Below are 98,457 nucleotides of genomic sequence, written 5' to 3' on the forward strand. Positions count from 1 at the left end.
GGCACGAGCGCGCGGGTTCGGTCGTGATCCCAACCACGTTCTCGTCATGCCTGGTGTCTCGCCTTTCGTTGGCCGCACGCTTGAGGAAGCGCAGGAAAAATATGAGCGCCTCACCTCGCTTATTCTGGAGGAAGACGGCGTTGGCCTGCTGAATGGGTTGACCGGTGGCACGCTTGATCTGAGAGGTTATGATCTTGATGGCCCGTTGCCGGAGGCACCTCCGACCGAGGGTATGAAGAGCCGCCAGGCTCTCATCCGTCAGATCGCCGACGAAAATAATTTCACCATCCGCCAGCTTTACCAATGGGTTGCTTCCGCACGTGGTCACTTCACCATCGTCGGCACGCCTGAGACCATCGTGGATACGTTGCAGGAATGGTTCGAGAACGAGGCCGCCGATGGTTTCAACATTCTGCCGCCATGGCTACCGACAGCGCTCGATGATTTCGTTGATCTCGTCATCCCTGAACTGCAGCGCCGTGGCCTGTTCAGGACCGAATATGAAGGCACGACGCTGCGCGAAAATCTGGGCCTGCCATTTCCGATCAACCGCTGGACTGCCGCACGCTCGGTCGTTCAGGCAGCCGAGTGAGGTGACGGAATGTCATTTGAAGACGCAAAAGTCCTTCTCCCGCGATCGCTTCACTACCGGCAGACGGAAAGTCGCGCACCGGCGATTGGCCAGATCATACGCGGTTTGATCGGACCGTTTCTCTCCCGCTACGGCCTCGTTTTGAGCTTTCTGGCCGCATGGCAGATATCCAGTGTGTTCGGCTGGATCAACCCGGCCGTCTTCCCTCCGCTCGACGCTATCGTCGGCGCACTGTGGAAAGGCATTTCCAGCGGTGCGTTGATCGATGACATCGGCATCAGTCTGCAACGTGCGGGCATTGCCTTCGCCTCTGCGGTCATCATCGGTATTCCACTCGGCCTGTTCATGGGGCAGGTGGCCGCTGTGGAGCGTGCGCTTGATCCATTGTTGCAGTTCTTTCGCCAGACATCGGCGCTTGCTCTTTATCCGGTTTTCATTCTGCTGCTTGGCCTCGGTGAAGCATCGAAAGTCTTCGTGATTTTCTGGGCGACCCTGTTTCCCATCCTTCTGTCCACCATCGGTGGCGTCAAGGAGGTGGATGGCAAGTTGATCGAAATGGCCAGAACCTATGGGGCCGGTCCGCTCACCATTTTCCACCGCGTTGTTCTGCCTGCTTCCGTACCAGCCATTTTTGTCGGCTTACGACTGTCTGCCACCACAGCACTTCTGCTTCTGATCGCTGCCGAAATGATTGGTGCCAACAAGGGTATCGGCTTTCAGGTGATGAACGCCCAGTACAATTTCCAGATCCCGCTAATGTTTGCCGCCATTCTTCTTCTGGCACTTCTGGGGCTGGCGGCTAACGCCGTGCTTGTTGTTCTGCAACGCAAGCTTTGTCGCTGGTCGCAGCCCTCGCGTTGATCTCATCTTTTAAAACTTATACTCTTTTCCAAGGAAACATCATGTCCTTCCATTCCCGCAAGCTTCTGCTCTCGGCAGCACTTATGTTTGGCCTCACGACGGCGGCGTCTGCTGCCGAAGAGGTAAAGTTCCGGTATCTTGCAAGCCAGGGTGGACTTTCTGCCCATGAACTTGCCCAAGAGCTTGGTTATTTCAAAGGCACCGGCGTCAGCGTGGAAAATGTCGGGTACGCCACTGGCGGTCCAGCTTCCCTGTTCGCGCTGGCATCTGGCGACGTCGAGATTGGTAGTGCGGCGACCGCTGCGGTGCTGAACTCGATCATTGGCGGCAATGATTTTGTCGCGGCCTATCCGTCAAACGGTATCAACGACCAGGTTCAATCGGTCTTCTATGTTCTGGACGACAGTCCTATCAGGGATATCAAGGACATCGCCGGCAAATCGATTGCGGTCAATACGCTCGGCGCACATCTGGATTATACCATTCGCGAGGCGTTGCACTCCGTCAACCTGCCGACGGATTCGGCAAAACCGGTTGTCGTGCCTGGCCCGCAGCTGGAGCAGGTCCTGCGTTCCAAGCAGGTTGATATCGCCGCCTTCGGCTACTGGCAGACGACATTCGAGGGAAAGGCCAAGGCTGCTGGTGGCATTCGTCCGATTTTCGATGATACGGATGTGCTGGGTGATATAGCAGGCGGTTTCATCGTGCTGCGCCGCGATTTCATCAAGGCTCATCCAGATGCGGCAAAAACCTTCGTAGAGCAGTCGCAGCGCGCTCTCGACTATGCGCGCGAGCACCCGGAGGAAACGAAGAAGATTTTCGCCAAGGCGCTCGAAGAGCGTGGTGAAAATCCTGATATCGCGCAGTATTTCCTGGGTTACGGCGTTCGTCCCGGCGGCAAGGCCGTTGACCGCGATCTCCAGTTCTGGATCGACATCCTAACGCGTGAGGGCAAGGTCAAGGAAGGGCAGATTACCGCCAAGAGCATTCTTTATGCGCCTGAAACAGCCAGCAACTGAGGGCGCGAGATGAACACCGCACAAGCCGTTCGCGGAGAGGTGGCGATACGCCATCTCTCCAAGTCCTACCACCTGAACGGCAAGCCGCTTCAGGTTCTGAAAGACATCAATCTCAAGATCGTGCCCGGCGAAAGCCTTGCGATTGTCGGTGCCAGCGGATCCGGCAAGACGACGCTTCTGCGTGTTCTCGCCGGGTTGGAGCAGGCAGATAGCGGTGATGTGCTGATCGACGGACATGCCGTCCATGGCGTCGGATCGGAGCGTGCGGTCATCTTTCAGGAGCCTCGGCTGTTACCATGGCTGACGGTTCTTGAAAACGTGGCCTTCGGTTTGGAAACTCAGGGTATTGCGAAGAGCGAGGCAAGAGCCAGAGCGCAACGTTATATCAATCTCGTCGGCCTCCAGCAGTTTGAAACGGCCTATCCGCGACAGCTTTCCGGCGGCATGGCGCAACGGGTCGGAATTGCTCGCGCTCTTGCCGTCCAGCCGGAAATACTGCTTCTGGACGAGCCGCTGGGCGCGCTCGACGCCATGACGAAGATCAGCATGCAGCAGGAACTGGCGCGCATCTGGCGCGAGGAAGACGTAACCACCGTTCTCGTGACCCATGATCTGGAAGAGGCAATCTATCTCGCCGATCGTATTCTTATTCTGCCGCGTGAAAAGGGCGCACAGCCGCGAATCATCGATATCGATCTGCCCCGCCCGCGTGACCGCAGTTCTCCCGCCTTCGTGCGCCAGCGCGAGGCGTTGTTGCAGGTGTTTGGTCTGCATTGAGCGATCACTTTCCCAGCCATCTCTCCAGCGTCAGAGCGTATGTCACATGTGACTTGAGGTGCGGCTGGGTTTCCGGCACACGCGGATGGTCGAAATCGCGGGATGGATCGCGGATGAGGCCGATCCGTTTCATGACTGCGACTGACCGCAGGTTGTCACGGACCGCGAAGGAGACAATTTCCGGGGTTTTCTTCTCATCGAATGCCATTGATAACATCGATTTTGCAGCTTCCGTCACGTAGCCATGGCCCCAGAAACGCGTGGCCAACCGCCAGCCGATTTCCATCGTTCCAGGCGGGAATATGCCTTCCATAGTGACCGGTGCAACACCGCAGAAACCTATAGGTTCAGAGGCTTCACGCAGTTCCAGAGCATAGAAGCCGAAGCCGGTGATGCGGATCATGTCGTTGATATGCTCCAGTGCAGCATCGGATTCGGCATGGCTGCGTATCGTGGGAAAAAACTCCATCACTTTCGGATCGGCGTTGATTTCCCGGAAAAGATCTCGGTCTGTTTTTCGCCACTCCCGCAGGATCAGCCTTGGTGTTCCGCGTAATATCATGGGGTAACGAAATCGGCCTTGCGATAACCCTGAAGATAAAGAAGCGCCGTCAAGTCACCGTGTTCAATGCGGATTTTTGCTTCTGCTGCGACGGCAGGCTTGGCGTGGATTGCAACGCCTGACCCAGCCAGGTGCAGCATGCCAAGGTCGTTGGCGCCATCACCCACGGCTATGGCGTCGTCAGGTGATATGCCCAGCTTAGCGGCAATGTCGTTGAGGGCATCGACTTTTGCCTGCTTGCCGAGAATAGGTTCGGCCACGGTTCCGTCCAGAAGCCCGTCTTTTTCACCTAATATATTTGCGCGGTTTTCATCAAAGCCGAGGGTTGCCGCGATGCGGCTGGTAAAGACTGTGAACCCACCTGATACCAGCGCCGTGTAGTGGCCCTTTGCCTTCATCGTGGCAATCAGTTCCATGCCACCAGGGGTGAGCGTGATGCGCTTTTCAATGACGTCGTCCACGACCGAAATCGGCAGGCCTTTCAGCAGCGCGACGCGCTCCCGCAGTGCTGGTTCGAAAGCGATCTCGCCGTTCATGGCGCGGGCGGTGATGGTGGAAACCTGATCTTTCAGCCCCACTTCGGCGGCCAGTTCATCGATGCATTCCTGGCCGATCATGGTCGAATCCATGTCGGCGATCAGGATTTTCTTGCGGCGCTTGTCCTGATCCTGAATGGCGATGTCGATGGGTCTGTCAACGATTGCCATCCGCAGCACGCGTTCTGCAGCCGCCAGATCAGTGCCATCGCGCAGCACCAGATCACAGGCAACTCCATCCGCCAGCCAGTAGAGGCCGGAAGCGTCCAGCGCCTTTGCGGCACTTTCGGCAATTGTGGAATTCAGAACAGGATTTGACGGATTGGCGATAAGCGTGGCAACCAGAGCCATGATGAAAAACCTTGCTGACGAATTTGATGCGTTCCTGATAACCGGCCCGACGGCAAGCGGCAAGTCTGCGCTTGCGCTTGGCCTGGCGCAGGAGAAAAATGGTGTCGTCATCAACGCCGATAGCATGCAGGTGTATGACACTTTGCAGGTGCTGACGGCGCGACCCTCCGCAGACGAAATGGGTGACGTGCCTCACCATCTTTATGGACATGTCGCGGCAGCAAGGCCCTACTCTACGGGGGAGTGGCTCCGCGAGATAACGGCGCTTCTCCAAAAACTGCGTGGCGAGGGTCGTTTCCCGATCATCGTTGGCGGCACAGGTCTGTATTTCAAGGCGCTGACCGGCGGCCTTTCGGATATTCCGACGATCCCACCCGCAATCCGCGAGAGCTACCGAACACGGTTACTCGAAGAGGGGCCGACAGGGCTTTACGATGAACTGTCGACACGTGATGCGCAGACGGCTTCCAGCTTGAAACCCAGCGATGGCCAGAGAATCGTACGCGCTCTGGAAGTGTTGGAATCCACCGGAAAATCCATTCGCATGTTTCAAAGTGCAAGCGGGCCGGTCATCATCGATCCAGCGCGGGCACGGAAAATGGTGGTGCTGCCAGATAGGACCATCTTGCATGGCCGCATCAACAGGCGTTTTGCCGGGATGATGCAAAGCGGTGCTGTGGAAGAGGTACGCGCGCTTTTATCCCAAGGCCTTTCCCATGATGCCACTGTCATGAAAGCCATCGGTGTTTCGCAGATTGCCGAGATGTTGGCGGGGCGCATGAGCGAGGCCGAGGTCATAGAAAAGGCCGCGGCGGCAACGCGCCAATATGCCAAGCGGCAGATGACATGGTTTCGCAACCAGATGGGGGCGGATTGGGAGAGAGTGGCGCCGTAAGAACACAGAGATACAGGGGCGGCGGCTGCCTCAATCCTTCCGGTACAAACTCCCCAGTGGCTTTTTCAGTAAACTCTCTTTGAGCGAAGACCTCGGCTCCTCGCCAGTCGTTGACCGCGCGGGGACACCCTGAACAGCCTCTCGTACTGGTGCAGTGCCAACTGCCAGACTTGGCATCTGCGCCTTTGCGGAAAATACGGAGCTTCGAGGCAGCATTTCCGGGCGGTAGGGTTCGCTGCCGTTGCTGCTGCTAAACTCCTGCTTCCAACTGGCGAACTCTTCCTCATCGGCGTCCTGGGCGATTTTTGCCTCGTAGCTCTGGCGGAAGCCCGAGATATCGGGGCCAGTGACAGCGCGCATGCGCTTGACGATGGAGCGAAGATCCACGGTGTCTGGTGTGTCTTCCACCACAGACGGAGCGATGCCGTTTGCCTTGGGAAGAATATGCGACGGCACCCGGTTGAAGCGGATACGCATGGGAACGCTGATCGCTTCACCGAAGGCAATAGCCTCACCATTGCCAATGGACGAGAGAAAGCTGGTGGTGGAGACGGACGAGTTCGGTATGGCCGACCGGATGATTTCCTGATCGTTTTCGTTGGATAGCCGCATGGCGAACACGGTGGAACATTGCGACAGGATGGTCTGGTCCAGTTCTCCCGGACGCTGGGTGATGATGCCGAGCGATACGCCGTATTTTCGGCCTTCCTTGGCGATGCGGGCGATGGCTTGGCGCGTGGGGAAAAAGCCGAGTTCGGGATCAGCGGGGACGTAACGGTGCGCTTCTTCGCAGACAACCAGCGTATGGATTGCACCTTGGCTCCACAGCGCCAGCTCGAATGCCATGCGGCAGAGAACGGAGGCCACCGAATTCACCACTTCCGACGGAATTCCTGCAAGCTGGAAGACGGAAATCGGTTTGCCATCACCGGGAACGCGGAAGATATGCGCCACCGTTTCCATGATCGTATCGCTGATCGTGCTGTTGGAGAACATGAAGTGATAGCGCGGATCATTGATGGCGGCCATGATGCGTATCTTCAGGTTGCGCAACGCTGGCTTTTCATCACGTCCCTCGAGACGACCGATGCGGTCATCGATCAAGGCCAGAAGGTCAGCAATACGATACGGGATGGGCGTATCCGATGTCAGCGAGGATTTTTCCGATGCTCTGCGCATCACGGAATTGTCCGCTCCGCGAAAAGCGCGTTTTGCTTCCGGTATCAGGTCGCGCAGTACATCAAGTTCTTCGACTACCGCTTTGCGACCGCGATAAAGCACTTCGGTGAATTCTTCGAGCTTCATCAGCCAGAAGGGCAGGTCCAGCGTTTCGGTGTCGATGACAACCGATGTCATCGGAAATGCGGCTGCATACTCATTGTGTGGGTCCAGAATCAGCACCCGCAGCTTGGGGTCTTTTTCAATAGCTTTGTTCAACAGCAGTGCAACGGCTGTGGACTTGCCGACGCCCGTGGAGCCCAGCACGGCGAAATGTTTGGATAGCATTTGCGGAATGCTGATCGTCGCGTCGATACTGTCATCCTGCGTCAGGTGGCCGACGACGGAGGTGCCTTCGCCTGCATTATCGTAAATGCGCATCAGGTCTGCCGAGCGAATACGGTGAGCGACTGCGCCGAGATAGGGGTAGCGGGAAATGCCGGTCGAAAAACGCTCGCCACCGTCAGGTGTGCGGTATATCTCGCCCAGCAGTTCGACATCGATCAATAGCGTGTTGCTGCGCGTGTCAGACCACTCGATCTGGCCGGTTTTCATGGCGTAGCTCAAGGCTGCGACACGGGTTTCGCCAAGGTCGATGGAGATCAGGCGACCAACCGACCACAGTTCCGCAAGGTCTGTCTTCCCGGGCTCGGTCGTGGCGGAAATCGTGGCGCGGGAACCGGTGCAGGAAATGACGTGGCCAAGCAGGCGGTTTGCTGCCGTCAACTCGTCACGGCGTTCTTGTTCGCCTGCTTTTGCAGATCTGCGAAGGTCGTCGTTGAACACGTCTCGCCCCTGTCATAGGTCATGCCGGCTTTTTCCCGGTTATTTCCGAGAAATCCTAGACGATTGCGTTTAACAACTGGTGTCATTGGAGCGTATTTTAATTTCGTCCAAAGCGCTCGATAAGCAATAAATGGAATGAATGCGGATTTTTTTGCGTAGAATGCGTTGACGGATATCGGTTTTGTGTCTAACACTCCGGCCCATGAAAAATCTTAATGTACTTATCGTGGTGGGACGGCGCATGGGCAGGATGGTGTAACCATCCGGCGAAAGCACCCATGCGCTGAACGAGGCTCCTCAAGGGGCCTTTTTTTATGTCTTCACACGGGTCATATGGCCCGACGATATCCAAAGCCAAATCGGGATGGAACAGGCAATGACGGATAAGGACACTACGGACAACAGCAACACCATGACGGGCGCGGAAATCGTTCTGCGAGCCCTGAAGGATAACGGCGTCGAGCATATTTTCGGCTATCCCGGTGGTGCGGTTCTTCCGATCTATGACGAGATTTTCCAGCAGGACGATATCCAGCACATTCTCGTTCGTCATGAACAGGGTGCAGGCCACGCCGCTGAAGGTTACGCCCGTTCCACCGGCAAGGTCGGCGTTATGCTGGTCACATCCGGCCCCGGTGCCACCAATGCCGTTACGCCTTTGCAGGACGCCTTGATGGACTCGATCCCGCTGGTGTGCATTTCCGGCCAGGTTCCCACATCGTTGATCGGTTCCGATGCGTTTCAGGAGTGCGATACGGTTGGCATCACGCGTCCCTGCACCAAGCACAACTGGCTGGTCAAGGACGTCAATGAACTCGCTGGCATCATCCACGAAGCCTTCCGCATTGCCCAGACCGGCCGTCCGGGGCCTGTTGTTGTTGATGTTCCCAAGGACATTCAGTTCGCAACAGGTACCTACACGCCACCTTCAGCCGATATTCAGCAGAAGAGCTACAAGCCGAAGGTTCAGGGCGATCTGAACGCCATTCATGCCGCCATCGAGCTGATGTCGAAGGCTCGACGCCCGATCCTTTACACCGGCGGTGGTGTGATCAATTCCGGCCCGGAAGCCACGCGGCTGCTGCGTGAACTGGTTGAACTGACTGGCTTCCCGATCACGTCTACCCTGATGGGTCTCGGTTGCTACCCAGCGTCGGGTGAAAGATGGCTGGGAATGCTGGGAATGCATGGTTCCTACGAAGCCAACATGGCGATGCATGATTGTGACGTCATGGTCTGTGTCGGCGCACGTTTCGACGACCGTATCACCGGGCGTTTGAATGCCTTCGCGCCGAACTCCAAGAAAATCCACATCGATATCGATCCATCCTCGATCAACAAGAACGTACGCGTCGACATTCCAATCGTTGGGGATGTTGGGCGTGTTCTGGAAGATATGGTTCGTTTGTGGCGGGCCTTGCCAGCTAAGCCCCCGAAGGCGCAGACGGAAGAGTGGAATGCGGAGATCACCCGCTGGCGTGCGCGTAAGTCTTTCGCCTACAAGAATTCCAAAGATGTCATCATGCCTCAATACGCCATCCAGCGTCTGTATGAAGCATCGAAGGGCCGCGATACATACATCACCACGGAAGTCGGTCAGCACCAGATGTGGGCTGCACAGTTCTTCGGCTTCGAAGAACCGAACCACTGGATGACATCCGGCGGTCTCGGCACCATGGGTTATGGCCTGCCTGCCGCCATCGGCGTTCAGGTTGCGCACCCGGAAGCTCTGGTTATCGATATCGCCGGTGATGCGTCTATTCAGATGTGCATTCAGGAAATGTCCTGCGCCATCCAGTACAGCCTGCCTGTCAAGATTTTCATCCTGAACAATCAGTATATGGGCATGGTGCGCCAGTGGCAGCAGTTGCTGCATGGCAACCGCCTGTCCAACTCCTACACGGAAGCCATGCCCGATTTTGTCAAGCTGGCGGAAGCCTATGGAGGCGTTGGCATGTATTGCGATGACCCTCGCGAACTGGACGACAAGATTGCCGAGATGATTGCAGTGGACAAGCCTGTTATCTTCGACTGCCGCGTGGCCAATCTCGCCAACTGCTTCCCGATGATCCCATCGGGTAAGGCCCATAACGAGATGCTGTTGCCGGATGAAGCAACCGACGAAGCCGTTGCCAACGCCATCGATGCAAAGGGCCGTCAGCTAGTCTGATCGGGAGAGGGAACACGGATATGAACGCACACCTACAGCCTACCGGTTCGGCCTACTTCATTCAGAAGGAAACGGAAACCGTTGAAAATCATACGCTCTCTGTTCTTGTCGCCAATGAGCCGGGCGTTCTCGCCCGCGTCATCGGCCTGTTTTCCGGTCGCGGTTACAACATCGAAAGCCTGACCGTTTCGGAAACAGAACACGAAGCGCATCTGTCGCGCATTACCATCGTCACGCGCGGCACGCCGGGCGTGCTGGAGCAGATCAAGGCGCAGCTGGAGCGTATCGTTCCGGTTCACACGGTTGTCGATCTGACAGTCCGCGCCCGTGACATGGGACAGGAGCGCCCGATCGAGCGTGAAGTCGCGCTGATCAAGGTCGCCGGTTCTGGCGAAGACCGCGCCGAAGCGTTGCGGCTTGCCGATGCGTTTCAGGCAAAAGTGGTCGATGCGACAGTGGAGCATTTCATTTTCGAAATCACCGGCAAGTCTTCGAAGATCGACCAGTTCATCTCGATCATCAAGCCATTGGGCCTTATCGAGATTTGCCGGACTGGTATTGCGGCCATGAACCGTGGTCCGCAGGGAATGTGATTTTACAAGTTTGTCCGAATAGAAATGCCCGCAGTTCTTGCTGCGGGCGTCTTGGTATATCCAGAGAAATGCTTTGAGACGAAAATCACAACAGACGTGGGCGCTGTATTGCCGTAGCTACCTCGTGACCATCGGCCTTTTGATGCTGGCTGGATCTGCGTTCACGCTCTATCTCGCATATAACGGTTCGATTTTCCTGCAATGGTGGGCTCTTGCCATCATAGGTACACTGGTTTGCGGCGGTGCCGCGCTTATTGGGATTGGTCTTTTGGGTAGCCATTCGCTTGTGGATAAATGGGCGGACGCGGCATCCTCCCATGAGGCCAGCGTGGTTTTGATGGTGATCTCGTTTCCGGTCTATTGCGTCTTGAAGCCGTTTTACCAAACTCGGTAAGTCTGCTCCAAGCTGATTCAGGTGGTTGTTATCTTGAATCCATAAAACACGCCAAGCCCATAAAATCCTTACAGCATCTCCAACGGCACCTTCTGTGCCGGCGGCGGAAATGCTGCATCCAGTGCCGCCCAGTCCTCATCGCTAATATCCAGATCGGTTGCACCTCGATTTTCGGTGACGCGTTCCGGGCTTGCGCTTTTCGGTATCGCTATCACACCGTCACGATCCAGCAGAAAGGCCAGGGCGACCTGCGCGGGCGTCGCTTGATAGGCTTTTGCGATACGGATGAGTTCATGGTTTTTGACGAGCCGCCCTTGCTCAATTGGAGAGTAGGCCATCAGGGGAACGCCGTGGCTTTGGCACCAGGGCAGAAGATCATATTCAGGGCCGCGTCTGGACAGATTGTAAAGCACCTGATTGACCGCGCAGTTCTTGCCGTCTGTAAAGGAGAACAGTTCTTCCATATCGTCGGTATCGAAATTGGAGACGCCCCAGTTGGTGATTTTGCCGTCCGCTTTCAACTTTTCGAAGGCACTGACGGTTTCCTCCAGTGGGTGCGAGCCCCGCCAGTGCAGCAGGTAGAGGTCGAGGCGGTCTGTTCCGATACGCTTCAGGCTACGCTCGCAGGCGTCGATGGTGCCTTGCGCGCTGGCATTGAATGGGTAGACTTTACTGACGAGAAACACTTGCTCGCGTATATCAGCGATGGCTTTGCCGACGACGTTTTCCGACCTGCCATCCGCATACATTTCCGCCGTATCGACCACCGTCATTCCAAGCTCGATTGCCTTGCGGATGCTGGCGATCTCGGCGGTTTCTTCGTTGGGCTGCTCACCCATATTCCACGTCCCAATCCCAAGTGACGGAATGCTGAGACCGGAGGGGAGGGTGACGGTTGGAATATCGTCGAACATATGGTCGCTCCGTTTTGATGAGGTGCATCTTAAACCAGTGAGCGGGCGGGTCGATCCATCAAAACTTATGGGTATGTTCAATCAGGCCGTTGGCACGAACAGGGCATGAAAAAAGCCCAGGGTTTACCCTGGGCTTGGTTGGAGTTCTGGAAAAGATCAAAATTCTTCCCAGGATGCGTTGGTTGCTGCCGCTGCCGAACCGCCGCCGAAAGCTCCTGCCACCTTTCGCATCAACTGGCGTGTTGGCGAGGGGGCGGGGGCCGATGAGGCCGATGCGAGTTGGACTGGTCGCGAGGAAGAGCCGTCGCCGAGGTTGAACTGCGTAATCAGATGGTTCAGGGCCGCAGCTTCCTTTGCGAGGCTATGGCTTGCCGCTGTCGACTGTTCGACCATGGCGGCATTCTGCTGGGTGCCCTGGTCCATGGTGTTGACGGCGGAGTTGATTTCCTGAATGCCGACCGACTGTTCGCGCGCAGATTCCACGATGGCGTTTACGTGCTGATTGATGTGCTGCACTTCGGAAACGATCTCTTCCAGTGCCTTGCCCGTGTTGCCAACAAGCTGAACGCCCGATCTCACCTGTTCGCCGGAAGTGACGATCAGTGTCTTGATTTCCTTGGCGGCCTTTGCGGAACGCTGTGCCAGTTCACGCACTTCCTGCGCAACAACCGCGAAGCCCTTGCCTGCCTCACCAGCGCGTGCCGCTTCAACACCCGCATTCAGTGCCAGAAGGTTGGTCTGGAATGCAATTTCGTCAATGACGCCGATGATGTTCGAAATCTCACTTGAAGACTTTTCGATCTGTTGCATGGCAATAACGGCATCACGAACGACCAGGCCAGAGTTTTCTGCGCTGAGACGGGTCTTGGTAACGAGACTGCCGACTTCTTCTGCGCGCTTGGCCGAATCGCGGACGGTTGTCGAAATCTGCTCCAGTGCTGCCGCCGTTTCCTCGACGGATGCAGCCTGCTGTTCGGTCCGCTTTGAGAGATCGTCGGCGGCAGAACGGATTTCGTTGGCGCCGGCGTCGATACCGCGCGCATTCTTGCCCACGGAAACCAGCGCCTCATTGAGCTTGCCAACGGAGTTGTTGAAGTCGCTTCTGAGCCTGTCAAGATGAGCCACGAAAGGTGTATTGATGCGATGAGCGACATTGCCGTCTGAAAGCTGGCCAAGACCTTTCGCCAATTCATCGACTGCGAACTGAATCTCGGACGCGTCCTGTGCCTTTTGGGCTTCACGTTCCTGGCGGTCTTTTTCGCTCATCGAGCGATTGGCGTCTGCTTCGCGTTCCATCTGGATTTTGGCGATGGCGTTGTCCTTGAAGACCTGAACGGTTTCGGCCATCTGCCCGATTTCGTCCTTGCGACCAACGCCAGGAACGTCCAGATTTGTTTCGCCGCTAGCCAGACGCTTCATGGCGTACGTCATGGCCAGCAATGGCCGTGAAATTCCCGAACCGATCATCAAGCCCGCAACGAGCGCGATAACGATTGCACCGGCAAGGCTGCCCCATATCATCGTGATGGAAGACGAGATGGCAGCTTCGTTTGCTGCGGCACGTTTGACCAGCAGTGCATTTTCGTCGGCCTGAAGGTCTTTGATGAGACCACGCAGGCCATCAAAGTAAGTCTTGCCCTGCGAGGCATCCAGCTGCTGGTTCAATTCGGCAATCGAAACGGTGTCGGCTATGGCGCCACGCGCCTTGATTTGCGGCTCGGAGAAGTTTTTCTGCCAGTCGCTCATAGCCTTTTCGATTTTATCCAGACGACCAACCTGCGTAGGATTGTCGCTGACCATCGCTTTTACGTCTTTGATCTTTTGATAGATAGCTTCTTCGCCTTGACGATAGGGAGCAAGGAAATCCTGTTTGCCAGTAATGATAAAGCCGCGCATGCCGGTTTCCATGTCCACCGCAGATGCGGTGATGGAATCCGTTGCCCGCAGCACCTTGTTGGTATGGTCGACCCAGCCATTGCTTGAAATCATGGAAGAAATGCTAGTAAGGGCAATTGCACCTATCGCAATTGCAAGCAGTACTGGCGCTGATGTACCAGATACGACTTTCGATTTGGTGGAAAGGTTCTTGAAAGAGAACATATTTTCCCGGCCCCTTAGTGTAAGTTATTGCATTGTGGGTGAGCATGGCGTTGCTCCGAACAACTTTATTTTTGTTTTCGGGGTTTTCTTTGGGAAAGCCGTCGTGTCGTTCTGGTCGTGTCATGGTACGGTCGAATATCCCTAATATCTTACCCGTACAAAATGGGAGAATATTGGAGATCAATTTATTGTTAGTTAATATTCGAATATTGATAAATGATAATTATCCATGACTAAAAGACCTGTGAGTTGATGTTATCCAGCACTTCTCGGGTGCTTTCTAACTTTAGCAACCGCACCTTTATTCTTCTTTCGTTCTTTTTCAGTTGCACTTCACGCTCGAATCCTGCGAAGAGAACGCATGCAATTTTCACCACAACAGGATGAAGCCCTGAAGGCTGTTTCGCGCTGGCTGAAAGAAGGCCGCACGCCGGTTTTCCGCCTGTTTGGTTATGCAGGCACGGGCAAAACGACGCTGGCCAAGCATTTCGCTGAAAATGTCGACGGTGAGGTTCTGTTTGCGGCCTTCACAGGCAAGGCTGCGCAGGTTTTGCGCTCACGCGGGGCGACGAATGCCCGCACCATCCATTCGTTGATTTACCGTCCGCGTGGCGAAGAGGCCGTTGAGAACGAGGAAACCGGCAAAACATCCATTGCACCGATGTTTTCCATCAACCGTCAGAGCCCGCTTGCCAAGGCAGCGCTCATCATCATCGACGAATGTTCGATGGTGGATGAGCAGCTCGGTCGTGATTTGATGAGCTTCAGCACACCGATCCTCGTACTGGGTGATCCCGGGCAACTTCCGCCCGTTTCTGGCGGTGGCTTCTTTACGGATCAGGAACCCGATTTTTTGCTGTCGGAAATTCACCGTCAGGCAAAAGACAACCCTATCATCCAGCTTGCCATGGATGTGCGTGAGGGTAAGGAAATCATGCGCGGCGACTACGGTTCCGCTCAGGTTATCTCCAAGAATGAAGTGACGCAGGGGCTGGTTCTCGATGCAGACCAGGTGCTGGTCGGTACCAATCGCACGCGCCGCCGTTACAATCAGCGTCTTCGCGAATTGAAGGGTTTCGTTGCCGATTATCCGCAGTCCGGTGACAAGCTGGTGTGTCTTCGCAACGATCCCGCCAAAGGGCTGCTGAACGGCTCTTTATGGCAAGTGATGAGTTCGTCGCGTGAAACCGTCAAACCAGGCATCAATCTGATGATCCGTCCTGAAGACGACGATATGGATCGCGGCGCAGCAAAGATCAAACTGTTGAAGGCCGCGTTCGAGGAAACGGAAACCGAAATACCGTGGACGACACGCAAGCGTTACGACGAGTTCGATTATGGCTATGCGCTGACGGTGCATAAGGCCCAGGGTTCGCAATGGAACAACGTCGTGCTGTTTGACGAGAGCTTTGCATTTCGTGATTCGCGAGAGCGCTGGCTCTACACCGCGATTACCCGCGCGGCTGAAACACTGACGATCGTACGCTGAACGAAAAACGCCCGACGCGATTTTACAATCTGCGTCGAGCGCTCTTATGTGTCCTTTGGAAACCGTTTCACTCTTGCTCGGCTGGTTGCCGGTCGGAGCTGATCACGCCCAGCATAAATGCTTTGGCAACGGCCTGAAAACGATTGTTTGCGCTGACTTTTTGCATCACCCGCGCCTCCAGCTTCTGAAGCTCATCGCCGGAAATGCCGAGTGTTCTCGCCAGCCGGACAGGGGCATAGCCTTCTGCCATCAGCTCGAGGCATTTGCGCTCCAGCGTGTCCAGCTGGACGTCGCCGCCGGTGAGTGTGTCGGCTTCGGAGCCGCTATCGTCGGTCACAAGAACATCGCTGATCTGCTGAATTTGACGGCGTACGGACGATATCTCCCCAGCCAGTTCGCTTTTGCGAGCGTTCAGCACATTCTGGAAAATTGCATCCGCCTCAGCCTGGCTAGGTGCATCGGCCAGTTTCTGCATGATGTCCTGGATGGTCGCGACCGGGATGCCGATCTCGCGGCAGAAATTGACGACTGCCATGCGGCGCACATCATGATGCGAATAGATTCGCATCAAGCCGGCGCGGCGGGACGAAATGATCTCTTTTTCTTCGTAAAAATGAAGTGTGCGGTGTGTTACGCCGAACATGCTGGCCATGTCGGCAATGCCAACAGGTTCTGGTGGCATATAGGATGGTTGTGGGATGTCCGGCAGAAAACCCTTGCGTTTTGTGGTCGCAACATCCTGATAAAGTGATGTCTTCGATTCTTCTGCATCGCGCATCGGCTTTGCCCTCCAGCGGACGTCATTGCGCGCTCTGCCGGGAATGGAGCGTCGCACTGGGAGTTCCTCTTGAACGAGTTCGTCGATTCCCCCATCGAGATTGGGGTGCAATTTCAGATTTGTTTCTAAATAAAAATAATCACTCGACATAATTAATCCCCAATACCCAACGCGCGTAAAATGCAACCGCCGGAATTTGGTTCCAAAATTTTATGATTATTTTGGTGGGGACGCTTGCGGCATGCGCCATAGTAGGGGAAACAAGGCCTTCTGATGTTGAAAACAAGCGATTATCACCATGCCAGCCAAGCTCTCCGTTAATCTCAATGCTGTCGCGATGCTGCGCAATCGTCGCGATCTTCCATGGCCGGATGTCGCGCATTTCGGTCGCCTTGCGCTCGGCGCTGGCGCCAGTGGATTGACGGTTCATCCCCGTCCGGATCAGCGCCACATTCGTTTTTCCGACTTGCCCGTGCTGCGCGCGCTCATCGATGACGAGTTCCCGCAAGCTGAGTTCAACATCGAGGGCTATCCGACCGAAGACTTTCTGTTGTTGTGCGAGGAAACACAGCCGGAGCAGGTGACGCTGGTACCGGATGATCCTGCGCAGGCCACATCCGACCATGGCTGGGATTTTCGAAAGCACGCCGCTTTCCTTAAAGAGACGGTGGCGCGGTTGACGTCTGGAGGCATGCGGGTGTCATTGTTTGCCGATGGTGATGGGGATGAAGAGGCGGTTCGGCTAGCAGCGGAAACGCGCGCGGCGCGCATCGAGCTTTACACCGGGCCCTATGGCGGCTGTTACGACAATCCCGAACAGGCGAAAATCTGGATCGAAAAGCTTGGGACAACCGCTGATCATGCAAAGGCTTTCGGGTTGCAGGTCAATGCAGGTCACGATCTGACCGTTGCCAACTTGCCAGCGCTGGTCAAGCGTATTCCCGAGCTGGCGGAGGTTTCCATCGGTCATGGGCTGACCGCAGATGCGCTGGAATATGGAATGGCAGAAACGGTACGGCGTTTTTGCAACGCCTGTGGTCAGGCGATTTCATAACTATCGTCAATTTTTGGATTTATATTGTATCCGCGCACCATACTGCGCGGATATTTTTGTTTTAGAAGGGCAGATTTTATGCAGGAGCATCACGTTGTCGTTGTTGGGGGAGGCTTCGGCGGACTGCAAGTCGTTCATGGGTTGAAGGGTGCGAATGTCCGCATCACCTTGATCGATCGTCGCAACCACCACCTGTTCCAGCCGCTGCTTTACCAAGTAGCGACGACAGCACTGGCGACATCCGAAATCGCCTGGCCGATCCGGCGGCTTTACCGGGATCGGCGGGAAGTCACGACGCTGCTTTCGGAGGTCGGCGGCATAGACCGGCAAAACCGCAAGGTCATTCTGACATCCGGCGAGACGGTACCCTTCGATACGCTGGTGCTGGCCACCGGCGCACGCCATGCCTATTTCGGCAATGACGCCTGGGAAAAACATGCGCCGGGCCTGAAAACTCTTGAGGACGCAACGACCATTCGCCGCCGTCTGTTGCTGGCTTTTGAACGCGCCGAGCTTGCCTCGACGGAAGAGGAAAAACAGGCGAATTTGACCTTCGTGGTCATCGGTGCTGGCGCGACCGGCGTCGAGATGGCCGGAATGATCGCAGATCTGGCACACAAAGTGTTACCTCCAGAGTTTCGCAATGTCGATACGCGCAAGACGCGGGTCATGCTTGTGGAGGCAGGGCCAAGGGTTCTGCCTGCCTTTACCGAGGAACTGTCGGCCTACAGCAAAAAGGCACTTGAAAAGCTGGGCGTCGAGGTGCTGCTGGGAACTCCCGTTTCCGACTGCACGGAAGAGGGCGTCAAGATCGGCGACGACTTCACACCCGCCCGTACCATCATCTGGGCAGCCGGTGTTCAGGCATCGCCTGCCGCGAAATGGCTGGATACGCCATCGGACAGGGCAGGGCGTGCGGACGTTGGTCCGCAACTGAACATTCCGAGCGATCCCGACATCTTCGTCATCGGAGACACTGCATCCGTCATGCAGGACAATGGCAAGCCGGTGCCGGGTGTCGCACCGGCTGCGAAACAGCAGGGCGCCTATGTGGCTGAGGTCATCAAGTCACGTCTTGCTGGAAAGACTGAACAGCCCGCATTCCACTACCGCCATCAGGGCAATCTCGCGACCATAGGCAAGAGTGCAGCAGTTGCCGATTTCGGCAAGATCAAGCTGACGGGTGTTCTGGCATGGTGGATATGGGGTCTGGCCCACATCTACTTCCTGATCGGAACCCGCTCGCGTCTTGCCGTGGCGTGGAGCTGGCTGTGGATCTATCTCAGCGGCCAGCACAGCGCGCGGTTGATAACGCAGAAAGAGACGTTGAAGGATGAGGCGTGAGCATAACGCTGTCTCCCTGGGAGGCATGACGTTGCACCCAACCCCTGTCACCCTCGGGCTTGACCCGAGGGTCTATCCACGGTCAACGTCATGGTTCGTTGGATCCTCGGGTCAAGCCCAAAGATGACGTTGTGTGGCGCAGTGGCGTGTGTCTTCAAAGGGGAATGGTATTCCCAAGCCCTTGTAGCTACCTCAAGCCGAAAGAAGTGCCGCCTTGTGCACCTTGAAGAACGCCTCGGTCGTCTGTGACTTCTCGCCCGTCAGCGTTTCGTAATCAGCTGTCACGAGATCGAAATTTCCGGCGGCGATGTTTGCGTCGGCGGATGCCAGCATTTCTGCCACGAAGCCGGGAAGACCAGCGCCCTCTATGCCCTTCTGTAAATCGGCAGGAGATACCTTCACGACAGCCAAAGGTTTTCCGGTGGCTTGGGAGATGATTGCGGCGATCTCGTCGGCGTTCAGCGACTGTGGTCCGGTGATGGTGTAGGTCTTGTTTTCCGGCTGACCTTTGGCCAGCACTGCGGCTGCTGCGCGGGCGCAGTCATCACGCGACACGTTGGAAACCTTGCCTTCGCCCATAGCCGTAAACCACTGACCGCCCTGCAGATTGTGCGGCATGCCATGCAGGTAGTTATCGTTATACCAGGCATTGCGGATAATGGTGTAGGGCAGGCCGCTGGCCTTGACCGCTTCTTCAGTGCCCAGATGGTCAGGTGCGAAGGTGACGAGCGACTTGTCCGGGTTCGGCATGGACGTATAGGCGATGTGCTTTACACCGGCTTTTGCCGCTACGGCGACAGCTGCCTTGTGCTGGGTCAGGCGCTGGCCTGGGACGGCCAGGGCATCCGTGGAGATGATCAGTACCGTGTCGATGCCGGTGAAGGCCGCGTCCAGCGATGCAGCATCATCGAAATCGGCATTGCGCAATTCAACACCCTTGGAGCCAAGGCTTGAGAGTTTCGACGCATCGCGGCTGGCGGCCACAATGTTCGATGCGGGCACTTTATAGGTTTCCAGCAAGTGGTGGATGATAGCCTGCCCAAGGTTGCCGGAGGCGCCGGTTACGAGAAGCTTGTTCATCGTATAGTTCCTTTTTCAATAGTCTCAAAAAGAGAGTAGGGATAGAATAGGAATTGACCGCGATCTGTAAAGAAGGCATTTTTACCGCTCTACGTTACCAAAAGGGAACCACCATGACAGCGACTGTATCCAGATTGAAGCCAGCAGCTTTGGCCCCGACGCCCGATTTCGCCAATCTGGATTTTGCAAACTGCCCGGTGCGTGACCTGCTCAACCACATCGGCGGCAAGTGGTCCACTTTGCTGCTGCAAGCGTTAGCTGAACGGCCCTACCGATTCGGCGAACTGCGCCGCATGGTGCCGGATATTTCCCAGCGTATGCTCACTCAAACGCTGCGTGATCTTCAGCGCGACGGCTATATTCACCGCGAGGTTTTTTCCACCAAACCGCCAAGCGTTGAATACAGCATGACACCGCTCGGTCGCTCGCTTTACCGCCCGTTGTCAGAAGTGATCAACTGGGCGCTGGAAAACCACGACGCGGTAAAGGATGCGCGCCAGCGCTTCGAAGTGTGAGCTTCTCCCACGCGCCGGAAGCAACCCTTTGCTGATGTTGCGGCGCGTCAATTCGTAATTTTCCTTCAAAAATTGCTTGACCCCAATCAAAGCTCCCCTTAAACAACCTTCGAACCGTACCGTACGGTACATAACGTTTCAGGTGGAGTGGGCAAGGTGGGGACCGATCCGATCACAGCGCAGGAATTTTCGCCGCGTCAGAACGCTGTTCTGGAACAGGCTTTGCGTCTTCTGGTCGAGGGCGGGGAAAAAGCGCTGACCACATCTGGACTCGCTCGTGCCGCCAACTGTTCCAAGGAAAGCCTCTATAAGTGGTTCGGCGACCGTGACGGTCTGCTGGCCGCGATGATCACCTTTCAGCAGAGCAAGGTTCGCACCTTCGAAAAGGCAGGCGACCGTGTTTCTGCGGCACAGCTCACCGACCACCTTGAAGTTTTCGCCCATGATCTGCTCGACGTTCTCGCTGGCGATGTCTCGCTGGCATTGAACCGGCTTGCGATCGGCCAGGCCAGCCGGGATGGCTCGAAGCTGGGGAACCTGCTTCTGGAGCGCGGTCGCCGCCAGATCGACAAGCGCGCACGCGGCCTGATTGAGGCCGGTCGTCGTTCCGGTTATCTGCGCTTCGATGATCTCGAAGACGCCTATCGCAGCTTTTATGGCCTGATCGTTTCCGACCTGCATGTGCGCATGCTGCTTGGTGAAGCGCAGCAGGCAAAGGATTTCTCGGCGCGGGCGCGCAAGGCCGTTTCGGCCTTTCTGGCGCTCTACGGCACGGAGAAAGTACATTCGGAAATTGGCGCAAAGGTCGCCTGAATTTTCGGTCGCAACAACTTGATTTAGCACAGGAAGGACTATCCAAATGCGCGTTTATTACGATCGTGATGCCGATCTCAATCTCATCAAGGCTAAGAATGTCGTCATCGTCGGTTACGGCTCGCAGGGTCGCGCCCATGCGCTGAACCTGAAGGACAGCGGCTCGACTAACGTTGTTATTGCCTTGAAGGCCGGTTCCGGCACCATCAAGAAGGCAGAAGCCGATGGCTTCAAGGTCATGACCGTTGCCGAAGCTGCCAAGTGGGGTGATCTTTTGATGATGGCAACGCCTGACGAACTTCAGGCCGACATCTACAAGGCAGAAATCGCCGACAACATTCGTGACGGCGCAGCGATTGCTTTCGCACACGGTCTCAACGTTCACTTCGGCCTCATTGAGCCGAAGGCTTCGCTCGACGTCATCATGATCGCACCAAAGGGTCCAGGCCACACGGTTCGCGGCGAATACCAGAAGGGCGGCGGCGTGCCTTGCCTCGTTGCCGTTCACCAGAACGCTTCCGGCAATGCTCTTGAGGTTGCTCTTTCCTACGCCTGTGGCGTTGGTGGTGGTCGCTCTGGAATCATCGAAACCAACTTCCGCGAAGAGTGCGAAACCGACCTCTTCGGCGAACAGGTCGTTCTGTGCGGCGGTCTCGTTGAACTGATCCGTGCCGGTTTCGAAACGCTGGTCGAAGGCGGTTATGCGCCTGAAATGGCCTATTTCGAGTGCCTGCACGAAGTTAAGCTGATCGTGGACCTGATCTATGAAGGCGGTATCGCCAACATGAACTACTCCATCTCCAACACTGCAGAATGGGGCGAATACGTCACAGGTCCGCGCATCATCACGTCCGAGACGAAGGCTGAAATGAAGCGCGTCCTGCACGACATCCAGACCGGCAAGTTCACGTCCGACTGGATGCAGGAATACCGCTCCGGTGCCGCCCGCTTCAAGGGTATCCGCCGCATGAACGACGTTCATCAGATCGAAGAAGTCGGCGCAAAGCTGCGCGGCATGATGCCTTGGATCGGCAAGAACAAGCTGGTTGATAAGTCAGTCAACTAAGCTTCATTGCTGGGATTGAATTGCGAAAGGCCGGAGCGAAAGCTCCGGCCTTTTTGTTTGAGATAACCTTTCAAAGCCGCGAAGCGACTAAACTGCGCTTATATCGCGCCATATCCGAAAGATCATGCCACCATTTGAAATTGGGTTTTACCGTTATGTACAAAGCATGCTTTCGTAAAAAGGCTCAGCTCGACGTGATTTGGAAGGCGAAGGTCATGGATGTCGGGTAACGCCTTGTTATCTGCGTCGAACGAGCGGTCAATCTGCGAGATGAAACCGAATATGACTCCGACTTGCTTCGCAAAATCATCAAGAGCGCGAACCTGCTCCGAAAGCGGAGGCTTATGTCTTTGTTGATCGAGGACCTGCAAATAGTCGATGACAGCTACCGTTCCGGGTTTTGATCCCGATAGATGACTGATGATGTAATCGGCACTGATTTCATCAGAAGTGATAATTTCAAGGCTGTCGCTGATACCGGGCGCTTTCTTTTCCAAAGACTGGACGTGTTTTATCGCCTGCTGTTCCGTAAATTCCAGCGTGAACAGGACCGCCCTTCGATCGTCATTGATTGAATCAATTAAAAGTTGCAATCCTAATTTGGTTTTCCCATGCCCTGGACGTCCCGCAAACAGCAGCATGTCGCCGTTATGCAACTTAGCTAGTAGGCTTTTGGGTTGTGGGTAAGCTGCCATGCAGGCGGATAGCATACTCCACCGCTGAAATCCTTCTTCTTGGGCAATCTGATCCAAAACTTCATTGAGTGGAATGCGACTGTCGCGAGAGATGAGTTTAGCGCGGCGTTTCAACTGGAATATAGGCGCAGAAAGTTTCATCAAAGAGCTCCATTACAAGCTAAAACGCAAACCCTCCTCATGCGTCGCCCGAACAGATGGCTCGATATTTTTATCTCTCTGCATGTCTGATGCTTACCCGAAGGGAGGGGGGAGGCGCGAGATCAACCTTGTTGCAGGCTACCGAACCTATTGATTCGGCGCAATCACACCCTTCGTCAAAATAAAGCAGCCATAAAACCGCGTTTCACCGGTCGTGATCACGCAGTAAGCGTCCTTTGCCTGCTCATAGAACGCAAAGCGTTCGATGCCGTACATCGGTGCTGACTTGCCTTCGGCAGCATCGACTTCCTTTTGCACTTCTGCCTGCACCGGCTCGATCTGGTCGGGTGCGCCCATGACTTCCATGCGGCCGACGGAGGGCTGAAGGGGGGTGTCGAGGGGGAAAACCGAGAGGATGGCTTTCATGGCGCGGGCGGCAGAGATGTTTTCCATGCGAAGGACCTGTCCGACATTGGTCGACTGCGCGACGCTATCGGATGGAAAGTTGGTATCGGTGACGACGAGCGTGTCGCCATGGCCCATGGCGCGCAGCGCGTGAAGCACATCGGCATTCAAAGCCGGATCGATATTCTTGAGCATTGTTTCTCCTCCATCATGCATAAAATCAGCGGTCTGCAATCGAGCCGGAAATTGTGCCGCCGTCAATCCATCGTGATGCCGATTGTAGACTCTGCGCAGAGGATGTATTGCGAAGGCACCTATGGAGGAGGCGCGTAAATTTTAAAAAAAGCGTACCAAAATACGATAAGTCAGCATTGCTGACCTATCGTGTCTTCGCTACATTTATGCGCACAAGAACACACAAGAGGAAACGAACCCATGCTCGATTGGGAACAGATTTTTGCCACGCGCTCATCGCGCATGAAGGCGTCCGAAATCCGCGAATTGCTGAAACTGCTGGAGCAGCCGGATATCATTTCCTTTGCTGGCGGTATTCCTGATCCTGCACTGTTTCCCGACCAGGAATTCAAGCAGGCTTACGCGGATATTTTCTCAGGTCCGCAGGTCAATTCTGCTCTGCAATATTCCGTCAGCGAAGGCTACAAGCCGCTGCGCGAATGGATCGTTAAGGACATGGAAAAGATCGGCATCGACTGCTCGGTCGATAACGTCTTCATCACCTCCGGTTCACAGCAGGCGCTGGATTATCTCGGCAAGCTGTTCCTGTCACCAAACGATACGGCGCTGGTAACGTGGCCGACCTATCTCGGCGCTCTCTCGGCCTTCAATGCCTATGAGCCGACCTATGATCAGTTGAACCCCAACGGCAACCGCACGCCACAGACCTACCGCGACAATGCCGCCAAGACCGGTGGTGCCGTCAAGTTCGCCTATCTCTCTGCAGACTTCTCCAACCCGACCGGCGAGACGGTTGATCTTGCTGGCCGCAACCGGGTTCTAGAACTGGCCGACGAGATGGACATCGCCGTCATCGAAGATGGCGCCTACCAGAATCTGCGGTTCGATGGTGAGCCGGTTACGCCGATCCTGGCGATGGATATTGCCCGCAGCGGCGGTATCGAGCAGACACGCACCATCTATTCCGGCAGCTTCTCCAAGACGCTGGCGCCCGGCCTGCGCGTTGGTTTCGTGGTTGCCGCCATGCCTGTCATCCGCAAGCTGGTGTTGATGAAGCAGGCGGCCGATCTGCATTCCTCGACCATCAACCAGATGGCCGTCGAGCACGTCGCATCGCGTGGTTTCGACAAACAGGTCGCCAAGATCAAGGCTGCCTACAGCGCGCGCCGTGACGCGATGCTGGTGGCGCTCGAAAAATACATGCCCAAATCAGCCCGTTGGGCCCGGCCCGAGGGCGGTATGTTCATCTGGGTAACCTTGCCGGAAGGCATGGATGGCGCAGAACTGCTGGCCAAGTCTCTGGCAACCGAGCGTGTTGCCTTTGTCCCCGGCAAGGCGTTCTTTGCCGATGGCTCGGGTGCCAACACGCTGCGCATCAGCTTCTCCTGTGCCAATGAGCAGATGATCGATGAGGGCATCAAGCGCCTGGGTCGCCTGATCGCTGGTGCGGAAACAACGTCGAATGCGACGATGCCGCTGGTTTAAATGCCAGCGTTCTTGATCAATAATTAGGTCTTCCTCGGGCTTGTCCCTAGGGTCTAACGCACCACAACATCAAACGTGATTAGACCCTCGGGCCAAGCCTAAGGGTGACGAAAATTTATGTTTCATGTTCCCAAGAAAGGGTTCTCTCATGACCAGCCAGCACGCATTTCAGCAAGTCGATGTCTTCTCGGCAGAACCGCTCAAGGGAAATCCGCTTGCCGTCGTCTGTGATGCCGATGGCCTGTCGGATGAACAGATGGCGGCTTTTGCCAATTGGACCAACTTAAGCGAGACGACGTTCATTTTGAAACCCGTATCGCCGGATGCCGATTACCGGGTGCGGATATTTACGCCGAACAAAGAATTGCCGTTTGCTGGCCATCCAACCCTTGGCACATGTCACGTCTGGCTATCCCGTCAGGAAAACACCGGTAGGACCGAGGTGGTGCAGGAATGTGAAGCGGGTCTGGTTCGGGTCAGGGTGTCGGATGGCAAGCTGGCATTTGCCGCACCACCCTTGCGCAAATCCGGCCCGGTCGATGCCGAAACGCTGGCCAAGGTTGGCGCAGCACTTGCGCTTTCACCAGACGCCATCGTCAATGCGAACTGGACGGATAACGGTCCCGGCTGGCTATCGCTTCTGCTGCGGACACGCAAGGACGTGCTGGACATCAAGCCAGACTACGGCTCGCTTTATGAAGGTTTCCATGTCGGCTTGGTTGCGCCGTGCGGTAACGACATCGAGGCCGATTTCGAGGTTCGGGCATTCACCGATGGTTACGAAGATCCGGTTACCGGCAGTCTGAATGCAGGCATTGCGCAATGGCTGATCGGCCACGGGCTTGCACCGCACACCTATGTCGCAAGCCAGGGCACGGTTCTTGGCCGGGCAGGGCGCGTCAGTGTCGAAAAGATTGGCGATGATATCTGGATCGGCGGCGCGGTGACGGTCTTGATAGAGGGTACAGTAACGCTGTGACATGCTTCTAAATCCTGCCTGTCACATACATGTTATGGATTTGTGTTTTAGCGGTGCCACCTATCAACAGGAACCGCATTCATGAAAACGCTTCTCTCGGCTTTCACCGCCATCGTTTCGCTCGGCATTCTGGTGGGCGGTGCCCAAGCTGCCGATCTGGTGCTTTACACCAGCCAGCCAAACGAGGACGCGCAGGCAACCGTCGATGGTTTCAAGGCCGCCAATCCCGGCATTGATATCGAGTGGGTGCGCGACGGAACGCCGAAGATCATGGCCAAGCTGATGGCGGAGATCGAGGCGGGCAATGCTTCCGCCGACGTTCTGTTGATTGCCGATACGGTGACGCTGGAGCGCATGAAGCAGGCCAAGCAACTGCTGGCCTATAAATCGCCAGAAGCTGCCCATTACGATGCGGCGCTTTATGATGCTGATGGCTATTATTATTCCACCAAACTCATCACCACCGGCATTATGTACAACACGCAGGCCGCGATGAAGCCGACGAGCTGGAAGGATTTGGCAAAGCCGGAAGCAAAGGGTCTCGTTACCATGCCTAGCCCGCTAACCTCTGGTGCTGCGCTCATCCATGCGCAGACTCTGGCCGGTGTCGGCACTCTCGGCTGGGATTATTACAAGGCGCTGAAGGCCAATGGTGCGATTGCCGCAGGCGGCAACGGTGCAGTATTGAAGTCGGTTGCTTCAGGCGAGAAGGCCTACGGCGTCGTCGTTGACTACATGCCGATTCGCGAAAAAGCCAAGGGCGCACCCGTTGAGTTCGTGTTCCCCGAAGAGGGCGTTTCGGCCGTAACGGAGCCAGTCGGCATTCTTGCACACACGAAACATGCCGATGCCGCCAAGAAGTTCGTGGATTACGTTCTGTCTGCCAAGGGTCAGGAAGGCTTCGTCAAGCTTGGTTATATCCCGGCTCGTAACGACGTTGCCCTGCCGGAAGGATTCCCCGCGCGTGACAAGATCAAAATCCTGCCGATCAATGCGCCCGAAGCGCTGAAGAACTCGGAAAAGGACCTCAAGACGTTCTCGGATATCTTCGAATCCAAGGGCTGATCCGTATTCATGCCCGTACTTTTGAACAGTGGAAACAGTCAGCCGCGCTGGCTGTTTCCCTTTGTGGTTTCGGTGGTTTTCATGCTGAGCGCCCTGCCGTTGGGGCGGCTGGCCTATACGGGTATCCTCTCGTCACTGAAGGGTGACATGTGGCCGCTGCTGAGCGATCCGGCATTGTGGGACGCGGTGCTCAACACGCTTTCGACATCCTTTTTCGGAATGGTCATTTCGCTCGTCATCGGTACCGGTTTCGCGCTGGCGCTGACGCTGTGCGATATCAGAGCCAAGTCGGTGTTGAGTTTTCTCTTCATGCTGCCGATGATGATCCCGCCGCAGGTTACGGCGTTGTCATGGATCGGCATGACGGGGCCATCCAGCACGCTTCTGAAAGCAATCGGCTTGGCACCGCCTCTGGGTTCGCCACAGCCGCTTTATTCGGTCGCTGGTATTGCGCTGCTGCTCGGCGTGCAGCATGCGCCGCTGGTCTACCTGTCGCTTCGCGCCGGGCTGCTGGCCTTGCCGCAGGATGGCATCGAGGCGGCCAAGCTTTCCGGCGCGTCATCCTGGCAGGTGCTGAAAGACATCATTCTGCCGCTGGCCATGCCGGGCTTGATTGCTGGGGCTGCCATCTCTTTCGTGTCAGGCGTCGGCAATTTCGGCATTCCGGCCATACTCGGTATTCCCGCATCCATATTCACCTTGCCGACTTTGATCTACAGCCGTTTCGCGAGTTTCGGCACCAGTACCTTCGGCGATATCGCCATGCTCTCGGGCATGATCGCCATCATCTCCGTCATCGGTCTTGCCATTCAGGAACGGGCAATGAAGGGGCGCGATTACCGCATCATCGGCCTTTCCGGAAAGGCGGCCACTTTCCGGCTCGGTCGTTGGCGCACCCTCGCAGAAACAGCTCTTTGGCTCTGCATTTTTTTCATGCTGGTGGCTCCGCTCATGGCGCTGATCTCGAGTTCACTTGCGCCTGCGTACGGGGTGCCGCTGACACTCAAGACAGCGACCCTGCATGCCTATGAGGAAATCCTGTTCCGGCAAGCGGTCACCCGCACGGCCTTTGCCAATTCGCTCTTCCTTGCCACAGCCACATCTCTGTGTCTTCTTGCGGTGACAGTGTTGACGGCCTATTTTCTGGTGCGCGGTAAGAGCCGTTTCATGTTCCTGCTTTCTGCGCTGGTGGATATTCCCTATGCGCTTCCGGGGGTGGTCATCTCCGTGTCTTTTGTGCTGCTGTTTGCGGCACCCATCCCGCTGCTGGGCGTCACGCTTTACGGCACGTTATGGATTATTCTGCTCGCCTATTTCTCCTCCTTCTTCGCCGTCAGCCTGAAACCGATGGTGTCGGCTTTCACGCAGTTCGACCCGGCGCTGGAGGAAGCTGCACGGTTGGCCGGTGCCGGGTTCTGGCGGCGAATGTTCGATATCATTCTGCCACTGGTCGGGCCCGCTGCGGGGGCGTCTGTTATTCTGGTGTTTCTCATCGCCTGCAACGAGTTGACGGTGTCGGCACTTCTGTGGTCGGCGGGAACACAGACGCTGGGCGTGGTTATCTACAATCTCGATGACAGCGGCAGTTTCGATCTCGCTTCGGCGCTGTCGGTTCTCGTGGTGGCGATGGTGGTTGTTCTCATGCTGCTTCTGGAAGTGCTGGGGCGAAAATTGCCGAAGGGAGTCGTGCCATGGCGAAATTGATCCTCAACCGCCTGTCCAAGAGTTTCGGTGATGGAAAACCCGCGGTGGACGACGTATCGGTCACCATTCGCGAAGGCGGCTTTCTGGCGCTGCTGGGTCCATCCGGCTGCGGTAAGACGACGGTGCTGCGGATGATCGCCGGTTTCGAACAGCCGACCGATGGCGCCATTCTTTTGGGCGAACGCGTGCTGGCGGATGCCGGCAGCATGGTGCCACCGGAGCGTCGTAACATGGCAATGGTGTTTCAGTCCTATGCGCTATGGCCGCATATGACGGTGGCCGAAAACGCAGGTTACCCGCTGAAGGTCCGCGGCATTTCCGGCGAGCGATATCGCCGCAAGGTAGCAGACGCGCTCGCCACCGTGCGGCTGGAGTCCTACGCGGAGCGTCGCCCATCCGAACTATCCGGCGGGCAAAGGCAGCGCGTGGCACTCGCCCGTTGCCTTGTCACCGAACCCGATGTCGTGCTGCTGGACGAGCCGCTGGCCAATCTCGACCGGCATTTGCGCCAGGAAATGGAGGAAACATTCCGCGAATTCCACGCAATGTCGGGTGCCACCATGGTGTATGTCACCCACGACCAGTCCGAAGCGATGGCGCTCGCAACCGATGTTGCGGTCATGTCCGAGGGCAAGCTGTTGCAGATAGCGCCACCCGCCGAACTCTACGCCCGACCGGAAGGAAAGCTCGTCGGGGGGCTGGTGGGGCAGGGCGCTATTCTCTCTGTGTCCTTGCCGGACAATGCACCCAGATCAATGGAATGGAGCCAGCTGCAACAGGTTTTCACGGAGACTGATTCAACGTCAGCGATCGGTGATATTCTGGTGCGTCCGCAGGACGTGATCCACGATGCCGATGGCATTCCGTGCCGCGTCGCCACCATTCTCTATGAGGGCGAACGCTATGCGCTACGGCTGACTTTGCCGGATGGCCAGGTGTTGCGCGCCTATTCCCGCGAACCTGCCGCGATAGGATCCTTGTTTCCGGTCGTCATCCGCTCTGCATGGCGGCTCTAAGCTTGCCGTGATGCGAGAAACGGATAGGCTGGCCCGCAATCAATTGGGAATGAACCATGTCGCTGCGGCTTGCCACGTTCAACATCGAAAACCTGATGACGCGTTTCGATTACACCGGCTTTCGCAACCACACGCGGCGCGACCGAGCCATGCAGCTTTTCGATGTGCGCGATGAGGCGACCTATCAGGCGCTGGAAAGTGCGCGCATGCTGGCATCGACCGATGATACCCGCCAGCTTTCCGCATTGGCCATTGCCGATGCTGACGCCGATATTTTATGCCTGCAGGAGGTCGATAACATGGCCGCCCTTCAGGCTTTTGAATATGGCTATCTCTACCGCATGGTGGGCAATGGTTATCGCCAGAAATATCTGGTGGAAGGCAATGACAGCCGTGGCATCGATGTTGCAGTCATCCTGCGCGAGGAAACGCTGGATGGCGAAAAAATCGAGCTTGTCGATATCAAAAGCCATGCGACGCTCACCTATCGCGAGCTTGATCTGTTCACGCCGGAACTGGCGCTGACCAACCGCATCGACGACAAGATATTCAAACGCGACTGTCTGGAGCTGGACCTTCGCATCGGCGGCAAGCCGTTCACCCTGTACGTCACGCATATGAAATCCATGAGCAATGCCCGAGAGGCAGGTGACGCCCGGCTTTCCACCATGCCCGTGCGCGAGGCGGAGGTCCGCGCCGTGCGCAGCATCATCGAAAAACGTTTCGGACGAGACAACGCCCGGTCCGTGAATTTCGCTATATGCGGCGATATGAACGATTATCAGGAGCGCGTCGCTATCTCCGGCAACCGTCGCACCGGCTACAGCTTCACGCCGATGAAAGAGGAACGCAGTGCGCTCGACATTCTCAGCAAGGACGGTTTCGCCGTCAATTCGATGCTGCGCCGCGACGTCATGGACCGCTGGACGCTCTACCACTCACGCGGGCCGCAGGAACAGCATCTCTGCCAGCTAGACTACATCTGGCTCTCGCCGCATCTGGCAAAGATCAACGCAAACCGTACGCCCGAAATCATCCGCGCCGGTCAACCCTACCGCACAATTTTTCCACCAGGGCAGGACGTCGAGCGTTATCCGCGGACAGGATGGGACAGACCCAAAGCCTCTGATCATTGCCCGGTGGTGATGACGCTGGATTTGAGGTGAGATACCGAATGTCGACAGGCGGAAGCTTTTTCAAGCCATTTACCGCATGGTCAATGTAATTACGTTATGGTCGGGAAAAGAAAACGGGTGCCTCCGACAAGGTCCTAACTCGTGCCCCCCTGATTACAAATCAGATAGACGGGTAAGCATTAATTCCGTAAGAATTTTGAGTGTGCGTAAAAAAATGCGCGCGCGAGTGTGCGCGTTCTAGAGCGGAAAAGCATCACGATTCACGAAAAAGTGAGCGTCCTCTAGGGTGGCGCTGGTGTCTTGCTGGCTTTTCTCTGATCAGCCTACGAAAGATCAGAAGTACGCGATCTCTTGCAAGACGAAGCGAAGGGTGAAGAGCCGATTCCTCAGCGCTTCACCAAGAGCTCGATTATTATTCCATGTGACCGGCAGCGATATCACCGGCGGACTCTACCGATATGGCCACATCAATCCCCTTGATGACCGAGGCTCCGACGGTCCGCAGATCAACAACGTTTTTCAGATTTCCGTCCGTGGGGTCCGGTAGCGGAGTGACAGTTCCCGCGTCAATATCCACAACCCAAAGACCTTCGTCACCGGCAACACCGATGATAACAACTTTTGCCATTCAATAACTTCCTTCCTGTGAACGAACTAGAATCCAGCCTTCTTTAGACCTTCTCGGTAAATATCTTTTTGCCATTGTTCCTTAAAAGGAACTATGGCTAGCCATTTATCGATATCGAATTGAGGATTTGCTTCAAGAGCCCGCCGCACGAAGAAGCGCGACTTCTTTTTGTCTCCGAGCATCGCCCAGCTTGCTGCCGAGAGCCTGTCCGCCAGATCGCCGTCGACCATTCTATCAATATAGCCGAGTGCATCGTTGAATTTCCCGAGGCTATAGCTCGCCCCTGCTGCGGTCCACAAATAGGAGTCTGGACCGAGTGGATTAAGCTCCATCGCTCGTTCAAGCTTTTGCAGCGCCAGATCAGGCCGCGACAAATGATTTAGGGTGTCGGCATGGTCAGCGATGATGTCGGCATAGTGGGGACTAAGCGTTTCCGCGACTTCCAAAGTCTGCGCGCTTTCTTCCATTTCCCCCATAAGAAGCTTTGTGACGCCTAGCTCACGGTAGCCATCGGCGAAGTCGCGGCGCGCCTCGATCGCACGCGTGGCGTATTCTGCTGCCGTTTGCAGAAGATCCATATCTCCCCGGGCAGTCAGAAGCCATTCTTTCGAATAGGTTCGTGCCATTGCGCTCAAAGCGGGCGCAAAATTAGCGTCTTCCTGTAACGCGCCTTTCAGTTCTTTCCGCGAACGGCGCAGGTTCTGAAGTGTGAGGCGATTGAGGTAGTGACGGCCAATAAGATAGCGGTGATAGGCAGCGGCACTGCGCTCAAAATAGGGACGAGTGATCTGATGACTTTCGATCCGTCCTGCCACGGAGAGTGTAATTTGCCGCAAGAGGTCTCTGCGTCTGTCTATCAGGTTCAGGCTTTCGAGCTTGTAGCGCTCTGCCCACACAATCTCCGAGTTGTTTACGTAGGTAAGCTGAACGAACAGGGACAGATCGTCACTATCAACGCCGCTCAGGCGGGTGTCCAAAACATAGGTGATGTCATAGCGTTCAAAAACATCTGGCTTGTTTTCCGATGTTTTCCCGATCCGAAGCGCGGTATGAGGAGCAATGATCTCAAGGCTATTGAGGGCGCAGAACCCAATTGTAATATCCTCGATCAACGAGGATGCGACCATGGCGACCACCGGATCACGATGAACGTTCGTAGGCGGTAGCAAGGCGAGACGAGGGACGGCGCTTCTTAGTGTTTGTTCGGATTGAGAGAGAGGTTCAGGAATGGAGCTATCCCATGCGGACAACTGCTCAGACCCTTCCTTTTTTGCGACGGTTTCCGCAGGACCTCTACCGGAATTAGCACCTAGATATTCTAAGCCTCTGGAAAGTGATTGTTTCCGTTGCTCAAGGTATTTCCGAAAATACTCAACTTCTTCCTCCGCGTTGAATATCTGCACGAGGAACTTGAGTGTATCTGGATTTTCCGGTTCTGTATGGAAGATGAGGATAGCAGCATTTTTTATGATCTCCTCTTCCTTAGGTGTCGTTGCTGACTGGGAGGTTTCTTTTAAAAGCCCCTTGAGAAGAGCACTATGATAAATTTTACGCTGGATCAGCCATACGTCAAACTCGCGACTTTGGCAGTTAATCGAAGCCAGAAACGTCCGATTGAAAAGCGTAACGAGTCGCCCTAGCCAGATGAGGGGTTCCTCTAATTCCTGCTTGTGAAGCGTCAGCAGATCGGACGCCACCGTCGTCTGGCCCAGAGAAATTGCGCTGCCCGTGAAGGAAAGGAACTCTGCACCAAGTTCATCCTGCCGTGATTTGATCCTCGAGATGGTTGAGCGCAAATTGACGAGCGAAACCTCTTTATTTACATCGCCCCACAAAAACTGCGCCAATGTCGCTCGATGAGCAGAACCTTCAGGTGCTGTCAGTAGATAGGCAAGGATTAAGAGACCCTTCTCCGGAAATGGAACGGCTTCACTCTGCGGACCCAAGAGCTGCAGTTGTCCAAATGTTTGCAGGGAAAACGTCATTTAAAACCGCCTAGGTGGCATTTAATATCGATCAGTGCTGTTGTGTGTATAGGGATTTTCTCGACAACTGGAAGCGTCTTATGCATTGCAAACACTACGATAGGTTCTCGACGTTTGCATGATGCATTCGATATCGGCCGAACCCGCGTTTACCCATTCAAAGGAGAATTGCATGGGCGGCTTGCGAACAGCGGTCTGTTGTAGGACGATTCCGATGTTCCGCTATCGCATGGCTCAGTTGAGGTTGGTTTCCTTCCGCTCAGCGAACCTTTCGTCGATGTACACGCGACGATCTCGATATGCTTGCAACTCTCCGCCATCACGGTTGATGAGCATGACCGGCTATTAGCGGCTGCGAAGGCAATCTTCTTCAGGGATCGCACCTATAAGCGACTGGTGCAGTTGTCCATTTCGGACGGGACGCGGGCATCCGAGATTCTGGTGGCATTGCGCGCGAATACTGTAAATCAGAAGCTGCAAGATGCGCAGCTTCTGATCCAAGCCGTTATCGGCACACAGGATCGACGGTTCGTCCCTCGTTTCAATTGGAAGTTTTAGGCAACTAATTTTTGGAAAGCCACGTTTCCAGCCATTTCGGTAACATAAGAGATAACGCGTTGAGAAAATTGTGGGAAGGCGAAAAATGTTCACGCCTTCCATCAATGCATCCTAGGCAGAACTTCACCCGCGCGATATGCGGCGGCGGCGACAACAGAGCGCCCGTCGCCCCGGCTGATGTTTTTGACATTCAGGTGATAGATAGCCATTCACCTTGCCCCGGCACGGGCGGGGTTCAGGGGTGTCCCCTGACGCAATTGCCGTTTTCTCCAGTCCGTCCCACGGCTGGTCAGAAAACCGAGCAGAGCATCGCCACTTTCGAACAATGCGTACACATTGGGCGATGCATAGGTGCACTGTTACGCATTGATACATACAGACGGCGAATCTTCAAGATGCGTCACACGGATCAAGGTGGTGATGAATATTGACAATATATGCTACGCTACGCATAATCTCATAAATAATAAAAGGGTGGGCAGATGCCGTCAGGTAGCATTCACGTTAAGGTCAGTGGTGCGCTACAAGACCACATCCAGCAGCAAATCAGCGAGGGTGGGCTGTACGAGAACGCCAGCGAATACATCCGCGCCCTTATCCGTCGTGACCTGCAAACCCGTGACGAAGCATGGGAAGCCCTGCAACGGGAACTGGCTCCAGCCATGCGAGCAGATGGCAGCGAGTTCGTAGCGGTCTCCGCAGATGATGTGATTCGTCGCAACAAGCGCAGCTGATCATGCCCGCTTATCGGTTTTATGCGCCTGCCGATGCGGCGCAGGATAAAATCTGGGATGACACCGTTAGACAATGGTGCGAAGCGCAAGCCGAGACCTATGTGCGGGGTCTACACGCACATTTGCAGCGCCTCTGTGACAACCGCCTTCTGTGGCGACGTCTGCCCCAAGGCCTTGCGGTGCCGCGTGATATCAAGCGAGAGGCTTATTTCAGCCGCTACGAGCACCATTACCTGTTCTTCCGAGCGCTTGATAATGGCGATCTCGGTGTGATGAGCATCCAGCACGAGCGCATGGATATGGCGGTGCGCTTGAGGGAAGACCTCGCCACCCTTGAGGCCAAAGACAGCCCTTCCAACTGACCCTGAAAGCGGTTACGCCTCGGCAGCCACCGCCTTCACCCTGCGCACGTTGATGGCCTTGGCATTCAGCATGTTCTTGAGATGCACGGCATAGTGCTTTTCGATCATTTCCACGCTCGTACGGCAGTTTTTGGCGATCTGGTAGATATCCGCACCTTCCAGCAGCCACAGGCAGATGTAGGTGTGGCGCAGGATGTAAGCGGAACGCCGGTTGCCTTCACGGTCAACTGTTTGGCGGCGTCGGCAAAGGTGCGTTCGAACTTAAGCTGGCCCGCGCGGCTCTTGCCGCGAAGCTCCAGATAATAGTTCTCGGCAAATTCTGTGGCCTAAGCCAGACTGTCGGTTTTGCTGCTGACGCACCACTCCCGACCTTCGAGATAAGTGGAGCATTGCCATAGCGAACTGTTGGCGCGGCGGTAGACGCGAACCTTATCACCAAGGACGGAATGTGAGGTCATTTTACCCTCTCAAACTGTGCGAGACGTGTGTGAGAGTGATGATAGCCTATGTTTGGCTGGTTTCAAGAGCTAAAGCCTTGAAAATACTGGTGCCCCCGACAAGGTTCGAACTCGTGACCCCCTGATTACAAATCAGGTGCTCTACCAACTGAGCTACAAGGGCAATCCAGTGCGTGTGGAATTAGCAGATTCTTTTCCGGTGTAAAGTGGAAATTTGATCTGCGGCTCGAAAATTTGTGATTTTTGGGTGGGCGCTGTGATTTAGCTTCGCACGTAATAGAGCTTGTGGACGATGGTCCAGTTTTTGTCGCGTTCCAGCAGGGTGAGATATTCGGAAAAACCCAGGCCGGCGACGCGGGTGGTGAGTTTGACGGAGGCGGTGTCGCCGGTTTTGTCTATTCCCAGGATTTCAAACTCCTGCTGCTGCTCCTGCAAGCCCTGATCGGCGGAGCGAATCTGGTGGATGAAATCCTCGAGCGACAGCCATTCGGTTGCGCCTTCGTAGTTACCCACGATAAACGCGCGAGGATCGAATACCTCCCGTAAAAGGCTGGCATCGGCATGGGTCATTCCCTGCACGTAATCTGAGACAGTTTGGGCAATCGTTTCGGACATCGAACTCCTCCCTCCAGAAGTGGTTTCTAAAGTACACGGCTTTTCGGAAATACACCATAACCCCTTGAAACCAGCCTATAACCCGGCGTCGGGGAGCGTTTGGAGAATTGGAAATGGATGGTTCTCCACACATTTGTAACGACCGGTCTCGTCCCTGCCATGTGCTGGACAAATTTGCGGGCGATGGCCGGTTGCGGTTGGAGACGGTGAGGCGTCGTTGTCGTTTTGCGTTCAAAACCGCGACAGAGGGGTGCCTTGCGCGCGCAAAATTTCGTATGATCCCTTAGCGGCCACTGTTCTGATTTGTGGGCAGAGCTGTTTTCGAGAATGCGGGTACAGGTGTTTCGGTGATCGATCCTTATGTTTTGCTGGGTGTGGAACGCAATGCGGATGAGGCGGCAGTCAAATCCGCTTACCGCAAGGTGGCCAAGAGCGCCCACCCTGACAGCGGCGGCGATGCCGAGCAATTTGCCAAGTTGCAATTGGCCTATGATCTGTTGAAGGACCCCGTGCGTCGCCGCGTGTTCGACGACACCGGCTATGATCCGCAACTGGCCGATGCCAAGGACCTGAAGGGTTTGCTGATGCTGGAAACGCTGGTCAACGAGTTTATTCTGGATGAGCGTGAGCCCGGCAGCTTCGATCCTGTTGCTGCCATGCGCCGCAAGCTGACGGACGATATCTTGAAAAGCCGTTTTCACATTCTGGAACTGGAACGCCACCGCGCCCGCGTGCGCAAACATATGGATCGCCTTGGCCGCAAGCCCGAAACAGATGTGCTGGGCTCCATGCTGCGGGCTCGCAGCCAGTCCATTGCCGATGCCATTCGCAATGCAGAGACGCAGATCGAAGTCATCGAGCAGGCCTATACAATGCTTGAGGGGTATTCCTACGAGCTGGAGATTGCCATTCTGGCCGAGCCGGTGCTGAAAGGCGAGGCGGCCGAGTAGTCGTTGGGACTCAAGGGCCGTTCACCAGCGCCAGGATGAGTTGATGGACAGCGCCGCCATTCGACAATTCGTCCCGATCAAAGTCGCGACCGCGCTGGCGCTGTTCGTTTGAAAGTTCGCCTAAACGCTGTTGCAGGACGACGCGGACCTTCTGGCATTTCGGATCGTTCTCGGCCCGCAGGCCGATACTGTAAGCTTCGATCTTTTTCACCATGTCGAGAATATGCTCGCCATGGACGCGCTCATGCTTTTCCACGCCTGAGATGAAGCGTTGCCAGCTGGCGGCAACATCTGGCGGCAGCTTTGCCGGTGCTTTGGGCCATGTGTAGATGATGGTCAGGTTGGGTCGCGCTGTGGCCAATACGCAGGCGCCATCCGGCTGAGGGCGGTAATCACGCCGCCAAGTCAGCTTGAACGTTGTGTGGGCAACGGCCTGGACGCCCGCCTGCGGGCCACGCTCGCCGACGGACTGGTACAGTCCAAAGCCGGTGTTGCCGCTGATGGCGTAGGTCTTGATCTGCTCGCTGGGTTTCCAGCCACCGGTCTGCGCGTTGGCGATCGGTGTCGAAAGAGCAAGAACAGTGCCGGTGAAGAGGATGCTTGTAAGAAGTTTAGGCACGCGTTTTCCTGCTTGTGATCATTTCATGTCTCCGCCTGCACAGGCTCAGATGCCTCGGGCTGGTAGAGTTCCCAACCGCGCGGGGTGAGATGCTCTTGCGGATGGTACCTGACCTTATAGCCCATCTTGTCAGAACCGTTCACCCAATAACCGAGATAGACATGTGGCAGCCCAAGCGTGCGGGTGCGGGCAACGTGATCGAGAATGAGAAAGGTGCCAAGCGATCGCTTTTCATATTCCGGATTGAAGAACGAATAGACCATGGACAGGCCGTCGCTCATCGTATCCGTCAGTGCAACGGCAATCAGCTCCCCCCGTTTGCTGGCGTCTATGCCTGCACCTGGTTCGCGCTTGCGATATTCGATGATTCGGGTGCTGACATGGGTGTCCTCGATCATTACCGCATAGTCGAGCGCCGACATATCCGACATGCCGCCGGACTGGTGGCGGCGGTCCAGATAACGGCGGAAAAGGGAAAACTGCTCGGTGGATGGCTCGGACTGATGGACGGTTGCCACCAGATCGCTGTTGATGCTCATGACGCGCCGCATGGATTTCGTCGGCGTAAACTGGTTCGCCAGAATGCGCACGGATACGCAGGCGCGGCATGTCTCGCAGGCTGGGCGGTAGGCGATGTTCTGTGAGCGTCGAAAACCACCCTGCGTGAGGAGGTCGTTCATTTCCGTCGCTCGTGGACCAACGAGGTGCGTAAAAACCTTTCGCTCCAGCTGGCCGGGCAGGTACGGACACGTCGCCGGGGCGGTCAGGTAAAATTGCGGAGAAGGCGTCGCCTGCGTGTTCATCGAACCCTGATCGCTCCCTTCGCCAGTCAACCCTTCCTGCCAGAATGGCAAAAAGACAAAAAACGTCAACTGGCTGATGTGGGACGCACGTCGAATTGAAGCCGCCAGAGACGGCTTTTAAGTATTTAGGTCGTTCTAACGATAACCGTTCCCAAGAGAAAGTCGTGAAGCAGACGCGAGCGTTCCGTAAACAGTCCTGCGAGCAGGATGAACGGTGTCAAAATCGAATTGATGATCCAGAACAGCGCGATGTGCACGGTGGATAGCACGAAATCGATTCGCTGTCCGTTTGTCCGCGCCATGGCGATGCCTGCGGCGCGCATGCCCGGTGTCGCCTGCGCCGAACTGCCCAGCGTCATGCCGAAGTAGAGAATTGCGACGATGAAGAACATGGCCGGGAACAGCACGAAGCCCAAGCCGAGCGTCAGCACGCCGAGAAAGAAGATGATGACCGCAGCCGGAATGCACAGCAGCAGCACGATCATGTAATCGATGATGAAAGCAAAGACGCGACGGCTCAGTACGCCGCTATAGGCGCGCCAGTCTTCGGTCGGGACGTAAGTCGTGTTCGGGTCGAGGCTCATCGACGGTTTCTCCTGTTCGCAAAATCATATGGTGTCGAAACCGTGCAATGCAATGATCTACCCATTCAACCCTTGGCGAGTTTTTTTGCGGCCTCGATCGCGAAGTAGGTCAAAATGCCGTCGCAACCGGCGCGTTTGAAGCACAGAAGCGTTTCCATCATCACCCGTTCGCCGTCAATCCAGCCGTTGAGGGCGGCGGCCTTTATCTGCGTATATTCGCCGGAAACCTGATAGGCGAAGGTCGGCAGACCGAACGCTTCCTTCAAACGCCAACAGATGTCGAGATAGGGCAGGCCTGGCTTGACCATCAACATATCGGCGCCTTCTTCCACATCCAGCGCCGCATCGCGCAGCGCTTCCGTGCCGTTGGCCGGGCTGATGTAATAGCTGTTCTTGTCCCCCTTCAGCAGGCCACTGGTGCAGATCGCATCGCGGTACGGGCCGTAATAGCCTGAGGAGAATTTTGTCGCATAGGACATGATGCCGACATTCTGGTGGCCGCTGGCATCCAGCCCCCGGCGAATGGCACCAATGCGGCCATCCATCATTTCAGACGGCGAAATGATATCAGAACCTGCATCGGCCTGCATGATGGCAGCCTTGACCACCTGATCCACCGTTTCGTCATTGATGATTTCATCGCCCCGCAAAATGCCGTCATGCCCATGGCTGGTGAATGGGTCCAGAGCGACATCTGTAATGATGCCGATGTTCGGCACGGCCTTCTTGATGGCTGCCGTTGCCTGATTGATAAGATTATTGGCTTCCAGAACCTGAGAGCCGGTTTCGTCACGCATATCAAGTTCGATATTGGGAAAGGTGGTAATGGCGGGAATGCCGAGATCGGCGGCTTCCTTGATGGCTTCAACCGCCCTGTCCACACTCATACGATTGACGCCGGGCATGGATGGAATGGGCTCGATAATATTCGTTCCCGGTACGATGAACACAGGCCAGATGAAATCATCCACCGTCAGCAGGTTTTCACGCACCAGCCGGCGCGTCCAATCCGCCTTGCGGTTCCGGCGCATGCGACGGTGGCCGGTAATGTGGTCCACGAGATGTGTCTTGTCGTTCATCGTTATCTGCCTTTCCAAATACGCCCTGCACATAACACAAGGAAAAGCACATGCGAATGCGGCAGATCGTTGCGGGTTTTTGACAGTCGTTGTGGGGCAGAGCAATATCCGCTAGTCGCTTCCGCAACAGGTCAGTATCTTGCCGCCATGGAACCTGATTCTCTACCACATCCGAAAATGCCGCTGAGCGAAATTCTCTACCTCATTTTCCTGAGGCTGGTGGCGCTGTCGTGCTTCTGGTTCAGCCTGCAATATTGGGCGATGTTGACCGGCTATTCGCTAAACGGGCAGGCGCGCTTCGATATGCTCAATATGCAGTGGCGCGTGGCGGGCACCAGTTTGGCGGTTGTTTTCCCCGTTGCAGCTCTTGGCTTGTGGCTTGGCGTGTCCTGGGGGGCGGTGATGTGGGTCATCGGTGCCGGAACCCAGATTGCGATGTACAGGGTGTGGCCGGATATTTACGGACACAACACCGTGGTACCGGTTATGCACGGCATCGTATCAACTGTTTATATACTATTTCAGGTCGCTTTCTGGCTAGATTCCCGCCAAAACGACGAGCGCTCAAGAATTGATTTACCATAAAATTAAAGCACTTCAGGCCCGATTTTTCTTATTTTTTCGACGTAAGTTATTGAAATATATGGTGATGATATGGAGGGTTTTGTATTTGATACAAGCTTCATCAAAAGCCGATCATGCAAGTAACCTTTCATTAATCGTGCATTTTAAGTAGAATTTTATGCGCATTGCTTAGATTTGGTCTCAAGGCGGGAAACAAACAAACACCGCCAAACAAAACAGTGAGGCAGTCATGATCAATAGCAAAGCAAAGCCACAGGCCATCGTTTCCGACGCTCAGGACGAAACCATCCGCTCTCTCTACATGGAATCGCTTCACCTGGTTGAGCGCCTCCACCGCCGCCTTCTCGATGTCATCAAGGACGAGTTTGACCGTCAGGGTCGCGATGATGTCAACGCAGTTCAGGCGCTCCTGCTTTTCAATATCGGCACTTCAGAACTAACCGCTGGCGAACTTCGTTCGCGTGGCTACTACCTCGGCTCCAACGTCTCCTACAACGTCAAGAAGCTGGTAGACCTCGGCTTCATCAACCACCAGCGCTCCCGCATCGACCGCCGCTCGGTTCGCATCAGCCTGACCGAAAAGGGTCAGGACATCGCAGAAACCGTTGCAGGCCTCTACGAGCGCCACATCGGCTCCATCGAAAAAGTCGGCGGCATCGGCACTGGCGAATTCGCCGAAATGAACAAGATGCTCCAGCGTCTGGACCGTTTCTGGAACGACAGCATCGCTTATCGCCTGTAATCGATCAGAGCATTGATATTGCTTCCGAATTAGAAAGCTCTAACTGGCGCATGATTGCGTAAAAGTGCACAGGAATTTCCGCAGTGGCGTAGGGTTGCGCGCTACTTACCCGGCAGTGGCTAAAAGGCCTCCAGCCTTAAAATTGGGCGCTCGCGGGTTCCGTCCGTGTAGCGCCCTTTTATGTCAAAACGGTATGTCGTCATCCAAATCTGATGAGAAGTTACCATTGCTCTTGGGGCCTTCGATCTGCTTTGGAGGTGGAGAAAGCTTTTTCTGCTCGGCTGGCGGAGGAAGCTGGTTTTGCTCCGGCTCCTTTTCCTTGGCGAGGCCCATGATTGATTGGATACGGCGCAAAAGCTCATTTACGGGCTTTAGAGTGCCGGTTCCCTGATCAACAACTCCGATAATTTCAAGCGACATCAGCATTGCATTGTCGAAGCGGGTTCGCACCCTGTCAACATCCGCCTCGAACAGGGCAAGCTTGGCAAAGAGCGAGTTGCGTTTGCGATCTTGTAAATCGGCTTTCGTTAGGACGTCGCGTATTTCGCGAACCAATCCGTGAATCCGCTCCTTGTCTTCATCGTTAAGCGAAACCGAGTAGACTTTTGTTACCCGAGACTTGCGGACCTTAATTTCCATAACGTAACGCTTAAGCGCGCGGTCGAAACTCGTGAAAACCGAATAGACCTCATCCCAATCGTCCGGGATACTCCAAGAGTCGAAGGCGGGAATTCCCAATCCGCGGGCTACGCCGAGCATAGTGTTCATAAAGTCAACAGCTTCGGCCCGAGTATCTTGCTCGCCACGAACCCGATCTTGATATTCCTCGTTGTGGCGCTCGTATAGTCGTACAAACGCAACTTCAGGATCGTCAGGAAGATCGTCAAACTCAGGAAAGTGATTCATCCAAACCCCCAATATGATTTGGAAGGTAGGAAATATCGTTTCGCTACACAATAGCGCTCTTGATACAGCTCAAAGTGTACGATCCTAAAAGAGTACATCTCTTTAGGTAATGTTACCCTTAGTTAGCTGATCCAATACTTTTTTCTCGAAGTAATCATGCCATCAAGCAAAGCCGGATGCGGGGCGCATCCGGCTTGTTGCATTTTTGCGCGGCATCTCCTTAAAATCACAGGCTGACACAGCTTCGTGAGGCACCTTCAGGTGACACGAATTGGCCATATTGGTATGGGACCGCCACAAGCTAAGGAGCCGGCGGTTTCTCCTGTGTTCGCGTCATGCGTCATCCTAAAGTTCGCATCGAGTCAATCCTGCCGGCAGGCGCGTTTATACGTGTTTGTTAACGATGTGGTTTTAGGCATTGTTTATGATGCCTGATAATGTGGCTGGTAGGTGCAATGACAAAAAAAATCGTCCCCGATGTTCTATCTCGACGCGCCATGCTGCGCTCCGCTGTTTCGCTGGGCGCCGTGGCGCTGGCTGCACCGGCCTTTGCGCAGGATGCGTTCAACGATCTGATCGGTTCATCGCGTCGCGGTAACTGGGACGACCAGTTCGACGCGAACTCTTCGCGTGCCGCTGTCGGCGTTGCTTCCAACACGCCGGTTCTCAGCCCGGAATCACCTGCTTTCGTTCAGCAGGCGGTGATGCAGTATCAGCAGATCGTTTCGAACGGTGGCTGGCCTGCCGTTCCTGCGAGCCAGCAAAAGCTTCAGATCGGCGTGAGCGATCCTTCTGTTCAGGCTTTGCGTCAGCGCCTCATGATCTCCGGCGATTTGCCCCGTGAAGCCGGTATTTCCAGCGCATTCGATTCGTATGTCGATGGTGCTCTGAAGCGGTTCCAGGCACGCCACGGACTTCCGGCTGATGGCGTTATCGGCGAATACACGTTGAAGGCGCTGAATGTTTCTGCGCAGATTCGTCTGGGACAACTTCAGACCAACCTCGTTCGCATCAATACGATGTCGGGTGATCTCGGTCCGCGTCACGTCATGGTCAATATTCCGGCTGCTTCCATCGAGGCTGTCGAGAACAACCGCGTCGTTCTTCGCAACACTGCGGTTGTCGGTCGCGACACACGCCCGACGCACATCATCAACTCCAAGATCTACGAGATCATTCTCAACCCTTACTGGACTGCGCCGCGCTCGATCATCGAGAAGGACATCGTTCCCTTGATGCAGAAGGATCCGACCTATCTGGAGCGCAACAACATCCGTCTGCTGGATGGCCGTGGTCAGGAAGTGTCTCCAACGACGATCGACTGGAACGCGCCCAAGGCTCCGAACCTGATGTTCCGTCAGGACCCCGGCAAGAACAACGCCATGTCTTCGACCAAGATCAACTTCCACAACCCGAACAACGAGTACATGCACGACACGCCGCAGCAGGGCCTGTTCAACAAGCTGATGCGTTTTGAGTCTTCCGGCTGTGTTCGCGTGCAGAACGTTCGCGATCTGACGTCCTGGATGCTGCGTGACACGCCCGGCTGGTCGCGCCAGGAAATCGAGCGCGTTATCGCCAGCCGCGTCAACACGCCGATCAAGCTGTCGCAGGAAATTCCTGTGTATTTCGTCTACATCACAGCATGGTCGACACGCGATGGCGTCGTGCAGTTCCGCGACGACATCTACAGCAAGGATGGCAACGCCGAACTGGCACTCAACACGACCAACACCCAGGAGCAGCCGTCTGGCTCGATCGACGACGATCTTATTCCTCGCAACTGATTTAGCGATCTGATTGATATGAAAGCCGCGTTTTTCGAAGCGCGGCTTTTCTTTTGGGCGATTGGCGGGTCAATACGGCAATTATTTATGGGAAGGTCGCAGTTTGACGGGCAAATCTCGCAGGCTGTCTTGCTCTTGAAAGGGCAGGGCGTTAAGACGCCATCGCATGACTGTTTCAGGGAGCTATCATCATGACGAATACAGATGCCTTCTTTTCCCGCCCGCTTGCCGAAGCCGATCCGACAATTTTCGGTGCGATTGAGAAGGAGCTTGGTCGTCAGCGCCACGAGATCGAGCTGATCGCCTCCGAAAACATCGTTTCCCGCGCCGTGCTTGAAGCGCAGGGTTCGATCATGACCAACAAATATGCCGAGGGATATCCGGGCAAGCGCTATTATGGCGGTTGCCAGTTCGTGGATATTGCCGAAGAACTGGCCATCGAGCGCGCCAAGAAGCTGTTCGGCGTCAACTTCGCCAACGTTCAGCCGAATTCCGGAAGTCAGATGAACCAGGCTGTCTTCCTCGCGCTGCTGCAGCCGGGCGATACCTTCATGGGTCTCGACCTGAATTCCGGCGGTCACCTGACGCATGGTTCGCCTGTCAACATGTCCGGCAAATGGTTCAACGTCGTGTCTTATGGCGTCCGCGAAGGCGATAACCTTCTCGATATGGATGAAGTCGAGCGTAAGGCCAAGGAATCCAAGCCGAAGCTTATTCTGGCTGGCGGCACGGCTTACTCTCGCACCTGGGACTGGAAGCGCTTCCGCGAGATTGCCGATGAAGTCGGCGCTTACCTGATGGTCGACATGGCACATATCGCCGGTCTGGTTGCTGGTGACCAGCACCCATCGCCGTTCCCGCATTGCCACGTTGCCACGACCACCACGCACAAGTCGCTGCGCGGCCCACGCGGCGGTATGATCCTCACAAATGACGAGGATTTGGCCAAGAAGTTCAACTCGGCCGTTTTCCCCGGTCTTCAGGGTGGCCCGCTGATGCATGTCATCGCCGCAAAGGCGGTTGCCTTCGGTGAAGCGCTTGAGCCCGAGTTCAAGGACTACGCCGCGCAGGTCGTTAAGAACGCCAAGGCATTGGCCGAAACGCTGATCGAAGGCGGTCTCGACGTTGTTTCCGGTGGTACCGACAACCACCTGATGCTGGTCGATCTTCGCAAGAAGAACGCCACCGGCAAGCGCGCGGAAGCCGCACTCGGTCGCGCCTACATTACGTGTAACAAGAACGGCATTCCGTTCGACCCTGAAAAGCCATTCGTCACCTCTGGTGTGCGCCTTGGTACGCCTGCCGGTACGACACGCGGCTTCAAGGAAGCGGAATTCCGCGAAATCGGCAAGCTCATCGTCGAGACGTTGGACGGTTTGAAAGCTGCCAATTCCGATGAAGGCAATGCCAGCGTTGAAGCTGCGGTCCGTGAGAAGGTCGTTGCTTTGACGGACCGGTTCCCGATGTACCCGTACCTGTAAGATAGGATCAAGCAATGCGCTGCCCTTTTTGCGGCTCGGAAGATACGCAGGTCAAGGACTCGCGTCCGGCGGAGGACAACACGTCCATCCGCCGGCGGCGCATCTGCCCGGATTGCGGTGGTCGCTTCACGACCTATGAGCGCGTTCAATTGCGCGAGTTGATGGTCATCAAGAAGAGCGGCCGCAAGTTGCCCTTCGATCGTGAAAAGCTGGTACGGTCCTTCGAGATCGCACTGCGCAAGCGCCCTGTGGACCGTGACCGCATAGAGCGCGCGGTTTCCGGCATTGCTCGTCGTCTGGAGAGCTCTGGCGAGACGGAAATTCCATCGGAAGAAATTGGCTTGCAGGTGCTCGAAGCGCTAAAGGGTCTCGATGACGTGGCCTTCGTGCGTTACGCCTCGGTCTACCGCGATTTCAGCCATGCCGAGGATTTCGAAAACGTCATCGCCGAGATCAACGCCAAGATTGCGCGTGATACGGACGCCGGAGCGTAAGCCGTGACGACCCGTGCCGATGATGAACGGTTCATGGCGCGAGCAATCCAGATTTCCTGCCGCCATCTGGGGCTCACCGACACCAACCCCTCCGTTGGCTGTGTTCTCGTCAAGCATGGCGAGATCATCGCCGAAGCCGTGACTGCCGTCGGCGGACGCCCGCATGCGGAGCGACTGGCACTGGAGATGGCGGGAGAGGCGGCTTTAGGTGCGACGGCCTACGTTACTCTCGAGCCATGCTCACATTTCGGCAGAACACCGCCCTGCGCCATCGCGCTGGTGGATTTCGGCGTGGCCCGCGTGGTCGTTGCTGTCGATGATCCCGATGAGCGGGTTTCCGGGCGCGGTTATCAGATTTTGCGGGATGCCGGGATTGAGGTCGAAACCGGCTTGTTCCGCGCCGAGGGTGAGCGATTGATGGCCGGATATCTCACGCGAAAGCTGAAGAAGCGTCCGCATGTGATTTTGAAACTTGCTGTTTCCGGTGATGGGATGATCGGCCGGGTTGGGGAAGGGCAGGTGGCAATTACTGGTCCTGAATCGCGAAAAGCCGTGCATGAGTTGCGGGCGCGATGTGATGCTATTCTTGTCGGGATTGGTACGGCGGTGGCTGACGACCCGGAGTTGACTGTACGGATTACGGGGTTGGAGCATCGCTCGCCTGTGCGGATTGTGCTGGATCGACGGTTGGAGTTGCCGCTGGGGTCTAAACTGGTACGGACGGCTGGGGATGTGAAGACGGTGGTGGCGCGGATAGCGTCGAGCCCGCAGCTACTCCCCTCTGCCCTGCCGGGCATCTCCCCCTCAAGGGGGGAGATCGACTCGCGGTTGGCAGATCGTCCTAATTTGAAGCTCGACATTGATGCACCACCCTCAACGCATGTCACTGAGGATGAGGTGTCCGGCGAGGCTCGCGTTCTGCCGATCTCCCCACCTGTGGGGGAGATGCCCGGCAGGGCAGAGGGGGGTAGCCACACCCAAAAACGCCAACAACTCGAATCCGCCCACGTTGAAATCTTAGAAACCCCAACCCTCGCCACCCTCCTCACCATTTTAGCAGATCGAGGAATGTCGGAACTTCTGGTTGAAGGCGGTGCTCACGTCGCAACATCCTTCCTTGAAGCTGGTCTCGTAGACCGTATCCTGCTGTTCGAGAGCCCAATTATTGTCGGTGCGGATGGACTTGAAAGCCCGATTAAACGTGCCGATATCCCTGAGGAATTTACCTTTGTCAGCGAGACAGCTTACGGTGTAGATCGCTGTTTTGAATTTGAAAGGCCGCTTTGATGTTTACCGGAATTGTCACCGACGTTGGAACCGTTTCCGAACTTGAGACGCTGCCGGAAGGTGTTCGTTTGCGGGTGGCGACGAGCTACGACCCCGCGACCATCGACATCGGCGCATCGATTTCCCATGGCGGGGTGTGCCTGACGGTGACGAAGCTTCCTGACACGGGAAGCAATGAGCGCTGGTATGAGGTTGAGGCGTGGGAAGAGGCACTTCGCCTGACCACGATTGCGAGCTGGACCAAGGATACCCGCGTCAATCTGGAGCGAGCGCTGAAAATCGGCGATGAACTCGGTGGTCACATCGTATCGGGCCATGTGGATGACAAGGCGGAAATCCTATCCGTCGAATCGGAAGGTGAGGCGGTGCGTATTCGTCTTCGTGCACCCGAGCATCTGGCAAAATTCGTGGCACCCAAAGGCTCCATCGCGCTAGACGGCACATCGCTCACCGTCAACGCCGTCAACGGCAGGGATTTTGACGTCCTGCTCATCCGCCACACGTTGTCCGTCACCACATGGGGCGACCGGCAACCGGGCGATTTCGTGAATTTCGAGGTTGATACGATGGCGCGTTATGCTGCTAGACTGGCGGAGTTTCCCACACAAACGGTCTGATCTATTCGGTTCGCTTCCGTTACAGAAGTGTCGGTCATGGATGCCGGATGATCTGCCATGCGTGAAAAATGCTTGCTAAAGCGCGCAAGCCATGGTTTGACCGCGCCAAAAGCCGGGATGATCCGGCGCAGATTTTCAGGAAATTCCCATGTCCAAGCCTCATCTTCTCATCGTGGAAGCACGTTTTTATGACGATATGGCCGATGCTCTTCTCGATGGTGCAAAGTTTGCGCTCGATGAAGCTGGTGCCACCTATGATATCATCACCGTTCCGGGTGCTCTGGAAATTCCGCCAGCAATTGCCATGGCGCTTGACGGCGCGGACGATGAAGGCACGGAATATGATGGTTTCGTCGCGCTTGGCATGGTCATCCGTGGTGAAACATATCATTTTGATATTGTTTCCAACGAATCCTCGCGCGCACTGATGGATCTCGCCGTCAGTGAGTCGCTTGCCATCGGCAACGGTATCATGACCGTCGAAAACGAAGATCAGGCTTGGGCGCGCGTTCGCCGTTCCGATAAGGACAAGGGCGGTTTTGCAGCCCGTGCGGCACTGACCATGATCGAACTGAAAAAGAAACTGGGTGGCTGAGAGCATGAGTGATACTGACAACGGTTCAGAGCCCCGCCAGTCGTCTGTAAAGCCGGTCAACCAGCGTGGCGCTGCGCGCCTTGCAGCGGTGCAGGCGCTTTACCAGATGGATGTCGGCGGCACCGGCGTGATGGAAGTCGTCGCTGAGTACGAGGCTCATCGTCTTGGCCAGGAAGTGGATGGCGAGACTTATCTGAAAGCCGATCCTTCGTGGTTCCGCTCCATTGTCGCAGGCGTTGTGCGCGACCAGACGAAAATCGACCCTCTGGTGCGCTCCGCTCTTCAGGAAGACTGGCCGCTGTCGCGCCTGGATACGACTGTTCGGGCGATTCTGCGTGCTGGTACTTTCGAAATACTGGAGCGCAAGGACGTACCGGTTGCCGTGATCGTCACGGAATATGTTGAAATTGCCCGCGCGTTTTTCGAAAATGACGAGCCGAAGCTCGTCAACGCGGTGTTGGACCGCATCGCCAAGCAGGTGCGCGGCGAGGTAAAGCGCTAACAAACATTCGAGGAAGACATGAGTGCGGTTTCCGTTCCGGGACTTGAAGACCAACTGAACGAAGCCAAACGCAATGTCTTCCTGCTCACGGCGGCGCAAGCCATCATGGGGTCTGCCGCACCGCTTAGTTTTTCCGTTGGCGCGCTGGCAGGCTATCAGCTTCTTGGTTCCGACAAGTCGTTGGCGACAGCGCCGCTGACCGGCTTCAACATCGGCGTTGCAGTCGGCGCTATCGCCGTTGCTTTTGCCGCGCGTTTTCTGGGCCGCAAGACAGGGTTCATTCTCGGCGCGCTTTTGTGCTCAATCGGCGGCGGGGTGGCAGCTCTTGCGCTGTTTCGATCCGAGTTCTGGCTGTTTGCGATCGGTCTCCTTTTGATCGGCATTTCCGGCGGCTTCACGCAGAAAATCCGTTTTGCCGCCGCTGACGCTTCACCGTCTTTCTACAAGCCCAAGGCGATATCCTGGATATTGGCAGGTGGTGTCATCTCCGCCATCGTCGGGCCGCAACTGGCGATCTTCGGCAAGAATTTGCTGGAGCCGGTCATTTTTGCGGGTGCTTTCATTGCGCTCATTCCGCTTGGGCTCATTGCGGTTGCAATCCTGTCGTTTCTGAAATTGCCGGAATTGCGCAGTGCCTCTGCAACGCTGCAACCGGCACGACCGTTGAAAGACATCGTCACCACGCATCGCTTCGTCACGGGCATGATCTGTGGCATAGGGTCCTATGCGCTGATGACCTTCATGATGATCGGCGCGCCGCTGGCCATGGTCATCGGTTGCGGCTTTCCAAGCGAACTCGCAACCCTTGGCATACAGTGGCATGTGCTGGCCATGTTTGCCCCAAGCTTTTTCACCGGCATGTTGATTTCACGTTTCGGCGCGGAAAAAGTCGTCGCTGCAGGGCTTTTCGTTCTGATGGCGTGTGCTGTCGTCGCACATATGGGGGTGGAGCTTTGGAATTTCTGGGCTGCTCTCGTTCTGCTCGGTATGGGATGGAATTTCGGCTTCATCGGGGCGACTGCCATCGTCTCGTCCAGCTACCGTCCGCATGAGGCGGACAAGGTTCAAGGTTTTCACGATATTGTCCTGTTTGGTACGGTCGCTTTGTCGTCTTTTGCCTCGGGCCAGGTGTTTACGACATGGGGCTGGTCGGTCATGAACCTCGTCATCTGGCCGGTGGCTGGCACCTGCCTTGCGCTCATTGTTTTTCTTTTGCTGAAACAAAAGCAAAAAGCGGTCTGAATCAGAGCGATAAGATTTCCAGCAAACATCTTCGGACTTGACGTGGCGGGTTACGCCAACGCATCTTCGCCACGCAAGCCGTTTTTCCTTGGAGGGGAACAAGCGGCTTACCTTGGCGCTGGGCCTCATTCCTTGCGCCGCGCAAGGTTTCGCCCGCCGGGAAGGGAGTGAGCCCGGCACATAGGAGGTAAGTGCGAATGACCGTTATTGCATTGGTAATTTTATGCGGTGTCCTGTCCGTGGTTTACGCGGTGTGGGCAACGAAAAGCGTTCTGGATGCCGATCAGGGCAGTGAACGCATGCAGGAGATCGCAGGTTATATTCGTGAGGGCGCGCAGGCGTATCTCAGCCGTCAATATTTTACCATCGCAATCGTCGGTATCATCGTCGCAGCCGCGGTCTGGTTCTTTCTCTCAACCGAAGCCGCCATCGGTTTCATCATCGGTGCCGCCTTGTCGGGTGCTGCAGGCTTTATCGGCATGCATGTCTCTGTGCGGGCCAATCTGCGCACGGCGCAGGCCGCATCCCACAGCCTCGCCGCAGGCCTGGACATCGCTTTCAAGTCCGGTGCCATTACCGGCATGCTGGTGGCCGGCCTCGCGCTGCTCGGCGTTTCCATCTACTACCTTGTCCTGACAGCGGGGCTTGGCCACGCGACCGGCTCGCGTGAAGTGATCGACGCACTTGTTTCTCTCGGCTTCGGTGCATCATTGATTTCCATCTTCGCCCGTCTCGGCGGCGGCATCTTCACCAAAGGTGCCGATGTCGGCGGCGATCTCGTCGGCAAGGTCGAGGCCGGTATTCCGGAAGATGATCCACGCAACCCTGCCACAATTGCCGATAATGTCGGTGATAACGTTGGCGATTGCGCGGGCATGGCTGCTGACCTGTTCGAGACCTATGCCGTCTCCGTTGTCGCCACCATGGTTCTCGCCGCGATCTTCTTTGCCGGTGCTCCGGTGCTGGAAAGCGCCATGCTGTACCCGCTGGCCATCTGCGGCGTCTGTGCTTTGACCTCTATTGCTGGGACCTTCTTCGTCAAGCTCGGCACCAACAACTCCATCATGGGTGCGCTCTATAAGGGGCTGGTGGCAACGGGTGTTTTCTCTATTGCAGGCTTAGCCGTTGCAACAACGCTCACCATCGGCTGGGGCTCCATCGGCACCGTATCAGGTATGGATATCACCGGCACCAACCTGTTTCTGTGCGGTATCGTCGGTCTGCTTGTGACAGCACTCATCGTCGTCATTACGGAATATTACACCGGCACCAACAAGCGCCCGGTCAATTCCATCGCTCAGGCCTCAGTCACCGGCCATGGTACCAACGTCATTCAGGGCTTGGCCGTCTCGCTGGAATCGACAGCGCTTCCAGCCATCGTCATCGTTGGCGGTATTCTATCGACCTATCAGCTTGCAGGCCTGTTCGGCACTGGCATTGCGGTTACCGCCATGATCGGTATTGCAGGCATGATCGTCGCCCTTGATGCGTTCGGTCCGGTCACGGATAATGCCGGTGGCATTGCCGAAATGGCAGGCCTCAATCCGGATGTTCGCAAGGCGACCGATGCGCTGGATGCCGTCGGCAATACCACCAAAGCCGTGACTAAGGGTTATGCCATCGGTTCGGCGGGTCTCGGTGCGCTCGTGCTGTTTGCGGCCTATTCCAACGATCTTGCTTATTTCGCTGCCAATGGCGACCTCTATCCCTACTTCAAGGATATCGGCGACATCTCCTTCAGCCTGTCCAATCCCTATGTCGTTGCAGGCCTGCTGTTCGGCGGCATGATTCCCTATCTTTTCGGGGGCATCGCCATGACGGCGGTCGGCAAGGCCGCCGGTTCCATCGTTGAAGAAGTCCGCCGCCAGTTCCGCGAAAAACCAGGCATCATGCAGGGCACGGAGAAGCCGGATTATGGCCGTGCCGTGGATATTTTGACAAAAGCAGCCATCCGCGAAATGGTCGTTCCTTCGCTGCTGCCGGTTCTGGCGCCGCTTGTTGTTTATTTCGGTGTGCTGCTCATTTCCGGCTCAAAGGCATCAGCCTTTGCCGCCCTGGGCGCGTCGCTGTTGGGTGTCATCATCAACGGTCTGTTCGTCGCGATTTCCATGACATCAGGTGGCGGCGCATGGGATAACGCCAAGAAGAGCTTCGAAGATGGCTTCATCGACAAGGATGGCGTCACGCATCTCAAAGGTTCCGATGCGCACAAGGCATCCGTTACCGGAGATACCGTCGGCGACCCTTACAAGGATACGGCCGGTCCGGCGGTCAATCCTGCCATCAAGATCACCAACATCGTGGCGCTGTTGTTGCTGGCTGTGCTGGCACACTAAAAAAGCCCGAAACAAAAAGCCCGCGAGAGATCGTCTCGCGGGCTTTTTGCATTGTCTCTTTTGGTAAGATCAGAAGCCGCTGCCGTTGTTGCCGCTCTGGCCCAGTATGCTCTTGGCGATACCGGCACCTGCCGTGCCACCGGAAAGAAGCTGCTGCAGGAATGTAAGGTCCTTGCCGCCGGTTGGCGTGGTGCGTGAAATGGTGTCGAACACCTTGCCGTCCTGAAGCGTGTAGTTCGCCTTTTGCGAAACGACGCCGTTCTTGTCGAAATAGATCGCCAGAATGTTCTGTTCGACCAGTTTCGGCTTCATGAACGCTGCTTTACGCACGCGTTTCTGAGAGATGTAATAAAAGACTTCGTTGCCGAATGTTGCCGTGCTGGATGGCGTGCCCATGGTCAGCAAAACCTGTTCGCGGCTTGAGCCGACGGGGATGAGCTGGAGGGACTGTTCGTCTGCAACGTAACCATTGTGGAAAACATCGGTTGTGCTGGTGCAGGCTGACAAGAGGCTGGATGCGACAACAATCGCTACCGCAGTCTTGCTCAGAAACGTGGTCTGCTTTCCTGATTTCTGCTTGCTCACCTGCGTTTCCCCGACTGCGATCATGAATGGCACCTTCCGGCATTGCGTGTTGTAGCGCTTGTGTACACACGATTATGTCAATCCGGGGACAGGAATTCCCCGCTTCATCAAGGAATGCAACAGGTTTTCGAAAATTGCGTCGCTCGCGACGCTTCTCTACGACTGTTTCAGCCAGACGATGAACGTGACCTCAACGGCATTGCAATTCTTGGATGCTTCGGTAAACCAGCTTTCGCAATCATGCAACAAGCGCGACAGGCGAGACGCCATTTCGCCGATCAATATTCGGGAATTTCGATGGTGTTCGGTCTTTTCAAAAAGAAAAACAACAATCGTCCCATCGTTGACAGGCAATATCATACGCTGACCACTGCGGCACGCCACCCGAATTTCTATCTGCACCTTGGTGTGCCGGATACGGTCATGGGCCGTTTCGAGATGCTGGCAATCGTCATGATTCTTTATTTCCGGCGTACCAAATCATCCGCCACCAGCGGGCAGGAGATTGCGCAGGAGATCGTGGATGCGTTTTTTCAGGACCTTGATCACTCCATGCGCGAGCTTGGCATCGGTGATCAGGGCGTGCCCAAGCGGATGAAGAAATTTGCGGGCATGTTTTACGGACGACTTGAATCCTATGCCAGCGCATTGGACGCAGCGGATATAGAAGCCCTTGCGGCAGCCCTTGCACGCAATATATACCCGCAGGCAGAAGCGTCCGCGCCTGATATGCGCGGACTTGCCAATTGGATGATGGCGGCGGCCCATGCACTGTCTGCGCAGTCGGAAGACCTCGTCGCGACAGGACATGTGACGTTGCCCGTCCCCGAGTTATGAGGTTTCAATGAGTTCGCAACATCCGGCCAACGATGACGTACCTTTTTCCTATCCTGTGAAGGTAGGTCATATTTCCGCCAATCCGGTCAGGATTGGTCTCACCGCCAGCCCGGACGAACTGATCGGACTGGCGAAGCTGTGGGATGTCTTGTCCGTGGAGTCTCTGAAAAGCGAATTGCAGGTGACACGCTGGAAAAGAGATGGATTGAAAATTACGGGTGATGTGCGTGTTGCTTTGACCCAGGCTTGCGTTGTCACACTGGAGCCGGTTTCGAGTGTTATCGATGAAAAGATCGATCAGATTTTTGTACCGGAGGGTTCCAAACTGGCGCGCATGATGCCGGACGAGAAGGGTGAAATTGTTCTCGACCCGGATGGTCCTGATATGCCTGACCAGTTCAGCGGTGATACGATTGATGTCGGCGTTGTCGTCGCGGAGTTCGCAGCGCTCGCTATCGAGCCTTATCCTCGCAAGCCCGATGTGGACTTTGCAGAGTACGGCGAAGAGAAGCTCGTGGAAGAAAAAAAGCCGTCGCCTTTTGCGGCGTTGAAGGACTGGAAAAAAGACTGAATCCGGTTAGCACCAACAATTCGGTTGTAAGAGAACGCGGAAACGGTATTTTCGCGCAAAATTCCACCGCACGGCGGTAAGAAGGATCAGGGACGCGTGATCAGAATTGCAATTGACGTCATGGGCGGGGATTTTGGCCCTGATGTTGCCATACCCGGCGCTGCCAAGGCGCTGGAGCGGCATAACGATGTAGTTTTCCTGCTTTATGGGCAGAAAGCCAGATGTGAGCCAATTCTGGCGCAATTTCCGAAACTTCGGGAAAAGGCACAGTTTTTCGACTGCGAAGTATCCGTTGCGATGGATGAGAAGCCGAGCCAGGCGCTGCGCCGTGGCCGCTATATCTCCAGCATGTGGCGCGCGCTTGAAGCCGTTAAGGTTGGCGAGGCCGATGTCGCCGTCTCCGCAGGTAACACCGGCGCCCTTATGGCCATGGCAAAATTCTGCCTGCGCACCATGGCTCGCGTCGAGCGGCCTGCCATTGCCGGCATATGGCCGACGACAAAGGGCGAAAGCATCGTTCTTGATGTGGGCGCGACGATCGGCGCTGATTCCCAGCAACTTCTCGACTTCGCCATCATGGGCGGCGCCATGGCTCGCGCACTGTTCGATATCGACCGCCCGACGGTTGGCCTTCTGAACGTCGGCACCGAAGAGGTAAAGGGACAGGAAGAGGTTCGCGAAGCGGGCCGCTTGATCCGTGAAGCAGGTCTTGGCACCATCGACTATCGTGGATTTGTCGAGGGCAACGATATCGGCAAGGGTACGGTCGATGTCGTGGTGACCGAAGGTTTTACCGGTAACATTGCCTTGAAGACCGCCGAAGGCACAGCCCGGCAGATCAATACGCTGCTGCGCGAAGCGATTTCCCGCAGCTTTATCGCAAAGATCGGCTATATCCTGGCGAAAAGCGCTTTCGATGTCCTGCGTGAGAAGATGGACCCGCGTAAGGTCAATGGCGGCGTGTTTCTGGGCTTAAACGGCATCGTCATCAAAAGCCACGGCAGCACGGATGCCATGGGCTTCGCATCCGCAGTCGATGTTGGCTATGACATGGCCCATAATGGCCTGACAGCCAAAATAGAAAATGATTTGAAAGCTTACCACGCAAGACGTCTTCCGCCTCCGGCACCCGAAGCGCTCGTGGTTGATGAGGAATAGAAGATGATCCGCTCAATTATACGGGGTTACGGTGCAGCGCTGCCAAAGCGCGTCATGACGAACCAGGACATTGAAGCGATCGTAGAGACCACTGACGAGTGGATCGTGCAGCGCACGGGCATCAAGCAGCGCTACATCGCGGGTGAGGGGGAGACGACCTCTTCGCTTGGCGAGCAGGCAGCGCGCGCGGCACTCGAGAATGCTGGCATCAAGCCTGAGGAGATCGACCTCATCATCGTGGCGACCTCCACCCCGGATAATACTTTTCCGGCAACTGCTGTGAATATTCAAAACCGTCTCGGGATCACAAGCGGCTTTGCGTTTGACGTTCAGGCCGTCTGTTCCGGCTTCGTCTATGCCATGGCAACGGCTGACCTTTATATTCGCGGCGGCATGGCCAAGCGCGTGCTGGTCATTGGCGCCGAAACCTTCTCGCGCATTCTCGACTGGACCGACCGCACGACTTGCGTTCTCTTCGGCGATGGTGCTGGCGCTGTGGTGCTTGAAGCAGGCGAGGGTGAGGGCAAGACCTCGGATCGCGGCGTTCTGACGTCCAATCTGCGCTCTGATGGCTCTCATAAGGATAAGCTTTACGTCGACGGTGGCCCATCAACGACAGGCACTGTCGGTCATCTGCGCATGGAGGGCCGTGAGGTTTTCAAGCATGCAGTTGGCATGATTACCGACGTCATCGAGGCTGCATTCGAGGCGACGGGTACGACGGCAGATGATCTGGACTGGCTGGTGCCGCACCAGGCGAACCGTCGTATCATCGATGGTTCTGCTAAAAAACTTGGAATTCCCAGCGAGAAAGTTGTGATCACCGTAGATCAGCATGGCAACACATCTGCCGCTTCCATTCCTCTCGCGCTGGCCGTCGCGGCTGCCGATGGGCGCATCAAAAAGGGTGACCTGGTGATGCTGGAAGCTATGGGTGGTGGTTTCACATGGGGTGCGGTTCTGCTGCGCTGGTAAAATTTCTTTATGATGCCCGGTAAGCCATTGCCACTATTAATGGAAATCCCTAAACGATTCTGGAAACTTTGCTTGACCGGTTGAGCCAAGGGCAATAATCTCTGCCCGGTTCAGCAGAATAAAAGAGAGCGGTGCGGGGAAATATGGCCGGGAAAACAGTGACACGTGCGGATCTAGCCGAGTCTGTGTTTCGAAAAGTGGGGTTGTCCCGGACTGAATCCGCCGAACTGGTTGAAACCGTTATCGACGAAATCTGCAATGCGATCACACGCGGAGAAGTGGTCAAGCTATCCTCCTTCGCAACGTTTCAGATTCGTGAGAAGAATGAACGCATCGGTCGCAACCCAAAGACCGGTGAAGAGGTACCCATATCTCCTCGCCGTGTCATGACGTTCAAAGCATCCAACGTTTTGAAACAGCGAATTCTCAAGGCGCATTCAGCGCGCAAGGCAAAACAGAAAAGCCAGAAATCCGGCTCCTGAGCCGTATTTTTTTGCCTCATCGCTTGTGTTTCTACACGTAACGATTCAATTCTTCTTGTGAAAACAGTTGAAATTCAACCGACAAGCCGTTGAATCAAAGGCGATTCGCATCATACCTTGTTGCGTGTTTTGCAAATCTGACTTTGGTCTGGATGGGAGTTGAACTTGGATAAAAGCCCCGACGCCTTTCGAACGATCAGTGAAGTCGCAGAAGATCTGGATTTGCCGCAGCACGTTCTGCGCTTCTGGGAAACACGCTTTCCGCAGATCAAACCGATGAAGCGCGGCGGCGGTCGGCGCTATTACCGCCCTGACGATGTCGATCTTTTGAAGGGTATTCGCCACCTTCTCTATGACCATGGTTATACCATCAAGGGCGTGCAAAAGCTGCTCAAGACCAATGGCAACCGTTTCGTCTCTGCTATCGCATCAGGCGATATGGCTACGATGGAAGCCATCATGGCGGCCAGCGGTGAGAAGGATATACCGGAACCGCGTGTTGCCGGCTCAGAAGAAGATGAAGTCGTCGGTCGTCCCAAGGCCCGGCCCAGCGGTCGTTTTTTTGGCTTTGGCGGTAATGGTTCGGATGACACGCCGGAAATATCCCTCGGCAAGTCCAGCATCAACAAGGATGACCGCGCTTTGTTGCAAGAAGCCTTGTTTGACCTTCTTGAATGCAAACGGCTGCTGGATCAGGTCCGCTGACGATCATAAAATTGGGGGATAATACAAATTTTTGAACGGCATTTATGTCAAATGCCAACGTTTCGGAAACTCCTTGGGCCGATAATGCGGCCCGGACAAGGAGTTATCCCGTGAGCAAGAGAAAACCTTCAAGTCGCCGTCGCACCTCTGCCAAGTCTGGCGGTGCAGGTCTGTGGTCATGGCTGTTGCTGTTCGGCGTCGCCGTCGGCGGCATTCAGGTCTACGAGCACCGTGACAATCTGCTGCCAAAATTGAAAGAGACGGTCGCTGGCGTATCGAAGCCCACCGCACCGCAATCCAGGTCGCGTGAGGTTGCGGCAGAAAAGCCCAAGCCGTCCGTTACGCAAACCGTGGCGCTCCCCGCCAGTGGCGCTCCCGTGCCACCACGCGCCATTGCGATGCCAAATGGTGTCGCGTCCACGCAGACTTCGCCTGCCGCGCTACCATCATCGCGTCCACCGGTGGAGAATGTCTCGTTGGGTGAAAAGTCCGGCACCTTCGCTTTTTGCGGCCGCTCGGGCCTCAACAATTGTGTGGCCGATGGCAACACATTCTGGCTGAAGGGCGCGAAAATGAAACTCGCTGGCATCGCCGTTCCGCAAACGGATCAGGCTCGTTGTCTGGAAGAGCGTCAAAAAGGCTTTGCCGCCAAGGTTCGCCTGCGCGATATGCTGAACGGCGGCAACTTCCAAGTCGCCTCGATGGGCGGCGCCTCTACACTCTCAAGGTCTGGCGTGTCTTTCGCAGACCAGTTGGTACGTGAGGGGTTGGCGCTTCCAGTTGGTAGAGGAAATCAATCCTGGTGCGGGTAATTTCGACTTCGCACCATACCTGCCCGTTGACCACAGCCGCTTGCGTTGTGTAGATAAAAACCGCAAGCGGACGTGGCGGAATCGGTATACGCAGCAGACTTAAAATCTGCCGACCTCTGGTCTTGCGGGTTCAAGTCCCGCCGTCCGCACCAGACCTCTGGTAGCCGCAAAGAGATGCGGTTATAAAATCTTCAATTGCAATAAATTGCCATATTTCAAAAATATTCAACCTGAGCGATTTTTTACTCAGGAGGACTTCTTTTGGCCAAGCCGAAGTTTGAAAATCTTTGGAAGCATTTTCCAGATCACGTTCAATACAAATCGATGTTCGATCTCTACATGATGCTGGGTGGCGCGGCTCAGAAAAACATTCAAGCTCCCGGTTTTGGTCCGAATGGTAACGCCTGTGCGAGCAGAATGAGCGTTGCTCTTTCACTGTCTGGACATAAAATCGACGAGACGTTGGCACAAACATCGCGTGCCAGAACGTTGGGGACGGACAGGGGCTACCGGATTATCTACGGCGTTGCTGATCTCAGAAATTATCTTCTGCGGGCATTTGGGCAGCCGACGAGTGATAACGTCTCGCCCTATAATGACGCTTTCGGTGGTAAAAAGGGTATCATCGCCTTCAATGTATCTGGTTGGAGCGGTGCGACCGGGCATATTGCCTTGTGGAATGGTTCCGCTTTTCGTGAACCCAGCTTCGATGACTACTCGCAATATTCAGAGGGTAGTGCCGCTACGTTCAAAGGTGAATTCTGGGAGATGCCATGATGACGTTGCGTCACATTATTATTTCAGCGCTTGGTTCCGTCATTTTTTGCGCAGGAAGTGCTAGCGCCGCGCCGCGCTCGCAACTTCAGCAAGATGTTGAGGGCTATGCAGTTGCCACCTGCCTGACCGGACTGGATGACGCGGCTTTAAGGGGGCAGGGGGATGGATGGGCGAGCATTATCGTCCAGCGTGGCTTCGGGAATGTAGAGGACTGGCAGCCATTGGTCGATGCGGTCAAATCTGCGACCAGCCGGAAGTCGATGGCCGTGATCAAGGGAGACGAGATATCTTCCAAGCCAATGCCGGTGTTTTATTGTTCCGAGATCGTGGACGAGCCGGAGGTTCGCAACATCATCGATGAAACGATGGAAAAAATGAAACCGGCCTATGACGGACGGTAGACGGGTCGCATCTTCGTCTCTGCTGTCAACCCCGCCAGAACAACGGCATCAACAGCACCAGAACCGTCAATATCTCCAGACGGCCGAGCAGCATCATCAGCGATAGCAGGTAGAGTGCCGGGTCGCTTATGGTGGAGAAGTTGCCGGCGGGGCCGATGATGGGGCCGATGCCGGGGCCGACATTGGCGAGAGAGGTGGCGACCGCCGAGGTGGCGGTGAGTAGGTCGTAGCCCATAGCGCTCATGACCAGGCTGCCGCCGATCCAGAGTGCTATGAAGCAGCTCAGAAAAAGGAAGACGTTGCGGATGGTTTCGACGTCCACGACCTGAGCGCCATAGCGCACGGAATAGACGGCGTCCGGGTAAAGTAGCTTTTTCAGACCGGTTTTCACGACATTATAGATGATGACGAAGCGGTAAGCCTTGATGCCGCCTGCCGTGGAGCCGGAGCAGCCACCCATAAAGGTGGCGAAGAGGGCGACGACCACGACGAATGGCCCCCACAGCGTGTAGTCATCGCTGGCGAAACCACCTGTCGAAAGAATGGATGTCATGTTGAAGAACGAGTGGCTAAGCGCAATGTCGAGCGGTACGCCGTTCGTCATGTGATGATAGATGCCGACTGCGAGCGATATAGCGCAGAGATAGCCTATGAAGACCCGGATTTGCGGATCATAGAGAATATCCAGGCGGCCACGCAGCGCCAGCAGGATCATGACGGAAAAGGGCAGACTTCCGAGAATGAGGAAGAATGTCGCGATCCAGAGCAGCGCGACATTATCGCCAAAGAACGCGAAGGACGCATCATGGGTGGAAAAGCCGCCAGTTGCGACTGCGGACATGGCGTGGTTCAGCGCATCGAAATGCGTCATGCCTGCAAAATCGAAAGCGATGGTGCAGGCCAGCGTCATCACCACGTAAATTCCGACGAATGCCTTGGTAAAGCTTGCGAGCCGCGCGAATGGCCGGTCGTTGGCCGTGTCGGATGATTCCATACGGAAGAATGTCATGCCGCCTACGCGCAGCAACGGCAAAATAAAGAGGCCGAGTGCCACGATACCAATGCCGCCCAGCCAACAGAGTAGCGACCGCCAGATGAGAATGCCCTGGGGTGCCTTGTCCAGTCCCGTGATGACGGTAGAGCCGGTTGTGGTGATGGCCGATACCGATTCGAACAATGCTTGCCCGAATGTCAGGTTCAGTTCAGACAGATAAAGTGGTACCGCACCGATGAGCGAGAAGACCAGCCACAGCACGTTGACCAGCAGGAAGCCGAACCTTTTGTTGAAGGTTGGCATCGGCGCCCTGGTGGCGAAGGCGCAGGCCAGCGCCAGCCCCCCGCACATGAAGCCCGATATGGCAAACACCGCCCAGTCACTGTTACCGTAATAGAGATCAGCCATGGCGGGTACGAACATCGCTGTCGCCATGTAGAGCCCGAATATCGAGGCGATGTAGAGAACCGCGCGCAGAAGGTTGCTATTCAATAAATGGAACCTTGATCGAGTGAGCCGTACCGAAAGCGCGTAAAGAGTCTTTGTGTCGGGCGTTTTCCTATGGCATAGCGGGTGCCATCGTGAAATTCAATGGATTGAAAATCGTGGATAAATTGCTTGTAGAGGCTGCAAGGCGGGAAGTTCGGGAATTGTTTCCCGAAACACCGTTGCAGTTGAATGAACATCTCAGCCGCCGGTATGGTGCCGAGATCTGGTTGAAGCGTGAAGACCTGACGCCTGTTCGTTCCTACAAGATTAGAGGCGCGTTCAATTTTCTGCGCAAGGCGGTGTCCACCACTGGCAAGAACAAGGTTTTCGTCTGCGCATCCGCTGGCAACCATGCTCAAGGGTTCGCATTCGCCTGCCGCCATTTCGGCGTGCACGGGGTTGTCTTCATGCCGGTGACGACACCGCAGCAGAAAATTGACAAGACCCGAATCTTTGGCGGTGAGTTCATCAAGATCAAGCTGGTGGGAGACATCTTCGACCAGTGCTACGCTGCCGCACGCGCTTATGTGGAAGAAACCGACGCTTATATGGTGCCGCCTTTCGACCACGTCGATATCATCGAGGGGCAGGCGACCGTTGGCGCCGAGATTGTCGATCAGCTGCCAGACAGCAAGGCACCGGATTTGCTGATCATGCCCGTTGGTGGTGGTGGGCTTTCGGCTGGTTTGACGGGCTTTTTTGCGGACAAGGTCGCTAGCAGCAATTTCATTTTTTGTGAGCCGGTGGGGGCGCCAAGCCTGAAGAGAAGTCTTGAGGCCGGTAAGGCCGTCACGCTTGGCAAAGTCGACAACTTCGTTGACGGTGCCGCTGTCGCGCGGCTTGGCGACCTCAACTTCGAGGCGCTCAAGAACTTTCTACCCGAACAAGTCGAACTGATCCCGGAAAACGCCATCTGCGTGACGATCATCGATATGCTCAACCTTGAAGGCGTTGTGCTGGAGCCTGCAGGTGCTCTGGCAATTGCAGCACTTGAACAGCTTGGGCGTGAGCGGTTGGAGGGCAAGCGTGTCGTTTGCGTCGTCTCGGGCGGCAACTTCGATTTCGACCGGCTGCCTGATGTCAAAGAGCGCGCTATGCGTTATACGGGCGTGAAAAAATACTTCATTTTGCGACTGCCGCAGCGCCCTGGCGCGCTTCGCGATTTCCTCAATCTTTTAGGCCCGGACGATGACGTCGCGCGCTTTGAGTACTTGAAGAAATCCGCGCGCAATTTCGGCTCCATTCTCATCGGCATAGAAACGACGGAGCCCGAAAATTTTAGTGGGCTGTTCAAGCGTTTCGAAGAGGCTGGACTGGGTTACGAGGACATCACCGAAAACGAAATCCTCGCCAATCTCATCATCTGATTGTTAGATATGACCGGGCGGGGTGGTTTGAGGATCACCCTGCGGACAGGAAACCAGGAAGGTAAACCATGGCTTCGTTCTTCTCGAAACTCTTTTCCGCCTTCGGCTCGTCTCCATCGGATGACGCTCCGAAGAAGACCGAAACATCGGAAGCGCATCCCTACAAGGATTGCCTGATCTATGCGACGCCGATGAAAGAGGGCGGGCAGTACCGCTTGGCCGGACGGATAGAAAAGAAGGTGGGAGAAGAAACGCTGGTGCATGAGTTCGTGCGCGCCGATGTTTTCACCAGCCTCGACGATGCTGCAGAATTCACCGTGCGCAAGGCGCAACTGATTATCGATCAGAATGGTGCGTCTTTGTTCGCAGACAAAAAATAACGGCCGCGAGAGACTCGCGACCGATATGAAGATTGTGGAAAGCGGCGTTGCGAAACGCCGCTTTTTCAATATCAGGCAGCCTTGGCCAGTTCTTCAACCTTGGCGGAGGCAGCGGCAATTGCCTTTTCTGCAGCTTCTGGGCCAAAGGCCAAGCCTTCGATGCGAACGACTTCCACGTCGGTCATACCCATGAAGCCCAGAACGGTCTTCAGGTAAGGAACAGCGTGTTCCAGAGGTGCTGCTGGACCTTCCGAGTAAACGCCTGCAGACGACAGAACAATGTAGACCTTCTTGCCGGTTGCAAGACCAACTGGGCCTGACTCGGTGTAGGTGAAGGTCAGGCCAGCACGGGCGATAACGTCGATCCAGGACTTCAGGCCGGAATAGATGTTGAAGTTGATAAGGCCTGTGCCGATGACGATTGTGTCGGCTTCCAGCAGTTCTGCGACGCGCTCGTCGGAATTCTTGGCAGCGGCCGCTTCTTCGGCATTACGATCAGCCGGTGCCTTACGGATAGCGGAGGTGGTGACCGTGTCTAGATGCTCAATTGGGTTCTGGCCGAGATCGAGATGCGTGATTGTACCGTTCGTCTGTGCCTGAAGTTTTGCCGCGAGGTCGCCAGCAAACTTGTTGGACAGGGATTCACCCGTGCGTGGGCTGGAGGTTACGAGAAGAATCTTCGACATTTAAAATATCCTTATGTCAATTTTGAAGGTCAGATGGGGCAGGGGAACCCAATGGTTGCCGCTTATATCATTCAATGTTGTCATCTAGAAAACTGTGATAATCTGGAAGGAACCTATCGATAAAGTGGATGGACCATGGAAGCTAACCCCACGCTGGACCAGTTGCAGGTGTTTTTGAGTGTTGCCGAAACCGGCAGTTTCTCTGCGGCCTCCAGGGCATTGAACCGGGCTCAATCGGTCGTCAGCTATACGATTGCCAATCTCGAAGCGCAGCTCGAAGTTACGCTGTTCGAGCGCAACGGCGTTCGCCAGCCCAAACTCACGGCAGACGGTGCTGCCATGCTGGAGCATGCCCGGCGCATCGTCGCCGGGCTTCAGGATATGCGCGCGCGGGCAAAGGGTCTGAAGCAGGGGCTGGAGGCGGAGGTCAATCTTGCCATCAGCACCATGGTGCCTGCCGAGGCAGTGGTTTCCGTTCTACGTGATTTCCGGGACCATTTCCCCACCGTTTCTCTCAACCTGAATGTGGGAGAATTGGGCATGGTCATGGACATGGTGCTGAACCGCAAGGCGGGAATTGGCATTGGTGGGGCGATATTCCATCAGGACGATGGCTTGATTATTGATAAGGTCGGCCATTCCTTCATGGTGCCGGTGGCCGCTGCGGATCATCCGCTCGCTTTGCTGGATCGGCCTTTGACGCTGTCGGATGTGCGTGAAGAGGTGCAACTTGTCGTAACCGACGCATCCGGGTTGACCAAAGGAAGGGATTTCAACGTTTTATCCTACAAGAAATGGCGTGTCAGCGACATCGCGACCAAATATCAGCTCATCAAGGGCGGGCTCGGTTGGGGTGGCCTCCCGGCATCTGTGGTTCGCAACGATATTATCAACGGCGTGTTGAAAGCGCTGAAATTGGATGCTTATGAAGGCGGGGAATATCCGCTTTACGCTCTGCGCAAATCCGACACGCCTGCGGGTCCGGCAGCACAATGGCTGATCGACGCGTTCCACCAGCGTTTGTCCCAATGTCCTAACCATAAGGATTTCCTGATTGATTTCGGACCCGACCAGCGCACCTTGCTGCAAGATGCTGCAGAGTAGGCCACCAGGGTTCGAAAACAGTGAAATGCCGTACCGTACCGAACCGTACTGTTTTGCAGCAAGGTGACAGTGACAGGCAGGCAGCTTTCGAGTAGAAAGCTTGCAAAAGCAGGGGCAACGCCAGCGGCGCTGTGCAAATCAGCCCTTGCGTAAGGAAAATCGAGGAATAAGCACATGCCAGTTTATCGCTCCAGAACGACAACCCACGGCCGCAACATGGCCGGTGCGCGTGGCCTTTGGCGCGCCACCGGCATGAAGGACGGCGATTTCGGCAAGCCGATTATCGCTGTCGTTAATTCGTTTACGCAGTTCGTACCGGGCCACGTTCACCTGAAGGATCTCGGCCAGCTCGTGGCGCGTGAAATCGAAGCTGCTGGCGGTGTTGCCAAGGAATTCAACACCATCGCCGTGGATGACGGCATCGCCATGGGGCACGATGGCATGCTCTATTCGCTGCCATCGCGCGAAATCATCGCCGATTCGGTCGAGTACATGGTCAACGCACACTGCGCGGATGCCATGGTCTGCATTTCCAACTGTGACAAGATCACGCCCGGTATGTTGAACGCCGCCATGCGCCTCAATATTCCCGTGGTCTTCGTATCAGGTGGACCGATGGAAGCGGGCAAGGCCGTGCTGCATGGCAAGACAGTCGCGCTTGACCTCGTTGACGCGATGGTGGCTGCTGCCGACGACAAGATGACCGATGAGGAAGTCGACACCATCGAGCGTGCCGCATGTCCGACCTGTGGTTCATGCTCCGGCATGTTTACCGCCAATTCCATGAACTGTTTGACGGAAGCGCTGGGTTTGGCGCTGCCAGGCAACGGATCTACGCTCGCCACTCACTCGGATCGCAAACGTTTGTTTGTTGAGGCGGGTCACCTGATTGTCGATCTGGCGCGCCGTCATTACGAGCAGGACGATTACAACGTTCTCCCGCGTTCGATTGCGACAAAGGCTGCGTTCGAAAACGCAATTGCACTGGATATCGCCATGGGTGGTTCCACCAACACCGTTCTGCACATTCTGGCCGCTGCCCATGAGGGCGAGGTCGATTTCACCATGGAAGACATCGACCGTATGTCACGCCGGGTGCCGTGCCTGTCAAAGGTCGCGCCTGCCAAGCAGGACGTGCACATGGAAGACGTGCACCGCGCAGGCGGCATCATGCGCATTCTGGGCGAACTGGAACGTGGTGGATTGATCAACACGGATTGCTATACCGTTCACGAGGCAACGCTTGGCGATGCCATCAACCGTTGGGATATCACCCGCACCAACAGCGAAAGCGTGCGTAATTTCTTCAAGGCCGCTCCCGGTGGCGTGCCGACGCAGGTCGCGTTCAGCCAGTCCTCGCGGTGGGATGAACTGGACACAGACAGCGACAACGGCGTCATCCGTTCTGTCGAAAAACCGTTCTCGAAAGATGGCGGTCTGGCCGTTCTTTACGGAAACATCGCGCTGGACGGCTGCATCGTGAAGACGGCGGGCGTGGATGAATCCATCCTCAAGTTCAACGGCGTTGCAGTGGTTTACGAAAGCCAGGACGCAGCCGTTAAGGGCATTCTTTCCAATGAAGTGAAAGCCGGCGACGTTGTCGTTATCCGCTACGAAGGCCCCAAGGGTGGTCCTGGCATGCAGGAAATGCTCTATCCGACCAGCTACCTGAAATCCAAGGGCTTGGGCAAAGCCTGTGCGCTCATCACCGATGGACGCTTCTCCGGTGGCACATCAGGCCTTTCCATCGGCCACGCTTCCCCGGAAGCAGCCCAAGGCGGCGCCATCGGCCTCGTGCGTCAGGGTGACCCCATCGAGATCGACATCCCCAACCGCACGATCAACCTCAAGGTGCCAGACGCCGAACTGGCTTCACGTCGTGCAGAGCAGGATCAATTGGGCTGGAAGCCTGCCGAGAAGCGCAAGCGCAATGTAACGACGGCGTTGAAGGCTTACGCGGCATTTGCTTCGAGTGCTGACAAGGGTGCAGTTCGGATTTTGCCTGAATAGGCTTACCATTGGACGTCATCCTCGGGTTTGTCCCGAGGATCTGACCACGCTCGACGTTGGGGTTCTTTGGATACTCGGGTCAAGCCCGAGGATGACGTTGGAAGGGACCTTATTCCTTCTTCACCCAACGTTTTTTAACTCATAACAGCGCAGCGCAACCATCTTGTTGCGCTGCTTGCAGAATGACTGCATCCGTCCGACTTCCCTGAGTCCAAGCTTATCCATCAAATGACAGGATGCCCTGTTGTCGCTCATAGGATTGGCGTGAAGCACGTTCATTTTCATGTGCGTAAAAGCATGGTTTATGATCAGCCGTGCGGCCTCCTCACCATAACCTTTGCCCCACGCACTGCGACCCAGCCATAGCCCGAATTCGCCGGCGAGGCCAATGAGGCCGATCAGTTGGCAGTCATCGATTGCCCAAACGGGCAGATTGTTTTTCCCAAAGCGCAGTATCCTCGTTCGGGCGTCGTCCACCGTGAAGGGATATGACGTCCGAAGCAGATTGCGTAACACCAGCGGATCGTTGGTGATGCGGGCCAGTGCGGGCGCATCCGTTATGCCAAACGGCCGAAGGGTGAGGCGGTTCGACATCAATCGAGGTATTGTTCGGTCGGCGGATAGCATGGGTTTCAACATGCGAAATTCTGGCGCTCGTGCCAACTGTGATTTTTGACCGGAACTGGTTCTTCTTCAACACGTTGGCTGAACGGTGAAAATAAGGATTAATGGCATGAAACGCGCAATCGTGACCGGCGGTGCCGGTTTGATCGGAACCGGGGTTGTAGAGACTCTTCTTGAGAGCGGCTGGACCGTTGCATGCTTCGATATCGAGGAGAGCACGACGAAAGCGCGGGACATCCATTGCGATGTCAGCGATGAGACGTCGGTTGCGCAGGCATTCAAACAGCTTGGTTGGGACGGGCTTGACCTTCTCGTCAACAATGCTGGTATCGCCGGGCCAGACAACGGACCGATCCATGAATTGTCGCTGGCCAATTGGCAAGGTGACCGATAGCCACCTGACTGGTGCGTTTTTAATGACACGCGCTGCGGTGCCGTTGATGGGTGAGGGCAGCAGCATCGTTAACATGGTATCCACCCGCGCATTCATGTCCGAGCCGAACACGGAAGCGTATGCCGCATCGAAGGGTGGATTGGTGGCGCTGACCCATGCTCTGGCTGTCAGCCTCGGGCCGAAAATTCGCGTCAATGCTATTGCGCCGGGTTGGATCACTGATGACTCTGATCTGCGTGAGGAAGACCACACTCAGCATCCGGTAGGGCGGGTAGGACGCCCTGAAGATATCGCAGATGCGGTCGTTTACCTGGCGAGCGCTGGTTTCATGACGGGCCAGGTGCTGGTGCTGGATGGCGGCATGACGAGGAAGATGATGTACGAAGAGTGATTGCTTTGTTGCTCTTGGCTTACGAAATGATTCAACGCGTTGGCGTATTGATTCCGCAAAACGATCCAAACCATTGTTTGTGCGGGTGCTGTCACTGGCGGGTGAGGTCACAAAGCAGTGAGAGGTCTACCGCCTCTTTTGAAAGGTACTAAGTAAGTCCTCATGAAAAGACGTACCGCACTTGCTCTCATCGCCACGCTTCCCTTTGCCTCCAGCCTGCGTGCGCAAACGCGGGAAGGCGTGCCGAAGCTTCTGGAAAACGCAGATGCCTTGGACAGCTTGAAGACGGTCATCGTGAGCGTAGACGGCAAGGAGGTCGCCAGCCGCGCCTATCATGGTGCCTCTATGAATGGCTCCACCAATATAAAGTCCGCGTCCAAATCCATCGTCTCGGCGCTGGTGGGTATGGCGATCGATCGAAAGATACTGGATGGGGTCGATCAACCGGTTGCCTCTGTGCTGCGACCTGACTTTCCAGCAAATCCTGATACACGTCTGGAGCGGGTGACCATCGGCAATCTGCTCTCCATGCAATCCGGTCTGGAGCGCATGTCCGGTCCAAATTATGGCCGTTGGGTCTCCAGTCGAAACTGGGTGCGCATGGCGCTCGGCTCAGGTTTTGCCGGAGAGCCGGGTGGCGGAATGCTGTATTCTACCGGGTCAACGCATCTGCTGTCTGCAATTCTGACCAAGGCGTCAGGCAAGTCGACACTCGCCCTGGCGCGCGACTGGTTTTCCCCGCTCGATGGTTTCTCCATCGGCTCGTGGGAGCGTGACCCGCAAGGCATCTATCTCGGAGGTAACCAGATGGCGATGACGGCACGGTCGCTGCTGGCGTTTGGCGAACTCTATCGTCGCGGTGGCATTGCGTCGGACGGAGAGAGGATCGTGTCGCAGAGCTGGATCGATCAATCTTGGACCCAGCGCACCAACTCCGTCTTCAATGGCGACGGCTATGGCTACTGCTGGTTCATCAAGCAGATGGCGGGAGAGATGGTGTATTACGCCTGGGGTTATGGCGGACAAATGCTTTATATCGTGCCATCAAAGAACCTGTCCGTGGTCATGACATCACGCGAAGATGCGCCATCCGCCCGTACCGGATATCGCGACCAGTTGCACGGGCTGATGGCTGGAATCATTTCAGCGGTTTAGAGCGGTCTGTTGATGTTGAGGAAGGCTTCGCCTAGCTTTTTCATGCGCTCCTCATAGGCGGTGGTGAGGCAAGCGACATCGGCGGCGCAGGTCTGGCGATGCTTTAGCCACTCACTCTGCTGGGTCTTCAGCTCATCGCGCGCGCCCATAGCCATCAATTGCGTGAGGATGTCGAAGGTTGTTGCCATGCGCACGTCCTGGTCGTTAAGCGCACGGTTTTCGCAAATCGTCTTTTCGTCAGCGGCGAGATCTGTCTTTGCGCAATCAAAGCTGGCGGCACCCACCGGCGAGCCATGGGAATATGAGGCGATAACAATCAGAGCAGCAAGAATATGTTTCTTGAAATGCATGTAGATCTCTTTTCCATAAACAGTCTTATAAGCCGTCTAAAGCCGCAAACGTGCCAACTTGTTCCATTCCGGGGTTTAAGGCACAGTCCGTCATGATCTTGCCGCCCTTTGATTTATAGGCTCAAGCGTTATAACTCCATCGTATTGATGAGGATGAGGAATCACATGCCAAGCATGTTGAACTATCTAACCACCGGCCTTCTTGCGACGATGCTCGTTCTACCGGTCCCCGTGCAGGCGCAGGATAATAAAACCGTTCCTGCCAGTACGGCGGAAATGCAGCTTTCCTTCGCACCATTGGTCAAGCGTACGGCGGGTGCCGTGGTCAACGTTTACGCGGAACGGCTCGTTCAAAAACGTGCTTCACCCTTTGCGGGCGATCCCTTCTTCGAGCAGTTTTTCGGACAGCAATCACCAAACCGTACGGAAAAGCAGTCGTCGCTCGGCTCCGGCGTTATCGCCACTGCAAGCGGGCTTGTGGTGACGAACAACCATGTCATCGAAGGTGCGGACGATATCAAGGTTGCGCTGGCCGATGGGCGTGAGTTTGCATCCAAGGTTCTCCTGAAAGATGATCGTCTTGATCTCGCGGTCCTGCAGATCGATGCCAAGGAAGAATTCCCTGTTCTGGCGCTCGGCAATTCCGATGCGACCGAGGTGGGTGATCTCGTTCTCGCCATCGGCAATCCCTTCGGTGTGGGACAGACGGTCACGAGCGGTATCGTCTCGGCACTGGCGCGCAACCAGGTCACCCAGGGCGATTTCGGCTTCTTCATCCAGACGGATGCGTCCATCAACCCCGGTAACTCCGGTGGCGCGCTGATGAACATGGCGGGTGAACTGATTGGCATCAACACGGCCATCTTCTCACGCGGTGGCGGCTCGAACGGTATCGGCTTTGCCATTCCGGCCAATCTGGTGCGGGTTTTCCTGGCTGCAGCCGAAAAGGGTGATACGAGCTTCCAGCGTCCCTACGTTGGCGCGACATTCGATCCCGTTACATCAGAAGTCGCGGAGGCACTTGGCCTCAAGCGCGCCCGTGGCGCTCTCGTCGTCGGCGTGGTCAAGGATGGACCTGCCGAAAAGGCAGGTATCGAGCCAGGACAGGTGGTGACAGCTGTCAATGGCATTGCCGTGGAACACCCGGATGCGCTGGGCTATCGCCTCACTACGGCTGGCATCGGCAAGTCCGCGACCCTAACCCTGATCGACAAGGGCAAGGAGAAAAACGTCACCATTGCGCTCGATACGGCACCTGAGACAGCGCCGCGTGATGAACGCCTGCTGGAAGGGCGCAATCCTTTTGCTGGCGCGACTGTAGCCAATCTCTCGCCCAAGCTTGCCGACGAGTTGCGCATGCCGACCAGCACGACAGGTGTCGTCATCATGGACGTGAAGCGCAATTCTCCGGCGGCTCGTGTAGGCTTCCAGCCGAAGGACATTATCGTCTCGCTGAATGGTACGGATATGGCATCTACAGCTAATGTCGAAAAAGCGCTGGAGGATAATCCCGGCTTCTGGCGTCTGGAGATTATCCGCGACGGTCAGCGCATCCGGCAATTCCTGCGATGAGCGGCGATCTCTTCGCTCCACAGATTCCAGCAGAGGTCGCCAATCGGCGACCTTTGGCGGACAGGCTACGCCCGACCACGCTTGCCGAGGTCACGGGCCAGCCGCATCTGACGGGTGAAGAGGGCGTTCTGCGCCGCATGATCGAAAGCGGCTCGCTGGGCTCGATGATTTTCTGGGGGCCGCCAGGCACTGGCAAGACGACCGTTGCGCGTCTGCTGTCAGGCGAGGCGGGGCTGGCTTTCGAGCAGATATCCGCCATATTCTCGGGCGTCGCCGATCTCAAAAAGGTTTTTGAAGGCGCGCGCACCCGGCGCATGAACGGACGGCAGACATTGCTGTTCGTGGACGAAATCCACCGCTTCAACCGCGCGCAGCAGGATAGTTTCCTGCCTGTGATGGAGGACGGCACCATCATTCTCGTTGGTGCGACGACGGAAAATCCGTCATTCGAGCTCAACGCCGCTCTGTTGTCGCGCGCGCGGGTGCTGACCTTCAAATCGCATGACGAGGAAAGCCTTGCCGAACTTCTCACGCGCGCCGAGAACGTCGAGGACAAGCCACTGCCATTGACCGATGACGCGCGCGCCTCGCTGATCCGCATGGCGGATGGTGATGGGCGTGCAGTGCTGACACTGGCGGAAGAGGTCTGGCGCGCTGTTCGCAAGGACGAGGTGTTCGATACGGAAGGCCTTACGCACATTGTGCAGCGTCGCGCACCTGTCTACGACAAGGCGCAGGACGGTCACTATAACCTCATCTCCGCGCTGCATAAATCAGTGCGTGGTTCCGATCCCGATGCTGCGCTTTATTATCTCGCGCGCATGCTCGATGCCGGTGAAGACCCGCTTTATCTCGGGCGGCGGCTGGTACGGATGGCTGTTGAAGACATCGGCCTTGCCGACCCTCAGGCGCTGGTCATCTGCAATGCAGCCAAGGACGCCTACGATTATCTGGGCTCGCCGGAGGGTGAATTGGCACTGGCGCAGGCCTGCGTTTATCTCGCGACTGCACCCAAATCCAATGCCGTTTACACGGCTTATAAAGCGGCGATGCGGGCAGCCAAGGAGAACGGTTCTCTGCTGCCGCCAAAGCATATTCTCAATGCTCCGACCAAGCTGATGAAGAGTGAAGCTTACGGCGATGGCTATCGTTATGACCACGATGAGCCGGATGCGTTCTCAGGACAGGACTATTTCCCGGAAAAAATGGGCCGCACCACCTTTTACGATCCACCGGACCGCGGCTTCGAGCGGGATATCCGTAAGCGTTTGGACTGGTGGGCGAAGCTACGCCGCGAACGAAAGGACAAATAGCGCGCTTTTCGCCACCTAAGCTATGCAGTTGCCGTGGACTTCTCACGCAATACGGGCATGGAACGGGGTGGCAGCATTTTCACCGCTGACTCGGCCAGCGTGTGGTGTCCCTCGCAATCGACGATGAGGTGCCAGTGGGATGTTTCTGGAATGGTGACGCGGACGGGTGATTTCTTGGCCACGCCGCCCAGATACTTGAAGTCCAGCATTTCCGTAAAGCGCTGATAATTACCCGAGGTCATAAGCCGCACATTGTTGACCGCGTTCAGCGATACCTCGATGATTGCGCCTGTGCGCAATTCCTTCAGGTCGTAATGGGTGAAGCGGAAAGCTGGTTTGGCCATTGGGTTACCCCGTCATAGGTCGATGTGTCCCATAAGGCTACGCGCCGATGATTAACGCTTCCTTTCGCTTGCGGACGCGTGGATGCTGATAAAATATTTCGGCATAACTATCTTTGGGTTTCGAGATGTAAATGCGGATTTTACTGAAAATCTGGAAACAGAAACAATCGCTATATTGTATCTCCAACGATTTTTCCGTTTGTTCCACCAATCCATTTTTCAATATTCACGTTAGATTTCGCTAATTCAGATTTATCCATAATCAATATTTATGCGTTATCTCTTCGTTATGTTTTGACGATTGGGGGGTAAACAACTTGAAGCATATGAAAATTTCGATGCGTCTTTACGCACTCGTTGCGCTGTTTTTTATGATGATGGTCGCGGCTCTTACATTCAGTTTGTACGGTAGTTACAACGGAGTGGAACGAGAGAGAAAAGCAGGGCTGGAATCCATGGCGCAAACTGGCGTCGGTATTCTTGAACTATACCATGGCATGGAAAAAAGCGGGGCGTTGACGCGTGACGTTGCTCAGCAGCAGGCCAAGGCCATCATTGCCTCCATGCGTTATGACAATGGCAGCGGCTATTTCTGGATCAACGATATGGGTCCGAAGATGGTGATGCATCCCATCAAGCCTGAACTGAACGGTACGGACCTGTCAGGCAATAAGGATCCGAACGGCAAGTTTCTCTTCATGGAGTTTGTCAACACCGTCAAGAGTGGCGGCAAAGGCTTTGTCGATTATTACTGGCCGAAACCTGGCTCCCCGGACCCTGTCGAGAAGTTTTCCTATGTTGCCGGGTTTGCGCCTTGGGGCTGGATTGTCGGGACCGGCGTTTACGTGGACGATCTGAAGGCCGCATTCTGGCAAGAAGCGCTCTGGATTGCCGGTCTCTGTGCCGCCAGCGCCATCGTCGTGCTTGCCGCAGCCGCCTTCGTGGTCGGGGGTGTGACACGGCCGATCGAGTCGCTGAAACACAGCATGAGCCGCATTGCCGAAGGCGACGGCAATGCCGAGGTCAACTACATCGATCGTCGCAACGAAATCGGCGCTATGGCGAAGACGTTGCTCGTTCTTCGCGACTCCGTCAATGAACGCAGCCAGTTGCAATTGCGTGAAGCCGAACAGCAGCGCAGTTTCGATGAGACACGCCGCAACAACGAAGAGGCACTGCGGTCTGCGTCCGATCATCAGGCACACGCCATGGCCGAACTTGCGCAAGCGCTTGAGCGGCTTGCCAAGGGTGATCTGACCGTGCAGGTCGGTGATATCGGCATTGAATATGAAAAGTTGCGCAACGATTTCAACGGTGCCGTTGGTGAGTTGCATGATGTCATCGGCGCGATTTCCCGCACCAGCCATATCGTCAACGACAGTGCGTCCGACATCAGCCAGGCAACCGGCAATCTTTCACGCCGCACCGAGCAGCAGGCGGCAGCACTGGAAGAGACAGCGGCGGCTCTGGACGAGATTACCTCGACTGTGCGAACTGCATCGGAGCGCGCCAATGAAGCGCGACAGATGGTAACGGAAACAAAGTCCAGCGCTGGCCGCTCGGGCGATATCGTTCGCAACGCCGTCGATGCGATGAACCGCATTGAGGATTCGTCCAAGAAGATCGGCCAGATCATCAGTGTCATCGATGAAATCGCGTTTCAGACCAATCTTCTGGCGCTCAATGCTGGCGTAGAAGCAGCCAGAGCCGGCGAGGCCGGTCGTGGCTTTGCAGTTGTGGCGCAGGAGGTGCGCGAGCTCGCCCAGCGTTCCGCCAATGCCGCAAAGGAGATCAAGGTCCTCATCAACAGCTCTGCCGAACAGGTGGGTGGCGGTGTGTCACTCGTTCGCTCCACCGGCGATGCGCTGGATGAAATCATGGTTCTGGTCAACCGTGTAGATGGACACGTCAACACGATTGCGACGGCGGCGCGCGAGCAGGCAACCGGTCTTCACGAGATCAATACCTCCGTCAACCACATGGACCAGATGACCCAGCAGAACGCGGCCATGGTGGAGGAAACGACGGCCGCCAGCCAGACATTGGCAGAAGAAAGCCGCCAGCTTCGCTCGCTGCTTTCCCGCTTCCAGCTTGATCCTTCTTCGCACGGCCAGGATTTATCCCGCGCAGCCTGATCATCACGACTGACAAACGAACGGACGCTGACTTGCAGCGTCCGTTTTTTATTGCGCTGACGCAAAGCTACCATGGGAGCAAGGTTCTTGAGGGCTGGAAAAGCAGTTGTGCTAGGTGACGCTGGAAGCGACTTTCGAATTCAAGCTGCCTTGATCGCAAAATCAACAGTCAGTCCTCCCATGAAACGCTGGGAAATGTCCACCTTGTTCGTTTTATGACATGCAAGCCTTTGCCTGTCATTTTCAATGCCTCCACGACAAGGGTTCGTTTACCAAATTTGTTTAGAATTTGCTTCGATTGCCGCGGATTGTGGCCGCTGAAGGTACAGGTTCTGGTATGGCGTATGTTTCCCTTCCGCGTCGTTTTGTGACGTTGCTGACGATTTCCACGGTGATTGCGTCGTGCTCGGCGGAGGGGCTGGTGCCTCCCGCCGAAGTCGACGGCTCCACGCGCGTCAGTTCCATTCGCTCATCCAATCAGCAGAATTACAGTACATCGCCTGCCGGTAGTGTCCGAAACGAGCCGGTCAGCGATTATGCACCGCTGGCCCAGCCGATGCCAGACCATTCACCCTCTCGTGACCCGCTGTTGCAGGCAGGTCCGGGCGAGCAATATTCGACCCTTGATGCCCAGCAGCAGCGGCTAGGTGGCGGGGGTGCTGGTATTGTGCCGCAGACGTCGAGCGAGATGGCCGAAGGAGAGGGCGGCGTCAATATGGATGACGGTTTGGGCGTTGCGCCCGTGCGCGGCCTGGCCGAAGAGCAGGATATGGAAGTATCCGGAGGCCAATCCAGCCGAACGATGTCGGGTGAGATGGACAGCCAGATGCCGCCATCTCCCGAACCACGCCACCAGTCTGCCAGCCAATCCCGCCTCATTCCGCCACCCGGTGAAGGGCAGCGCCGACGCCAGCCTGTTCAGGATGTTGCGATGTTGATGCCCGATAATCCGACACAGGAACGCCGTATGTCCTCGCCGCCGGGCATGATGCCGCAATCGGAAGTGTCGTGCCGTTCCGAACTGCGCAGACTTGGCGTTTCGTTTCGCGATGTTGGCCGCATTGCCGATGGCCCGACTTGCGGCATCGATTACCCTATCGAGCTCTCAGGACTTGCCAGCGGCGTAGCGATACGCCCTGCGGTAAAACTGAATTGCCAGGTGACACTGGCTTTCGCCAAGTGGGTGAAATTCGAACTCGTGCCGTCTTCGCGCTTCCGTTATCTCTCGGGCGTCGAGCGTATCACGCCGATGGGTGGTTATTCCTGCCGCAAGATGAATTCGCGCTCCAGCAATCCTTGGTCGGAACATGCGCGCGGCAACGCCATCGATATCGGCACCATCACGCTGAAGAACGGCAAGGAAATCGACGTGCGTTCTAAGAATTTCTTCGCATTCCGCGAGAAGGGTCTTCTGAAAGCGGTCCGCACCGACAGCTGCAAATATTTCTCGACCGTTCTCGGCCCGGGCAGCGATCCAAACCACTGGAACCACTTCCATTTCGATCTTCGCACCCGCAAATCTGGTTATCGCCATTGTAGCTGAAATTGGTCTACTCATAACGATCCTGCATGTGGAATGATCTTGCTGCGGGGATGGTTTTTAAGCAATCTTGAACCTATATGCTGTCCAGCATGATCGTGTTGAAAGATTCCTTATGAACTCCCCCATTACGCCAATCGTTTCCATCCAGAACCTGACGAAGTCTTATGCCAATGGCTTTCAGGCCCTGAAGGGCGTCACGCTTGATATCCATAAAGGCGAAATCCTTGCTCTGCTTGGGCCGAACGGCGCTGGGAAGACAACGCTGATTTCCATCATCTGCGGTCTGGTCAATCCCGGCGAGGGCAGGGTTCTGGTGGGTGGTCACGATGTCGTCGGTGATTTTCGCAAGACGCGAGAGCTGATCGGGCTCGTGCCGCAGGAATTAACGACGGACCAGTTCGAAACCGTCTGGAACACAGTGGCCTTCTCACGCGGGCTGCATGGCAAGAAGAAAAATCCGGAGCTCATCGAGAAAATCCTCAAATCCCTGTCGCTCTTCGACAAGAAGGACAACATGCTGCGTGAGCTCTCGGGCGGCATGAAGCGGCGTGTGTTGATTGCCAAGGCGCTGGCGCATGAGCCGCAAATCCTGTTTCTGGATGAGCCGACGGCTGGCGTCGACGTCGCTCTGCGGCGCGATATGTGGAAAGTGGTGGCAGATCTTCGCGCGACTGGCGTCACCATCATCCTCACTACTCATTACATCGAAGAAGCCGAAGAGATTGCCGACCGTGTCGGCGTCATCAACGGCGGTGAGCTGCTTTTGGTGGAAGACAAGACCGCCTTGATGCAGAAGCTTGGCCGCAAGCAACTTTCTCTTGAATTAACCGATCCAGTGAAGGTCTTGCCGGACAGTCTTTCCGGCTTTCAGCTTTCTCTCTCGGAAGACGGCAGCTGCCTGACTTACGAATATGAAGGCAATGGCGAGCAGAGCCGTATCGCCGACCTGTTGGCGGCGCTGTCTGCTGCCGGGATTCACTTCAAGGATATTTCGACACGCCAGAGTTCTCTCGAAGATATTTTCGTGGCGCTGGTGGGAGGTCAAAAATGAATTTCGAAGCAATCAAGTCCATCTACCTGTTCGAAATGGCCCGCACGCGTCGCACCCTGTTGCAAAGCGTGGTGTCGCCGGTCATCTCAACGTCGCTCTATTTCATCGTGTTCGGTACGGCCATCGGGTCGCGCATTCAGGAAGTTGAAGGCGTGTCCTATGGCGCATTCATCACGCCGGGTCTCATCATGCTGACATTGTTGACCCAGTGCATCAGCAATGGCGCCTTCGGCATCTATTTTCCGAAATTCACCGGCACCATCTACGAAATCCTATCGGCCCCGGTAGCGATGACGGAAATCCTGGCGGGCTATGTCGGGGCCGCGGCGACGAAGGGGCTGTTGATCGGCACGATCATCCTCATCACGGCCTCGTTTTTTGTCGATGTGTCGATTGCCCATCCGTTCATGATGCTGCTGTTCTTTGTGCTGACGGCGATCAGCTTCAGCCTCTTTGGCTTCATCATCGGAATATGGGCCGGGAATTTCGAGCAGCTCAACCTCATTCCCATGCTGGTCGTGCCACCGCTGACGTTCCTTGGGGGGAGCTTCTATTCCATTAGCATGCTGCCGCCCTTCTGGCAGACGGTCAGCCACTTCAATCCGGTACTCTATCTCATCAGCGGCTTCCGCTGGAGTTTTTACGAGATTTCGGACGTCAATCCGTTGCTCAGCTTAGGTATGATTTTCGTCTTTCTCGCAGCCTGCCTCGGCGTGATCGGCTGGATGTTCAAGACGGGTTACAAGCTGAGAAACTGATCTTCAACCAAAAAGAATCGCAATAAAAAGGCAGCGCGAACGCTGCCTTTTCTGCATTTGTTTGGTGAATTGAAGCCTTATACCGGCCGCACGAGGATGTGCTTCTTCTTACCCAGCGACAGCTTGACCACACCATCTTCTGTGACTTCTCCAGCACCAACGACCTGACGCTCATCCGACATACTCTGGTCGTTGATGCGTACGGCGCCACCCTGAACGTGACGACGGGCTTCGCCGTTGGAGGCGGCAAGACCGGCACGGACGATCAGCGACAGCAGGCCGACGCCTGCTTCCAGCTCTGCCTTCGGTACGTCGATGGACGGCAAGTTGTCTGCCAGCGCGCCTTCCTCAAAGGTTTTGCGCGCCGTGTCAGCTGCCTGTTCGGCGTTGTCACGGCCATGCAGCATTGCGGTGATTTCGGTGGCGAGGATTTTCTTGACCTCGTTTATCTCCGAACCACCCAGCGCCGAGAGACGCGCGATCTCATCCATCGGCAGCGTCGTGTAGAGCTTGAGGAAGCGTGAAACGTCCGCATCCTCCGTGTTGCGCCAGTATTGCCAGAAATCGTAAGCCGACAGCATGTCCGGGTTCAGCCACACAGCACCGTTCATCGACTTGCCCATCTTCGCACCCGAAGATGTGGTCAAAAGCGGCGAGGTCAGCGCGTAGAGTTGCGGGGTTCCCATACGGTGGCCGAGATCAATACCGTTGATGATGTTGCCCCACTGGTCGGAACCGCCCATTTGCAGCCGGCAGCCGGTGCGCTTGTTCAGTTCCACGAAGTCATAGGCCTGAAGGATCATGTAGTTGAATTCGAGAAACGACAGCGACTGCTCGCGATCCAGCCGCGTCTTCACGCTTTCAAACGATAGCATGCGGTTGACCGAGAAGTGCCGACCGACATCGCGCAGGAATTCAAGGTAATTGATGTCGCGCAACCAGTCGCCATTGTTGATCATCAGGGCAGGCGCAGTTGCTGCGTCGTAATTCAGGTAATTGGCGAAGACGCGCTTGATGGAGGCGATGTTGCTTTCGATCGTATCGATCGTCATCAGTTGGCGCGCGTCGTCCTTGAATGAGGGATCGCCCACCATGCCGGTGCCGCCGCCCATCAGCGAGATCGGCTGGTGGCCGGTCTTTTGCATCCAGTGCAGCATCATGATCTGGATCAGACCGCCAGCATGAAGGCTGGGCGCGGTCGGATCGAAGCCGATATAGGCAGTCACGGTTTCCTTGGCGAAGAGTTCATCGAGACCTGCCTCATCGGAGATCTGGTGAATGAAGCCGCGCTCATCGAGTGTGCGGAGGAAATCGGACTTGAACCTGGACATAACCTTTTTCTTTCTGGCTGGGTCTGCTGCATCACTGAAATGCCAGTGAATGCCGCGCCATTAGCATTGTTTTTTGAAAAATGCACCCGTTTGCGCCATGAATATCGGCAATCGGTAACGAGATGATTCCATCCGGCAGGAGAATGATATGGGCGAGGTCAGAACGGCGATAGGGCTGATGAGCGGAACGTCCATGGACGGCATCGACATAGCACTTCTGCGAACGGACGGCGAAAGCATCGTCCGTCACGGCCCGAGTGGTTATTTTCCCTATGATCCGCAACTGCGCGCGACGTGGCAAAAGGCGCTTGTTACCGCCAAGGCCATCCGCCAGCGCAACGAGCGACCCGATGATCTCGGTGACGCCGAGCGCAAGCTGACGGTGGCGCATGCAGCGGCGGTTAAATCCTTTCTCCACCGTCACGGGTTGAGTGCGCATGAGGTCGACGTCATCGGCTTTCACGGACAGACAGTGCTGCATCGCCCGGATGATGCGCTGACCGTGCAGATTGGTGATGGTCCTCTTCTGGCTGCGGAAACCGGCATCAACGTGGTCTACGACATGCGCGCCAATGACATGGTGCATGGCGGGCAGGGCGCACCGTTGATCCCGATCTATCACGCAGCACTTGCCGCCAATCTGCCAAAGCAGTTCGAAACGCCTGCGGTTTTCGTCAATATTGGCGGCATTTCGAACCTCACCTATATCGGTGAAAGCGGCGCGCTGGCAGCCTTTGACAGCGGCCCCGGCAATATGCTGATCGACCAATGGATCGAGGCGCATACCGGCAAGGCTTACGACAAGGGTGGGGTTACGGCTGCACGCGGTATAGTCGTTCCGTCACTGGTGTCGCGTTATATGGAAAGTCCATTCTTTTCCGCCAACATCCGCCGCTCGCTGGATCGCTCCGATTTCCTGCCGCCTGCAAAGGGTGAGGTCTCGCTGGAGGATGGCGCGCGGACGCTGGCGCATTTGACGGGCGCTGCAATCCTCAAATCCGCGAGCTATCTGCCGGAAGTGGCAAAGACATACGTTGTCTGTGGCGGTGGTCGGCTTAACCCTGTCATCATGGCCGAATTTTCTGAGCAGGCAGCGAAGCTTGGCGCAAAGGTGATCGCGGCGGAGGCTGCGGGTTTTGATGGCGGAGCGATGGAGGCGGAGGCCTGGGCCTATCTGGCCGTGCGGTCGCTCAGAGGCTTGCCGCTGACCTATCCCGGCACGACTGGGGTGAATGAGCCGGTGACGGGTGGGGTGTTGGCGAGGGCGTGAATTGCGGTCATGTTGTGTGACGGCGGGTGTGGCTTACCCCCCTCTGCCCTGCCGGGCATCTCCCCCTCAGGTGGGGAGATTGGCTGGGGGCATGCTCACCGTTCAAGTCGCATGTTCAGCGCCAACCTCTTCCAAAGCGCTCGAGATGTGCAAAAGGTTGCCAAGAGTCGATCTCCCCACCTGAGGGGGAGATGCCCGGCAGGGCAGAGGGGGGTGAGCCCCACCCGCCGCCGATAAAGGGTGGCAACGCGCCGTAAAAGAATTTTCTACGATCAAGAAATTGATCGCACTGAACCCAGGCTCAAGGCCGGGGTGACGACGTCCGATGTCACCGAATCCGCTTCGCGGCAGGCTCCGGTACCAACTCACCATTCAAACGGCGATCCAGATAATCCTCGCATTCGCTCATCAGCGTATCCACCTGACCACTGAAGAAGTGGTTTGCGCCCGGCAGGGTGCGGTGGGTGATCAAGATACCCTTTTGTGTCTTGAGTTTTTCAACAAGAACGTTCACGTCCTTCTCAGGCGCGACCTTGTCCGCATCACCATTGATGATGAGGCCGGAAGATGGGCAAGGTGCCAGGAACGAGAAGTCGTAGGTGTTGGGCTGCGGTGCGATGGACATGAAGCCTTCGATTTCCGGGCGGCGCATCAGAAGCTGCATGCCAATCCACGAACCGAAGGAGTAACCGGCGACCCAACAGCTTTTCGAATCGGGGTGCAGGCTCTGTACCCAGTCCAGTGCCGATGCGGCATCCGACAATTCGCCAGCGCCATGGTCGAACTCGCCCTGACTGCGGCCGATGGAGCGGAAGTTGAAGCGCAATGTGGTGAAGCCGCGCTTCTGGAACAGATAGAACAACTGGTATACGATCTGGTTGTTCATCGTGCCGCCGAACTGCGGGTGCGGGTGCAGGATGATGGCGATCGGGGCGCTTTTTTCCTTGGATGGCTGGTAGCGGCCTTCGAGGCGACCCGCAGGGCCGTTGAAAATGACTTCGGGCATATGTACTCCGGTCGTGTTTTTGTGTTTCTGAACCTTTTCCATGCGCAAGAAGACTTGACGCGGATGGTCAGCTTTTCTAAAACCCAGTTTAGAATTATTCGAAACTTCGTGTGCTGTCTGCACTGTTGGACGTGTCATAAGGCAAGCACGACGGAAATTTCAAGGAAAATGCGCTTTGGCGCATCAATCATAGGTTAGACAGACAGTTTCCCCATGAGCACGATAACGCGCACATATCTGGACTGGAACGCGACGGCACCCTTGCTGCCCGCCGTCCGGGATGCGTTTGTCTTGGCTCTCGATCTGTCCGGTAACCCGTCTTCCGTCCACAAGGAAGGTCGCGCCATTCGTGCTGCTGTTGAAGCGGCGCGCCGTGATGTGGCCGCTCTGGTGGGTGCGCAGGCATCGCATGTCGTTTTCACCAGTGGTGCGACGGAAGCTGCCAATCTGGTTCTGTCGCCTTCGTTCAAGATGGGACGTTCAGCACTTTCTGTCAGTCATCTCTATGTTTCGGCCATCGAGCATCCGGCCATTCGTGAAGGCGGGCGGTTTGATAAGGCCGATGTCAGCGAAATCGCGGTTACAGCTGCCGGTATGCTTGATCTTGCGGCGCTTGAGGCTGCTCTGGCCTCGCATGATGCCGCCAAAGGTCTGCCGATGGTCGCGCTGATGCTGGTTAATAATGAGACTGGCATTGTCCAGCCGGTGGCGGAAGCGGCGCGTCTGGTTCATGCCGCTGGCGGATTGCTGGTCGTAGATGCCGTTCAGGCGGTCGGCCGTATTGCTGTCGATATCGAGACGCTTGGCGCGGATTTTCTGATTGTCTCCTCCCACAAGATCGGTGGCCCCAAAGGCATGGGTGCATTGATCTCCCGTGGCGAGGTGATGATGCCGAAGCCTTTGATCCATGGCGGTGGCCAGGAAAAGGGTCATCGATCCGGTACGGAGAATACATCTGCCATTATCGGGTTCGGAACGGCTGCCGTTGAAGCTTTGAAAAACCGCGATGCGGAAGCGCAGCGTCTGAGCGTATTGCGTGACACTTTGGAAAACGCGATGCGCGCCATGGCACCGGATGTTATCATTCACGGTGCCGATGCGGCGCGGGTCTGCAACACCACGTTTTTCACCCTGCCGGGCCTGAAATCCGAGACGGGGCAGATTGCCTTCGATATTGAAGGCATCGCGCTTTCCGCGGGTGCTGCCTGCTCCTCCGGCAAGGTGGGCGAAAGCCATGTGCTGACGGCCATGGGGCATGATCCCAAGCTGGGTGCCTTGCGCATTTCGCTGGGTGCGGCGACAAATGAAGCTGATATCGACAAGGCCATCGCGGCGTTTGCAAAAATAGCCGGGCGGCGAAAGCTGGCCGTGCAGGCGGCGTAATGTCAAAAACAATTGCGGAAAGTCAAATTTCCGCTTGCCGGAGAGTGTGAAAAGCGCCATCCGGTCCCTAAATAAGGCATAACGATACAAGTTATGCTGGACACGAATGAAGGCGGGTCTTCCGTCTTGATACGTTGACAAGCCACCGGACCTTGGATCCGGCGAGATTGGAGAACGACTATGGCAGCGGTTCAGGAAACGATCGATCAGGTCCGCCAGATCGATGTGGACCAGTATAAATACGGTTTTGAAACCGAGATCGAAGTGGACAAGGCGCCGAAAGGCCTGTCCGAAGAGGTGATCCGTTTCATTTCCGCCAAGAAGGAAGAGCCGGAATGGATGCTTGCTTGGCGTCTTGAGGCGTACCAGCGCTGGCTGACGATGGAAGAGCCAACCTGGGCGCGCGTCAATTATCCGAAGATCGATTTCAACGATCTCTATTATTACGCGGCACCAAAGAGCACGCCTGGCCCCAAGTCGCTTGAGGATGTCGATCCCGAGCTGTTGAAGGTTTACGCGAAGCTCGGCATTCCGCTGATGGAGCAGGAAATTCTGGCCGGCGTCGAAAACCGTCGCGTGGCCGTGGATGCCGTGTTCGACAGCGTGTCGGTCGTGACCACGTTCAAGAAAGAGCTGATGAAGGCTGGCGTGATTTTCATGTCGATTTCGGAAGCCATTCGCGAATATCCTGACCTCATCAAGAAATATATCGGCTCGGTCGTTCCGACGACGGACAATTATTACGCGACGCTGAACTCGGCTGTCTTCACCGATGGTTCCTTCGTGTTCGTGCCGAAGGGCGTTCGTTGCCCGATGGAGCTGTCCACCTATTTCCGTATCAACGAGAAGAACACCGGCCAGTTCGAGCGCACGCTGATCATCGCGGAAGAGGGCGCTTACGTGTCCTATCTCGAAGGCTGCACGGCACCGCAGCGCGACGAGAACCAGCTTCATGCTGCCGTGGTCGAGCTTGTGGCTTTGGATGATGCCGAAATCAAATATTCCACCGTCCAGAACTGGTATCCTGGTGATAAGGACGGCAAGGGCGGCATCTACAACTTCGTGACCAAGCGCGGCGATTGCCGTGGCCACCGTTCGAAGATTTCGTGGACGCAGGTTGAAACCGGCTCTGCCATCACTTGGAAGTACCCGTCCTGCATTCTGCGCGGTGATGACAGCCGTGGTGAGTTCTATTCGATTGCCGTGTCCAACGGTCACCAGCAGATCGACTCTGGCACCAAGATGATTCACCTCGGCAAGAACACGTCGAGCCGCATCATCGCCAAGGGCATCGCTGCCGGTTTCTCTGAAAACGTCTATCGCGGCCAGGTCTCGGCCCACCGCAAGGCGACGAATACGCGCAACTTTACGCAGTGCGATTCACTGCTTATCGGCGACAAGTGCGGCGCACACACCGTGCCTTATATCGAAGCGAAAAACTCGTCCTGCCAGTTCGAGCATGAAGCGACCACGTCCAAGATTTCCGAGGACCAGCTGTTCTACTGCCTGCAGCGCGGCATTCCAGAGGAGTCAGCCATCGCGCTGATCGTCAACGGCTTCGTGAAGGACGTTATCCAGCAGTTGCCGATGGAGTTTGCGGTTGAAGCGCAGAAGCTGATCGGGATTTCGTTGGAAGGTTCTGTGGGGTGATCTTTCGTCTCTTCAAAAAACGCCCGTCAGGTGCTGACCAAATTCAGGACTTCATTGGTCGTCTGGAGCAGTCACACGCCGAAGATTTGGGATTAGCTGTTGCTACCGTAGAGCATACGGCAAATACGAATTTCGTTTTTGGCGATTTTTATGATCCGCAAAATCTCATTTTGGCTCGCCCAGATTTGATTGGACATGGCGTTTTAGAAACACAGAGACTCCAAGCTTGCGGGCTTGAAACAATGGCAGTGGGATGGATTGTATGGACACACACATTTCGTGCTTCTCACAACTCGGAACTGTTGCCTTTAGCTAAAAAGATGTGGGCCTCCTTAATACGCGGCGCACCTTATGCCCTAAATCAAAAAGATACTCTGGTTCCTATCGTGGGATTTGAACTTCATGTTCAGGAACCTAACCGCTTACCCAACGGGTTTGCGTGAGAAAGGAAAACAACATGCTTGAAATCATCGACCTGCACGCAAAGATCGCCGATACCGAAACTGAGATCATCAAGGGCTTGAACCTGAAGGTTGCGGCTGGGGAAGTGGCGGCTATCATGGGGCCGAATGGCTCTGGCAAGTCCACGCTGTCCTATATTCTGTCGGGCCGTGAAGACTACGAAGTCACCTCCGGTGACATTCTCTATAACGGCGAAAGCATTCTGGAACTGGACGCTGCCGAACGCGCTGCCAAGGGCATCTTTCTTGCCTTCCAGTACCCGGTCGAAATTCCCGGCGTTGCCACGATGCAGTTTCTCAAGGTTGCTATGAACGAGCAGCGCAAGGCGCGCGGCGAAGCTGAGCTGACGACGCCTGACTTCATCAGACGCGTGAAGGAAGCCGCTGGCGATCTGAAGATCGACATGGACATGCTGAAGCGTCCGCTGAACGTCGGTTTTTCCGGTGGTGAAAAGAAGCGCGCAGAAATTCTGCAGATGGCGTTGCTGGAGCCAAAGCTTTGCGTGCTTGACGAGACCGACTCTGGTCTCGATATCGACGCGCTGAAGATCGTGGCTGATGGCGTCAACGCCCTGAAGTCCCCGGACCGTGCGACCATCGTCATCACCCACTATCAGCGCCTGCTTGATTACATCGTGCCGGATAGCGTTCACGTTCTCTACAAGGGCAAGATCATTCGTTCCGGCGACAAGAGCCTCGCGCTCGATCTGGAATCCAACGGTTACGCCGACATCATCGGTGAAGCAGCCTGATTGGCTGGGAAAGGTGATGTTATGAACATGCAAACAACCAACCGGCAGACGCCAGCGGAACTAGCGCTGGCTGAGGCTTTCACTGCCAAGTTCAGCGCTTTGCCGGGCGACGGTAACGTCGTTGCGGCACGCGATGTGCTGTTCGATGACCTGAAGACTGGCGGCCTGCCGACGCGTCGCGTCGAGGCTTGGCACTATACCGATCTGAAGACACTGCTGCGCGGCTTGCCCGAAGATGCGCCTGCACCCATGATCGAAAAGCGCGCGGCGCTCGTTGCCGGCGCGCTGATTGCTTACGTGATGCACGGCAAGGCAGTCGATTCCGAGATCGAAGGCTTCAAGATCGAAAGCTATGCTGAGAGCCTCACCGATGGTACAGCCGCTGCCGCTCTCGTTGCTGCCAGCAAGGATGATGCGATCGGCCGCATCAATGGCAGCTTCGTGCGTGACGGCCTGTCCGTCGTCGTTCCCGATGATTCTGTCTTCGTCAATCCGCTGGAGCTTCAAGCCATTCATGGGGCAGGGCAGGTTCACAGCCGTTTCCCTGTAACCTTCGGCAAGGGCTCCAAAGCAACCATCATCGAGCGTCACCTGTCGGTGACCGATGAGGCGGCCTTTGTGTCTTCGGTCAGCGAGATCAAGGTTCAAGACGGCGCGGAAGCGACCTACGTCATTCTCCAGCAACAGGGTGCAGCAGATACGCATCTCGGTCAGTTGCGTATCGTCATGGGTGCGGATGCCAAGCTGCGTCTGTTCGTCATCAATGCCGGCGGCAAGCTGGTGCGTCAGGAACTTCGCGTCGATGTGAACGGCGAGGGCTCCGACCTCTCTATCCGTGGCGTCAACCTGCTGGGTGGCGAAACGCATACTGATGTGACGATGGTTCTCGGCCACAACGTGCCGAACACGACTTCGACGGAAGTGTTCCGCAACGTGGTGTTCGACCGCGCCAAGGGCATTTTCCAGGGCATGATCCGGGTTGCGCCCGATGCCCAGAAGACCGATGCCAAGATGGCCTGCAACACGCTGCTGATGTCTGACGATGGCGAGTTTTCGGCCAAGCCTGAGTTGGAAATCTTCGCGGATGACGTTCAGTGCGGACATGGTGCGACAGTTGCCGATATCAGCGACAACCACCTCTATTACCTGATGGCGCGTGGCGTGCCACGGGCAAAGGCACGGGCCATGCTGGTCAATGCCTTCGTCGATGAGATCATCGAAGAGCTGGAAGACGAACAACTGGTAGAAGCGCTAGAAGATATCATCGCCAGCTGGCTGGAACATCATGCCTGATCGCGAACGCGCCGAAGTGGCCGCCCCTTATGACGTCGAAGCCGTGCGGAAGGATTTTCCGATCCTTTCGCGCGAGGTCTATGGCAAGCCGCTGGTCTATCTGGACAACGGCGCGTCCGCACAAAAGCCGCAGGTGGTGATTGATGCCATCTCGAACGCTTATGCCAATGAATATGCGAACGTGCATCGCGGCCTGCATTTTCTCTCAAATGCCGCAACCGATGCTTATGAGGCATCGCGCGAGAAGGTGCGTCGCTTCCTGAATGCCGGTTCGGTGGACGAGATCGTTTTTACCAAATCCTCGACCGAGGCGATCAATACTGTCGCTTATGGTTATGGAATGCCCAAGATCGGCGAGGGCGATGAGATCGTTCTGTCTATCATGGAGCATCACTCCAACATCGTTCCGTGGCATTTCATTCGCGAACGGCAGGGTGCCAAGCTCGTCTGGGTGCCGGTGGATGATGATGGTGCCTTTCACATCGAAGACTTCGAAAAGAGCCTGACCGAAAAGACCAAGCTCGTCGCCATTACCCATATGTCGAACGCCTTGGGAACTGTCGTTCCCGTCAAGGAAATCTGCCGCATTGCGCATGAGCGCGGTATTCCTGTGCTGGTGGATGGCAGTCAGGCCGCGGTTCATATGCCGGTCGACGTGCGCGATATCGACTGCGACTGGTATGTCATGACCGGCCACAAGCTCTACGGTCCCTCCGGCATCGGCGTGCTCTATGGCAAAGCCGATCGCTTGAAAGAGATGCGTCCGTTTCAGGGCGGCGGCGAGATGATTCTCGACGTGTCCGAAGACGCGATCACCTATAACGAGCCGCCGCATCGTTTCGAGGCGGGTACACCGCCCATCGTGCAGGCCATCGGTCTCGGTTACGCGCTGGATTATATGGACGGTATCGGCCGTGCAGCCATTGCGGCGCATGAGGCTGATCTGGCTGCCTATGCGGCGGAACGGCTGCGCGAGATCAACTCGCTTCGTATTATCGGAAATGCGCCTGATAAAGGCGGGATTTTCTCGTTCGAGCTTGAGGGCATTCACGCCCACGACGTCTCGATGGTCATCGACAGGCGCGGCGTTGCCGTGCGCGCTGGCACCCATTGCGCCATGCCGCTCTTGAAACGCTTCGGCGTCACCTCCACATGCCGTGCATCGTTCGGCCTTTACAATACGCGCGCGGAAGTGGACGCTCTGGCTGAAGCGCTGGATTACGCCCGCACATTTTTCGCCTGAAGGATCAGGACCATGACGACTGACATCACCGAGCAGACACCAGCCGCAGCAGACGTTCCGGCAAAGGTTTCAAATATCGCGCCGGATGAACTGGCACGTATCAGCGACGACGTGATAGCCGCGCTGAAAACCGTCTACGACCCGGAAATTCCGGCTGATATCTTTGAACTCGGACTGATCTACAAGATCGACGTCGAAGACGACCGCATGGTCAAGATCATGATGACGTTGACCGCACCTGGTTGCCCGGTTGCCGGTGAAATGCCGGGCTGGGTGGAAAATGCAGTCGGTGCCGTCGAAGGCGTATTGGGTGTGACCGTCGAAATGACGTTCGATCCGCCATGGACGCCGGATCGCATGTCGGAAGAAGCGCAGGTCGCCGTCGGTTGGTATTGAGCCTTGATACCGGCTGATGATGAGACTAGATTCAATCCATGAAAGCATCGGGCCTTGAACCCGTTTGTTGAAGGAGAATGGGCCCATGGGCTTTGCAGTTATGACCATGACCGAGGCTGCCGCCTCCCGTGTCAAAGCAATCGTCGAAAATTCTGGACCGGACGCCAGGGGCCTTCGCGTTGGTATCAAGAAGGGCGGCTGCGCAGGGATGGAATACACCATAGACCTTGTGACCGAACCATCCGCCAAGGATGACCTGATCGAATTTCAGGACGCCAAAGTCTGGATCGAGCCATCGGCCGTGCTGTATCTACTCGGCACCCAGATGGATTTCGAAATCACGAAAATGCGCTCCGGATTTACGTTCACCAACCCGAACCAGACATCTGCTTGTGGCTGCGGTGAGTCGGTTGAGCTGAAGCCTGCGGATTTGGCGGTCCTTGCGAAACAGCGCCAGGAGGCGCTCAGCGTCTAGGAAACTTCACAGGTGGAGGCCACGGCCTCTCACTTGGTTATGCTCGGGCTTGTCCCGAGCATCCTACGTCTCATTCTTCGCAACGTGGGTAGATCCTTGGGACAAGCCGAGGATGACGGTCGGTGTAGTCCGCGTCTTTATCGCTTTGCTTAAACCGCTTCCCGCACAGCAATCTCCGCCATAGCCAACGCCGCTTCCCGCGTCTTCGCCGCAGCAATAAATCGCCCATTGTGACAGAAGGTTGCGCCATCGACACCCGACGCCGTCTCCAGATCACCATTCGTCAGTCCCGCCCATGCGGCGGGCAGGTCGGCGCGCAGCTCGAAGCCATCATCGGCGCGGCGAATGCCGGTCAGGCACCAGTCCTTGTCACGCGGGTGGACTACGAAGAGCAGGTGGTCCGCTCCTGCTTTGACCACTGCAGGGCGGAAGGGCATGCCGAGCGGCAATTCCAGAACGCGGCCTTCGCCAGTTTTTTCGATGGCGTCCAGTACCAGTGATTCGGCTCGCAATTTTGCGGCCTTCTTACCGATACTGGCCTCAACGAAGCTGCGCGCGATGGCAAGAGCAGCATGAAACGCCAGATCATCCGCCTCTGGATCGTTATTATCGAAGACGGGCTTCAATGTTTCGAGAAGCGCCGGCAACGTCAGCCCTGCGAGCAAACCTGCCGTCGCCGGGCTGAGTGCGCCATTGTCCATGAGGTCGATGGGCAGCACGAAGCCCGAGTCGAACGAGGTATGGATGGCTTCGATATGGGCTTCCGGCACACCATAGGCAGTCAGATACTGATGGCCGTAATGTTTCCAGATCAAACCGAACGAGCTGTAAGGCTGGCCATCTTCGCGAAGCGGTGCGCCGCGCTGGTGATGATCGAAAATGTGCGTCTCGGCGTCGTAGGCACCGCCGACATCGTAAATGATGCGATCCGCGCTAGGCGTGATGCAGTCCGGGGCGCGGCTGCGAACGATCTTCGCCTGCGGGAAAAGCCGGGTGAGGATGACGCTGGACAGCAGTTCATCGGCATGGAAGCCACCGGAATGGGTGACGAGAAAATCCACTGACATGGGAGGGCCGGCCTTATTGTTCGGAAAAAGCTTGTTTTACCGATCAGATATAGCGTGTCGACCAGCCCCGCAACCCGGCAATCAGGCGATTGCGGTGATTTCCAGCTCCTGGTCGCCAACTTGCACGAGGTCTCCCACGGCCTTGCCCAAAAGGGCGCGGGCGACGGGTGATACATGAGACATCGAGCCCGCCTTCGGGTCCGCCTCGTCTTCTCCAACGATACGAAATGTTTGTACGCGCCCGTCATCCCTGTCGAACGTAACAGTGCTGCCAAAGGCGACGATATCGTTGCTTTCTGGCGCTGGCATTGGCTGGGCCGTATGCAGGCGTTCGGAGAAATAGCGGAGGTCGCGCATGTGCGGTGCGGCCAGGCGTCTGCGCTCGTTAATGTCTTCGATTGCATTTGCCTCATCGAAGGCCTTGCGGGCTTCATCAACCTGCGCCGCCAGCGCCTTTAGCCCGGCTTCGGTGACGAGGTTGGGATGCTGCGAAACCGGGCGATCCGGCAACTGTGTTTCGGCTGCGGTTTCGGCACTCTCTTCTTTGACAAACGCGACGCTCACTTCAAAGCTCCTCTTTCATACCTTTCTTATATGGAGAGGGGATGGAGCAATGACAACGGTCAGTGTCATTCGTGCCTCAACGCCTCGATAGGGCTGAGACTTGCTGCCCTTCTTGCCGGAAAATAGCCGAAGATGACGCCGATCGCGGCTGAAAATGCGAACGCCAACGCGATGATCGCGGGGCTGGTGACGAAGGGCACGCCGAGAAAAGTCACGACGCTGTAGGCAAGCCCAAGACCGAACAATATGCCCGCCACACCCCCGAAGGCAGAGAGCATGACTGCTTCCACCAGAAACTGCGTCAGCACCTGCTTTTCCAGCGCGCCGATAGCCAGGCGAATGCCGATTTCGCGTGTGCGCTCTGTAACCGATACCAGCATGATGTTCATGATGCCGATACCGCCGACGAGCAGGCTGACGGCAGCGACAGCCCCCAGCAGGCCCGTCAATAGCGTCGTTGTGCCAGTCATGGCGGAGGCGATCTGCGCCATGTCGTTGACGCTGAAATCATCGTCCCGGCCGAGAGCGATCCGCCGCCGCTCGCGTAGCAGGTTCTCTATATCCGACTGAACCTTTGCCGTTGAAACGCCGTCCTGCGCCGACACCATGATGCTGGAAATGGTCGTGGTGCCGCCGATGCGCCGCTGGTGAATTTTCAACGGCATGATGATGGTATCGTCCTGATCGTCGCCAAGACCGGATTGGCCTTTGCGGGCAAGAACCGCGATGACCGGGCAGGAAATATTGCTGACGCGGATGGTCTGACCAACCGGATTTGCTGCGCCAAACAATTCCTGGCGCACCGTTTCGCCGATGATACAGCCGATCTGGCCGCCGCGATCTTCTGCGGGCAGAAACGTGCGGCCCTGTGACAGTGTCCAGTCCTGCGTGATCAGATAGTCATTGGTGGTGCCAACGACGCTGGTGGAGTGGTTCTTGCCGCCATAGATAACGGTAGCCGCCGAGCTTCTGTTGACCGGGGCCACGGCGCGGATGCCGCCAAGCTGGTCGCGCATGGCCTGCACATCATGGTCGTTGAACCGCTTTGCCTCCGTGCTGGCCCGACCGGGGCCGAACTGGCCGGGGCGCACGAACAGCATGTTGGTGCCGAGGCGCGACAGTTCTGATTTGACCTGCGCCGTCGTGCCGTTGCCGATCGTCACCATGGCGATGACCGCGGCAACGCCGATGACGACGCCGAGTACAGTCAGAAAAGAGCGCAATATGTTGCGGCTGATAGCACGCAGTGCGAGGCGCGCGGTTTCAAGAAACATCTGCCGCCTCCTGTTGCATCACCGCGCTATCCGATTCGAGATGTCCATCCACGAAACGCAGAAGCCGGTTTCCATAGGCGGCGATGTCTTCTTCATGGGTGACCATCACGACAGTGATGCCCTTGTCGCGGTTGAGCGAGGTGATCAACTCCATGATCTCTGTGCTGGTCTTTGTATCGAGATTACCGGTCGGTTCATCTGCCAGAAGCAGGGCCGGGCGGGTGACGATGGCGCGGGCAATGGCCACGCGCTGTTGCTGGCCGCCGGACAGTTCCTGCGTGGTGTGGTGCTCACGTCCGGCCAAGCCGACTTGCGCCAGCGCCTCCATGGCGCGGGGGCGTCGCTCCGCTGTCTTCATTCCACGATAGATCAAGGGCAGCTCTACATTCTCCACAGCCGAGGTCCGCGGCAAGAGGTTGAAGCCCTGAAACACGAAACCCAGCATGTGTCTGCGCAAAAGCGTCAGTTGCTCGCTTCCAAAGCCACTCGTTGGCACGCCCTGGAACAGATATTCTCCGGATGTCGGCGTATCCAGGCAACCGATAATGTTCATTGATGTCGACTTGCCGGAACCTGATGGCCCCATGATCGCGACGAACTCGCCTTCTCGGATCGACAGGCTGACGCGATCGAGCGCCCGAATCGTTGCTTCGCCGACGCCATATTGTTTGACGACGTTTCGAAATTCGATGAGTGGTTGACCTTTCATGCGCTTTTCCCGCCTCAACTGCTGCGTTGGGTGGCGTCGGTTATGATCTGATCGTCGGGCTTGATCTCACCGGATTTGATCGCCGTAAACTGGCCATCGGTCGCGCCCGTTTCGACCTGCACGGCCACGGGTGCGTTGTTGCGCAACACCCAGACGCTGCGCTTCGTCGGTTCCTGCTCACCGCCACTGCCGCCCCGCTGGCGACCCATGCGGGGAGGGCGAAACAGCCCCATCAAACCGCCACCACGTGATGCCGATTCACGCGGAGGCGTGTATCGAAGGGCAGCGTTTGGAACAAGAATGGCGTCTTTCACCCGCTCCACGACGATGTTTGCGGTTGCCGTCATGCCGGGCCGCAGCAGCAATTCCGCGTTATCCACCGTCAATATGCCCTTGTAAGTGACCACGTTGGAAACCGTTTCAGATGCAAATCGCACCGTTTCGATGGCCGCCGGAAAGCTTCGTTCCGGGTAGGCGTCCACATTGAATGTTGCCGTTTGCCCTTTCTCGACCTTGCCGACATCAGCTTCATCGATCGCCACCTGAAGCTCCATGTGGCGCAAATCACCCGCGATGGTGAACAGCACGGGTGCATTCAGCGAAGACGCGACAGTTGCACCGGGATCGACATCGCGCGTCAGAACCACGCCATCGATGGGCGAGATTATCCTTGCCTTGCCGAGGTTGAGTTCGGCCAGCCGCAGATCTGCTTCAGATGACAGGACCGAGGCGCTGTTGACCTGGAGCGTCGCGCCAGCGGCGTCATAATTGAATTGCGCCACTTCGAGGTCCTGCTGGCTGGAAACGCGGCTTTGAACCAGCGATCTCAGCCGTTCCATCGATGATTTCGCAGAACCCAGATCAGCTTGCGCCTTTAGCACGCTGGCTTTGGCGGAGGCGAGTTTAGCGCGGGCGCTCTGGACATCGGCTTCCAGCTTGTTGGTATCCAGTTCTGCCAGAACGTCCCCTGATTTGACAGGACTATTATAGGTCACGTTGACCTTGCGGATGGTCCCGGAAAGCTCACTGGAAATATCCACCTGATCTGTCGGTTGTACGGAGCCGGTGGACGTGACAATGACCGAGAGATCGCCTTTCTTGGCATCCTGCGTGGTATAGGTGTAAGCGACACGCGAACCGCCAGCGATATAATAATAGCCACCAGCACCCGCCAGCGCCAACACCATTACCGTCGTATACAGAAAGCGGCGCGACTTCTTTTTTCCGGTTTTCGCGGAAACCAGAATGTCGCGCAGATCCGGTTGCTCTGATGGATGGTTCGATGTCTTGTTGCTGTCGTCGGCGGAGTTCATTCTCTTTACCTATCAAGACAATGCCGTGGCCGCTTTTGGCAAAAACATAATTTTTGCAAGCCATTAAGGTTTTCGACATTGTGTCCGTCTGTCCCGTCCGGCTTCGCATAGCTTTGGCGCAGGGTGAAGTGAAAACTTCGTAATCTTGTCTTGAGGCAATGTTTTGAACGGATTTGCCTGGAACGACCGGCTTGTGAAAAAAAACAAAAGAAAGATGATTTTACCTGTTGCAGGGCAGGGGTGAACCGTGTATCTCCCCACCATCGAAAGACGGAGTGTAGCGCAGTCTGGTAGCGCATCTGGTTTGGGACCAGAGGGTCGGGAGTTCGAATCTCTCCACTCCGACCACTTTCTGAAGTCATGGTTTTACAATGACTTCCACAATTTCCCTAATGTACAATATGATAAGTTGAAGCCGATATCATCGGCTTGCGCCTTGCGGCGTCTAGCTTTAAGCCAGATATTGAAAATAGCCCCAGGCAGCGATGAAGAATGCGATGACGCCAAGGATGATGGCGAGCTTGCGCAATTGCGGGTTCGGTTTGCGCGGCTGCTTCGGTGGCTCCGGCTTGCGAAATTTAATGACGTTTTCATTCATGTCTGATGTCCTTTGCATTGCGGGCCGATAAAATATGCTTCGCGGGTAACGCGCAAGACGCGACAATGGCTTTTCAGCAGCGATGGCATTTATGGTTTCCGTAACATGCAGGGCATGATCGGCTTGACTTCATAAGGCGTTCAGTCCAATTGAGTTTTGCTATCGCGCTGTTATAAATCTATGATGTGTGATGGCTAGAAAAAGCGGAAGGCCGCTTGATCGTACGACCGGAGCAGTTTGAGATGTCTGCAAAAATTTATCGCCCAGCAAAAACGGCCATGCAATCTGGCAAGGCCAAGACCAATCAATGGGTGCTGGAGTTCGATGCCGAGGTTCCCCGCAAGATCGATCCGATCATGGGTTACACTTCTTCGTCAGATATGAAGCAGCAGGTCAAATTGTTGTTTGAAACGCAGGAGCAGGCCGAAGCCTACGCGAAGCGCAAAGGCATCGACTACCGCGTTATTCAACCGCAGGAAGCCACTCGCAAAGTAGTTTCTTACACTGACAATTTCAAGTTCAGCCGCACACAGCCCTGGACTCACTGATTCTATTCGGACATGGCCCCTTAGCTCAGCTGGATAGAGCACCTGCCTTCTAAGCAGGTTGTCGTTGGTTCGAGTCCAACAGGGGTCGCCACCATGTAAAAACGCTCCCGGAAGACTTCCGGGAGCGTTTTTTATTGTCGTTGATTTCGCCGGGATGGTTTGTCCATCTGCTGACTGATCGGGGCATTTCGCGGTGTTTGATCTGTCCATTTTATTTTTTTGGGCCGATCGACCTCGATTTCTCCGTCGCGGGACCGAGCGTCAACATTTCCTCAAATTGTTCGAGGGTTGCAGTAATGGAGGTTGGGTCATTCGATTCAACGAGATTGACAGCTTCCGTTGACCATCAAGATGCGTTCAGCGGGATTACTACCGCTATTTCTCGAAAGCCATTTCAGCGATCATTTCTCTAACCTCGAACAAGTTCGATGGTGACATTATCCCGGACTACGTCGAAATCGATGCAGGCGGAGAGCTGCCGCATACAGATGCTACTGTGCTACGCGCGACACCACGGCTTCCCCACGACACTGCTCGACTGGAGCCACACATTTTTCGTTGCGGCGTTCTTTTCCTATTCCACGTCAAACCGTGACACTGACGTTGCGATCTGGGCGTTCAAGGAATAGGGCGGACATCACCGTACCCAGAACTTTGACGATCCCATAATCACGACCATAGGCTCATACGTGAAACCCATCCTCGGCATTACCGCAGCAGCGCACCTATACCGTCTGCATGAACCAGGCCAACGAGACGTTCTTTTTCACGCCGCAAGACGACGCAATTTTATTGATGCCGGACGACCATCGGATGAAGAAATACATCCTGAGCGGCAAGGATCGCGAGAAACCGCTGCAGGACCTGCACACCATGGACATCACCGACTACTCGATCTACGGAAGTGAAGAGTCTTTGATTCGCATGCTGGCCTGTCAAGAAGTCGTCCTCAATCGATGAACGTAGGAAAACGGCATGGACAAGTTGCTTAGAAACGCGATCGACTCGATCGAGGTCGGAGTCGAGGACTTCCAATCGAATGAAGGCCGCCGCGCCCTCTCGGCCGTGCGCAACGTTCACGCAGGCGTTCTTTTGCTCTGCAAGACCGTCCTATGGCAACATTCCCCGGACGGCGAAGGCTCGCTCATCTACATCAAGATGGAGCCTAAGAAGCGGGCGGACGGCAAGATCGAGTGGCAGCCGAACAAGAACAAAACCGTGGACGCGTTCGATATCAAGGCCCGGTACAAGCTCCTCGGCCTGACGCTAGACTGGACCAAACTCGAAGAACTAACGAAACATCGCAACACGATCGAGCATCTATATCTGACCACGCCGGAGGCCGTCGTGAAGGAAGCGCTCGCCAATGCGCTTCCTTTGATCAACACGATCATGCGTGACCAGCTCAAGACCAATCCGGAACAAGAATTCCGAACCGAATGCTGGACGTTCCTGCTGAACAACGCGGACATCTTCGCTGAAATTGAGAAGGAGTGTGCGGCGACTTTCGAAAAGCTCCAGTGGCCGGAGTCTGAAGTCGGATTTCCAATCGAGCATCTTAGCTGCACCAATTGCGGCTCGAGCCTCATTAGACAGCAGGACCCCGACAACACGACACCGATTGAAATCGAGTTCGCGTGTCGCGCATGCGGAGAGGACAGCCTCGACCTCGGCGAGATGATGGAGCCTGCTCTCGCCTCCGAAGCCGCAGGCCTCGCTTACATAGCGATGACCGACGGCGGGGAGCCTCCAATCGCCTCTTGTTACGAGTGCGGTCAGGAAACCTACCTCATCGACGTCGGCCAGTGCGTCGTGTGTGATGCCTCGGCACCTGGTGAGTGCGGTGTCTGCGGCGAGGCCATCCACGTCAACGACTACAACGAAAGCTATCCCGGCCTATGCGGCTATCACGCGCATCAGGCCGAGAGGGCCGAGAGGGATTAGGTCCATCTGCATCGTCGAGGTTAAATGCCGCCCTTAGGCTCCTCAATGAGCAGGTCCATCTGCTGCGGGCTACGGATGTGTTGCTCGACCTTGATCACAGCATACTCGGTCTTCAGGCCGGCTCCCGTCTGCGTCTGTGTCACGCGGACCTGGCACACGAGGACATCGCCCTTTGTGAACGAAATCTGCTGGTGATCTACCTTATAGAGGAAGTCCTTGTCCTCGATAATGGCGCTTATCTGTGAGTTGCCGTCGTGCAGCCGCCATTTGTTGTCTTCCTTGAAAGCAAGGGAGACAATAGAAAAGGCAGCCTTGCGCACATCCTCTAGGAGAACCTTGCCGTCTGGTTCGGGCGCGACGAAATACGTCGCTTCTGACTTGTTCACAACCTCGACGACGCGCTTCGCCTCGAGGACCTTGAACTCGTTGATGCCTTCCTTCTTGAGGGGGTCGTAAATGACACTGAACCGCGCCGGGTTTGCCGGAGGCTCCAACTTCTGAGAAAGTGGAGTCACCATGAGCAAGACAACGAACAAGTTT

100 protein-coding genes, 4 tRNA genes and 2 pseudogenes (1 of these 106 only partly in view) are annotated in these 98,457 nt (G+C 56.0%); 72 read left to right on the forward strand and 34 right to left on the reverse strand.

Features of this window, described 5'->3' with window-relative positions; translation table 11 throughout:
• The 4 genes in view from ATO67_RS05390 to ATO67_RS05405 are tightly spaced (at most 41 nt apart) and all read left to right on the forward strand, a layout consistent with a single transcriptional unit that may run on beyond the window.
• On the forward strand, positions 1-592 hold the 3' end of the coding sequence (locus tag ATO67_RS05390) for an LLM class flavin-dependent oxidoreductase (RefSeq protein ID WP_067645371.1). Its footprint begins 761 nt before the window's first position; 592 of the gene's 1,353 nt are visible here — the last part of the coding sequence; its start codon lies off the left edge, out of view; the stop codon is at positions 590-592.
• A 9-nt stretch (positions 593-601) separates the two neighbouring features.
• Positions 602-1,453 (forward strand): ABC transporter permease, encoded by an 852-nt coding sequence (locus ATO67_RS05395; protein WP_067645373.1) that lies wholly within the window; start codon positions 602-604, stop codon positions 1,451-1,453.
• 41 nt (positions 1,454-1,494) lie between these two features.
• Positions 1,495-2,472: an ABC transporter substrate-binding protein gene (locus ATO67_RS05400; RefSeq protein WP_067645375.1), complete on the forward strand. Its 978-nt coding sequence runs from the start codon at positions 1,495-1,497 to the stop codon at positions 2,470-2,472.
• Positions 2,473-2,481: 9 nt separating this feature from the next.
• Positions 2,482-3,249 carry an ABC transporter ATP-binding protein gene (locus ATO67_RS05405; protein ID WP_067645376.1) on the forward strand — a complete coding sequence of 256 codons (768 nt, stop codon included), beginning with the start codon at positions 2,482-2,484 and terminating at the stop codon, positions 3,247-3,249.
• A gap of 4 nt (positions 3,250-3,253) precedes the next feature.
• Here the strand turns inward: ATO67_RS05405 and ATO67_RS05410 are convergent, their stop codons facing one another.
• Positions 3,254-3,811, reverse strand: a complete 558-nt coding sequence (locus tag ATO67_RS05410) for a GNAT family N-acetyltransferase (RefSeq protein WP_067645378.1) — start codon at positions 3,809-3,811, stop codon at positions 3,254-3,256.
• Positions 3,808-4,698 carry a phosphoserine phosphatase SerB gene (gene serB, locus ATO67_RS05415; RefSeq protein ID WP_067645380.1) on the reverse strand — a complete coding sequence of 297 codons (891 nt, stop codon included), beginning with the start codon at positions 4,696-4,698 and terminating at the stop codon, positions 3,808-3,810. Before serB ends, ATO67_RS05410 begins: the two co-directional genes overlap by 4 nt.
• Between serB and miaA the strand changes: the two genes are divergently transcribed.
• Positions 4,697-5,593, forward strand: coding sequence for a tRNA (adenosine(37)-N6)-dimethylallyltransferase MiaA (gene miaA, locus ATO67_RS05420; RefSeq protein WP_067645382.1), 897 nt, complete (start codon positions 4,697-4,699; stop codon positions 5,591-5,593). The two genes, serB and miaA, sit on opposite strands and share 2 nt — an antisense overlap.
• Before the next feature lie 30 nt (positions 5,594-5,623).
• On the opposite strand, the gene ATO67_RS05425 is transcribed toward miaA, so the two are convergent.
• Positions 5,624-7,597, reverse strand: a complete 1,974-nt coding sequence (locus ATO67_RS05425; protein WP_067645384.1) for a helicase HerA domain-containing protein — start codon at positions 7,595-7,597, stop codon at positions 5,624-5,626.
• A 376-nt stretch (positions 7,598-7,973) separates the two neighbouring features.
• On the opposite strand from ATO67_RS05425, the gene ATO67_RS05430 reads away from it, so the two are divergent.
• From ATO67_RS05430 to ATO67_RS05440, 3 genes are all read left to right on the forward strand, one after another.
• Complete coding sequence (locus ATO67_RS05430) at positions 7,974-9,767, forward strand: acetolactate synthase 3 large subunit (protein WP_067645385.1); 1,794 nt, start codon at positions 7,974-7,976, stop codon at positions 9,765-9,767.
• Positions 9,768-9,787: 20 nt separating this feature from the next.
• Positions 9,788-10,360: an acetolactate synthase small subunit gene (gene ilvN / locus ATO67_RS05435; protein WP_067645387.1), complete on the forward strand. Its 573-nt coding sequence runs from the start codon at positions 9,788-9,790 to the stop codon at positions 10,358-10,360.
• Between the two features lie 73 nt (positions 10,361-10,433).
• Positions 10,434-10,754 (forward strand): hypothetical protein, encoded by a 321-nt coding sequence (locus ATO67_RS05440; RefSeq protein WP_158667345.1) that lies wholly within the window; start codon positions 10,434-10,436, stop codon positions 10,752-10,754.
• A 68-nt stretch (positions 10,755-10,822) separates the two neighbouring features.
• On the opposite strand, the gene ATO67_RS05445 is transcribed toward ATO67_RS05440, so the two are convergent.
• A complete protein-coding gene (locus tag ATO67_RS05445; RefSeq protein ID WP_067645391.1) occupies positions 10,823-11,668 on the reverse strand; it encodes an aldo/keto reductase in 846 nt (281 codons plus the stop codon).
• Positions 11,669-11,824: 156 nt separating this feature from the next.
• Positions 11,825-13,657: a methyl-accepting chemotaxis protein gene (locus ATO67_RS05450; RefSeq protein WP_425352184.1), complete on the reverse strand. Its 1,833-nt coding sequence runs from the start codon at positions 13,655-13,657 to the stop codon at positions 11,825-11,827.
• Positions 13,658-14,129: 472 nt separating this feature from the next.
• Here ATO67_RS05450 and ATO67_RS05455 point away from each other — a divergent pair, with 472 nt between their 5' ends.
• Entirely contained in the window at positions 14,130-15,257 is a 1,128-nt protein-coding gene (locus tag ATO67_RS05455; protein ID WP_067645395.1) for an ATP-dependent DNA helicase, read from the forward strand.
• A gap of 67 nt (positions 15,258-15,324) precedes the next feature.
• Here ATO67_RS05455 and ATO67_RS05460 read toward each other — a convergent pair whose 3' ends face one another.
• Positions 15,325-16,035, reverse strand: coding sequence for a MerR family transcriptional regulator (locus ATO67_RS05460; protein WP_067645397.1), 711 nt, complete (start codon positions 16,033-16,035; stop codon positions 15,325-15,327).
• Positions 16,036-16,333: 298 nt separating this feature from the next.
• Between ATO67_RS05460 and ATO67_RS05465 the strand changes: the two genes are divergently transcribed.
• Both ATO67_RS05465 and ATO67_RS05470 read left to right on the forward strand, forming a co-directional pair.
• Positions 16,334-17,089 (forward strand): pyridoxine 5'-phosphate synthase, encoded by a 756-nt coding sequence (locus ATO67_RS05465; RefSeq protein ID WP_067645399.1) that lies wholly within the window; start codon positions 16,334-16,336, stop codon positions 17,087-17,089.
• Between the two features lie 78 nt (positions 17,090-17,167).
• Positions 17,168-18,433 (forward strand): NAD(P)/FAD-dependent oxidoreductase, encoded by a 1,266-nt coding sequence (locus ATO67_RS05470; RefSeq protein ID WP_067645401.1) that lies wholly within the window; start codon positions 17,168-17,170, stop codon positions 18,431-18,433.
• A gap of 192 nt (positions 18,434-18,625) precedes the next feature.
• On the opposite strand, the gene ATO67_RS05475 is transcribed toward ATO67_RS05470, so the two are convergent.
• Positions 18,626-19,513, reverse strand: coding sequence for an SDR family oxidoreductase (locus ATO67_RS05475; protein ID WP_067645403.1), 888 nt, complete (start codon positions 19,511-19,513; stop codon positions 18,626-18,628).
• A 113-nt stretch (positions 19,514-19,626) separates the two neighbouring features.
• On the opposite strand from ATO67_RS05475, the gene ATO67_RS05480 reads away from it, so the two are divergent.
• From ATO67_RS05480 to ilvC, 3 genes are all read left to right on the forward strand, one after another.
• Entirely contained in the window at positions 19,627-20,028 is a 402-nt protein-coding gene (locus tag ATO67_RS05480; protein ID WP_067645405.1) for a winged helix-turn-helix transcriptional regulator, read from the forward strand.
• A gap of 156 nt (positions 20,029-20,184) precedes the next feature.
• Positions 20,185-20,841, forward strand: coding sequence for a TetR/AcrR family transcriptional regulator (locus tag ATO67_RS05485; RefSeq protein WP_067645640.1), 657 nt, complete (start codon positions 20,185-20,187; stop codon positions 20,839-20,841).
• A 46-nt stretch (positions 20,842-20,887) separates the two neighbouring features.
• Positions 20,888-21,907 carry a ketol-acid reductoisomerase gene (ilvC, locus tag ATO67_RS05490; protein WP_067645407.1) on the forward strand — a complete coding sequence of 340 codons (1,020 nt, stop codon included), beginning with the start codon at positions 20,888-20,890 and terminating at the stop codon, positions 21,905-21,907.
• Positions 21,908-22,029: 122 nt separating this feature from the next.
• Here the strand turns inward: ilvC and ATO67_RS05495 are convergent, their stop codons facing one another.
• Together ATO67_RS05495 and ATO67_RS05500 are read right to left on the reverse strand one after the other, a co-directional pair.
• Positions 22,030-22,743 carry a DNA helicase gene (locus tag ATO67_RS05495; protein ID WP_067645408.1) on the reverse strand — a complete coding sequence of 238 codons (714 nt, stop codon included), beginning with the start codon at positions 22,741-22,743 and terminating at the stop codon, positions 22,030-22,032.
• 147 nt (positions 22,744-22,890) lie between these two features.
• A complete protein-coding gene (locus ATO67_RS05500) occupies positions 22,891-23,343 on the reverse strand; it encodes an RbsD/FucU family protein (protein ID WP_067645410.1) in 453 nt (150 codons plus the stop codon).
• Between the two features lie 240 nt (positions 23,344-23,583).
• Between ATO67_RS05500 and ATO67_RS05505 the strand changes: the two genes are divergently transcribed.
• The 6 genes from ATO67_RS05505 to ATO67_RS05530 all read left to right on the forward strand — a co-directional run bounded on the left by ATO67_RS05505 (position 23,584) and on the right by ATO67_RS05530 (position 30,758).
• Entirely contained in the window at positions 23,584-24,828 is a 1,245-nt protein-coding gene (locus tag ATO67_RS05505; RefSeq protein WP_067645412.1) for an aminotransferase-like domain-containing protein, read from the forward strand.
• A 148-nt stretch (positions 24,829-24,976) separates the two neighbouring features.
• Complete coding sequence (locus ATO67_RS05510) at positions 24,977-25,807, forward strand: PhzF family phenazine biosynthesis protein (RefSeq protein ID WP_067645414.1); 831 nt, start codon at positions 24,977-24,979, stop codon at positions 25,805-25,807.
• A gap of 81 nt (positions 25,808-25,888) precedes the next feature.
• Positions 25,889-26,872: an ABC transporter substrate-binding protein gene (locus ATO67_RS05515; protein ID WP_067645416.1), complete on the forward strand. Its 984-nt coding sequence runs from the start codon at positions 25,889-25,891 to the stop codon at positions 26,870-26,872.
• A 9-nt stretch (positions 26,873-26,881) separates the two neighbouring features.
• On the forward strand, positions 26,882-28,576 hold the full coding sequence (locus ATO67_RS05520) for an ABC transporter permease (RefSeq protein WP_067645418.1): 1,695 nt from the start codon (positions 26,882-26,884) through the stop codon (positions 28,574-28,576).
• A complete protein-coding gene (locus ATO67_RS05525; protein WP_067645421.1) occupies positions 28,564-29,592 on the forward strand; it encodes an ABC transporter ATP-binding protein in 1,029 nt (342 codons plus the stop codon). The genes ATO67_RS05520 and ATO67_RS05525 overlap by 13 nt, the downstream gene beginning before the upstream one ends.
• Positions 29,593-29,648: 56 nt before the next feature.
• A complete protein-coding gene (locus tag ATO67_RS05530) occupies positions 29,649-30,758 on the forward strand; it encodes an endonuclease/exonuclease/phosphatase family protein (protein WP_067645423.1) in 1,110 nt (369 codons plus the stop codon).
• Positions 30,759-31,140: 382 nt separating this feature from the next.
• On the opposite strand, the gene ATO67_RS05535 is transcribed toward ATO67_RS05530, so the two are convergent.
• Together ATO67_RS05535 and ATO67_RS05540 are read right to left on the reverse strand one after the other, a co-directional pair.
• Positions 31,141-31,356 carry a hypothetical protein gene (locus ATO67_RS05535; RefSeq protein WP_067645425.1) on the reverse strand — a complete coding sequence of 72 codons (216 nt, stop codon included), beginning with the start codon at positions 31,354-31,356 and terminating at the stop codon, positions 31,141-31,143.
• Between the two features lie 26 nt (positions 31,357-31,382).
• Positions 31,383-33,341: a hypothetical protein gene (locus ATO67_RS05540; protein WP_067645427.1), complete on the reverse strand. Its 1,959-nt coding sequence runs from the start codon at positions 33,339-33,341 to the stop codon at positions 31,383-31,385.
• A 216-nt stretch (positions 33,342-33,557) separates the two neighbouring features.
• Between ATO67_RS05540 and ATO67_RS23845 the strand changes: the two are divergent.
• The 3 genes and pseudogenes from ATO67_RS23845 to ATO67_RS05555 all read left to right on the forward strand — a co-directional run.
• A pseudogene (locus ATO67_RS23845) lies at positions 33,558-33,899 on the forward strand (TfuA-like protein); the annotation flags it as partial.
• Positions 33,900-34,381: 482 nt separating this feature from the next.
• The gene (locus ATO67_RS05550; protein ID WP_067645430.1) at positions 34,382-34,633 is read left to right on the forward strand and encodes a ribbon-helix-helix domain-containing protein; all 252 of its coding nucleotides are present in this window, start codon (positions 34,382-34,384) and stop codon (positions 34,631-34,633) included.
• Positions 34,634-34,635: 2 nt separating this feature from the next.
• Positions 34,636-34,995, forward strand: a complete 360-nt coding sequence (locus ATO67_RS05555; RefSeq protein ID WP_067645432.1) for a type II toxin-antitoxin system RelE/ParE family toxin — start codon at positions 34,636-34,638, stop codon at positions 34,993-34,995.
• 326 nt (positions 34,996-35,321) lie between these two features.
• On the opposite strand, the gene ATO67_RS23700 is transcribed toward ATO67_RS05555, so the two are convergent.
• The 3 genes from ATO67_RS23700 to ATO67_RS05565 form a co-directional block, all read right to left on the reverse strand.
• Positions 35,322-35,453, reverse strand: coding sequence for a hypothetical protein (locus ATO67_RS23700; protein WP_280940007.1), 132 nt, complete (start codon positions 35,451-35,453; stop codon positions 35,322-35,324).
• 87 nt (positions 35,454-35,540) lie between these two features.
• Positions 35,541-35,616: transfer RNA gene (locus tag ATO67_RS05560), tRNA-Thr, on the reverse strand.
• 98 nt (positions 35,617-35,714) lie between these two features.
• Positions 35,715-36,068: a nuclear transport factor 2 family protein gene (locus ATO67_RS05565; RefSeq protein ID WP_067645434.1), complete on the reverse strand. Its 354-nt coding sequence runs from the start codon at positions 36,066-36,068 to the stop codon at positions 35,715-35,717.
• Between the two features lie 347 nt (positions 36,069-36,415).
• On the opposite strand from ATO67_RS05565, the gene ATO67_RS05570 reads away from it, so the two are divergent.
• A complete protein-coding gene (locus ATO67_RS05570; protein ID WP_067645436.1) occupies positions 36,416-37,018 on the forward strand; it encodes a J domain-containing protein in 603 nt (200 codons plus the stop codon).
• 10 nt (positions 37,019-37,028) lie between these two features.
• Here ATO67_RS05570 and ATO67_RS05575 read toward each other — a convergent pair whose 3' ends face one another.
• The 4 genes from ATO67_RS05575 to hemB form a co-directional block, all read right to left on the reverse strand.
• On the reverse strand, positions 37,029-37,616 hold the full coding sequence (locus ATO67_RS05575; RefSeq protein ID WP_067645641.1) for a DUF922 domain-containing Zn-dependent protease: 588 nt from the start codon (positions 37,614-37,616) through the stop codon (positions 37,029-37,031).
• A 44-nt stretch (positions 37,617-37,660) separates the two neighbouring features.
• The gene (locus ATO67_RS05580; protein WP_067645438.1) at positions 37,661-38,440 is read right to left on the reverse strand and encodes an arginyltransferase; all 780 of its coding nucleotides are present in this window, start codon (positions 38,438-38,440) and stop codon (positions 37,661-37,663) included.
• A gap of 125 nt (positions 38,441-38,565) precedes the next feature.
• Entirely contained in the window at positions 38,566-39,024 is a 459-nt protein-coding gene (locus ATO67_RS05585) for an RDD family protein (RefSeq protein WP_067645440.1), read from the reverse strand.
• A gap of 65 nt (positions 39,025-39,089) precedes the next feature.
• Positions 39,090-40,103, reverse strand: coding sequence for a porphobilinogen synthase (gene hemB / locus ATO67_RS05590; RefSeq protein ID WP_067645442.1), 1,014 nt, complete (start codon positions 40,101-40,103; stop codon positions 39,090-39,092).
• Positions 40,104-40,250: 147 nt separating this feature from the next.
• Between hemB and ATO67_RS05595 the strand changes: the two genes are divergently transcribed.
• Both ATO67_RS05595 and ldtR read left to right on the forward strand, forming a co-directional pair.
• Positions 40,251-40,688 carry a DUF6163 family protein gene (locus tag ATO67_RS05595; RefSeq protein WP_067645642.1) on the forward strand — a complete coding sequence of 146 codons (438 nt, stop codon included), beginning with the start codon at positions 40,251-40,253 and terminating at the stop codon, positions 40,686-40,688.
• A 232-nt stretch (positions 40,689-40,920) separates the two neighbouring features.
• On the forward strand, positions 40,921-41,430 hold the full coding sequence (gene ldtR, locus ATO67_RS05600; RefSeq protein WP_173645921.1) for a transcriptional regulator LdtR: 510 nt from the start codon (positions 40,921-40,923) through the stop codon (positions 41,428-41,430).
• 183 nt (positions 41,431-41,613) lie between these two features.
• Here the strand turns inward: ldtR and ATO67_RS05605 are convergent, their stop codons facing one another.
• A complete protein-coding gene (locus tag ATO67_RS05605; RefSeq protein ID WP_157940979.1) occupies positions 41,614-42,336 on the reverse strand; it encodes a hypothetical protein in 723 nt (240 codons plus the stop codon).
• A 455-nt stretch (positions 42,337-42,791) separates the two neighbouring features.
• Here ATO67_RS05605 and ATO67_RS05610 point away from each other — a divergent pair, with 455 nt between their 5' ends.
• The 9 genes from ATO67_RS05610 to ATO67_RS05650 all read left to right on the forward strand — a co-directional run bounded on the left by ATO67_RS05610 (position 42,792) and on the right by ATO67_RS05650 (position 52,677).
• Positions 42,792-44,123 carry a L,D-transpeptidase family protein gene (locus ATO67_RS05610; RefSeq protein WP_067645446.1) on the forward strand — a complete coding sequence of 444 codons (1,332 nt, stop codon included), beginning with the start codon at positions 42,792-42,794 and terminating at the stop codon, positions 44,121-44,123.
• A gap of 191 nt (positions 44,124-44,314) precedes the next feature.
• Positions 44,315-45,604, forward strand: a complete 1,290-nt coding sequence (glyA, locus tag ATO67_RS05615) for a serine hydroxymethyltransferase (RefSeq protein WP_067645448.1) — start codon at positions 44,315-44,317, stop codon at positions 45,602-45,604.
• A 14-nt stretch (positions 45,605-45,618) separates the two neighbouring features.
• Positions 45,619-46,098: a transcriptional regulator NrdR gene (gene nrdR / locus ATO67_RS05620; RefSeq protein WP_045228943.1), complete on the forward strand. Its 480-nt coding sequence runs from the start codon at positions 45,619-45,621 to the stop codon at positions 46,096-46,098.
• A gap of 3 nt (positions 46,099-46,101) precedes the next feature.
• On the forward strand, positions 46,102-47,385 hold the full coding sequence (ribD, locus tag ATO67_RS05625; protein ID WP_067645450.1) for a bifunctional diaminohydroxyphosphoribosylaminopyrimidine deaminase/5-amino-6-(5-phosphoribosylamino)uracil reductase RibD: 1,284 nt from the start codon (positions 46,102-46,104) through the stop codon (positions 47,383-47,385).
• A complete protein-coding gene (locus tag ATO67_RS05630) occupies positions 47,385-48,002 on the forward strand; it encodes a riboflavin synthase (RefSeq protein ID WP_067645452.1) in 618 nt (205 codons plus the stop codon). The genes ribD and ATO67_RS05630 overlap by 1 nt, the downstream gene beginning before the upstream one ends.
• A gap of 148 nt (positions 48,003-48,150) precedes the next feature.
• Positions 48,151-48,597: a 6,7-dimethyl-8-ribityllumazine synthase gene (gene ribH, locus ATO67_RS05635; protein WP_067645454.1), complete on the forward strand. Its 447-nt coding sequence runs from the start codon at positions 48,151-48,153 to the stop codon at positions 48,595-48,597.
• Between the two features lie 4 nt (positions 48,598-48,601).
• Positions 48,602-49,099, forward strand: a complete 498-nt coding sequence (gene nusB / locus ATO67_RS05640) for a transcription antitermination factor NusB (protein ID WP_067645456.1) — start codon at positions 48,602-48,604, stop codon at positions 49,097-49,099.
• A gap of 18 nt (positions 49,100-49,117) precedes the next feature.
• Positions 49,118-50,341 (forward strand): MFS transporter, encoded by a 1,224-nt coding sequence (locus ATO67_RS05645; RefSeq protein WP_067645458.1) that lies wholly within the window; start codon positions 49,118-49,120, stop codon positions 50,339-50,341.
• Between the two features lie 197 nt (positions 50,342-50,538).
• Complete coding sequence (locus ATO67_RS05650; protein ID WP_067645460.1) at positions 50,539-52,677, forward strand: sodium-translocating pyrophosphatase; 2,139 nt, start codon at positions 50,539-50,541, stop codon at positions 52,675-52,677.
• A 69-nt stretch (positions 52,678-52,746) separates the two neighbouring features.
• On the opposite strand, the gene ATO67_RS05655 is transcribed toward ATO67_RS05650, so the two are convergent.
• Positions 52,747-53,286 carry an outer membrane protein assembly factor BamE gene (locus ATO67_RS05655; RefSeq protein ID WP_067645462.1) on the reverse strand — a complete coding sequence of 180 codons (540 nt, stop codon included), beginning with the start codon at positions 53,284-53,286 and terminating at the stop codon, positions 52,747-52,749.
• Between the two features lie 273 nt (positions 53,287-53,559).
• Between ATO67_RS05655 and ATO67_RS05660 the strand changes: the two genes are divergently transcribed.
• The 10 genes from ATO67_RS05660 to ATO67_RS05705 all read left to right on the forward strand — a co-directional run bounded on the left by ATO67_RS05660 (position 53,560) and on the right by ATO67_RS05705 (position 59,980).
• Positions 53,560-54,099 (forward strand): ubiquinol-cytochrome C chaperone family protein, encoded by a 540-nt coding sequence (locus ATO67_RS05660; RefSeq protein WP_067645643.1) that lies wholly within the window; start codon positions 53,560-53,562, stop codon positions 54,097-54,099.
• A 7-nt stretch (positions 54,100-54,106) separates the two neighbouring features.
• Positions 54,107-54,670 carry a YceD family protein gene (locus tag ATO67_RS05665; protein ID WP_067645464.1) on the forward strand — a complete coding sequence of 188 codons (564 nt, stop codon included), beginning with the start codon at positions 54,107-54,109 and terminating at the stop codon, positions 54,668-54,670.
• 96 nt (positions 54,671-54,766) lie between these two features.
• The gene (gene plsX, locus ATO67_RS05670) at positions 54,767-55,828 is read left to right on the forward strand and encodes a phosphate acyltransferase PlsX (protein WP_067645466.1); all 1,062 of its coding nucleotides are present in this window, start codon (positions 54,767-54,769) and stop codon (positions 55,826-55,828) included.
• Between the two features lie 3 nt (positions 55,829-55,831).
• On the forward strand, positions 55,832-56,803 hold the full coding sequence (locus ATO67_RS05675) for a beta-ketoacyl-ACP synthase III (protein WP_067645468.1): 972 nt from the start codon (positions 55,832-55,834) through the stop codon (positions 56,801-56,803).
• 143 nt (positions 56,804-56,946) lie between these two features.
• Positions 56,947-57,285 (forward strand): integration host factor subunit alpha, encoded by a 339-nt coding sequence (locus tag ATO67_RS05680; protein ID WP_062587057.1) that lies wholly within the window; start codon positions 56,947-56,949, stop codon positions 57,283-57,285.
• A gap of 165 nt (positions 57,286-57,450) precedes the next feature.
• Complete coding sequence (locus ATO67_RS05685) at positions 57,451-57,990, forward strand: MerR family transcriptional regulator (protein ID WP_067645470.1); 540 nt, start codon at positions 57,451-57,453, stop codon at positions 57,988-57,990.
• Between the two features lie 110 nt (positions 57,991-58,100).
• Positions 58,101-58,802, forward strand: a complete 702-nt coding sequence (locus ATO67_RS05690; protein ID WP_067645645.1) for a nuclease — start codon at positions 58,101-58,103, stop codon at positions 58,800-58,802.
• A 66-nt stretch (positions 58,803-58,868) separates the two neighbouring features.
• Positions 58,869-58,954, forward strand: a tRNA-Leu gene (locus ATO67_RS05695).
• A 109-nt stretch (positions 58,955-59,063) separates the two neighbouring features.
• Positions 59,064-59,579, forward strand: coding sequence for a type VI secretion system amidase effector protein Tae4 (locus ATO67_RS05700; protein WP_067645472.1), 516 nt, complete (start codon positions 59,064-59,066; stop codon positions 59,577-59,579).
• Positions 59,576-59,980 (forward strand): hypothetical protein, encoded by a 405-nt coding sequence (locus tag ATO67_RS05705; RefSeq protein WP_067645474.1) that lies wholly within the window; start codon positions 59,576-59,578, stop codon positions 59,978-59,980. The genes ATO67_RS05700 and ATO67_RS05705 overlap by 4 nt, the downstream gene beginning before the upstream one ends.
• 25 nt (positions 59,981-60,005) lie before the next feature.
• On the opposite strand, the gene ATO67_RS05710 is transcribed toward ATO67_RS05705, so the two are convergent.
• A complete protein-coding gene (locus ATO67_RS05710; RefSeq protein ID WP_067645476.1) occupies positions 60,006-61,466 on the reverse strand; it encodes a TrkH family potassium uptake protein in 1,461 nt (486 codons plus the stop codon).
• A gap of 89 nt (positions 61,467-61,555) precedes the next feature.
• Here ATO67_RS05710 and ilvA point away from each other — a divergent pair, with 89 nt between their 5' ends.
• Both ilvA and ATO67_RS05720 read left to right on the forward strand, forming a co-directional pair.
• On the forward strand, positions 61,556-62,830 hold the full coding sequence (gene ilvA, locus ATO67_RS05715) for a threonine ammonia-lyase (protein WP_067645650.1): 1,275 nt from the start codon (positions 61,556-61,558) through the stop codon (positions 62,828-62,830).
• A 68-nt stretch (positions 62,831-62,898) separates the two neighbouring features.
• The gene (locus ATO67_RS05720) at positions 62,899-63,210 is read left to right on the forward strand and encodes an HlyU family transcriptional regulator (RefSeq protein ID WP_067645478.1); all 312 of its coding nucleotides are present in this window, start codon (positions 62,899-62,901) and stop codon (positions 63,208-63,210) included.
• Positions 63,211-63,281: 71 nt separating this feature from the next.
• On the opposite strand, the gene ATO67_RS05725 is transcribed toward ATO67_RS05720, so the two are convergent.
• Positions 63,282-63,896: an FMN-dependent NADH-azoreductase gene (locus ATO67_RS05725; protein ID WP_067645480.1), complete on the reverse strand. Its 615-nt coding sequence runs from the start codon at positions 63,894-63,896 to the stop codon at positions 63,282-63,284.
• Positions 63,897-64,031: 135 nt separating this feature from the next.
• On the opposite strand from ATO67_RS05725, the gene ATO67_RS05730 reads away from it, so the two are divergent.
• On the forward strand, positions 64,032-65,000 hold the full coding sequence (locus ATO67_RS05730) for a LysR family transcriptional regulator (protein ID WP_067645482.1): 969 nt from the start codon (positions 64,032-64,034) through the stop codon (positions 64,998-65,000).
• A 174-nt stretch (positions 65,001-65,174) separates the two neighbouring features.
• A complete protein-coding gene (gene ilvD / locus ATO67_RS05735) occupies positions 65,175-67,010 on the forward strand; it encodes a dihydroxy-acid dehydratase (protein ID WP_067645484.1) in 1,836 nt (611 codons plus the stop codon).
• Positions 67,011-67,130: 120 nt separating this feature from the next.
• Here the strand turns inward: ilvD and ATO67_RS05740 are convergent, their stop codons facing one another.
• Positions 67,131-67,649 (reverse strand): GNAT family N-acetyltransferase, encoded by a 519-nt coding sequence (locus tag ATO67_RS05740; RefSeq protein ID WP_082760161.1) that lies wholly within the window; start codon positions 67,647-67,649, stop codon positions 67,131-67,133.
• Between the two features lie 94 nt (positions 67,650-67,743).
• Here ATO67_RS05740 and ATO67_RS05745 point away from each other — a divergent pair.
• Together ATO67_RS05745 and ATO67_RS05750 are read left to right on the forward strand one after the other, a co-directional pair.
• Positions 67,744-68,419 (forward strand): annotated as a pseudogene (locus ATO67_RS05745) (SDR family oxidoreductase).
• Between the two features lie 162 nt (positions 68,420-68,581).
• A complete protein-coding gene (locus tag ATO67_RS05750) occupies positions 68,582-69,574 on the forward strand; it encodes a serine hydrolase domain-containing protein (RefSeq protein WP_067645488.1) in 993 nt (330 codons plus the stop codon).
• On the opposite strand, the gene ATO67_RS05755 is transcribed toward ATO67_RS05750, so the two are convergent.
• Complete coding sequence (locus tag ATO67_RS05755) at positions 69,571-69,924, reverse strand: lysozyme inhibitor LprI family protein (protein WP_067645491.1); 354 nt, start codon at positions 69,922-69,924, stop codon at positions 69,571-69,573. The two genes, ATO67_RS05750 and ATO67_RS05755, sit on opposite strands and share 4 nt — an antisense overlap.
• A 165-nt stretch (positions 69,925-70,089) precedes the next feature.
• Between ATO67_RS05755 and ATO67_RS05760 the strand changes: the two genes are divergently transcribed.
• Positions 70,090-71,496 carry a DegQ family serine endoprotease gene (locus ATO67_RS05760; protein ID WP_067645493.1) on the forward strand — a complete coding sequence of 469 codons (1,407 nt, stop codon included), beginning with the start codon at positions 70,090-70,092 and terminating at the stop codon, positions 71,494-71,496.
• On the forward strand, positions 71,493-72,809 hold the full coding sequence (locus tag ATO67_RS05765; protein ID WP_067645495.1) for a replication-associated recombination protein A: 1,317 nt from the start codon (positions 71,493-71,495) through the stop codon (positions 72,807-72,809). Before ATO67_RS05760 ends, ATO67_RS05765 begins: the two co-directional genes overlap by 4 nt.
• Before the next feature lie 20 nt (positions 72,810-72,829).
• Here ATO67_RS05765 and ATO67_RS05770 read toward each other — a convergent pair whose 3' ends face one another.
• Entirely contained in the window at positions 72,830-73,153 is a 324-nt protein-coding gene (locus ATO67_RS05770) for a DUF1883 domain-containing protein (protein ID WP_067645497.1), read from the reverse strand.
• 338 nt (positions 73,154-73,491) lie between these two features.
• On the opposite strand from ATO67_RS05770, the gene ATO67_RS05775 reads away from it, so the two are divergent.
• The 4 genes from ATO67_RS05775 (at position 73,492) to ATO67_RS05790 (ending at position 78,640) form a co-directional block, all read left to right on the forward strand.
• Positions 73,492-75,288, forward strand: a complete 1,797-nt coding sequence (locus tag ATO67_RS05775) for a methyl-accepting chemotaxis protein (protein ID WP_067645499.1) — start codon at positions 73,492-73,494, stop codon at positions 75,286-75,288.
• A 337-nt stretch (positions 75,289-75,625) separates the two neighbouring features.
• On the forward strand, positions 75,626-76,831 hold the full coding sequence (locus ATO67_RS05780) for an extensin-like domain-containing protein (protein ID WP_067645501.1): 1,206 nt from the start codon (positions 75,626-75,628) through the stop codon (positions 76,829-76,831).
• A 124-nt stretch (positions 76,832-76,955) separates the two neighbouring features.
• Positions 76,956-77,882, forward strand: coding sequence for an ABC transporter ATP-binding protein (locus tag ATO67_RS05785; protein ID WP_106404910.1), 927 nt, complete (start codon positions 76,956-76,958; stop codon positions 77,880-77,882).
• Positions 77,879-78,640: an ABC transporter permease gene (locus ATO67_RS05790; RefSeq protein WP_067645505.1), complete on the forward strand. Its 762-nt coding sequence runs from the start codon at positions 77,879-77,881 to the stop codon at positions 78,638-78,640. The genes ATO67_RS05785 and ATO67_RS05790 overlap by 4 nt, the downstream gene beginning before the upstream one ends.
• 77 nt (positions 78,641-78,717) lie before the next feature.
• Here ATO67_RS05790 and tyrS read toward each other — a convergent pair whose 3' ends face one another.
• On the reverse strand, positions 78,718-79,971 hold the full coding sequence (gene tyrS, locus ATO67_RS05795; protein WP_067645506.1) for a tyrosine--tRNA ligase: 1,254 nt from the start codon (positions 79,969-79,971) through the stop codon (positions 78,718-78,720).
• 148 nt (positions 79,972-80,119) lie between these two features.
• On the opposite strand from tyrS, the gene ATO67_RS05800 reads away from it, so the two are divergent.
• A complete protein-coding gene (locus ATO67_RS05800; RefSeq protein ID WP_067645508.1) occupies positions 80,120-81,241 on the forward strand; it encodes an anhydro-N-acetylmuramic acid kinase in 1,122 nt (373 codons plus the stop codon).
• Between the two features lie 328 nt (positions 81,242-81,569).
• Here ATO67_RS05800 and ATO67_RS05805 read toward each other — a convergent pair whose 3' ends face one another.
• The gene (locus ATO67_RS05805) at positions 81,570-82,247 is read right to left on the reverse strand and encodes an alpha/beta hydrolase (protein WP_067645511.1); all 678 of its coding nucleotides are present in this window, start codon (positions 82,245-82,247) and stop codon (positions 81,570-81,572) included.
• Between the two features lie 213 nt (positions 82,248-82,460).
• Between ATO67_RS05805 and ATO67_RS05810 the strand changes: the two genes are divergently transcribed.
• The 8 genes from ATO67_RS05810 (at position 82,461) to sufA (ending at position 89,900) form a co-directional block, all read left to right on the forward strand.
• Positions 82,461-83,630 (forward strand): cysteine desulfurase family protein, encoded by a 1,170-nt coding sequence (locus ATO67_RS05810; RefSeq protein WP_067645513.1) that lies wholly within the window; start codon positions 82,461-82,463, stop codon positions 83,628-83,630.
• Between the two features lie 180 nt (positions 83,631-83,810).
• Positions 83,811-85,280: a Fe-S cluster assembly protein SufB gene (gene sufB / locus ATO67_RS05815; protein WP_067645515.1), complete on the forward strand. Its 1,470-nt coding sequence runs from the start codon at positions 83,811-83,813 to the stop codon at positions 85,278-85,280.
• Positions 85,277-85,723, forward strand: a complete 447-nt coding sequence (locus ATO67_RS05820) for a hypothetical protein (protein ID WP_067645517.1) — start codon at positions 85,277-85,279, stop codon at positions 85,721-85,723. Before sufB ends, ATO67_RS05820 begins: the two co-directional genes overlap by 4 nt.
• Before the next feature lie 14 nt (positions 85,724-85,737).
• Positions 85,738-86,493: a Fe-S cluster assembly ATPase SufC gene (gene sufC / locus ATO67_RS05825; protein WP_067645519.1), complete on the forward strand. Its 756-nt coding sequence runs from the start codon at positions 85,738-85,740 to the stop codon at positions 86,491-86,493.
• 21 nt (positions 86,494-86,514) lie between these two features.
• Positions 86,515-87,786 (forward strand): Fe-S cluster assembly protein SufD, encoded by a 1,272-nt coding sequence (gene sufD, locus ATO67_RS05830; RefSeq protein WP_067645521.1) that lies wholly within the window; start codon positions 86,515-86,517, stop codon positions 87,784-87,786.
• The gene (locus tag ATO67_RS05835) at positions 87,779-89,029 is read left to right on the forward strand and encodes a cysteine desulfurase (protein ID WP_067645523.1); all 1,251 of its coding nucleotides are present in this window, start codon (positions 87,779-87,781) and stop codon (positions 89,027-89,029) included. The genes sufD and ATO67_RS05835 overlap by 8 nt, the downstream gene beginning before the upstream one ends.
• 12 nt (positions 89,030-89,041) lie before the next feature.
• A complete protein-coding gene (locus ATO67_RS05840; protein ID WP_067645525.1) occupies positions 89,042-89,425 on the forward strand; it encodes an SUF system Fe-S cluster assembly protein in 384 nt (127 codons plus the stop codon).
• A gap of 85 nt (positions 89,426-89,510) precedes the next feature.
• On the forward strand, positions 89,511-89,900 hold the full coding sequence (sufA, locus tag ATO67_RS05845; RefSeq protein ID WP_067645527.1) for a Fe-S cluster assembly scaffold SufA: 390 nt from the start codon (positions 89,511-89,513) through the stop codon (positions 89,898-89,900).
• Positions 89,901-90,049: 149 nt separating this feature from the next.
• Here sufA and ATO67_RS05850 read toward each other — a convergent pair whose 3' ends face one another.
• The 5 genes from ATO67_RS05850 to ATO67_RS05870 form a co-directional block, all read right to left on the reverse strand.
• Entirely contained in the window at positions 90,050-90,967 is a 918-nt protein-coding gene (locus ATO67_RS05850; RefSeq protein WP_067645530.1) for an MYG1 family protein, read from the reverse strand.
• 81 nt (positions 90,968-91,048) lie between these two features.
• Complete coding sequence (gene greA / locus ATO67_RS05855) at positions 91,049-91,531, reverse strand: transcription elongation factor GreA (RefSeq protein WP_067645532.1); 483 nt, start codon at positions 91,529-91,531, stop codon at positions 91,049-91,051.
• A 65-nt stretch (positions 91,532-91,596) separates the two neighbouring features.
• Complete coding sequence (locus ATO67_RS05860) at positions 91,597-92,805, reverse strand: ABC transporter permease (RefSeq protein ID WP_067645534.1); 1,209 nt, start codon at positions 92,803-92,805, stop codon at positions 91,597-91,599.
• Positions 92,795-93,514, reverse strand: coding sequence for an ABC transporter ATP-binding protein (locus ATO67_RS05865; protein ID WP_067645536.1), 720 nt, complete (start codon positions 93,512-93,514; stop codon positions 92,795-92,797). Before ATO67_RS05865 ends, ATO67_RS05860 begins: the two co-directional genes overlap by 11 nt.
• 14 nt (positions 93,515-93,528) lie before the next feature.
• Positions 93,529-94,827, reverse strand: coding sequence for an efflux RND transporter periplasmic adaptor subunit (locus tag ATO67_RS05870; RefSeq protein ID WP_067645542.1), 1,299 nt, complete (start codon positions 94,825-94,827; stop codon positions 93,529-93,531).
• 271 nt (positions 94,828-95,098) lie between these two features.
• Between ATO67_RS05870 and ATO67_RS05875 the strand changes: the two genes are divergently transcribed.
• A tRNA-Pro gene (locus ATO67_RS05875) sits at positions 95,099-95,175 on the forward strand.
• A 103-nt stretch (positions 95,176-95,278) separates the two neighbouring features.
• On the opposite strand, the gene ATO67_RS23245 is transcribed toward ATO67_RS05875, so the two are convergent.
• Entirely contained in the window at positions 95,279-95,425 is a 147-nt protein-coding gene (locus tag ATO67_RS23245; protein WP_170063920.1) for a hypothetical protein, read from the reverse strand.
• 242 nt (positions 95,426-95,667) lie between these two features.
• Here ATO67_RS23245 and ATO67_RS05880 point away from each other — a divergent pair, with 242 nt between their 5' ends.
• The 5 genes from ATO67_RS05880 (at position 95,668) to ATO67_RS05895 (ending at position 97,917) form a co-directional block, all read left to right on the forward strand.
• Positions 95,668-95,973 carry an ETC complex I subunit gene (locus ATO67_RS05880; RefSeq protein ID WP_067645544.1) on the forward strand — a complete coding sequence of 102 codons (306 nt, stop codon included), beginning with the start codon at positions 95,668-95,670 and terminating at the stop codon, positions 95,971-95,973.
• Between the two features lie 14 nt (positions 95,974-95,987).
• Positions 95,988-96,064 (forward strand) — tRNA-Arg (locus ATO67_RS05885).
• A gap of 337 nt (positions 96,065-96,401) precedes the next feature.
• Positions 96,402-96,602 (forward strand): FRG domain-containing protein, encoded by a 201-nt coding sequence (locus ATO67_RS23850; RefSeq protein WP_082760162.1) that lies wholly within the window; start codon positions 96,402-96,404, stop codon positions 96,600-96,602.
• Positions 96,603-96,711: 109 nt separating this feature from the next.
• A complete protein-coding gene (locus ATO67_RS05890; RefSeq protein ID WP_067645545.1) occupies positions 96,712-96,933 on the forward strand; it encodes a hypothetical protein in 222 nt (73 codons plus the stop codon).
• A 15-nt stretch (positions 96,934-96,948) separates the two neighbouring features.
• On the forward strand, positions 96,949-97,917 hold the full coding sequence (locus ATO67_RS05895) for a hypothetical protein (RefSeq protein WP_067645547.1): 969 nt from the start codon (positions 96,949-96,951) through the stop codon (positions 97,915-97,917).
• 20 nt (positions 97,918-97,937) lie between these two features.
• On the opposite strand, the gene ATO67_RS05900 is transcribed toward ATO67_RS05895, so the two are convergent.
• Positions 97,938-98,457 (reverse strand): LAPAL motif-containing putative phage structural protein (locus tag ATO67_RS05900; protein ID WP_210176106.1); only part of this gene is annotated, 520 nt, incomplete at its 5' end.

Origin of the sequence: Agrobacterium bohemicum, from assembly GCF_001562555.1 — a bacterium.
Classification (GTDB): Bacteria; Pseudomonadota; Alphaproteobacteria; order Rhizobiales; family Rhizobiaceae; genus Agrobacterium; species Agrobacterium bohemicum.

Coding starts and splice junctions, on each gene's coding strand:
- ATO67_RS05395 (WP_067645373.1), top strand. CDS start 602: ATGTCATTTGAAGACGCAAAAGTCCTTCTCCCGCGATCGCTTCACTAC.
- ATO67_RS05400 (WP_067645375.1), top strand. CDS start 1,495: ATGTCCTTCCATTCCCGCAAGCTTCTGCTCTCGGCAGCACTTATGTTT.
- ATO67_RS05405 (WP_067645376.1), top strand. CDS start 2,482: ATGAACACCGCACAAGCCGTTCGCGGAGAGGTGGCGATACGCCATCTC.
- ATO67_RS05410 (WP_067645378.1), bottom strand. CDS start 3,811: ATGATATTACGCGGAACACCAAGGCTGATCCTGCGGGAGTGGCGAAAA.
- miaA (WP_067645382.1), top strand. CDS start 4,697: ATGATGAAAAACCTTGCTGACGAATTTGATGCGTTCCTGATAACCGGC.
- serB (WP_067645380.1), bottom strand. CDS start 4,698: ATGGCTCTGGTTGCCACGCTTATCGCCAATCCGTCAAATCCTGTTCTG.
- ATO67_RS05430 (WP_067645385.1), top strand. CDS start 7,974: ATGACGGATAAGGACACTACGGACAACAGCAACACCATGACGGGCGCG.
- ilvN (WP_067645387.1), top strand. CDS start 9,788: ATGAACGCACACCTACAGCCTACCGGTTCGGCCTACTTCATTCAGAAG.
- ATO67_RS05445 (WP_067645391.1), bottom strand. CDS start 11,668: ATGTTCGACGATATTCCAACCGTCACCCTCCCCTCCGGTCTCAGCATT.
- ATO67_RS05450 (WP_425352184.1), bottom strand. CDS start 13,657: ATGATTTCAAGCAATGGCTGGGTCGACCATACCAACAAGGTGCTGCGG.
- ATO67_RS05455 (WP_067645395.1), top strand. CDS start 14,130: ATGCAATTTTCACCACAACAGGATGAAGCCCTGAAGGCTGTTTCGCGC.
- ATO67_RS05460 (WP_067645397.1), bottom strand. CDS start 16,035: ATGCGCGATGCAGAAGAATCGAAGACATCACTTTATCAGGATGTTGCG.
- ATO67_RS05465 (WP_067645399.1), top strand. CDS start 16,334: ATGCCAGCCAAGCTCTCCGTTAATCTCAATGCTGTCGCGATGCTGCGC.
- ATO67_RS05470 (WP_067645401.1), top strand. CDS start 17,168: ATGCAGGAGCATCACGTTGTCGTTGTTGGGGGAGGCTTCGGCGGACTG.
- ATO67_RS05475 (WP_067645403.1), bottom strand. CDS start 19,513: ATGAACAAGCTTCTCGTAACCGGCGCCTCCGGCAACCTTGGGCAGGCT.
- ATO67_RS05480 (WP_067645405.1), top strand. CDS start 19,627: ATGACAGCGACTGTATCCAGATTGAAGCCAGCAGCTTTGGCCCCGACG.
- ilvC (WP_067645407.1), top strand. CDS start 20,888: ATGCGCGTTTATTACGATCGTGATGCCGATCTCAATCTCATCAAGGCT.
- ATO67_RS05495 (WP_067645408.1), bottom strand. CDS start 22,743: ATGAAACTTTCTGCGCCTATATTCCAGTTGAAACGCCGCGCTAAACTC.
- ATO67_RS05500 (WP_067645410.1), bottom strand. CDS start 23,343: ATGCTCAAGAATATCGATCCGGCTTTGAATGCCGATGTGCTTCACGCG.
- ATO67_RS05505 (WP_067645412.1), top strand. CDS start 23,584: ATGCTCGATTGGGAACAGATTTTTGCCACGCGCTCATCGCGCATGAAG.
- ATO67_RS05510 (WP_067645414.1), top strand. CDS start 24,977: ATGACCAGCCAGCACGCATTTCAGCAAGTCGATGTCTTCTCGGCAGAA.
- ATO67_RS05515 (WP_067645416.1), top strand. CDS start 25,889: ATGAAAACGCTTCTCTCGGCTTTCACCGCCATCGTTTCGCTCGGCATT.
- ATO67_RS05520 (WP_067645418.1), top strand. CDS start 26,882: ATGCCCGTACTTTTGAACAGTGGAAACAGTCAGCCGCGCTGGCTGTTT.
- ATO67_RS05525 (WP_067645421.1), top strand. CDS start 28,564: ATGGCGAAATTGATCCTCAACCGCCTGTCCAAGAGTTTCGGTGATGGA.
- ATO67_RS05530 (WP_067645423.1), top strand. CDS start 29,649: ATGTCGCTGCGGCTTGCCACGTTCAACATCGAAAACCTGATGACGCGT.
- ATO67_RS05535 (WP_067645425.1), bottom strand. CDS start 31,356: ATGGCAAAAGTTGTTATCATCGGTGTTGCCGGTGACGAAGGTCTTTGG.
- ATO67_RS05540 (WP_067645427.1), bottom strand. CDS start 33,341: ATGACGTTTTCCCTGCAAACATTTGGACAACTGCAGCTCTTGGGTCCG.
- ATO67_RS05550 (WP_067645430.1), top strand. CDS start 34,382: ATGCCGTCAGGTAGCATTCACGTTAAGGTCAGTGGTGCGCTACAAGAC.
- ATO67_RS05555 (WP_067645432.1), top strand. CDS start 34,636: ATGCCCGCTTATCGGTTTTATGCGCCTGCCGATGCGGCGCAGGATAAA.
- ATO67_RS23700 (WP_280940007.1), bottom strand. CDS start 35,453: ATGACCTCACATTCCGTCCTTGGTGATAAGGTTCGCGTCTACCGCCGC.
- ATO67_RS05565 (WP_067645434.1), bottom strand. CDS start 36,068: ATGTCCGAAACGATTGCCCAAACTGTCTCAGATTACGTGCAGGGAATG.
- ATO67_RS05580 (WP_067645438.1), bottom strand. CDS start 38,440: ATGAACACGCAGGCGACGCCTTCTCCGCAATTTTACCTGACCGCCCCG.
- ATO67_RS05585 (WP_067645440.1), bottom strand. CDS start 39,024: ATGAGCCTCGACCCGAACACGACTTACGTCCCGACCGAAGACTGGCGC.
- hemB (WP_067645442.1), bottom strand. CDS start 40,103: ATGAACGACAAGACACATCTCGTGGACCACATTACCGGCCACCGTCGC.
- ATO67_RS05595 (WP_067645642.1), top strand. CDS start 40,251: ATGGAACCTGATTCTCTACCACATCCGAAAATGCCGCTGAGCGAAATT.
- ATO67_RS05605 (WP_157940979.1), bottom strand. CDS start 42,336: ATGAATCACTTTCCTGAGTTTGACGATCTTCCTGACGATCCTGAAGTT.
- ATO67_RS05610 (WP_067645446.1), top strand. CDS start 42,792: ATGACAAAAAAAATCGTCCCCGATGTTCTATCTCGACGCGCCATGCTG.
- glyA (WP_067645448.1), top strand. CDS start 44,315: ATGACGAATACAGATGCCTTCTTTTCCCGCCCGCTTGCCGAAGCCGAT.
- nrdR (WP_045228943.1), top strand. CDS start 45,619: ATGCGCTGCCCTTTTTGCGGCTCGGAAGATACGCAGGTCAAGGACTCG.
- ATO67_RS05630 (WP_067645452.1), top strand. CDS start 47,385: ATGTTTACCGGAATTGTCACCGACGTTGGAACCGTTTCCGAACTTGAG.
- ribH (WP_067645454.1), top strand. CDS start 48,151: ATGTCCAAGCCTCATCTTCTCATCGTGGAAGCACGTTTTTATGACGAT.
- nusB (WP_067645456.1), top strand. CDS start 48,602: ATGAGTGATACTGACAACGGTTCAGAGCCCCGCCAGTCGTCTGTAAAG.
- ATO67_RS05645 (WP_067645458.1), top strand. CDS start 49,118: ATGAGTGCGGTTTCCGTTCCGGGACTTGAAGACCAACTGAACGAAGCC.
- ATO67_RS05650 (WP_067645460.1), top strand. CDS start 50,539: ATGACCGTTATTGCATTGGTAATTTTATGCGGTGTCCTGTCCGTGGTT.
- ATO67_RS05655 (WP_067645462.1), bottom strand. CDS start 53,286: ATGATCGCAGTCGGGGAAACGCAGGTGAGCAAGCAGAAATCAGGAAAG.
- ATO67_RS05660 (WP_067645643.1), top strand. CDS start 53,560: ATGGTGTTCGGTCTTTTCAAAAAGAAAAACAACAATCGTCCCATCGTT.
- ATO67_RS05665 (WP_067645464.1), top strand. CDS start 54,107: ATGAGTTCGCAACATCCGGCCAACGATGACGTACCTTTTTCCTATCCT.
- ATO67_RS05675 (WP_067645468.1), top strand. CDS start 55,832: ATGATCCGCTCAATTATACGGGGTTACGGTGCAGCGCTGCCAAAGCGC.
- ATO67_RS05680 (WP_062587057.1), top strand. CDS start 56,947: ATGGCCGGGAAAACAGTGACACGTGCGGATCTAGCCGAGTCTGTGTTT.
- ATO67_RS05705 (WP_067645474.1), top strand. CDS start 59,576: ATGATGACGTTGCGTCACATTATTATTTCAGCGCTTGGTTCCGTCATT.
- ATO67_RS05720 (WP_067645478.1), top strand. CDS start 62,899: ATGGCTTCGTTCTTCTCGAAACTCTTTTCCGCCTTCGGCTCGTCTCCA.
- ATO67_RS05725 (WP_067645480.1), bottom strand. CDS start 63,896: ATGTCGAAGATTCTTCTCGTAACCTCCAGCCCACGCACGGGTGAATCC.
- ATO67_RS05730 (WP_067645482.1), top strand. CDS start 64,032: ATGGAAGCTAACCCCACGCTGGACCAGTTGCAGGTGTTTTTGAGTGTT.
- ilvD (WP_067645484.1), top strand. CDS start 65,175: ATGCCAGTTTATCGCTCCAGAACGACAACCCACGGCCGCAACATGGCC.
- ATO67_RS05740 (WP_082760161.1), bottom strand. CDS start 67,649: ATGTTGAAACCCATGCTATCCGCCGACCGAACAATACCTCGATTGATG.
- ATO67_RS05750 (WP_067645488.1), top strand. CDS start 68,582: ATGAAAAGACGTACCGCACTTGCTCTCATCGCCACGCTTCCCTTTGCC.
- ATO67_RS05755 (WP_067645491.1), bottom strand. CDS start 69,924: ATGCATTTCAAGAAACATATTCTTGCTGCTCTGATTGTTATCGCCTCA.
- ATO67_RS05760 (WP_067645493.1), top strand. CDS start 70,090: ATGCCAAGCATGTTGAACTATCTAACCACCGGCCTTCTTGCGACGATG.
- ATO67_RS05765 (WP_067645495.1), top strand. CDS start 71,493: ATGAGCGGCGATCTCTTCGCTCCACAGATTCCAGCAGAGGTCGCCAAT.
- ATO67_RS05770 (WP_067645497.1), bottom strand. CDS start 73,153: ATGGCCAAACCAGCTTTCCGCTTCACCCATTACGACCTGAAGGAATTG.
- ATO67_RS05775 (WP_067645499.1), top strand. CDS start 73,492: ATGCGTCTTTACGCACTCGTTGCGCTGTTTTTTATGATGATGGTCGCG.
- ATO67_RS05780 (WP_067645501.1), top strand. CDS start 75,626: ATGGCGTATGTTTCCCTTCCGCGTCGTTTTGTGACGTTGCTGACGATT.
- ATO67_RS05790 (WP_067645505.1), top strand. CDS start 77,879: ATGAATTTCGAAGCAATCAAGTCCATCTACCTGTTCGAAATGGCCCGC.
- tyrS (WP_067645506.1), bottom strand. CDS start 79,971: ATGTCCAGGTTCAAGTCCGATTTCCTCCGCACACTCGATGAGCGCGGC.
- ATO67_RS05800 (WP_067645508.1), top strand. CDS start 80,120: ATGGGCGAGGTCAGAACGGCGATAGGGCTGATGAGCGGAACGTCCATG.
- ATO67_RS05805 (WP_067645511.1), bottom strand. CDS start 82,247: ATGCCCGAAGTCATTTTCAACGGCCCTGCGGGTCGCCTCGAAGGCCGC.
- ATO67_RS05810 (WP_067645513.1), top strand. CDS start 82,461: ATGAGCACGATAACGCGCACATATCTGGACTGGAACGCGACGGCACCC.
- sufB (WP_067645515.1), top strand. CDS start 83,811: ATGGCAGCGGTTCAGGAAACGATCGATCAGGTCCGCCAGATCGATGTG.
- sufC (WP_067645519.1), top strand. CDS start 85,738: ATGCTTGAAATCATCGACCTGCACGCAAAGATCGCCGATACCGAAACT.
- sufD (WP_067645521.1), top strand. CDS start 86,515: ATGAACATGCAAACAACCAACCGGCAGACGCCAGCGGAACTAGCGCTG.
- ATO67_RS05835 (WP_067645523.1), top strand. CDS start 87,779: ATGCCTGATCGCGAACGCGCCGAAGTGGCCGCCCCTTATGACGTCGAA.
- ATO67_RS05840 (WP_067645525.1), top strand. CDS start 89,042: ATGACGACTGACATCACCGAGCAGACACCAGCCGCAGCAGACGTTCCG.
- sufA (WP_067645527.1), top strand. CDS start 89,511: ATGGGCTTTGCAGTTATGACCATGACCGAGGCTGCCGCCTCCCGTGTC.
- ATO67_RS05850 (WP_067645530.1), bottom strand. CDS start 90,967: ATGTCAGTGGATTTTCTCGTCACCCATTCCGGTGGCTTCCATGCCGAT.
- ATO67_RS05860 (WP_067645534.1), bottom strand. CDS start 92,805: ATGTTTCTTGAAACCGCGCGCCTCGCACTGCGTGCTATCAGCCGCAAC.
- ATO67_RS05865 (WP_067645536.1), bottom strand. CDS start 93,514: ATGAAAGGTCAACCACTCATCGAATTTCGAAACGTCGTCAAACAATAT.
- ATO67_RS05870 (WP_067645542.1), bottom strand. CDS start 94,827: ATGAACTCCGCCGACGACAGCAACAAGACATCGAACCATCCATCAGAG.
- ATO67_RS23245 (WP_170063920.1), bottom strand. CDS start 95,425: ATGAATGAAAACGTCATTAAATTTCGCAAGCCGGAGCCACCGAAGCAG.
- ATO67_RS05880 (WP_067645544.1), top strand. CDS start 95,668: ATGTCTGCAAAAATTTATCGCCCAGCAAAAACGGCCATGCAATCTGGC.
- ATO67_RS23850 (WP_082760162.1), top strand. CDS start 96,402: ATGGTGACATTATCCCGGACTACGTCGAAATCGATGCAGGCGGAGAGC.
- ATO67_RS05890 (WP_067645545.1), top strand. CDS start 96,712: ATGAACCAGGCCAACGAGACGTTCTTTTTCACGCCGCAAGACGACGCA.
- ATO67_RS05895 (WP_067645547.1), top strand. CDS start 96,949: ATGGACAAGTTGCTTAGAAACGCGATCGACTCGATCGAGGTCGGAGTC.